The organism is Mesonia ostreae (assembly GCF_031845265.1).
GTDB lineage: Bacteria > Bacteroidota > Bacteroidia > Flavobacteriales > Flavobacteriaceae > Mesonia > Mesonia ostreae.
In genome coordinates this window covers 1-90,785 of sequence record NZ_JAVRBG010000014.1, presented here as the reverse complement: position 1 = coordinate 90,785, position 90,785 = coordinate 1, and the positions used below count along the sequence as shown (strand labels likewise).

At 35.3% G+C, this 90,785-nt stretch carries 92 protein-coding genes; 57 read left to right on the top strand and 35 right to left on the bottom strand.

Translation table 11 applies throughout. The features are described from left to right. Positions 1 to 89 precede the first annotated feature (89 nt). From RLT85_RS12985 to RLT85_RS12975, 3 genes are all read right to left on the bottom strand, one after another. The gene (locus RLT85_RS12985; protein WP_311402473.1) at positions 90 to 1,580 is read right to left on the bottom strand and encodes a carboxypeptidase-like regulatory domain-containing protein; all 1,491 of its coding nucleotides are present in this window, start codon (positions 1,578 to 1,580) and stop codon (positions 90 to 92) included. 112 nt (positions 1,581 to 1,692) lie between these two features. Continuing rightward, the gene (gene purE / locus RLT85_RS12980; protein ID WP_311402472.1) at positions 1,693 to 2,175 is read right to left on the bottom strand and encodes a 5-(carboxyamino)imidazole ribonucleotide mutase; all 483 of its coding nucleotides are present in this window, start codon (positions 2,173 to 2,175) and stop codon (positions 1,693 to 1,695) included. Between the two features lie 113 nt (positions 2,176 to 2,288). Continuing rightward, positions 2,289 to 3,446, bottom strand: a complete 1,158-nt coding sequence (locus RLT85_RS12975) for a 5-(carboxyamino)imidazole ribonucleotide synthase (RefSeq protein WP_311402471.1) — start codon at positions 3,444 to 3,446, stop codon at positions 2,289 to 2,291. A gap of 159 nt (positions 3,447 to 3,605) precedes the next feature. On the opposite strand from RLT85_RS12975, the gene RLT85_RS12970 reads away from it, so the two are divergent. The 3 genes from RLT85_RS12970 (at position 3,606) to RLT85_RS12960 (ending at position 6,829) form a co-directional block, all read left to right on the top strand. Further along, on the top strand, positions 3,606 to 4,709 hold the full coding sequence (locus RLT85_RS12970) for an adenylate kinase (RefSeq protein ID WP_311402470.1): 1,104 nt from the start codon (positions 3,606 to 3,608) through the stop codon (positions 4,707 to 4,709). A gap of 298 nt (positions 4,710 to 5,007) precedes the next feature. After that, positions 5,008 to 6,027 (top strand): GTPase ObgE, encoded by a 1,020-nt coding sequence (gene obgE, locus RLT85_RS12965; protein WP_311402469.1) that lies wholly within the window; start codon positions 5,008 to 5,010, stop codon positions 6,025 to 6,027. Between the two features lie 280 nt (positions 6,028 to 6,307). Further along, on the top strand, positions 6,308 to 6,829 hold the full coding sequence (locus RLT85_RS12960) for a DUF4136 domain-containing protein (protein ID WP_311402468.1): 522 nt from the start codon (positions 6,308 to 6,310) through the stop codon (positions 6,827 to 6,829). Between the two features lie 23 nt (positions 6,830 to 6,852). On the opposite strand, the gene RLT85_RS12955 is transcribed toward RLT85_RS12960, so the two are convergent. Continuing rightward, positions 6,853 to 13,320 (bottom strand): alpha-2-macroglobulin family protein, encoded by a 6,468-nt coding sequence (locus RLT85_RS12955; protein ID WP_311402467.1) that lies wholly within the window; start codon positions 13,318 to 13,320, stop codon positions 6,853 to 6,855. Between the two features lie 95 nt (positions 13,321 to 13,415). Here RLT85_RS12955 and RLT85_RS12950 point away from each other — a divergent pair, with 95 nt between their 5' ends. Beyond that, on the top strand, positions 13,416 to 14,132 hold the full coding sequence (locus RLT85_RS12950; protein ID WP_311402466.1) for a tetratricopeptide repeat protein: 717 nt from the start codon (positions 13,416 to 13,418) through the stop codon (positions 14,130 to 14,132). Positions 14,133 to 14,327: 195 nt separating this feature from the next. After that, positions 14,328 to 15,683, top strand: a complete 1,356-nt coding sequence (locus RLT85_RS12945) for a UDP-N-acetylmuramate--L-alanine ligase (protein WP_311402465.1) — start codon at positions 14,328 to 14,330, stop codon at positions 15,681 to 15,683. On the opposite strand, the gene RLT85_RS12940 is transcribed toward RLT85_RS12945, so the two are convergent. Further along, positions 15,680 to 16,129, bottom strand: a complete 450-nt coding sequence (locus RLT85_RS12940) for a DUF1569 domain-containing protein (RefSeq protein WP_311402464.1) — start codon at positions 16,127 to 16,129, stop codon at positions 15,680 to 15,682. The two genes, RLT85_RS12945 and RLT85_RS12940, sit on opposite strands and share 4 nt — an antisense overlap. A 54-nt stretch (positions 16,130 to 16,183) precedes the next feature. Here RLT85_RS12940 and radC point away from each other — a divergent pair, with 54 nt between their 5' ends. From radC to RLT85_RS12920, 4 genes are read left to right on the top strand one after another with little or no spacing between them, the layout of a single operon-like run. Continuing rightward, positions 16,184 to 16,882, top strand: coding sequence for a RadC family protein (gene radC / locus RLT85_RS12935; protein WP_311402475.1), 699 nt, complete (start codon positions 16,184 to 16,186; stop codon positions 16,880 to 16,882). A 3-nt stretch (positions 16,883 to 16,885) separates the two neighbouring features. Further along, a complete protein-coding gene (locus tag RLT85_RS12930) occupies positions 16,886 to 18,172 on the top strand; it encodes a DUF7033 domain-containing protein (RefSeq protein ID WP_311402463.1) in 1,287 nt (428 codons plus the stop codon). Then, positions 18,162 to 18,848, top strand: coding sequence for a YjjG family noncanonical pyrimidine nucleotidase (locus RLT85_RS12925; RefSeq protein WP_311402462.1), 687 nt, complete (start codon positions 18,162 to 18,164; stop codon positions 18,846 to 18,848). Before RLT85_RS12930 ends, RLT85_RS12925 begins: the two co-directional genes overlap by 11 nt. A gap of 5 nt (positions 18,849 to 18,853) precedes the next feature. Next, the gene (locus RLT85_RS12920) at positions 18,854 to 19,675 is read left to right on the top strand and encodes a hypothetical protein (protein ID WP_311402460.1); all 822 of its coding nucleotides are present in this window, start codon (positions 18,854 to 18,856) and stop codon (positions 19,673 to 19,675) included. Here RLT85_RS12920 and RLT85_RS12915 read toward each other — a convergent pair. Next, positions 19,672 to 20,949, bottom strand: coding sequence for a replication-associated recombination protein A (locus RLT85_RS12915; protein WP_311402459.1), 1,278 nt, complete (start codon positions 20,947 to 20,949; stop codon positions 19,672 to 19,674). The genes RLT85_RS12920 and RLT85_RS12915 overlap by 4 nt on opposite strands. Positions 20,950 to 21,041: 92 nt before the next feature. Between RLT85_RS12915 and RLT85_RS12910 the strand changes: the two genes are divergently transcribed. Beyond that, positions 21,042 to 21,833: a rhomboid family intramembrane serine protease gene (locus RLT85_RS12910; RefSeq protein ID WP_311402458.1), complete on the top strand. Its 792-nt coding sequence runs from the start codon at positions 21,042 to 21,044 to the stop codon at positions 21,831 to 21,833. A gap of 581 nt (positions 21,834 to 22,414) precedes the next feature. On the opposite strand, the gene rlmB is transcribed toward RLT85_RS12910, so the two are convergent. The 6 genes from rlmB to RLT85_RS12880 form a co-directional block, all read right to left on the bottom strand. After that, complete coding sequence (rlmB, locus tag RLT85_RS12905) at positions 22,415 to 23,149, bottom strand: 23S rRNA (guanosine(2251)-2'-O)-methyltransferase RlmB (protein ID WP_311402457.1); 735 nt, start codon at positions 23,147 to 23,149, stop codon at positions 22,415 to 22,417. 69 nt (positions 23,150 to 23,218) lie between these two features. After that, complete coding sequence (locus RLT85_RS12900) at positions 23,219 to 24,184, bottom strand: hypothetical protein (protein WP_311402456.1); 966 nt, start codon at positions 24,182 to 24,184, stop codon at positions 23,219 to 23,221. Between the two features lie 33 nt (positions 24,185 to 24,217). After that, positions 24,218 to 25,072: a hypothetical protein gene (locus tag RLT85_RS12895; protein WP_311402455.1), complete on the bottom strand. Its 855-nt coding sequence runs from the start codon at positions 25,070 to 25,072 to the stop codon at positions 24,218 to 24,220. Positions 25,073 to 25,098: 26 nt separating this feature from the next. Continuing rightward, positions 25,099 to 26,670 (bottom strand): SusD/RagB family nutrient-binding outer membrane lipoprotein, encoded by a 1,572-nt coding sequence (locus RLT85_RS12890; protein WP_311402454.1) that lies wholly within the window; start codon positions 26,668 to 26,670, stop codon positions 25,099 to 25,101. Positions 26,671 to 26,681: 11 nt separating this feature from the next. Then, positions 26,682 to 29,804, bottom strand: coding sequence for a SusC/RagA family TonB-linked outer membrane protein (locus RLT85_RS12885; protein ID WP_311402453.1), 3,123 nt, complete (start codon positions 29,802 to 29,804; stop codon positions 26,682 to 26,684). 118 nt (positions 29,805 to 29,922) lie between these two features. After that, the gene (locus tag RLT85_RS12880) at positions 29,923 to 31,617 is read right to left on the bottom strand and encodes a BamA/TamA family outer membrane protein (protein WP_311402452.1); all 1,695 of its coding nucleotides are present in this window, start codon (positions 31,615 to 31,617) and stop codon (positions 29,923 to 29,925) included. A 175-nt stretch (positions 31,618 to 31,792) separates the two neighbouring features. Here RLT85_RS12880 and rpsL point away from each other — a divergent pair, with 175 nt between their 5' ends. From rpsL to ctlX, 37 genes are all read left to right on the top strand, one after another. Beyond that, positions 31,793 to 32,167, top strand: coding sequence for a 30S ribosomal protein S12 (rpsL, locus tag RLT85_RS12875; protein WP_117157697.1), 375 nt, complete (start codon positions 31,793 to 31,795; stop codon positions 32,165 to 32,167). A gap of 23 nt (positions 32,168 to 32,190) precedes the next feature. Further along, positions 32,191 to 32,667, top strand: a complete 477-nt coding sequence (gene rpsG / locus RLT85_RS12870) for a 30S ribosomal protein S7 (protein ID WP_308862596.1) — start codon at positions 32,191 to 32,193, stop codon at positions 32,665 to 32,667. Positions 32,668 to 32,672: 5 nt separating this feature from the next. Then, a complete protein-coding gene (gene fusA, locus RLT85_RS12865; RefSeq protein ID WP_311402451.1) occupies positions 32,673 to 34,781 on the top strand; it encodes an elongation factor G in 2,109 nt (702 codons plus the stop codon). Positions 34,782 to 34,792: 11 nt separating this feature from the next. Then, complete coding sequence (gene rpsJ / locus RLT85_RS12860) at positions 34,793 to 35,098, top strand: 30S ribosomal protein S10 (protein WP_111541895.1); 306 nt, start codon at positions 34,793 to 34,795, stop codon at positions 35,096 to 35,098. A gap of 203 nt (positions 35,099 to 35,301) precedes the next feature. Then, the gene (gene rplC / locus RLT85_RS12855; protein WP_311402450.1) at positions 35,302 to 35,916 is read left to right on the top strand and encodes a 50S ribosomal protein L3; all 615 of its coding nucleotides are present in this window, start codon (positions 35,302 to 35,304) and stop codon (positions 35,914 to 35,916) included. Further along, entirely contained in the window at positions 35,916 to 36,545 is a 630-nt protein-coding gene (rplD, locus tag RLT85_RS12850; RefSeq protein WP_311402449.1) for a 50S ribosomal protein L4, read from the top strand. The genes rplC and rplD overlap by 1 nt, the downstream gene beginning before the upstream one ends. Before the next feature lie 5 nt (positions 36,546 to 36,550). Continuing rightward, positions 36,551 to 36,841, top strand: coding sequence for a 50S ribosomal protein L23 (gene rplW / locus RLT85_RS12845; RefSeq protein ID WP_311402448.1), 291 nt, complete (start codon positions 36,551 to 36,553; stop codon positions 36,839 to 36,841). Between the two features lie 10 nt (positions 36,842 to 36,851). Beyond that, a complete protein-coding gene (gene rplB, locus RLT85_RS12840) occupies positions 36,852 to 37,679 on the top strand; it encodes a 50S ribosomal protein L2 (RefSeq protein ID WP_311402447.1) in 828 nt (275 codons plus the stop codon). Between the two features lie 6 nt (positions 37,680 to 37,685). After that, positions 37,686 to 37,964, top strand: a complete 279-nt coding sequence (gene rpsS / locus RLT85_RS12835; RefSeq protein WP_311402446.1) for a 30S ribosomal protein S19 — start codon at positions 37,686 to 37,688, stop codon at positions 37,962 to 37,964. Positions 37,965 to 37,972: 8 nt separating this feature from the next. Beyond that, entirely contained in the window at positions 37,973 to 38,380 is a 408-nt protein-coding gene (gene rplV / locus RLT85_RS12830; RefSeq protein ID WP_308862604.1) for a 50S ribosomal protein L22, read from the top strand. Positions 38,381 to 38,388: 8 nt separating this feature from the next. After that, entirely contained in the window at positions 38,389 to 39,108 is a 720-nt protein-coding gene (gene rpsC / locus RLT85_RS12825; protein ID WP_311402445.1) for a 30S ribosomal protein S3, read from the top strand. A gap of 18 nt (positions 39,109 to 39,126) precedes the next feature. After that, a complete protein-coding gene (gene rplP, locus RLT85_RS12820; RefSeq protein ID WP_111541887.1) occupies positions 39,127 to 39,546 on the top strand; it encodes a 50S ribosomal protein L16 in 420 nt (139 codons plus the stop codon). A 10-nt stretch (positions 39,547 to 39,556) separates the two neighbouring features. Then, positions 39,557 to 39,748 (top strand): 50S ribosomal protein L29, encoded by a 192-nt coding sequence (gene rpmC / locus RLT85_RS12815; RefSeq protein WP_311402444.1) that lies wholly within the window; start codon positions 39,557 to 39,559, stop codon positions 39,746 to 39,748. A 15-nt stretch (positions 39,749 to 39,763) separates the two neighbouring features. After that, positions 39,764 to 40,021 carry a 30S ribosomal protein S17 gene (rpsQ, locus tag RLT85_RS12810; protein WP_311402443.1) on the top strand — a complete coding sequence of 86 codons (258 nt, stop codon included), beginning with the start codon at positions 39,764 to 39,766 and terminating at the stop codon, positions 40,019 to 40,021. 2 nt (positions 40,022 to 40,023) lie between these two features. Then, a complete protein-coding gene (gene rplN / locus RLT85_RS12805) occupies positions 40,024 to 40,392 on the top strand; it encodes a 50S ribosomal protein L14 (RefSeq protein ID WP_308862608.1) in 369 nt (122 codons plus the stop codon). 10 nt (positions 40,393 to 40,402) lie between these two features. Beyond that, entirely contained in the window at positions 40,403 to 40,714 is a 312-nt protein-coding gene (gene rplX / locus RLT85_RS12800) for a 50S ribosomal protein L24 (RefSeq protein WP_311402442.1), read from the top strand. Positions 40,715 to 40,716: 2 nt separating this feature from the next. After that, the gene (gene rplE, locus RLT85_RS12795) at positions 40,717 to 41,268 is read left to right on the top strand and encodes a 50S ribosomal protein L5 (RefSeq protein WP_311402441.1); all 552 of its coding nucleotides are present in this window, start codon (positions 40,717 to 40,719) and stop codon (positions 41,266 to 41,268) included. Positions 41,269 to 41,270: 2 nt separating this feature from the next. Next, entirely contained in the window at positions 41,271 to 41,540 is a 270-nt protein-coding gene (gene rpsN, locus RLT85_RS12790) for a 30S ribosomal protein S14 (RefSeq protein WP_311402440.1), read from the top strand. Between the two features lie 56 nt (positions 41,541 to 41,596). Further along, a complete protein-coding gene (gene rpsH / locus RLT85_RS12785; protein WP_311402439.1) occupies positions 41,597 to 41,995 on the top strand; it encodes a 30S ribosomal protein S8 in 399 nt (132 codons plus the stop codon). Positions 41,996 to 42,014: 19 nt separating this feature from the next. After that, positions 42,015 to 42,557, top strand: a complete 543-nt coding sequence (gene rplF, locus RLT85_RS12780) for a 50S ribosomal protein L6 (protein WP_311402438.1) — start codon at positions 42,015 to 42,017, stop codon at positions 42,555 to 42,557. Between the two features lie 10 nt (positions 42,558 to 42,567). Next, on the top strand, positions 42,568 to 42,921 hold the full coding sequence (gene rplR / locus RLT85_RS12775; RefSeq protein WP_311402437.1) for a 50S ribosomal protein L18: 354 nt from the start codon (positions 42,568 to 42,570) through the stop codon (positions 42,919 to 42,921). A gap of 5 nt (positions 42,922 to 42,926) precedes the next feature. Continuing rightward, the gene (gene rpsE, locus RLT85_RS12770; RefSeq protein ID WP_311402436.1) at positions 42,927 to 43,451 is read left to right on the top strand and encodes a 30S ribosomal protein S5; all 525 of its coding nucleotides are present in this window, start codon (positions 42,927 to 42,929) and stop codon (positions 43,449 to 43,451) included. Between the two features lie 12 nt (positions 43,452 to 43,463). Then, positions 43,464 to 43,646 (top strand): 50S ribosomal protein L30, encoded by a 183-nt coding sequence (rpmD, locus tag RLT85_RS12765; RefSeq protein WP_308862616.1) that lies wholly within the window; start codon positions 43,464 to 43,466, stop codon positions 43,644 to 43,646. 8 nt (positions 43,647 to 43,654) lie between these two features. Further along, the gene (gene rplO / locus RLT85_RS12760) at positions 43,655 to 44,107 is read left to right on the top strand and encodes a 50S ribosomal protein L15 (RefSeq protein WP_311402435.1); all 453 of its coding nucleotides are present in this window, start codon (positions 43,655 to 43,657) and stop codon (positions 44,105 to 44,107) included. Positions 44,108 to 44,117: 10 nt separating this feature from the next. Further along, positions 44,118 to 45,455, top strand: a complete 1,338-nt coding sequence (gene secY / locus RLT85_RS12755; protein ID WP_311402434.1) for a preprotein translocase subunit SecY — start codon at positions 44,118 to 44,120, stop codon at positions 45,453 to 45,455. A gap of 3 nt (positions 45,456 to 45,458) precedes the next feature. Then, a complete protein-coding gene (infA, locus tag RLT85_RS12750) occupies positions 45,459 to 45,674 on the top strand; it encodes a translation initiation factor IF-1 (protein WP_311402433.1) in 216 nt (71 codons plus the stop codon). 111 nt (positions 45,675 to 45,785) lie between these two features. Continuing rightward, a complete protein-coding gene (gene ykgO / locus RLT85_RS12745; RefSeq protein WP_010519235.1) occupies positions 45,786 to 45,902 on the top strand; it encodes a type B 50S ribosomal protein L36 in 117 nt (38 codons plus the stop codon). Positions 45,903 to 45,904: 2 nt separating this feature from the next. Beyond that, a complete protein-coding gene (gene rpsM, locus RLT85_RS12740; RefSeq protein ID WP_311402432.1) occupies positions 45,905 to 46,279 on the top strand; it encodes a 30S ribosomal protein S13 in 375 nt (124 codons plus the stop codon). A gap of 9 nt (positions 46,280 to 46,288) precedes the next feature. Further along, entirely contained in the window at positions 46,289 to 46,672 is a 384-nt protein-coding gene (gene rpsK / locus RLT85_RS12735; protein WP_308862620.1) for a 30S ribosomal protein S11, read from the top strand. A 92-nt stretch (positions 46,673 to 46,764) separates the two neighbouring features. After that, positions 46,765 to 47,370 carry a 30S ribosomal protein S4 gene (gene rpsD, locus RLT85_RS12730; protein ID WP_311402431.1) on the top strand — a complete coding sequence of 202 codons (606 nt, stop codon included), beginning with the start codon at positions 46,765 to 46,767 and terminating at the stop codon, positions 47,368 to 47,370. 22 nt (positions 47,371 to 47,392) lie between these two features. Further along, on the top strand, positions 47,393 to 48,385 hold the full coding sequence (locus RLT85_RS12725) for a DNA-directed RNA polymerase subunit alpha (RefSeq protein WP_311402430.1): 993 nt from the start codon (positions 47,393 to 47,395) through the stop codon (positions 48,383 to 48,385). 65 nt (positions 48,386 to 48,450) lie between these two features. Then, on the top strand, positions 48,451 to 48,945 hold the full coding sequence (rplQ, locus tag RLT85_RS12720) for a 50S ribosomal protein L17 (protein ID WP_311402429.1): 495 nt from the start codon (positions 48,451 to 48,453) through the stop codon (positions 48,943 to 48,945). Positions 48,946 to 49,036: 91 nt separating this feature from the next. Further along, a complete protein-coding gene (gene carA / locus RLT85_RS12715; protein ID WP_311402428.1) occupies positions 49,037 to 50,149 on the top strand; it encodes a glutamine-hydrolyzing carbamoyl-phosphate synthase small subunit in 1,113 nt (370 codons plus the stop codon). A gap of 47 nt (positions 50,150 to 50,196) precedes the next feature. Further along, a complete protein-coding gene (eno, locus tag RLT85_RS12710; RefSeq protein ID WP_311402427.1) occupies positions 50,197 to 51,483 on the top strand; it encodes a phosphopyruvate hydratase in 1,287 nt (428 codons plus the stop codon). A 194-nt stretch (positions 51,484 to 51,677) separates the two neighbouring features. Further along, entirely contained in the window at positions 51,678 to 52,967 is a 1,290-nt protein-coding gene (locus RLT85_RS12705; protein ID WP_311402426.1) for a citrate synthase, read from the top strand. 76 nt (positions 52,968 to 53,043) lie between these two features. Then, a complete protein-coding gene (locus RLT85_RS12700) occupies positions 53,044 to 53,958 on the top strand; it encodes a dimethylarginine dimethylaminohydrolase family protein (protein WP_311402425.1) in 915 nt (304 codons plus the stop codon). Between the two features lie 93 nt (positions 53,959 to 54,051). Beyond that, the gene (gene ctlX / locus RLT85_RS12695; protein WP_311402424.1) at positions 54,052 to 54,990 is read left to right on the top strand and encodes a citrulline utilization hydrolase CtlX; all 939 of its coding nucleotides are present in this window, start codon (positions 54,052 to 54,054) and stop codon (positions 54,988 to 54,990) included. Here the strand turns inward: ctlX and RLT85_RS12690 are convergent. Together RLT85_RS12690 and RLT85_RS12685 are read right to left on the bottom strand one after the other, a co-directional pair. Further along, the gene (locus RLT85_RS12690; RefSeq protein WP_311402423.1) at positions 54,987 to 56,474 is read right to left on the bottom strand and encodes a BCCT family transporter; all 1,488 of its coding nucleotides are present in this window, start codon (positions 56,472 to 56,474) and stop codon (positions 54,987 to 54,989) included. The genes ctlX and RLT85_RS12690 overlap by 4 nt on opposite strands. Positions 56,475 to 56,477: 3 nt before the next feature. Continuing rightward, positions 56,478 to 57,902 (bottom strand): SDR family oxidoreductase, encoded by a 1,425-nt coding sequence (locus tag RLT85_RS12685; RefSeq protein ID WP_311402422.1) that lies wholly within the window; start codon positions 57,900 to 57,902, stop codon positions 56,478 to 56,480. Between the two features lie 68 nt (positions 57,903 to 57,970). On the opposite strand from RLT85_RS12685, the gene RLT85_RS12680 reads away from it, so the two are divergent. After that, the gene (locus RLT85_RS12680) at positions 57,971 to 58,174 is read left to right on the top strand and encodes a hypothetical protein (RefSeq protein WP_311402421.1); all 204 of its coding nucleotides are present in this window, start codon (positions 57,971 to 57,973) and stop codon (positions 58,172 to 58,174) included. 1 nt (position 58,175) lies between these two features. Here the strand turns inward: RLT85_RS12680 and RLT85_RS12675 are convergent, their stop codons facing one another. The 3 genes from RLT85_RS12675 to RLT85_RS12665 form a co-directional block, all read right to left on the bottom strand. After that, positions 58,176 to 58,808 carry a MarC family NAAT transporter gene (locus RLT85_RS12675; protein ID WP_311402420.1) on the bottom strand — a complete coding sequence of 211 codons (633 nt, stop codon included), beginning with the start codon at positions 58,806 to 58,808 and terminating at the stop codon, positions 58,176 to 58,178. Between the two features lie 74 nt (positions 58,809 to 58,882). Continuing rightward, positions 58,883 to 59,311: a hypothetical protein gene (locus tag RLT85_RS12670; protein WP_311402419.1), complete on the bottom strand. Its 429-nt coding sequence runs from the start codon at positions 59,309 to 59,311 to the stop codon at positions 58,883 to 58,885. Between the two features lie 22 nt (positions 59,312 to 59,333). Further along, positions 59,334 to 59,786, bottom strand: coding sequence for a thioredoxin family protein (locus RLT85_RS12665; RefSeq protein WP_311402418.1), 453 nt, complete (start codon positions 59,784 to 59,786; stop codon positions 59,334 to 59,336). A 215-nt stretch (positions 59,787 to 60,001) separates the two neighbouring features. On the opposite strand from RLT85_RS12665, the gene argS reads away from it, so the two are divergent. Beyond that, on the top strand, positions 60,002 to 61,771 hold the full coding sequence (argS, locus tag RLT85_RS12660; protein WP_311402417.1) for an arginine--tRNA ligase: 1,770 nt from the start codon (positions 60,002 to 60,004) through the stop codon (positions 61,769 to 61,771). Between the two features lie 148 nt (positions 61,772 to 61,919). Here argS and RLT85_RS12655 read toward each other — a convergent pair whose 3' ends face one another. Genes RLT85_RS12655 through RLT85_RS12645 form a run of 3 tightly spaced genes read right to left on the bottom strand, consistent with a single transcriptional unit; the run spans position 61,920 to position 65,678 of the window. Next, entirely contained in the window at positions 61,920 to 64,211 is a 2,292-nt protein-coding gene (locus RLT85_RS12655; RefSeq protein WP_311402416.1) for a TonB-dependent receptor plug domain-containing protein, read from the bottom strand. Beyond that, positions 64,204 to 65,109: a FecR family protein gene (locus RLT85_RS12650; protein WP_311402415.1), complete on the bottom strand. Its 906-nt coding sequence runs from the start codon at positions 65,107 to 65,109 to the stop codon at positions 64,204 to 64,206. The genes RLT85_RS12655 and RLT85_RS12650 overlap by 8 nt, the downstream gene beginning before the upstream one ends. A 53-nt stretch (positions 65,110 to 65,162) precedes the next feature. Then, positions 65,163 to 65,678, bottom strand: coding sequence for an RNA polymerase sigma factor (locus RLT85_RS12645; RefSeq protein ID WP_311402414.1), 516 nt, complete (start codon positions 65,676 to 65,678; stop codon positions 65,163 to 65,165). A gap of 317 nt (positions 65,679 to 65,995) precedes the next feature. On the opposite strand from RLT85_RS12645, the gene ffh reads away from it, so the two are divergent. After that, complete coding sequence (gene ffh / locus RLT85_RS12640) at positions 65,996 to 67,324, top strand: signal recognition particle protein (RefSeq protein ID WP_311402413.1); 1,329 nt, start codon at positions 65,996 to 65,998, stop codon at positions 67,322 to 67,324. A gap of 113 nt (positions 67,325 to 67,437) precedes the next feature. Then, on the top strand, positions 67,438 to 68,328 hold the full coding sequence (locus tag RLT85_RS12635) for a bifunctional 5,10-methylenetetrahydrofolate dehydrogenase/5,10-methenyltetrahydrofolate cyclohydrolase (protein WP_311402412.1): 891 nt from the start codon (positions 67,438 to 67,440) through the stop codon (positions 68,326 to 68,328). 160 nt (positions 68,329 to 68,488) lie between these two features. Here the strand turns inward: RLT85_RS12635 and RLT85_RS12630 are convergent, their stop codons facing one another. The 9 genes from RLT85_RS12630 to RLT85_RS12590 all read right to left on the bottom strand — a co-directional run bounded on the left by RLT85_RS12630 (position 68,489) and on the right by RLT85_RS12590 (position 73,844). Continuing rightward, a complete protein-coding gene (locus tag RLT85_RS12630) occupies positions 68,489 to 68,896 on the bottom strand; it encodes a YkvA family protein (protein ID WP_311402411.1) in 408 nt (135 codons plus the stop codon). Positions 68,897 to 68,898: 2 nt separating this feature from the next. Then, complete coding sequence (locus RLT85_RS12625; protein WP_311402410.1) at positions 68,899 to 69,975, bottom strand: AI-2E family transporter; 1,077 nt, start codon at positions 69,973 to 69,975, stop codon at positions 68,899 to 68,901. A 3-nt stretch (positions 69,976 to 69,978) separates the two neighbouring features. Further along, positions 69,979 to 70,401: a VOC family protein gene (locus RLT85_RS12620; RefSeq protein WP_311402409.1), complete on the bottom strand. Its 423-nt coding sequence runs from the start codon at positions 70,399 to 70,401 to the stop codon at positions 69,979 to 69,981. Positions 70,402 to 70,405: 4 nt separating this feature from the next. Beyond that, the gene (locus RLT85_RS12615) at positions 70,406 to 70,645 is read right to left on the bottom strand and encodes a DUF7218 family protein (protein ID WP_311402408.1); all 240 of its coding nucleotides are present in this window, start codon (positions 70,643 to 70,645) and stop codon (positions 70,406 to 70,408) included. Positions 70,646 to 70,703: 58 nt separating this feature from the next. After that, positions 70,704 to 71,501, bottom strand: coding sequence for a 23S rRNA pseudouridine(2604) synthase RluF (rluF, locus tag RLT85_RS12610; RefSeq protein ID WP_311402407.1), 798 nt, complete (start codon positions 71,499 to 71,501; stop codon positions 70,704 to 70,706). 10 nt (positions 71,502 to 71,511) lie between these two features. Further along, a complete protein-coding gene (locus RLT85_RS12605) occupies positions 71,512 to 72,348 on the bottom strand; it encodes an alpha/beta hydrolase (protein WP_311402406.1) in 837 nt (278 codons plus the stop codon). 27 nt (positions 72,349 to 72,375) lie between these two features. Next, positions 72,376 to 72,561 carry a hypothetical protein gene (locus RLT85_RS12600; protein ID WP_311402405.1) on the bottom strand — a complete coding sequence of 62 codons (186 nt, stop codon included), beginning with the start codon at positions 72,559 to 72,561 and terminating at the stop codon, positions 72,376 to 72,378. Between the two features lie 82 nt (positions 72,562 to 72,643). Then, complete coding sequence (locus tag RLT85_RS12595; protein WP_311402404.1) at positions 72,644 to 73,258, bottom strand: inorganic diphosphatase; 615 nt, start codon at positions 73,256 to 73,258, stop codon at positions 72,644 to 72,646. Positions 73,259 to 73,277: 19 nt separating this feature from the next. Continuing rightward, entirely contained in the window at positions 73,278 to 73,844 is a 567-nt protein-coding gene (locus RLT85_RS12590; protein WP_311402403.1) for a hypothetical protein, read from the bottom strand. 143 nt (positions 73,845 to 73,987) lie between these two features. Between RLT85_RS12590 and RLT85_RS12585 the strand changes: the two genes are divergently transcribed. Further along, positions 73,988 to 74,620: a 7-carboxy-7-deazaguanine synthase QueE gene (locus tag RLT85_RS12585; RefSeq protein ID WP_311402402.1), complete on the top strand. Its 633-nt coding sequence runs from the start codon at positions 73,988 to 73,990 to the stop codon at positions 74,618 to 74,620. 55 nt (positions 74,621 to 74,675) lie between these two features. Here RLT85_RS12585 and RLT85_RS12580 read toward each other — a convergent pair whose 3' ends face one another. Beyond that, a complete protein-coding gene (locus RLT85_RS12580) occupies positions 74,676 to 75,215 on the bottom strand; it encodes a DUF2911 domain-containing protein (RefSeq protein WP_311402401.1) in 540 nt (179 codons plus the stop codon). 189 nt (positions 75,216 to 75,404) lie between these two features. Between RLT85_RS12580 and gyrB the strand changes: the two genes are divergently transcribed. From gyrB to secDF, 4 genes are all read left to right on the top strand, one after another. Beyond that, positions 75,405 to 77,342, top strand: coding sequence for a DNA topoisomerase (ATP-hydrolyzing) subunit B (gene gyrB, locus RLT85_RS12575; RefSeq protein ID WP_311402400.1), 1,938 nt, complete (start codon positions 75,405 to 75,407; stop codon positions 77,340 to 77,342). Between the two features lie 478 nt (positions 77,343 to 77,820). Then, positions 77,821 to 78,828: a DUF6588 family protein gene (locus RLT85_RS12570; RefSeq protein ID WP_311402399.1), complete on the top strand. Its 1,008-nt coding sequence runs from the start codon at positions 77,821 to 77,823 to the stop codon at positions 78,826 to 78,828. 144 nt (positions 78,829 to 78,972) lie between these two features. Further along, the gene (mdh, locus tag RLT85_RS12565) at positions 78,973 to 79,899 is read left to right on the top strand and encodes a malate dehydrogenase (RefSeq protein WP_311402398.1); all 927 of its coding nucleotides are present in this window, start codon (positions 78,973 to 78,975) and stop codon (positions 79,897 to 79,899) included. A gap of 158 nt (positions 79,900 to 80,057) precedes the next feature. Then, a complete protein-coding gene (gene secDF, locus RLT85_RS12560) occupies positions 80,058 to 83,081 on the top strand; it encodes a protein translocase subunit SecDF (RefSeq protein WP_311402397.1) in 3,024 nt (1,007 codons plus the stop codon). A 305-nt stretch (positions 83,082 to 83,386) separates the two neighbouring features. On the opposite strand, the gene RLT85_RS12555 is transcribed toward secDF, so the two are convergent. From RLT85_RS12555 to folE, 5 genes are all read right to left on the bottom strand, one after another. Beyond that, on the bottom strand, positions 83,387 to 83,881 hold the full coding sequence (locus tag RLT85_RS12555; protein WP_311402396.1) for a DUF192 domain-containing protein: 495 nt from the start codon (positions 83,879 to 83,881) through the stop codon (positions 83,387 to 83,389). Positions 83,882 to 83,886: 5 nt separating this feature from the next. Beyond that, complete coding sequence (gene lgt / locus RLT85_RS12550; protein WP_311402395.1) at positions 83,887 to 84,714, bottom strand: prolipoprotein diacylglyceryl transferase; 828 nt, start codon at positions 84,712 to 84,714, stop codon at positions 83,887 to 83,889. Between the two features lie 48 nt (positions 84,715 to 84,762). Beyond that, positions 84,763 to 85,029, bottom strand: coding sequence for a membrane protein insertion efficiency factor YidD (gene yidD / locus RLT85_RS12545; RefSeq protein WP_311402394.1), 267 nt, complete (start codon positions 85,027 to 85,029; stop codon positions 84,763 to 84,765). Between the two features lie 9 nt (positions 85,030 to 85,038). After that, on the bottom strand, positions 85,039 to 86,529 hold the full coding sequence (gene cysS, locus RLT85_RS12540) for a cysteine--tRNA ligase (RefSeq protein ID WP_311402393.1): 1,491 nt from the start codon (positions 86,527 to 86,529) through the stop codon (positions 85,039 to 85,041). A 269-nt stretch (positions 86,530 to 86,798) separates the two neighbouring features. Continuing rightward, positions 86,799 to 87,476 carry a GTP cyclohydrolase I FolE gene (folE, locus tag RLT85_RS12535; protein WP_311402474.1) on the bottom strand — a complete coding sequence of 226 codons (678 nt, stop codon included), beginning with the start codon at positions 87,474 to 87,476 and terminating at the stop codon, positions 86,799 to 86,801. Between the two features lie 283 nt (positions 87,477 to 87,759). Here folE and RLT85_RS12530 point away from each other — a divergent pair. Beyond that, the coding region (locus RLT85_RS12530) for an FIDD domain-containing protein (protein ID WP_311402392.1) at positions 87,760 to 90,785 on the top strand (3,026 nt) is incomplete at its 3' end.

Genomic DNA, 90,785 nt, shown 5'->3' with positions numbered 1-90,785 from the left:
GAAATAATCCCTTCTTTCCTTCTGAAAAATAATTATATTATTTCCGCTAAAAGTTGCGTTTATAGGTTGAATTCAAGAAGTAATCTTTTTTAATATTCAAATTCCTGTAAATCCTTTTCTGGAGAAATAATGTTGTAGTCTTTCCAGATGTAAGCATTATACTTCTTGATCTTATCGATGAGTACGCCTTCTTTTTCCTTAAAAGAATTAAAAGTTTCGGCGGTAATAGGTTCCGTTTTTACAATTAAAAGTTCTTGATTCGTGTAAGATTCGTTTTCTACTAACAAATCAAACTTAAATTTAATCCGATTGGATCGGTCATCTGTATTTTCTTTAAATTTGAAACTTCGGTTAAGATACACATAATCTTGCGTGCTGCTTTTTAGATAAATAGGATCGTAAGTGTTTTGTGCATTCTTTTTAAAGATGACAATGCCCGTATTTTTATTTCTTCGGTATTTAATGCCCAATAAAAATTTAAGATTCATTCCAGCTGCTTTTTCGCCTTCTTCTAATTCATATTCCGCTTTAATAACTGCAAAAGTTTCCGAAGAAATATAAAGTGTACCATGGTATTTTGCTCTTCCCTTACGCGGAATAAAGTTTAAAACGTACACCATTTCTCCTTGATAGCCCGTAATTTTCTCTTGCGTAAAATCATAAGCTTCAAAGTCCTCTACAAAATCTAATTTTCCAGGGTGTAGATTAGCACTATGCTTCATGCTTCTTGCGTGAGTTGATTTTACGTCTTTGGTAAGAAGAGAATCATTATTTTCTTTTACCCTAAAAGATTCTCCAACTTCTAAAGAATCATCAATAGGTAAAAGTCCCGATTTCACTTTAAAAGTATTTTTACTTTTTAGGTTTTTTGCAATCTTTTCAAAGACTTGAGAAGAAAAATCTTCGGCGTCCCCTGCTTTGGTTTCATCTTTTAGCTGAGTTACTTTTTGTAAATCCACTTTAAGACTGTCTAATGAGGATCCTATAAAGATTTGTGTGTAACTTTCAGAATATGAGGTATTCGTAGAATTTTTATTTACGTTAAGCAAACTGTCTATACTTTTATTAAAGTCTTTACGAACCGATTTGTCTAAAAAAGTAGCTTTATTAATTTCAAACTCCATATCGAGCACCTTGGTAGTCGATTGTTTTCTAGAGAAAATGTCAAATTTCTTTAAACTGTAGGTGTAATTTTTATCGAGATTCTCATTTACTTTGGTCATGATTTCCTCTATAGATAAGTTTCTATTCACTAAAAAAACATTCTCTAACTGGCTCACGTCCTCTTTTAAATAGATCGAACTTTTAGGCTGAAAATCTTTTAGCGCAATTTTTTGTTCTACAAAACCCATAGAGGAAAAATAAAGAGAATCATTTGCCGAAAAGCGATCTACATTAATTTGAAATTCACCCTCATTATTGGTGATTACACCATAATTTTCACCAATCTGTACTGCGGCGTAAGGAATACTCTCCTTGGTTTCTTTAGAGAATAATTTACCTGTGAGTTGTTGAGCAGAAACAGAAAAACCTGTGAGACATAACAGGCTAAAAAACAATAGAGCGTATTTATTTTGCATAATTAGGGTCTAGTTAATAACTATAAATATGCGACTTTTTTATTTACAATTAAATAAAAAAAGCTTTCACGATTTGTGAAAGCTTTTTTGAACCTATTATATTTGTATACACTTATTTTATTTTCTTAGCTCCGTCAATAACTTTTTGCTTTAAACCTTCTTTGTAAGCTAAAATTTTATCTAAAACACTTTTATTTGAAGCCCCAATAATTTGAGCGGCCAAAATACCTGCATTTTTTGCTCCATCTAAAGCTACAGTCGCTACGGGAACACCGCCTGGCATTTGTAAAATAGACAATACAGAATCCCAACCATCGATAGAATTTCTAGATTTCACAGGAACTCCAATCACAGGCAGGGGAGAAAGTGAAGCAATCATTCCTGGCAAATGTGCTGCGCCGCCCGCGCCCGCGATAATAACATTAATTCCGCGTTTGTGAGCATCTTTGCCGTAGTCAAAAAGTTTATCTGGCGTGCGGTGGGCCGAAACAATATCTACTTCCACCTCAATATCAAAATCTTTTAAAATGTCAATGGCTTCTTGCATAATAGGAAGATCACTAGTGCTTCCCATAATTATTCCTACTTTACTCATCTTATGAATTTATAAATTTATTTTTTCTGATTTTTTCATGTGTAATCTGTTCAATCCAATTAAAGCAAACTGAACAATCAGCACTGAAAACTACATTTTTCACTTTTAGTTTTTCATTTTTCACTCACTACTTTTATTTCTTTCTTCACGGCTTCGGCTATTTTTCTAGCTTCATTTAAGTCTTTATTTACAATAGTTACATGTCCCATTTTCCGAAAAGGACGCGTTTGTTTTTTACCATAAATATGCGGAGTAACGCCTGGCATTTGCATAATCTTGTCAATGTTTTGGTACTTCACCTGCCCTTCGTAGCCTTCTTCGCCTACCAAATTTACCATTACGCCCCCCACTTTACTTTCTGTTTCTCCCAAAGGTAAATCTAAAATAGCACGAATATGTTGCTCAAATTGGTTGGTGTAACTGGCTTCAATACTGTAATGGCCACTATTGTGAGGTCTTGGAGCAACTTCATTGACTAAGATTTCATCGTCTTGGGTTTGAAACATTTCTACCGCCAACAAACCCACGTGTTGAAATGCTTCCGATACTTTTACTGCTAACTCTCGCGCTTTTTTCGCTACTGCGGAATCTATTCTGGCAGGACAAATCACATATTCTACCTGATTGGCCTCGGGATGAAATTCCATCTCCACAACTGGATAAGTTTTTACTTCTCCTGAAGGATTTCTGGCCACAATAACCGCCAATTCATTCTTAAAAGGAATCATTTTTTCAGCAATACAAGGCGTATCAGCAACAGGAATTAAATCTTCTTCATCGCGAATAATACTCACGCCTTTTCCGTCATATCCGCCCGTGCAGCTTTTCCAAACAAAAGGGTATTCCCATTCTTTTCTCACCAAAGCTTCGGTAAGATCATCTTTTTCTTTGTACACTTTAAAAGGCGAAGTAGGAATGTTATGATCGCTATAAAAATGTTTCTGAATTCCTTTATCCTGTATTTTTCTCAATACCGCGGCTTGAGGATATACGTTTTTCCCCTCCTTTTCCAATTGCTCCAGCGCATCAACATTAACGCCTTCAATTTCAAAAGTAATTACATCTACATTTCTGCCAAACTGCAAGACCTTATCATAGTCCATCAAGTCTCCTTCCTCAAAATGGTCACAAGCAATTTTGCAAGGAGCTTCGGGATTAGGATCTATCACATAAGTTTGTATATCGTATTTTCTAGTATCATAGAGCATCATCTTACCAAGCTGACCTCCGCCAAGGATTCCTAATTTAAAAGAAGAAGAAAAATAATTCATAGGTGTGGTGTTTGAACAAAAATAAGGTTTCTTGGTTTGTTTGTCCAAGTTTTTTCTTCGGAATAGTGGGATATTAAATTTAAAACAGAATTGGTTTCTAAGAATGAATCTACTTTAAAGCTAAATCTTTATCTTTGCGCCTGAAGATAAGTATCCTGTATGATAAAAATCCACGATCTTTTTTTTAAACCCTTTATCAGCCAACAACAAATTGCAGAGGCAGTAAAAAAAATAGCACAGCAAATAGAAAAAGATTACCAAGACAAAACTCCGGTTTTTCTTGGTGTTCTCAACGGGGCTTTCGCTTTTGTAGCAGCCTTATCTAAAGAATATAGTGGAGATTGTGAAATAGAGTTTACCAAGCTTAGTTCTTATATAGGCACTCAAAGCACAAAAGAGGTACAAAGTCTTATAGGAGTCGAGAATTTGAAAGGTAGGGACGTGATTGTGCTCGAAGATATTGTAGATACAGGACACACTCTAACTAAAATTATAGAAATTTTAAAAGAAGAACAAGTAGCTAGTTTTAAAATTGCTACCTTGTTTTATAAACCCGAAGCTTATCACCAAGCACATACTTTAGATTATGTAGGAATGGAAATACCTAATAAATTTATTGTAGGTTTTGGATTAGATTATGACGGCTTAGGAAGAAATTTACCAGAAGTATATCAATTAAAAGATAAAGAAATGATTAAAATAGTATTGTTTGGTCCTCCGGGAGCCGGAAAAGGAACACAAGCAACCATTCTTAAAGAGAAATATGATTTAATGCATCTTTCTACAGGAGATATTTTTCGTTACCACATGAAAAATGATACGCCTTTAGGAATGGAAGCTAAGTCATACATTGAAAGCGGTCGCCTGGTACCAGATAAGGTTACGGTAGGAATGTTGAAGGATGAGGTGAATAAACAGAAGGAAGCAAACGGTTTTATTTTTGATGGTTTTCCTAGAACAGAAGTTCAGGCAGATGCTTTAAAGGACTTTTTAGCGGAAAAAGGAGAAGAAGTAAATGCGATGATTGCTTTAGAAGTTTCTGACGAAATTTTGGTTAAGCGATTATTAGAACGCGGAAAAACTTCGGGAAGAAAAGATGATGCTAACGAAAAAGTTATCCGAAAGAGAATTAAAATTTATCACGATGAAACCTCTATCTTAAAATCATACTACCAAAAAAAAGGTAAATATTACGGTGTAAACGGGGAAGGAAGTATTGAAGAAATTACAGCGCGTTTAAGTGAGGTAATCGATCAGTTATGATAATTGAATGGTGTTTTTGCACCGTGCTTATTCATGTTTGGTTAGCACTTTAAAGATCTCTAGTAGTCTTAGTAATGGAATTGAGAAAAAAAGTATGTGTAGAGTTTCACCTTTTATATTAGACTTATAATTCTGAAATTAAATAATATTTATAAATTAAGTTATTGCTGGATAAATGGTTGGAATTAAATCTAACTTCTATTATCTAAAAGCGTAGCGGCCAGCCCGAACGTACCTCTTCGGTACGGGCAGGTCTAACATCTTAGTCGGACACGACTATTTTATAAGAGAAGTTAACATGAGAGAAGGAAATTTTATAGACTATGTAAAGTTGCACGTTACTTCCGGAAAAGGAGGAAAAGGTTCTATGCACTTGCACCGTGAGAAGTACATCGATAAAGGAGGTCCAGATGGAGGAGATGGTGGTCGCGGCGGACACGTAATTTTACGCGGAAATAAAAACCTTTGGACGCTTCACGAATTTACATTTAAGAGACATATCAAAGCCACGCACGGTGAACATGGCTCTAAGCAACGAAGTACAGGAGCAGATGGAGAAGATGCTTATGTAGATGTACCTTTAGGAACTGTGGTTAGAGATACAGAGACCGAAGAAATCATCGCAGAGGTGGTTGATGATGAACAAGAAATTATTATTGCTGCAGGTGGCATGGGAGGTCGTGGAAACTGGCACTTTAAATCGTCTACCAACCAAACGCCTCGTTACGCTCAGCCAGGAGTAGATGGTGAAGAACGAGATATTACCTTAGAATTAAAAGTTTTAGCAGATGTAGGCTTGGTTGGTTTTCCTAATTCTGGAAAATCTACATTGCTTTCTGTGATTACTTCCGCAAAGCCAAAAATAGCGAATTATGAGTTTACGACCTTAAAACCGAATCTAGGGATTGTAGAATACAGAGACTATAAGTCGTTTATAGTGGCAGATATTCCCGGAATTATTGAAGGTGCAGCAGAAGGAAAAGGTCTAGGATATCGTTTCTTAAGACATATTGAAAGAAACTCTACCTTATTGTTTTTAGTGCCTTGTGATGTGGAAAGCATCGAAGAACAATATGAAATTTTACTGGATGAGTTAAGACGTTATAATCCAGAATTATTGGATAAAGATCGTGTTTTGGCTATTTCTAAAAGTGATATGCTCGATGAAGAATTGAGAGTAGAATTAGAAAAAGAAGTAGCAAAAGCATTTAAGAAAGTTCCTTATGTATTTATATCTTCTGTAGCCCAGCAAGGTTTACAAAAATTAAAAGATACGCTTTGGGAAGTCTTAAATAAAGAGCCTTTGCAAAAAGATTAACTGTTAAGAATACGTTACATCATAAGTAGCTGCTTTATTTTTAGTATTTTTAATTAGTGTTGTTCGGTTAAAACATTGAAAGTGATAGCAGTTTTAATAATGAAATTGAAAAATGAAGTATTTGTAGAATTGCACTTTACTTCCTAAATGATGCTAATAATTCTAAAATTTAAGCTATTTTCTACTATTTTGTTGAGATTAAATCTAACTTCTATTATCTAAAAGCGGAGCGGTCTAACATCTTAGTCGGATACGACTAATTTTAATTAAATATTAAACTATGAAGCAGCTATTCTTTTTTCTGGGTATGATAAGTTTGATCTCTTGTGGCGGACCCAAAGCTTTCTACGACTACGATGAAAAAATGGACTTTGAGCAATGCCAAAATTTTTCTTATTACACCAATATAGAATCTGGACTTAGCGAATTAGACGAAGAACGATTTATGCAAAGTTTGTCTAAATCCTTGAAGAATCAAGGCTACCAACAAAGTGAAAATTCTGATTTTAGAATCAATTTTTATGCCGAATTTTTTGAAGAACGCAATAACAATACAATAGGAATAGGTGTTGGTAGTGGAGGCGGAGCTGTTCGAGGCGGAATATCTGGCGGAATCCCACTTGGAGGAATCAAGCAGTTTATAAGTCTTACCATAGAATTTACCAATGCACTTAATGATGAACTTTTTTGGCAAGCCGTAGTAGAATCTAAATTTGATAGAGAGCTTTCGCCGAAAGAACGGGAAGAAGCTTTCTTAGAAATTGCTAAAAAAGCACTGGAAAATTTCCCTCCCGAAAAATAATTTACTTCCTTATTATAGTTACATTACTTCACTTCTAGTCGAGTTCCTTTAGTTTGTACCGAAAATTCTGGCGCATATAAACTTTGAAGTCTTATCGTTCCATTAGAGAAATCTCCTTTAGTATTCACTTTTAGGCTGTACTCAAGCACATAAGTTCCCTTTCTTAGATTGTCAAAGAAAAAGTGGGTAGCTACATTTTTGGTGCTTTGGTAAAATGCCAAGCCATCTTGGTATTTATATTTTGAAATCACATCAACAGGCTCTAAACCTGCCGCTCGCATATCTTTTAAGTGCATAAAACTAAACGATTCTTTTGCAGTAATCACCAATCGGACTACCAGCATATCGCCTAAGTTTAAATTTTGTCCATTTATGGGTTCTAAGGTGCTTCCCTCGTTGGTTTCTACTTTTTTATACAAGTTCTTCTGAATAGAGATTTGCTCTTGCTGATTTCCTTTAATTTGATCTGACTCTTCAAAATATTGCCAATATAGTCCGCCGTATTGTGCAGTTTCTGATGTATTATTAATTTCAACTTGCGCCATTTTTGGCGTAATTTCTTCCGTAGAAAAAGAAGTTTTAAAGTATCCTGTTTTCGCTTCGATAGATTTGGGAGTGATTTTTTTGTCTCCTATATTAATGGAGGGGAATTCTACTTCAGCAGTATTTGTGCCGTAAGTTAAGAGTGCATAAATAGCTTCGGTAGTGGCTTTGGTAGATTTCCAAGCTTCGGTTTTTTTGTTTCGCAATAACCAAGTTTTTAATTGCTGAATGTTTTCTTCGCTCTTTTCAATCTCATTAAAAGCTTCCATCGCTAATGCTTGCGTGGCAATAGCGTCATTAAACCAAGCATAGCTATTGGTGAGTTCTTTCCAATACATTCCGTAGTTAGAATTGATTACCGCGTTTTGTTTTAATGATTCTAGAATGCTTTTCGCTAATTTTTCATCTTCAAAACGATGTGCAACGATGGCAAGCGTCACCTTCGATTGTATGGATAAACTCAGCCAGTCCTCTTGGTAATGCTTCAGCAATTCATCACCATACTTTTTCATTTCTGGTTTAGACTGAGCTTTTTCAAAGCTGCGTGCATAAAGATAATGAAGTTCAAAACTAGAATAATCCTCCGCCTCGGTTTTTAAGAATTTCTTATCTAGGTAATTAATTAATTTACTTTTAATTTTTTGGTATTTAGAAACGTCAGAAAGCGCTGGATTGATGTTTTCCAACCTTTCCATACTTATTAAAATGTATAAGGAGATAGAAAGATTTTCTCGCCCTCCAGTAAACCAAGAAAAAGCACCAGAACGCAATTGCATTTGTTGTAGTTTAACTAAGGTCTTTTGTGCTCTGTCGCTTGCTTTTTTCGCATCGAGTAATTCAGCAAGTCTCTTTTGCTGCTCTTCTTGCGATTGCGCCGTTTTTAACCAAGGCGTTTCTTGAATAAGAATATTTTTGAGTTCTTCATTCTTGTTAAGCTCAGAGATTAAGCTCTCATTTTTCTCCCATTCTTTTAAAACCGATTGAATCTCGGGATTTTGTTTAAGAAGAAATTCGGCAAGATTATTAGCAAAAAAACGAGCAAAAGTTTGTTCAGAGCATTCATAAGGATATTCCACCATGTAAGGAAGAGCTTTAATGGCGGTCCAAACAGGATTGCTGGTATATTCAAAAATAAGTTGATGATTCTCTAGAGTAGGAGACTTATTGTTTTTGAGATTCTCTAAGCTAAACGATTTGGACTCTTTGGGATTGAGCCAAATGGGTAGACTCTCGGTGATAAATATGCGGTTGGTAAGCACCGGAATCACATTTTCTTCTCCATCAGAAAAATTTCCTGCTTTGGCAACAATGCGATAACGTACTGCAGATAATCCTTCGGGGATGGCTAACTTCCAGTTGACTTCGGTATTTCCTTTAGAAGGAATGCTGAAATTCTTTACGGAAGAAGCATCTACTATAAGCGGTATTTTTTCTTGAGTAAGTTCATCAGTAAATTCTAGTTGAATAATTCCGTTAAGGCTTTTATCGGCTAGATTATTCACCTTGGCGGAAATAATAATACTATCCTTACTTCTAAAAAAGCGTGGTAAATTAGGAATTATATTGAGGTCTTTTTGCGTCATACTGGTTAAATCTAACTTCGCCTGATGTAGATTTTTATCGTGAGCAAAGGCCTGAAACTTCCAACGCGTCAAAGCTTCCGGACTTTTAAAGGTAAAACTGATTTCTCCTTTCTTATTGGTTTTTAACTGCGGAAAGAAGAAAGCAGTCTCCTGCAAATTGGTACGGGTTTGTACTTGCTGTAACTCTTTAACCGCTTTTTTAGTGGTAATAGAAATTACTCCGTTGGCACCCTGACTTCCATAAAGAGCGGCTCCATTGTTACCTCTAATTGTATTAATATTGCTTATGAGATTGGGATCCATAGCTTTAAAATCCTCGTCAGTTGCAATAATGCCATCTATCACAATTAAGGCCTTTTTATTTCCACTTAATGACCGGTTTCCTCTTAAAACAATATAGGTGCCTCCATTAGAAGTTGATTGTATTTGTAATCCTGAAACTTTACCGGCTAAACCTTTTACCGCATTTGGGTTGTTAGCAGTCATTAAATCTTCCATAGTTACTATTTGGTTGGCAGCTAGCAGCTCGTCTTTTCTTCGTTTAGTGCCTAAAACAGTAATAGTTACATCTTCTAAAGCATTTCCCGCTTCCATCATCACTTCTAGTTTTTGTGGCTGGTCTACTTGTATAGCTTGTGTATTAAAACCTATATAAGAAAAAATTAAAGTTAGATTTGGTATAAAGTCCAAAATAAATTTTCCTTCAAAATCGGTTTGTGTTCCTTGTGAGGTTCCTTTATAAATAATGTTTACTCCAGGAAGCGGTAATCCTTGATCATCTCTAACCCAACCTACAATTTTATTTTCGTGGTTACTATTTTTTTGAATGAGAGAATTGGTATAGATTTTTTGATGATAGCCTGTATTTGTAAAATGATATCCAAAATGCTGTAGATTGGTATATCTTAGCTTAGAAAAGAAAAAATAATTAAGAAGTTTAAAGTTTTTCCTTCGGCTAGAAGCCTCATCTTCTACGTCAGCATATTGTTGTCTTAGGTTGGGAAAGTAATAATTAGTACGTTTATTTCTTTCTTGGTATAATTGAGGACTCCAATCGTGTGCTTTAAATTGATCTAGAGAAGCGTCGTACATGCTTGCCAAAACTTCTACCTCTGCAGCTTTGTTATTTTGATCTACTACTTTTAACTCCCAAGTTTCTTCGTTTCCAGGTTTCAATTTGTCTTTAAAGCTCATTACTTCAAACTGAAGTGTCTTTTCCTCCTTTTTCTTTTTAGGAATAGAAACAGATTCTGTTTGTTGTTGCGAAATTCCTTGAGTAGTTAAAGCGTATCTCAACCCAACATTTTCTATGTTTTTAGCAACTTCTATAGCAATTATATTATCTCCCTTTTGAAGCTGAATGTATTTTTTTAACTGAAGCTTTTCAGAATAATTCACTTCCAAAAGGATGTTTAAACCTTCTATGGGAGTATAAAAATGAGCTTTAATAAGATTCTTTTTTTTCCTTTTCTCCACTTCAGAAGAGAAGGTCACAAATTCTGTATTTTTTAAATTGTCTTCATCTTTCGTATTACGCAATTGTAGAGCTAGAGAAGTGGTAATGCTATCCTCTAATTCATCTTTTCCTTTAAACTGAAGTAAATATTCACCAGAACTAAGCTCGTTCTTCCAATTATTGTAATCAAATTCTATCTGATCTTCAAAGTTGAGATCGATAGTTTTTACAATCTCTTTTTGCCAATGTGCTTTTACATCTAGACTATCGTAAGCAAAATAAGGATAATGTTGCAAAAATTTTTCTTTAGGAATACGCTGAATATCTGGAGTTTTCCAAGGCCGATTGTGAATGATTCGTTGAGGTGTTTGATATTGATATACCAAGAGCTGTCCCGAAACTTTTATAGGTTTATCATTAAAATCTTTTGCCAAGAGTCTCAGTTTTTGGTCTTCTTGCAGCTGAATTTGTCGCGGAGATATAATTTGTACTTCGCCAGCGTGATAACCAAATTTAAGTTGCTTTCTTTGGAATTGTGTTTCCCCATTAATATCGGTGATAGAAGTGGAGATAGAATACGTAAATACAGGCTTAAATTTTTGAGCGACAAGACTATCTGGAGCCGCTTTAAAATCAAGCGCAAACTCTCCTTTGTCGTTCGTAGTAACCGTCCCTGAAGCTATTCTCGTACTTTCTACCGGAATAAACCTAGAGCTTTGTCTATACAGCTTATTGCGATTTAACGAGCGGTTAATTTCATACTTTACCTTTGCGTTGCTAAGATTACCGCCAAAGAAAGCAGCGGCTTTTCCCTTTAATGAAATAGAGTCGTTTAAAAAATAAGTAGAATCTAGTGAAAGAAGCTCCACTTCAAAAGTAGGACGCTTGTATTCTTCCACGCTTATCGTGGTGGATTGTTCGTAGAAATTGGAGCGATTGGTGAGAGAGTCATCATCAAAAGATTCGTCTACTAATAACCGGTAGCTTCCCGTAAGTTTATTATCAGGAATAATTAGTTCTCCCGATGCCGATCCGAATTCATTAGTGATTAAATTTATTTCTTGCACTTTGTTGTGGTTAGGGTCTTTTAACAATAGATATAGCTTTTGATTGGAAAGCACTTTTCTCTCCTTTTCATTCTGAAAGGAAAGAATTACCTTATAATACAGAGTTTGTCCAGGTCTATAAATGCTACGATCGGTCAAAATATGAATTCTTATATCTCCAGCATCTTGAGTGTCTTTTTCATATTTTTTTGAGAATCTTACGCTGCTTCTCAAACTGTCTTCACCTTTAATCAATAACATTTTTTTAGAATAGTTCTTATCCTTTCCGCTTAACACCACAAAGCCTTTCTCATCTGTTATATATTCTTCATTGCCAAGGATGTTTACATTAACTTTAGAAAGTGGTAAGCCTGTTTTTTTGCTGTGTACATACAAATGCTGTTGGTTATCATAATCATACAAGTTATAGGCTAAATCGGTAATATGTATGAGATGATATTCATACCTATCTTTTTTTATATCTAAATTTTCTGTAGTGCTAAACACACGTAAATATTGTCCAGATTTTAAGGGCGTAGATAAAAACTCGGTGCTGTAAACATAATACGGATCTGTATTTGGAATTTTAAAAGATTCTGTATGAATTGCTTCTTGCGTTTCTAGTGTTTTTTTTACAAGACTATCTCTTTTGTGATAACTATAATCCGCTGTGGAAATTTTGTATACAGATACATATAAGGAATCTATGTTTTTGGCTTTAATCTGCGTTAAAATGGGATGATTAGGTAAAGGGCTTTGCTGCGTTGAGGCAGAGAATGTACTAGAATTAATTTTCTTTTTTAGTTTTAGGGCTTCTCTTTCAGGAATAGTGTTTCCCTCTAAAGATAAAATGTATTCAATTTGCGCTAATGCTTTTAGTGGGTAATTGTGATGTTTTTTTCTATCTGCATTTTCAGTATAAAATTTAGCAAGATGATAGGCAATCCAGACTTTTTCTTCTTCTGAAGTGGTATTTGCTAAGTAATTTTTTAATGCTTTTAGGTATTCGGATTGGTTGTCTTCGTAATTTCCATGTTCTGCCAAGAATTTGAATCGGTCTAGCGTAACAATACAAACCGAAAGACTGTTGTTTTCTTGTAAATGAGCCTGCATTAAAGTTTGATATATTTTTAGACTTTTAAAGCGTTTGGAAGAGGTATTTTCTGTCTTTAATTGAAGCTGACTAAATTTAGTTGGAAGACCAAAAAAATCAAGGTTATCTAAAATAAAATTGCTTCCTGAAAAATCATAATTTTGAACCGGTTCTATAGCTTTAAGATATCGAAACGCTAAAAGATCTAAAAGACTACTTTTAAAACGATCATAATTATCACCATAAGAGAGAATTTCTTTGTAATCGCTTAACGGAATTTTTATAAGCTCATCTTTATGCATTAAAGATAGCTCATAATAAGCATCAATATTTTTTTGAAAAGTTTCTTGGTCCCAAGTGGTAAACTTGTTTTCTAGACTATCAATTTTTGTACGGTTTTGAATACGATAGCGATGTTGATTATAATATTGCGTTAAGCTTTCGGCTAAATAAGAAGATAAAATATTCTTTACAGGAAAAGATTGTTTCTCAATCTCTCTCGTAAAATCTTGATACACTTCCTCTATACTATTATCTTTTAAAAGTAGTTTAAATTTCTCTACATATAAAAATGCCTTTATAAACTGATGCGGGTTTTCTTTTCTATTAGCTTTCTTCAATATCTTTTGAGACTTTTCAAAAGCATCCATAGAAAAGCCTGCTCTTTCATCCTGTTCTACTTTGTCCCACCATCGATCAAATTTTTTTTGAGCGAAAACAGTGGAGCTAAAACATAAACAAAAAATTAAAAGAGAGAGTTTTTTGAGCATGGCACAGTATTTTCTCTAAAGTTATAAAAATTATAATTCTATCTTGCGACTTGATTAAAATGAAATTGTTGTATAGAATTTTGAAAAACTAAGGTATGCGCTCTATTTTTTTTCTTGTGGTATGGACTTCTTTTTCGATGAATGCTCAAAACTCTTTTAATGAGGGAGTGCAGCATGTTAAAGCAGATAACTTTACGGAAGCCTTACTAGACTTTAACAAAGTTACAGATGCCGAAGAGAACTATTGGGAAGCACAAGAACATATAGCAGATATCTATTCGCACCAAAAAAAATGGAACGAAGCAGTTGAGATTTATGAAGTACTTGTAGAAAATTTTCCGCAGAGCGCTTCTCATAATTTTAAATATGGTGGAGCTTTAGGAATGAAAGCGCTAAGCTTAAGTAAAATGCAAGCTGCGTTTTACATTTCAGATATTAAATTTCATTTAAAAAAAGCAGCAGAATTAGACCCCAATCATATCGAGGCTCGGTGGGCGCTTACCAAGCTTTATATGCAATTACCAGGTATTCTAGGCGGCAGCACTGCTACTTCTTATGAATATACAGACCAGCTGCTTAAAATTAGCCCCGTAGATGGTTGGTTATCCAAAGGCTATGTAGCCAGCGAAGATGAAAATTATAAAGCAGCCGAAAACTATTATAAAAAGGCACTTGAGGTTGGAGGCTCAGTGACCTGTTACACAAAACTAATTCAGTTATACGAGGAAAAACTCAGCAAGCGAGAAGAAGCACAGCAGTTAAGAAAAGAAGCCCAAAAACAGCATCCCACCCATAATTGGACTAAAAACTAATTCTATTTTCAAGAAAGGGTTCGAATTTTATATCTTTACCTTTTTATAGAGATGGGTAGTTATTTTGAGAGATAATCGATATCTAGTTTGTTAGATTGAGCGCCAGCCCAAAAGAATTATTCTGGCGGGGAGTTGGAATCTACTTTTTACAACTCAAAATTTACCTACTGTCTTTTAATTGCTTAAACAACAACTATGCGAGTACATTTTATAGCGATTGGAGGAAGTGCGATGCACAATTTGGCATTGGCGCTTCACCATAAAGGCGAAACCGTTTCTGGAAGTGACGATGCGATTTTTGAACCTTCAAAAAGCAGACTTCAAAAATATAACTTACTTCCAGGAGAAATGGGATGGTTTCCCATTAAAATCACTTCAGAATTGGATGCAGTAATTTTGGGAATGCACGCAAAATCAGATAATCCTGAGCTTTTGAAAGCACAGGAAATTGGTTTAAAAATATATTCTTACCCAGAATTTCTTTACGAACATAGCAAAGAAAAAACCCGCGTAGTGATTGGCGGTTCTCACGGTAAAACCACCATTACTTCGATGGTTTTGCACGTGTTGCATTACCACAATCTCGAAGTAGATTTTATGGTTGGCGCCCAATTAGATGGTTTTGAAACTATGGTGCACCTAACCAAAGAGAATGATTTTATGCTGTTAGAAGGAGATGAATATTTGTCTTCAGCAATAGATAGACGTCCTAAATTTCACTTATATAAAGCCAATATTGCTTTGCTTAGCGGAATTGCTTGGGATCACATTAATGTATTTCCCACGTTTGAAAACTATAAAGAACAATTTCAGGTTTTTGTAGATACCATGGTCAATGGAAGCATTTTAGTGTATAATGAGGAAGATCCAATAGTTGCTGAAGTTGCTGAAAATGCGACCAAACCCACCCGAAAACATGCCTACCAAACGCCAGAATATTTTATTGAAGAAGGAGAAACGTATTTAGTAACTCCAGAAGGCGATATGCCCATAGAAGTTTTTGGAAAACACAATTTAAATAATCTTTCCGGCGCCAAATGGGTGTGCCAACATATGGGAGTTGATGAGGAGGGTTTCTATGAGGCAATAAGTACGTTTAAAGGGGCTTCTAAGCGATTAGAAAAAATAGCCGAAACGAACTCTGCTACAGTTTATAAAGATTTTGCCCACAGTCCGTCAAAAGTAGTAGCCACTACACAGGCGGTAAAAGAACAATTTCCACAGAGAAAATTAGTTGCTTGTTTAGAGTTACACACGTATAGCAGTTTAAACGCCGAGTTTTTAAAGCATTATAAAAACACGCTGGATAAAGCAGAGGAAGCGGTTGTTTTCTACTCTCCCGAAGCGGTAGCGATTAAAAAACTGGAAGAGGTTGACGCAAAAGATATCGAAGAAGCATTTCAACATTCTAACTTGAAAATTTACACAAATCCGCAGTTATTTCGGGAATATCTAAAAAATAAAGATTTTAAAGACACTACTTTATTATTGATGAGTAGCGGAAATTATGGAGGTTTAGACTTTGACACGATACATGAGTTTTTAGGTTAAATACCAAATTGTCTAAAATGATGGTCTAGATGTTTGTATTGCATTTTACCCCATTGGTCTTTGGTAAAGCTTCCAAATATAGGGTGCGGTGTCCATTGTTCTTGGCTATTCTTTACATGAAATTCTTTTATTAAGCGGAATAAATTTTCTTTCTCTACATCAAAATTTTTAGGGGAGGTTATTTTTAGTTCTTTAGCCGTGGGTAGGTTTTGTTTCCAAGCTTTATCATTATACATAGAGCTTTTTATAAATTTTGCTAATACGCGCATGTAGAAAGGAGGTTTTTCTATTTGTTCTTTCTCCAACGCTATTGATAGAGGTTTTTGGCAATGGTGTAGCATTTGGGCTACTTGCATTTTACCCCATTTTCTATTAGAATTTTTAGAAATAGTTTCTAATCGTCTATTTATCTCTAGGTAAGTTTCACTGTTGAATAAGGATTTCATAAAAAATCTATTTTTATAAAAGTAAGATATTATTTTTTGTGCTTATCTTTAGAAATGGAAGAATACAAAAACTCCTTTTCGATTAAACAATGGGCAGAAGGCGATCGTCCGCGAGAAAAATTAGTATTAAAAGGAAAAACGGCTTTAAGTGATGCCGAATTAATTGCCATTTTAATAGGTTCAGGGAATCGAGGAGAAAGCGCCGTGCAACTATCTAAAAGAATCTTACAAGCTTCAGAAAATAATTTAAACCAACTCGGGAAGGCTTCCGTAAAGCAATTGATGAAGTTTAAAGGAATAGGAGAGGCCAAAGCGATTTCTATAGTCGCAGCCTTAGAATTGGGAAGAAGACGAAGGGGGGAAGAGGCTTTGCAACGAAAGAAAGTCACTTCTAGCGATTCGGTTTATGAGGTGATGCAACCTATAATTGGAGATCTAGATCACGAAGAATTTTGGATCTTGTACTTAAACAATTCCAACAAAATATTGCAGAAATTACAATTGAGTAAAGGCGGTATTACAGGCACCATTGTAGATGTGCGTTTGGCATTTAAAAATGCCTTAGAGATAGGTGCAACTGCTGTAATTTTAGCACATAATCATCCTTCGGGAACTCTTCAACCCAGTACTGCCGATAAACAACTCACCCAAAAGCTAAAAATAGCTGGTGAAAGTTTAGATATAAAAGTATTAGACCATCTTATAGTCACTCAAAAATCTTATTTTAGCTTTGCCAATGAAGGACTATTGTAGCTTATGTTATTAATTTACGTTAAAACACTTACGCCCAGAATTAACTATACTTTTAAACAGGTATGCGGAAATATTTTGGGGTATGAAGTAACATTTACGTCCAAAATTGAAAAATTTGTTGCTTATGAAGGCAAAAAGCTTTCGTATGGGAAACAAAAAATGGGGAATGAATTTTTTATACAAGCAGCAGGTCTTTTAAATGAGCAGGGTTTTAGTGATTTAGATTTAAAGTTTCACTCTTGGGAGGGTGTTACCTGTTTTTTTAAAGCTTCAGATCGTAGCGATGTACCTTTTGATATATTTTCGGCAAGCTTTTATCTATTAAGTAGATACGAAGAATACCTACCCCATGTAAAAGATTCTTTTGGAAGATATCCTTATAAAGAAAGTATTGGTTACAAACACGATTTTTTAGAACAACCCGTAGTAGATCTTTGGGCGTACAAGTTTAACAGTTTGTTGAATGAACGCTTTTCTAAAGATAAATCTGTTAATCGGAAATTTCAAAATAAAAATATTCTAGCAGTTTCTGAAGCTTATAGATTTAGAAAAAAGGGACTAGTAAGAAGTATAGGCGCTAGTTTACGAGATGTGTTTAAGCTGGATGTAAGTAATTTTATAGAACGATTTAAAGTATTGTTTTTTATCAGTAAAGATCCTTATGATATTTATGACGGCTTGGTAGAAGAGTCGCATCAAAATCATTATAAATGGCATTTTTTATTTCAATTAAGTAATTATTCTATTTATAGTAAAAACGTTAGCTATAATAAAATAAAATACCATTCTCTTATAAAATCTATGGGAGATTATGGAGAAATAGGAATGTTACCCGGTTATGAGTCTTTGCATAATTTTTCAATTTTAAAATTAGAAAAAAAAAGGTGGGAATCTATCGTAAACCGACCTTTAAAAATAGTAGGAAGCTATAATTTTGGATTAAATTTGCCCACGCTCTACAATAATTTTGATAAGCTAGAGATAGAACAAGATTTTTCTATGAGTTACTCAGAAGCAGTAGGGTTTAGAGCCGGCACCTGTACCTCTTATTTATATTATGATATCAATTTTGAAAGAATTTCTCCCTTGGTTTTAGAACCTGTAGTTTTTAATAGTAATTGCATTAAACACCACACTTTTTTCGAATTAAAAACGCAGTTGGAAAAGGTAAAGGAAGATGTTATGAAAGTAGAAGGTTCTTTAAATATACTAATGAATAATAAAGATTTTGAGGACTGGAATAAAGAGAAAAAGTACTTGAATTTGATAACCTATTTGAATGAAAAATAAAATTACAGACATTTTCTTTGATTTGGATCATACGTTATGGGATTTTGAAAAAAATTCTGCGCTCACGTTTCAAAAGATTTTTTTAAAAAATAAACTCGATGTAAATTTGGATCAGTTTTTGGAGTCTTATATTCCTATAAATCGTAAGTATTGGATTCTGTTTTCTCAAGATAAGGTATTAAAAGAAGATTTGAAGTATAAAAGGCTACAGGAGTCTTTTTCGAAAATAGAGTATAAAATAGAACAAAAGTTGATTCAGCAACTTTCTGAAGATTATGTAGTGCATTTATCAGATCATAATTTTTTATTTGATGATGCGCATGAAGTGCTAAAAAATCTAAGTTCTACTTACAAACTGCACATCATCACTAATGGATTTAAGGAAGTACAGCATTTGAAATTGAAAAATTCTAAAATTGATCATTATTTTAATATCATTATAACTTCCGACGATGTAGGTGTTAAAAAACCCCATCCCTTTATATTTGAAAGCGCCTTGGGAAAAGCCAATGTAAATGCTAGAGCAAGCTTGATGGTGGGAGATAACTTAGAAGCAGATATATACGGAGCGGAGCGTGCAGGAATAGAAAGTGTTTTGTTTGATCCAGAGAATAAAATAGACCATAAGGGTCTTAAAATTAAAACACTAAAAGAATTAGAAACTTTATTAAATTAAGCCTTATGAATAATAAAATTGTACTTCTATGTTTATTGTCTTTATTTGGTTGGAATGGTTTTTCGCAAACCATGCGCACTATTGATGATTTCAAATATGTGGTGATTCCTTTACAATACAAAATGTCTAAAGAAGATAATGAATTTCGCTTAAATTCAACCACTAAATATTTATTAAAACAAGAAGGTTTTACCACTTTTATGGAAACGGAAAGGTTTCCTAAAGATTTGGTATTCAATCAATGTTTGGCGTTATATGCAGAATTAGAAAGTGGTACTACACGGTACTTTTCTTTAAATACCAAAGTGACTTTAAAGCTAAAAGATTGCTTTGGGAACGTAGTTTTTGAAACTAGAGAAGCGGTAAGTAAAAAGAAAAATGTGAGTGAAGCCTATAAAGAAGCGTTAATTAAAACATTTAACTCTTTTAATGGCTTACAATATGAGTACAATGGTAATATGAATGAAGGTTTAAATAGAAATAGACAAAAGAATAAAATGTTTGTAGATGAAAATGTAGAAGAGGTGCAAGAGAAAGAGGAAGAAATTAGTACTTCTACTAATACTTTAGCTGAGCTGGTGGGAGAATCTTTTCTATATAAAAATGAAATCTTCACGTTAAAAGAGATAGAAGCGGGATATCTTTTAATGGATGCCAACGGAGATAGACAAGGTTTTATAAATACAACCTCCACTGGAAACATATTATATAATTCGGAGCGTTTAAACGGATCTTTAATTATCCTTGAAAAAGGTGATTTGCAAGTAGAATATTTTAATAAAGAAACAGGAAAGTTAGACCAAGCTATCTTTAAAAAACAAGCTTAATAATTGTACTTGCTCTTCCAACGGTTTTTTAGAAAATCTCTGTTGGTTTTTTCACGTTGATTGTTTCCAGGTTCATAAAATTTAGTTCCCTTAATTTCTTCGGGTAAAAATTCTGCTTCAGCAAAATTATTCTCATAATTGTGAGCATATTTGTAATCATCTCCGTAGCCTAATTCTTTCATAAGTTTAGTTGGCGCGTTTCGTAAAGCAAACGGAATGGGAAGATCCCCTGTTTGCTTCACCAATTGCTGAGCTTTATTAATAGCCATATAGCTGGCGTTGCTTTTTGCCGAAGTTGCCAAATAAATTACACATTGACTTAAAATAATACGCGCCTCAGGAAAACCTACCGTAGTTACGGCTTGGAAGGTATTATTGGCCATAATTAAAGCAGTGGGATTCGCAATGCCTATATCTTCACTAGCAGAAATCACCAAACGCCTAGCAATAAATTTTACATCTTCACCGCCTTCAATCATTCTCGCTAACCAATATACTGCAGCGTTGGGATCGCTTCCGCGGATAGATTTGATGAAAGCAGAAATAATATCATAATGTTGCTCTCCCGTTTTGTCATACCGAGCCATATTTTGCTGTATTTTATCCTCTACCATTTTGTTGGTTAGAATAATTTCGTCTTTCCCTTCAGAATTAACAAGTAGCTCAAAAATATTAAGAAGTTTACGCGCATCGCCACCACTGGCTCTAAGTAAAGCCTCGGTTTCTTTAAGTTCAATTTTCTTAGAACTTAGCATGGTGTCTTTTTTAATCGCTCTCTCCAAAAGCTCGATTAAATCGGCTTTCGTGAAGGAGTTAAGCACATAAACTTGGCAACGAGAGAGAAGGGCAGGAATAACCTCAAAACTAGGATTTTCTGTAGTTGCACCTATCAAAGTGACATAGCCTTTCTCTACAGCTCCTAAAAGAGAATCTTGCTGCGATTTACTGAATCTATGAATTTCGTCAATAAAAAGGATAGGATTTTTTGTAGTAAATAAACCATCTCGCTTTTTTGCCTTTTCAATTATTTCGCGTACATCTTTTACTCCGCTGCTAATGGCACTCAAGGTGTAGAAAGGTCTGTCTGTTGTCTCGGCCACTATATTTGCCAAAGTTGTTTTTCCTACGCCTGGAGGGCCCCATAATATAAGCGAAGGCATGATGCCTTTTTCTATCTGGGTTCGTAAAGAACCTTTATCTCCAACGAGATGTTTTTGACTAATATAGTCTTCTAAACTTTTGGGACGTAAACGTTCGGCTAAAGGTGAATTCATTTTACAAAAATACAAATAACAATAACGCTGACAATTTTACACATCGCACAAGTTTGGTTAAAGTTTTGTTTACATTGGTTTAAAAGTTATCCATGCGAAAAACTCAACCTTTAGAGTTCTCTTTATTTACCATAGCAGTTCCTCTGTTTAGCGTACTTCTTTTATGGATTATTTATTGGGTAGAGATTCGGTTTCATGTAAACTTGACTTACTTAGGCGTGCAACCTCAATCTTTAATTGGGCTAAGGGGAATTGTCTTTAGTCCGTTTATTCACGGCAGTATAGATCACTTGTATAGCAATAGTATTCCATTATTGGTATTGTTAATAGCCTTATTGTACTTTTATAAACCAATCGCATTAAAAGTCATTTTATGGGGTGCTTTTTTAACCGGTCTTTTAACTTGGTTAATCGCAGATAAGGGAAGTGTGCATATTGGTGCCAGCGGAATCGTTTATCTTCTTTCTAGCTTTTTATTTTTTAAAGGAATTTGGTCTAAACATTATAGACTCATTGCTCTCTCCTTAATTGTTGTTTTTCTTTACGGAAGTTTAATATGGGGGCTTCTACCAGGAGAAGAAGGCATTAGTTGGGAAGGGCATCTTTCTGGTTTCCTTAGCGGAATTGTTTTTGCTTTTATATATAAGAAAAGTGCTATTCCTACTATATCTTATGCATGGGAAAAACCATCTTACAATGAGCATGAAGATGAGTTTATGAAACATTTTGATGAGAACGGAAACTTTGTTCCTTCGTCCGAGCTTTATAAGGAAGAAGAGCAGGTTGAAGCAGAAGCCTCGGAAGAGTCTAAAAATTTATCTACAACTCATACTACAGATTTTAAATGGAGTTCTGACCAAACTTTTCAAGACAAGAATAAGTAACTATTTGATTATTCTTTACGTCTGAAGAAGTCTTATTAATTGAAAATTTTTTTCTGATTTACTTTGATACCTTACTAAGAGATTCTTCCTGGCGCGGCGCTTCCGTCTGAATGACAGTTATTTTATTAATTTCAGCATCAAATTTGACTGCGCATTCTTATTTTTTAACAGCTCAGCTACTGAATACTGGACACTCACGACTAGAGAAGATTCTTCCGAAGGAGGAGAAGTCTTATTAATTGAAATTTTTTTTTGATTGACTTTGATACGTTACTAAGAGATTCTTCCTTGCGCGGCGCTTCCGTCTGAATGAAAGTTGTTTTATTAATTTCAACATCAAATTTGACAGCGAATTCTTTTTTTTATCACCTTAGCTACTGAACACAGAATACTGGACACTGAATACTGATTACTCAATACTAAACACTGAACACTGAACACTGAACACTCACGGCTAAAAACTGTTCTTCCGAAGCAAAAAAAGTCTTATTAAATTACAAATCTTTATCTGATTTATTTCTAGAAAGCACAGTAGGATTCTTCTTTCCACTGTAATCTGGTCTAAATTACAGTTTAGTGCATTACAAACGTTGCCTTACAATTTCGTATAAAATTGCACCACAAGCTACAGATACATTAAGAGAGGAAGTAGAGCCAAGCATGGGTAATTTGGCTTTATAATCAACCATTTTAAGAATTCCAGAAGTAACCCCTTTTCCTTCACTTCCCATAATTAATGCAATAGGAATATTTAAATCGACATCATAAACCAACTGGTCTGTTTTCTCTGTCGCCGCTAGGCTTTTTACCTCATAGGATTGCAAGAAAAATAGAGCATCCTTTAAATGGTCTACTTTGCAAATAGGAATATTAAAAATAGCTCCCGTAGAAGTCTTTACGGTTTGCTCATTAATGGAGGCAGTTCCTTGTTTTGGAAGAATAATTCCTTGTGCGTTAATGGCCTCTGCAGTTCTAATGATGGCGCCCAAATTTCTTACATCACTTATTTGATCTAGCAAAATAAAGATGGGGGTGGAGGTAGATTTGAAAGCATTCTCAACTAGATTTTCTATCGTTATGATAGGGATAGGAGAACAACTGGCAACAACTCCTTGGTGATTTCCATTTTTAGAAAGTTTATTTAATTTTTCGACAGGAACATAAGAAATTTGAATGTTGGCCTTCTTTGCCGCATGTTCAATTTCTTTAATGGCAGGGCTAGAAATAGCTTTTTGCACAAACACCTTGTCAATATCTTGTTGGGTTTCTAATGCTTCTTTCACCGCATGAACCCCAAAAATTTTAGAATCATTCATAGCAACAAAAGTAATAAAAAAAGCAGCCTAAAAATAGGCTGCTTTTAAAATTGTTAAGAATTTTTATTCTTACTGAGCTCTACCTTGAAATATTACGTCTCCATTTGTTGGATTCGTAACCGTATAAGTAGTTCCAGAAATATTTAAGTTAGCTACAGTTTCGTAGTATTCAGGGTTATCGATAACGCCATCAGCGTTAGGGTCTAATCCAGCTTCAAAATCTGTCCATATTCCTGTTAAGTCAACAATTTCATTGAACATACCTCTTTTAGCTAAAGTAACAACCGCAGGAATACTTTCAAAGTCTACTGGCAATGCAGTTCCAGAACTTGTATAATAACTAGCTTTGATCTCATAGTCACCATCAGGTAAATCACCATCATTAATAGAGATACTTTCTGGACAAGCGCTATAACTAGTTGCAACTGGATCGCCTCCTGCTGCTGGATAGATTTCTAAATCTAAATCGAAATCACAAAACGAGTTTGTTTCACCATCTTCATCCATATAATTTGCATCCCAATCCAATATTGCAATAAATTCATCAGTAATCTCATCTTCAAAATTTACAGTTAAATTAATAGTTTCATTTTTAACTATTGCTGTTCTTGTACCTGTTATTGTAAAAGATAATTCTACATTTTCCGCACCTTCACTTACTGAAAGATCTTGATTACCATAAACAGGAACTTCAAAAGATGTAACATTAGCAGGAACGGTAACTAAAAAACTATTAGCTGAATTACCATTATCAGCTGGTAAAGCTCCATCTCCAATTGTAAAGTCTATAAAAGGATCAGCACTACCTTCTTCTGTTACAACACTAAACATAATAGGTTTATTAATTGCATACTCTACATTAAAAGAAAAATATGCAGTATCGCCTTCTGCTAGGTTAACTGTATTTTCTGAAGAGAGACTAACTAAAGGCTTTTCAGAAGAATCAGGAAAATCATATTCATCATCATTACAAGAAGTAAAAATTAATCCTGTAAAAAGAGAAAATCCAATTATTAAATATTTATTTATCTTCATTTTTTTATATTTTATATTGTTAACTATTTTAACTTACAACCTTTCGTAATTCATCGTTACATTAATATTTGAGTCTGGTCCTGTAACAACATTGTACTTTAATTGAAAGTTTCCTGTTTCTGGATCTACACTCGTATCTTCTAATTGAGATACTAGATTAGGAAACATACCCTGAAAAAGACCTTGATCTGGAATATTAATATCTCCACATAAAACACTAAAAGTTACACCACTCATATCTACAGGTTCACCATTTCCACCAGGTGCAAAGGGTCCGGTAGATTCAGTTCTAAAACTATTTATTTCCTCATTTTCATAAATAACTTGTTGACCAAGATCAGATGATGATCCAGAATCTTCATTCGTGTAGGTTACGTTATATGTATAATCTGCTACATCAGAAATACACCCTACAAAAGAAATAGAAAGAGTATTATGTAAAGATGAAATCACAACACCATCAGTGCTTGATGATGTTAGATTTAAAATTAATTCTGTACGTTGACTCGGATCAAAATTACCTGTATTAATATTCAAAGGGAATAAAGCAGTATTTGAACCTGCAGGTATATAAAACACACCAGAGGTATCTACAAAATCGAATTCTTGGCCTTCTGTAGCAGAAGAATTAGCAACATCAATTTCGTAACTTACAGAAATATTTTCCTCTGATACTGTCCCATCACCACCATTGCTAAGAAGTGCTACAGGGAATTCTTTTAATACAACTCCTTCATCTTCAAAATAGCTTACTTGTGCTAAATCAGATTCAAAACCTACTATAGCAGGACCTTGATTAAATTCTGTAGCTCCGTCGTCATCTACTAAGCAAGATGTTGCAAATGTAGAGACTATAATTGCCATTAAAATTATTTTTATATTTTTCATATTAAATGATATTTTTAAATTATTTATTAATTAACACCCCAAAATATAGGAGTATCAAATGCAGCATTTTGAGACTGATTAGGTACGTTTGCGGCATTAGAAGAATATTCAGAAGATGGATATAATAACCTAACAGGTTTACTGTTTTGTTGAGCTATCGTAGCTAAAGGAACTTGAGGATACCCGGTTCTTGTATATTCAATCCAAGATTCTATTCCATTAAAACCATTGAGGGCTATCCATTTTTGGGTCATAATAGCTTCTAATTTATTTGCGCTACCATCCCATCCAATCAAATTTGAGTTATTACTATTCTGTATGTAAGAATCAGCATCTTCTGGAATACCTAGTATATCAAATGATGATCTAATTCCTTGTTCAAATAGTGACTTAGCATCTCCACTTACATATCCTTTTAAAACTGCTTCTGATTGTAAAAAATAACTTTCAGCAGCTGTAATTAAATAAAGATTTTGTGACGAATCTTTAAGAAGACCTTCCCCTAAATTTGATAGAAAATCTGGTGCTTGAGAACTATTGTATCCTTGAACTACTCCAATCACTTCTCCAGGTGTAGGAATCGCTGGATTATTTTCGGCTAGAGGTTTGTATATTCTTTCAACTCTAGAATCAAAAATGCCTGTTGCTATTGTTTCAGATAAATTGGGGTTATTAGGCTGATTTCCTTTTAAAAATTCTACAGCGTAATCAGCACCAACTATACTGTTTAAGTTTTGAGCTGGTGTACCATTTGCATCAAATGCAAAAATTTCATAAAACGGATTTTGCTTCCCTTGAGAATTAGTATATCCAGGGTTTATAAAAGAATCTGATAAAAGAAAATTATTCTCAAGATTTTGAAACTGTGATGATAAATAACTTGCAGTTTCTCCATCTGCCATTTCAGACTGTCTTAATAAGATTCTTAGTTTTAACGTATTAGCGAATTGTATCCATCTAGAGAGATCGCCATTAAAAACTACATCTTCTGCTCCTACTGAAACATCTTCAGAGTTTGCATCATTAATCTCAGTTATAGCAAGATCTAATTGATCAATTAAATCTCTATATATAGTTTGTGCATCATCGTAGGTAGGATAATAGTTGTCTCCTCTTTGAAGCGCTTCAAAATATGGAATATCGCCATATAAATCTACTAAATATTGGAAATAAAAAGTTTTATTGATTCTCGCTATTGCTTTGTGATTATCATAATTATCACTATCATAATCAATAATGGCTTGAGTAGTAGCCAAACCTTCATAGGTGTTATCCCATATACTAGCATGAAATGAATTAGTTAGAGTAAGACGAAACTCATCAGAGTACCCTCCCGCAAAACTATTAACATTTGAAGCCCAATTGCTCATAAAAATAGCACCTAGTTCATTTGCATTTGCGCTTAGAGGCGAAAATCTTCCATTAATATCAGCATTATCATTAGGCGTAGTTAAAGCTCCAGCTAAAGTTAAGTCTGGAGTCACCGTTTCTGATGAAGGATTTGTAGGGGACGTGTTAATATCTAAATAGTCTTCAGAACAAGACGTCAATGTCAGGGAAGCTATTAAAATAATATTTAATATACTTATTTTTTTCATTTTTCTTTTTTTTAAAATGTTAGGTTAATACCAAATCCAAACGATCTCGTTGTAGGATATTGGTCTAAAGAAGCAATACCAATAGCGTTAGATCCATTACTGAAATTAGTTTCAGGATCATTGTATCCTCTATTTTCCTCAGGGAAAAGTATAAATAAATTTCTTGCAACAGCACTAATAGATACTCCTGTTAATAAAGTATTCTCTAAAAGATCTTTATTAATATCGTATCTAAGAGACAATTCTCTAAGTTTAAAAGCGGTCGCATCAAAAACTGAATTTTCAGCAACCCCACTAACAGCACTACTACCGTAATAATCTGAAAATTCTATTCCAGATCCCGCTGTAGGAACAGAGGTGTTTGCAATATAACCATCTCCGTCAGGGTTAGGGATTGCAGAGTTAGGGAATATAAAGGCTGTTCTGCCTCCCTGTGCACTTTCAACCGTCTGTCCACTAAATAAATATCCACTATAACTTTGAGAGTAAAATACATGACCTGTTCTATAGTCCATAGTAGCAGAAAGAGTAAGTCCTTTGTAAGTTAGAGATGTATTTAGGTTTAAAATATAATCAGGAGTCGTATTACCTTGAACTTGTAAATCTGAGGCCGTCTCAGGGTTTCCAGTAAGTGGATCAACAATAACTCTTCCTTGGTCATCTCTAGCATATCCTGTAGTCTTTAGTGTTGGGAACTGCTCACCCGCAATTGCAAAAATACCAGATGCATTATTACCTCCAATTCTAACTTCATTAGTCTCATCTGTAACAGATACTACTTCAGTATAGTTTTTTGTAAAACCAAAATTAACATTCCACTGAAAATCATCAGTTCTAATAGGTACTATTCCTAAATCCAATTCTGTTCCCCATCCTTCAGTTTCAGCTAAGTTAACAGTAGCACTACTTAAACCAGAGGAAGCAGGTGTGCTAATTGTCGTGATCTGATTATCAGTAGTAAACTGATAATAAGTACCATCAAAAGTCACTCGGTCGTTAAAAAATCCTAAGTTAAGTCCAACCTCTTGTGAGCTAGTGAATTCAGGTTCAAGTGCAGGGTCAGTTTGTGATAATGGTAAAACAAAAGAATTATTTCCGCCATATGGGAAACCATATCCTTGCGTATACAAAGAGTTAATTCTGTAAGGTTGTATTTGGCCATCAGAACCTACCTTTACTACACTAGCCGTTATTTTAGCATAATTTAAAACATCTCCTTTTAGACTCGGGAATGCTTTTGTTGGAATAAACGATAATCCCGCACTTGGGTAAAAGAAACTATTGTTTTCTTTTGCAAGAACAGAAGACCAGTCATTACGTCCAGTAACGTTTAAGAATAGAAAATCTTTATATCCTATATCTAAATTACCATAAACACCATATCTACGAGATGAACTTCTGCTATCTCCAGTATAATTTTTATCGAATTCGCCAGACAAGTTTGTTGTAGAATATAAATTAGGAACAGTTAAACCACTTCCTCCTACATTAACTTGAGTTACTTTTTCATACTGATTATTCAAACCAATATTAGCATCGAAGGTAAAGTCATCTACTAAATCTGGATAACTAAAACTTACAATAGCATCTGTATAATATTTTTGGTATTGAGAATTATAAGTTGAATAGTAAGAAGATTGATTTCTATTCTCCCCATTATTAGTTATAGCTTGAACAGAAAGAGGTTCTTTGTATTCATTTCCGTAAGACTGGTTATTGTTGTAATTGAATAACCCGTTTGTTCTTATTAATGCTTGGATGTTATCATTAAAAGAGTATTCAATTTCTCCTAATAAATTAAACCTATTAGAATCTATGTTCCTTCTTTTATTATCTCTAACCCAGTATGGATTTAAGTAATATCCATTCCAATGTCCTTCATTTCCTGAATTTGCAAAAGCTTCAATAGGTACATTTGTAGGTGTTTGAACCAATTGTCTAAATATACTATTGTTAAAGTCACGTGCATAAGATTCTTCAGTAGCAGTATAAGAATACGTAGCATTACCACCAATGCGCCATTTACCCAATGTTTTTCCTCCTTTATAATTAAAAGTAGATTTGTTTAATTTGTCATTCTTTATAACAAACTCTGTTCTTTGATTTTGAGCAGAAAAGAAAGAATACCCTTCTTCATCACCTGAAGAGATAGTTACTCCATTCTGGTAAGTAGTTCCTGTTTGGAAAAAATCTTTAATGTGATCTCCACCTCTAGAGCTGTATGGAGCTGTAATGTAAGTTCCATCAGCTTGAGGAAGACCGATATTAGCCATTTGTCCATCAAATTCTGGTCCCCACGCGCCATTTTCATAAGTAATAAGCTCAGGACCATTTCCATAATCCCATCCTTGTCCATACCTAGTTTGTTGCTCAGGAACGAATGCAACCGTTTCAAAATCTATAGTAGATTTTACATTAACAATCATTTTTCCTGTATCGGTGCCTTTTCTAGTTGTGACAACGATAACACCATTTGAACCTTGTTGTCCATAAAGGGCAGATCCGTTGGCACCTTTAATAACATTCACGGACTCTATTGTATTTGGATCAATAGATTGTAAAAAATTAGCGTTTGAAATTGCGCCGTCTACTACAATTAACGCTTGATTATCCCCAGAGATAGATCTATTACCACGTAAAATAATTCTATTACTTGAATTAACTCCACTATTCGTTTTTGTAATTTGAAGCCCAGTAACTTTACCAGCTAAACCTTGAAAAACATCTGGGTTGTTAGCTTTATTGAGCGACTCACTATCTACAACTTCATAAGCTGTGGTAATTTGATCCTTTTTTCTTTTAATACCTAAAGCAGTTACCACCACTTCATCAAGGGTGTTCCCTGCTTCCATAGTAATGTTGTAAGAGCTTGCTGCACCTATAGTAATCTCTTGCGTTTCGAAACCAATATAACTAAACACTAAGGTTGAGCCATTTGATGTTTCTAAATTGTAATTACCATCAAAATCAGTCTGGGTACCAGATGATGTTCCTTTGATGATAATGTTAACTCCTGGTAACGGGAGACCTTGATCATCGGTCACCGTCCCAGATACTGTTTTCTCTTGTGCAAACGTAATTTGCACCACAAACGCTAGTAATAGCGTTAGAATTCCACTAAACTTTGTTCTCATTTTATAATTTATTTGAATTAGCCAAGGCCAAAAATCTTAATAATATCTTAATTACACAACTATTTTGGTCTAAACTTTAGATTTAATTTTGATTGTGCCCCTTATTTGGTGGTAAATGTTAAAATCTAGCGATCAATTGAATGTGTACTTTTGTGTTGCTAAAATCAAACTTTTGGTCATCTGTTTTGCCATTCGCAAACATAAGCTTTAGGTTGCCCACTTTGGTTTTTAGGCCCATTCCGAAGCCAAAACTTACCAAATTCTTATGATTTTTGATTTCTGGACTTTCAATAACTGCATAATCTGTGATGGTATGTGCGTAAATGCTGCTAGAAAGCAAATACTGATATTCTAACTGAAAGGCACTAAATAGGTTAGCATTAATACTGTTTTCTTCAAAACCTCTAATGCTGTTGATGCCTCCAATGCGAAGAAGTTCATTAGTTAGGTAGCTGTCAGAGTTTATAAATCCAGAGGTGTTACGTAAATTTATAGCGTTTCTAGGGTGGAATATGAATTGGTATGCACCACGAATGCAATAAATTTGTTGTTGTTCTTTTTTCGTATCTGTTTTTCGCGAGCCAATACCAATTTCAGTAGTGAAAAAAGAATTTCTTCGGAAAAAAGAATTTGGATTACGTTGCACATAAAATTCGGCTCCAAGTAAGAATCTGTTGCTAATAAAGTCTTCATTGGATGAAATGATGTTATCATTTTGCAGTTTATTAGAATCCTCTTGAAGGTAACCAATGCTAAATTCTATTTTAGGATTTAATTGGTAATTGGTTTTAATGCTTTTTTGTGTATTGGTGTACGTGGAGTCTCTTTTAAATAAATTTAGATTTAGTTCTATGCCTAAGGGAGTGTTGAATATATATGGTAGTTCTAGATTTGCATCAAATTCTAATTGTTGCTCGCCGTCATTTCGATACAAAATGCTGAATTTCTCTCCGAAGTTGAAATTATTCTCTAGTTGTAAATTCAAATAGCCGTTCAATTCTAATTTCTGACTTTCTTCGGTGGTAGCAAATCCTAAATACCCGTCGAAGCTATTGGAGTTTTTCTTTTTTAAATACAAAAAGACCGTGGTTGAGTCTTTTTGAAAAAGTACTTCAGGGTTTCTGGTAGATTCGCTAAAACTTAAGTCTTTGAGTCGGTCTACTTTTTCGTCGATTTTCAGTTTATTGAATAATTGTCCCTTTCTTAGGTTAAGGTAATGTGTGGTGTAATTTTTTGGAAATTTGTCATAACCTTTAATTTCAATTTTTGTAATGCTTCGAATATTGGAAGAGGTGTTTTGCAATTTTCCGAAGAGGGAATCATTTTCTTTACTGATTTCTGTCAATTCAGAATACGTGAAAGGCTTTCCTTGATTGGCTAGAAAATTATTGATCTCGTTAATTTTTTCTTCAAGGTGTATGATGGGGATTCTGGTTACATTAGTTGTATTTGCTTCTTCAAAAAGTTTGCTTTTTGATTTTTCGGTAAAGCCCTCAGGAAGTTGTATGTTTATATAGGAGTATTTTTTTTCAAGAGAAATTTTATACCGAAAGCTTTTAGTAGGTTTTGAAGTTTTGTTTTCTGCTTTTATAATTTCCGCATCAATATAGCCTTGTTTAAAAAGTTGTTGTTTAAAATCCGTCAAGGTAATTTGTATGGAATTGATATCGGTGTGATTTTTCTTGTAATTTATTTCATCAATAACTTCTTGCTCTTTTTCGCTTTCGCTGAAAAGAAACAGGTGAAGCTCTTGGCTAAAACTGTAGTTAAAGCTTAGAAATAAAAGGGGGTAAAAGAAGATTTTTAATTTCACTAATGTCTTTTTAGGAATAACGTTGATAGAACGAAAATAGCGTACAATTTGCTAAGAATCAAAATCTCACTGAAATTAAATTAATAATTATTTGAATATTTCATATTTATTTCTAAATTTGCAAACCCTAAAAATAGGGGAAATATTTTTTAACATAATTAGTGTAAAAGAAATTATGCCAACAATTTCACAATTAGTACGTAAAGGAAGAACCAAAATAACTAAGAAGAGTAAATCGGCTGCTTTGGATTCGTGCCCACAACGTCGTGGAGTTTGTACGCGTGTTTATACAACTACACCTAAGAAGCCTAACTCGGCGATGCGTAAAGTAGCGAGGGTAAGGTTAACAAACGGTAAGGAAGTTAACGCATACATTCCAGGAGAGGGACACAATCTACAAGAGCACTCGATAGTATTAGTTAGAGGTGGAAGGGTAAAGGATTTACCAGGAGTTAGATACCATATTGTTCGTGGAGCCTTAGATACCGCAGGTGTTGAGGGAAGAACGCAAAGAAGATCTAAATACGGTGCCAAACGCCCTAAGAAGTAATTAACAACTTTTAAAGAGAAGACATGAGAAAAAAACAGGCAAAAAAGAGACCTCTTTTACCAGATCCAAAGTTTAACGATCAGTTAGTGACTCGTTTCGTTAACATGATGATGTGGGATGGTAAGAAATCGGTAGCTTTTAAGATTTTCTACGATGCTATGGCGATTGTAGAGGAGAAAAATCAAGACGAAGAAAAAACTGCTTTAGAGTTGTGGAAAGATGCTTTATCTAACGTTATGCCTCACGTAGAAGTGAGAAGTAGGCGTGTTGGGGGAGCAACATTTCAAATTCCAAATCAAATTAGACCAGACCGAAAAGTATCAACCGCTATGAAGTGGTTAATCTCATTTTCGCGTAAACGTAACGAAAAAGGAATGGCTGCAAAATTAGCTGCTGAAGTTTTAGCTGCGGCTAAAGAAGAAGGTGCTGCGGTTAAGAAAAGAGTAGATACGCATAGAATGGCAGAAGCAAATAAAGCATTCTCACACTTTAGATTCTAGAAACAATGGCACAAAGAGATTTAAAATATACAAGAAATATTGGTATTGCAGCGCATATTGATGCTGGAAAAACAACAACTACGGAACGTATTTTGTTCTACACAGGAGTAAACCATAAGATAGGTGAAACGCATCAAGGTGCGGCTACTATGGACTGGATGGAGCAGGAGCAAGAAAGAGGTATTACAATTACTTCTGCTGCAACACACTGTAAATGGATGTATAAAGATACAGAATTTACAGTAAATATTATCGATACTCCAGGTCACGTTGACTTTACAGTAGAGGTAGAGCGTTCTTTGCGTGTATTGGATGGTGTTGTAGCTTTGTTTAGTGCGGTAGATGGTGTTGAGCCACAGTCTGAAACCGTTTGGAGGCAAGCAGATAAATATAAAGTACCTAGATTAGGATTTGTAAATAAAATGGACCGTCAGGGTGCAGATTTCTTTAACGTGTGTAAGCAAGTTAGAGAAATGCTTGGAGGTAATCCAGTACCATTGCAAGTGCCAATTGGTGATGAATTAGATTTTAAAGGTGTAGTTGATTTGATTTCCAAAAAAGCAATTGTTTGGGATGATGATAACTTCGGGATGACTTATAATGAAATTGAGATTCCTGAAGAACTTTTAGAAGATGTAAATAAATACAGAGCTGAGCTAGTTGAAGCTGTAGCAGAATATGATGAAACCTTAATGGAGAAATTCTTTGAGGATGAAAATTCTATTACAGAAGATGAAATTATTGCAGCTTTAAGAGCGGCAACTATAGATATGTCTATCATACCTATGATGTGTGGTTCTGCTTTTAAAAACAAAGGAGTTCAGGCAATGCTGGATGCAGTAATGCGTTACTTGCCATCTCCATTAGATATCGATGCGATTGTTGGGACTAATCCCGACACTGGTGAAGATGAGTCTCGTAAACCTCACGTAGATTCTCCATTTTCTGCATTGGCATTTAAAATTGCTACCGATCCTTTCGTGGGACGTTTGGCCTTCTTTAGAACCTATTCAGGTTCTTTAGATGCTGGTTCTTATGTTTTGAATAATAGATCTGGTAAGAAAGAAAGAATTTCTAGAATGTACCAAATGCATGCGAATAAGCAAGAGCCTATCGATAGAATTGAGGCTGGGGATATTGGAGCGGCAGTTGGATTTAAAGATATTAAAACGGGAGATACGTTGACCGATTTGGATCATCCTGTGGTTTTAGAATCTATGACTTTTCCAGCGCCAGTAATTGGTATCGCGGTAGAGCCAAAAACTAAAGCAGATGTAGATAAGATGGGGATGGCTTTAGCTAAATTAGCAGAAGAGGATCCAACTTTTGTTGTGAAAACAGATGAGATCTCAGGTCAAACTATTATTTCTGGTATGGGTGAATTGCATATCGAAATTTTAGTGGATCGTTTAAAAAGAGAATTTAAAGTAGAGGTTAACGAAGGTGAGCCTCAAGTAGAGTATAAAGAAGCGGTAACTAAAACTGCACAACATAGAGAAGTTTATAAGAAACAATCTGGGGGTCGTGGTAAATTTGCTGATATTGTATTTGAAATGGGTCCTGTAGATGAAGACTTCGAAGGAACTGGTTTGCAGTTTGTAGATGAAATTAAAGGTGGACGTGTTCCTAAAGAATTTATTCCGTCTGTAGAGAAAGGATTTGCACAAGCAATGAAAAATGGGCCTTTAGCTGGTTTCCAAATGGATTCTTTAAAGGTTGTTTTAAAGGATGGTTCTTTTCACCCTGTAGATTCAGATCAATTATCTTTTGAATTGGCCGCAAAAATGGGTTACAAAGCGGCAGCAAAAGGAGCTGGTGCGATAATTCTTGAGCCAATGATGAAGAATGAGGTAGTTACTCCAGAAGAGAATATGGGGGATATCGTAGGTGACCTTAACAAAAGAAGAGGTCAGGTTAATGATATGTCAGATAGATCTGGTGCAAAAGTAATCAAAGCATTAGTGCCTTTGGCAGAAATGTTTGGTTATGTAACTACGCTAAGAACTTTATCTTCGGGTAGAGCAACTTCTACAATGGAATTTTCTCATTTTGCTGAAACTCCTTCTAGTATTTCAGAAGAAGTAATCAAAGCAGCAAAAGGAACTAACGACTAATATCAAGTAACATGAGTCAGAAAATCAGAATAAAATTAAAATCTTACGATTACAACTTGGTAGATAAATCTGCTGAGAAGATTGTAAAAACAGTAAAAACTACTGGTGCTGTAGTAACGGGTCCAATCCCATTGCCAACACACAAAAAGATATTTACCGTATTGCGTTCTCCGCACGTTAACAAAAAGGCGAGAGAGCAATTTCAACTTAGTTCTTATAAAAGACTATTAGATATCTACTCTTCTTCTTCAAAAACCATTGATGCGTTAATGAAATTGGAGTTGCCAAGTGGTGTGGAAGTAGAGATTAAAGTTTAATCAATTTCTTTGGAAATGTAACCTTATAATCTGAAAAAATTTTTAAGGTTTCTATTTTGGAAAATGGATAAAAAAGTTTTCTGCTAACGTAGAAAGCTACATGTCTGGAGCTTCGAGCGAAGGAAAAACGGAAAGATACATTCAGGATTGGAAGGTATTTTCAATCCTGAATACTTTTAAATAAATAATTTAAATTAATAATTATGTCTGGGTTAATAGGAAAAAAAATCGGTATGACCAGCATTTTTGACGAGAACGGGAAGAACATTCCTTGTACCGTTATTCAAGCTGGACCATGCGTAGTTACCCAAGTCAGAACCAATGAGGTTGACGGGTACGAAGCACTTCAACTTGGTTTCGATGACAAATCAGACAAAGCTTCTACTAAAGCTGCTCAAGGGCACTTTAAGAAAGCTGGTACTGTTGCTAAGCGCAAAGTTGTCGAGTTCCAAGGTTATGCAAGTGAACTTAAATTAGGTGATGAAATCACCGTAGAACATTTTACTGAAGGAGAATTTGTGGATGTAGCAGGTACTTCTAAAGGAAAAGGTTTTCAGGGAGTTGTGAAAAGACACGGCTTTAGAGGATCTACAAGAACTCACGGTCAACAAAGTATGTTGAGAGCACCAGGATCTGTTGGTGCTGCATCGTATCCTGCGAGAATTTTCAAGGGAATGCGTATGGCCGGAAGAATGGGTGGAGAAAAAGTGAAAGTACAAAATCTTAAAGTGTTAAAAGTTGTGGCAGACAAGAATTTACTTGTTGTTAAGGGATGTGTACCTGGTCATAAGAACGCTTACGTAACTATTCAGAAGTAATGAAAGTAGCAGTTGTAGATATTAAAGGAAAAGAAACAGGTAGAGAGGCAAACCTTTCTGATGCTGTTTTCGGAATAGAACCTAATGATCATGCTGTTTATTTAGATGTAAAGCAATTCTTGGCAAATCAAAGACAAGGAACGCATAAAGCTAAAGAACGCGCAGAGATTATTGGAAGTACTAGAAAGATTAAAAAGCAAAAGGGTACTGGTACCGCTAGAGCTGGTAGTATTAAGTCTGGTATTTTTAGAGGTGGAGGTCGTATTTTTGGACCAAGACCAAGAAACTACGGTTTTAAATTAAATAAGAACTTAAAGCGTCTTGCACGTAAATCAGTTCTTAGTCAAAAAGCTAAAAACAACGAAATAGTTGTGGTAGAAGATTTTCAATTTGATGTTCCAAAAACTAAAAATTTAATAGAAGTTTTAAAAGGTATTGGTGCAGAAAGTAAAAAATCTCTAATAATCTTGGGTGGTTCAAATAAAAATGTATATTTGTCATCACGTAATTTAAAAACTTCTGAAGTTATAACTTCCTCTGAGCTAAGTACTTATAAAATACTTAATGCGAAAAAAGTGATAGTTTTGGAAGGTGCGTTAGAAGGAATTGAGTCGAATTTTAGCAAATAAACGTTATGAGTATCTTAATAAAACCTATTATTACAGAAAAAGCAACTAGCGATAGTGAGTTAAACAATCGTTTTGCATTTGTAGTAAATAATAAGTCGAACAAGATTGAAATCAAAGATGCAGTTGAGTCTGCTTATGGCGTTTCAGTTGAAAAAGTTCGCACAATGAATGTCCGTCCTGATCGCAAATCTCGGTATACAAAAACGGGAGTTGTAACTGGTAAAACAAGTGCTTATAAGAAAGCAATTGTACAGGTGGCGGAAGGAGAAACTATAGATTTATATACTAATCTTTAAGAATTAGAGAATGTCGGTTAGAAAGTTAAAACCAATCACTCCTGGTCAGCGTTTTAGAGTAGTTAATGGGTATGACGCCATTAGTACTGATAAGCCGGAGAAGAGCTTGCTCGCTCCGAACAAAAGATCTGGAGGTAGAAACAGTCAAGGAAAAATGACCATGCGCTACATAGGTGGAGGTCATAAAAAGCGCTATCGTATCATCGATTTTAAGAGAGACAAATCAGGGATTCCTGCAACAGTCGCTTCTATAGAATATGATCCGAATAGAACCGCTTTTATTGCGTTATTAAATTATCAAGATGGCGAAAAGCGTTACGTAATCGCACAAAACGGTTTGCAGGTAGGTCAAAACCTAGTGTCAGGAGATGCAGATGTGGCTACTGAAATAGGAAATGCGATGCCTTTAAGCCAAATACCATTAGGTACTATTATTTCTTGTATGGAACTTCGTCCTGGGCAAGGAGCTGTGATGGCGAGGAGTGCAGGTTCTTTTGCTCAATTAATGGCAAGAGAAGGGAAATACGCTACAGTTAAACTTCCTTCTGGTGAAGTTAGAATGATATTAGCAGGTTGTATGGCAACTATTGGAGCTGTTTCTAACAGTGATCATCAGTTGTTAGTGTCTGGTAAGGCTGGTAGAAGTAGATGGTTGGGAAGAAGGCCTAGAACAAGACCGGTTGTGATGAATCCTGTCGATCACCCAATGGGAGGTGGAGAAGGAAAATCTGCTGGAGGTCATCCAAGATCTAGAAAAGGTCTTCCTGCTAAAGGTTTCAGAACTCGTTCTAAAACCAAGTCGAGTAATAAGTATATTGTAGAACGTAGAAAGAAATAATAAGATATGGCACGTTCATTAAAAAAAGGACCTTACGTTCACTATAAATTAGAGAGAAAGGTAACTCAAAATGTTGAGTCTGGTAAGAAATCTGTGATCAAAACTTGGTCTAGGGCTTCTATGATTACTCCAGATTTTGTAGGGCAAACTATAGGAGTTCATAATGGGAAACAATTTGTTCCTGTATATGTAACAGAGAATATGGTAGGTCATAAATTAGGAGAATTTTCACCAACTCGCTCGTATAGAGGACACCAAGGTGCGAAAAATAAAGGTAAAAAATAATTGAAGCTATGGGAGTTCGTAAAAGAGAAAGAGCAGAGCAAATAAAGGAAGCTAAAAAGCAGATAGCTTTTGCAAAACTAAATAACTGCCCTACTTCCCCAAGAAAAATGCGCTTAGTAGCGGATTTAGTAAGGGGTGAAGGTGTAGAAAAAGCGCTTCAAATCTTAAAATTCAATTCTAAAGAAGCTTCTCGTCGATTAGAGAAACTTTTGTTGTCAGCTATAGCTAACTGGCAAGCAAAAAATGAAGATGCGAGTGTTGAAGAGGCAGAGTTGTTTGTAAAAGAAATTCGTGTGGATGGTGGAAGTATGTTGAAAAGACTGCGTCCTGCACCGCAAGGAAGAGCACATAGAATAAGAAAAAGATCGAACCACGTTACATTAGTGTTGGGATCTAAAAATAATACACAAAGCTAAGAAGTAGTATGGGACAAAAAACAAATCCAATCGGAAATAGACTTGGTATCATTCGTGGATGGGAATCTAACTGGTACGGAGGAAATGACTACGGCGATAAATTAGCTGAAGACGATAAGATTAGAAAGTATATCCATGCTCGTCTTTCTAAAGCTAGTGTATCTAGAGTAATTATTGAGCGCACGCTTAAACTTGTAACCGTTACTATCACTACAGCTAGACCTGGTATCATTATTGGGAAAGGTGGACAAGAGGTAGACAAGTTAAAAGAAGAGCTTAAAAAAATTACGGGTAAAGAGGTTCAGGTTAATATTTTTGAAATTAAAAGACCTGAAGTTGATGCCCATCTAGTGGGAGCAAGTATTGCTAGACAAATTGAGAATAGAATCTCATATCGTCGTGCGATAAAGATGGCTATTGCTGCTGCAATGCGTATGAATTCTGAAGGAATCAAAATCCAAATTTCTGGTCGTTTAAACGGGGCAGAGATGGCACGTTCAGAATCATACAAAGATGGACGAATCCCTCTTTCCACATTTAGAGCCGATATTGACTATGCTTTAGTAGAAGCTCACACTACTTACGGTAGGTTGGGTGTTAAAGTATGGATCATGAAAGGTGAGGTTTACGGAAAAAGAGAACTTTCTCCACTTGTTGGATTATCTAAGAAGCAAGGAGGGAAATCTGGATCTGGTCGAGGTGGTAACAAATCACGTCGTAGAAAGTAATTTTTTAAAGCATAAGAAATGTTACAGCCTAAAAGAACAAAATATCGTAAGCAACAAAAAGGACGTATGAAAGGAAATGCCGGTAGAGGGCATAGGCTTTCGAACGGTACCTTCGGAATCAAATCATTAGACTCTAATTTTGTTACTGCGCGCCAAATTGAAGCTGCACGTATTGCAGCCACTCGTTATATGAAGAGGGAAGGATCTTTATGGATCAAAATTTTCCCAGATAAGCCAATTACTAAAAAGCCTCTAGAGGTTCGTATGGGTAAGGGTAAAGGTAACGTAGAGTATTGGGCAGCAGTTGTTAAACCGGGAAGAATTTTATTCGAAATTGGAGGGGTGCCTCAAGCCATTGCAAAAGAAGCATTGCGTTTAGCAGCTCAAAAATTACCGGTGAGAACCAAATTTATTATAGCTAGAGATTATCAAGAATAATTTTTTAATTATGAAACAATCAGAAGTAAAAGAATTATCTGTAGCGGACTTGCACGAGCAAGTAGCTAGCTCTAAACAATCTTATAGAGATTTAAAGATGGCACATGCAATCACGCCTTTAGATAACCCGGCACAGTTGAGAACTGTAAGAAGGACTATCGCGCGTTTGACTACAGAAATCACAAAAAGAGAATTACAATAATTCTGCTGAAGTAAGATGGAAAAAAGAAACTTAAGAAAAGAACGGGTAGGTGTTGTTACTAGTAGCAAAATGGAGAAATCTATTGTTGTTGCTGAAGTAAAAAAGATGAAACATCCCATGTACGGGAAGTACGTCTTGAAGACTAAAAAGTATGTAGCACACGACGAGACAAACGACTGCAACGAAGGAGATACAGTAAGGATCATGGAAACAAGACCTTTGAGTAAATCTAAATGTTGGAGATTAGTAGAAATAATTGAAAGAGCGAAGTAATTATGGTACAACAAGAGTCTAGATTAAAAGTAGCAGACAATACCGGCGCTAAAGAAGTTTTAGCCATTAGAGTATTGGGAGGTACAAAGAAGCGTTACGCTTCTGTTGGAGACAAAATCGTTGTTAGTGTAAAGGAAGCTACTCCTAATGGAAGCATTAAGAAGGGAGCAGTTTCAACAGCAGTTGTTGTTCGTACCAAAAAAGAAGTGCGTAGGGCAGACGGATCATATATTCGTTTTGACGATAATGCTTGTGTCTTATTAAACCCAACGGGAGAGATGAGAGGAACACGTGTTTTTGGACCTGTTGCAAGAGAACTTCGTGATAAACAATTTATGAAGATTGTATCACTGGCACCAGAAGTGCTTTAATACAGAAAAAATGACAAAGCTTAAAATCAAATCAGGAGATACAGTACGTGTAATTGCTGGTGACCATAAAGGTCAAGAAGGAAAAATACACAAGGTATTGATTGAGAAAAATAAAGCAATTGTTGAAGGTGTGAATATGATCTCAAAACATGAGAAACCAAGCGCATCTAATCCGCAAGGAGGCATTGTGAAAAAAGAAGCACCTATACATATATCTAATCTTTCTTTATTAGATAAGGATGGAAACACTACACGTGTTGGATATAAGGTAGAAGGAGAGAAAAAAGTAAGATTTTCAAAAAAATCTAATGAAGTAATTTAGTTATGAGTTACGTACCAAGACTTAAACAAGAGTATAAAGACAAGGTCATTAAAGCTCTTACAGAAGAATTCAGTTACGAAAATGTAATGCAGGTTCCCAAACTTTCTAAGATTGTTCTTAGTAGGGGAGTTGGGGCTGCTGTAGCTGACAAGAAACTTATTGATCACGCTGTAGATGAACTTACTGCGATTTCTGGTCAAAAAGCCGTATCTACTATGTCTAAAAAAGATGTTGCTTCATTTAAATTACGTAAAGGTATGCCAATTGGCGCCAAAGTTACGTTAAGAGGAGAACGCATGTATGAATTTTTAGATCGTTTAATCACAGCTTCACTTCCACGTGTACGTGATTTTAGCGGAATAAAAGCTACTGGATTTGACGGGAGAGGAAATTATAGTTTAGGAGTTACTGAGCAAATAATTTTCCCAGAAATTAATATCGATAAAGTGAACAAAGTTTCAGGAATGGATATTACTTTTGTAACGACCGCAACTACAGATAAAGAAGCGAAATCATTGTTAACTGAACTAGGATTACCTTTTAAAAAGAATTAATTATGGCTAAAGAATCAATGAAAGCCCGTGAGGTGAAGAGAGAAAAAATGGTAAAAAAGTATGCCGAAAAAAGAGCCGCTTTAAAGGAAGCTGGGGATTATGAAGGTTTACAAAAACTACCTGCAAACTCTTCTCCTGTACGTTTACACAACCGTTGTAAATTAACAGGTAGACCAAAAGGCTATATGAGACAGTTTGGTCTTTCTCGTGTTATGTTTAGAGAAATGGCTAATCAAGGATTAATTCCAGGTGTTAAAAAGGCAAGCTGGTAAAATTATAAACAGGTTGCAGGTTCTATTGAGAAAACCACAACCACAAATTTAAGTAAATGAATACAGATCCTATTGCAGATTATTTAACGAGAATTCGAAATGCGGTGGCAGCAAGCCATAGAGTAGTAGAAATTCCGGCTTCTAACTTAAAGAAGCAAATGACAAAGATTTTGTTCGACCAAGGATACATTCTTAGTTACAAGTTTGAGGAGGAAACCGCTCAGGGGACTATCAAAATTGCTCTTAAGTACGATAAAGACACTAAAGAGTCAGTGATTAAGAAATTGAACAGAATAAGTAAACCTGGTTTACGTAAATATGCTGGTGCAGACGAACTTCCTAGAATCTTGAATGGTTTAGGTATTGCTATTGTTTCTACTTCTCACGGAGTAATGACAGGAACGCAAGCTAAGAAAGAGAAAGTTGGAGGCGAAGTACTTTGCTACGTTTACTAAATTTTAAAAGACAAAAATTATGTCAAGAATAGGTAAAAGTCCAGTTGCAATTCCAGAAGGTGTTACGGTAAGCGTAAATGATGGTATGGTAACTGTAAAGGGAAAATTGGGAGAATTAACTCAAGAATTTTCTGATATAGATATTAAAGTGGAAGACGATCAAGTTTTGCTAGAAAGGTTTTCTGAGAAGAAAGACTTTAAATCTAAACACGGTTTGTATAGATCTTTAATCCATAATATGGTAGAAGGTGTATCTAAAGGATTCACTAAAGAATTAGAAATGATAGGAGTAGGATATAGAGCTTCTAATCAAGGACAAAAATTAGATTTGGCTGTTGGTTTTTCACATAATATAGTGATGGATATAGCTCCTGAGGTAACCGTAGAGGCTATTGCTGAAAAAGGTAAGAACCCTATTATTAAATTAACTTCTTTTGACAAGCAGTTAGTTGGTCAGGTAGCGGCGAAAATTCGTTCATTCCGTACTCCAGAACCTTACAAAGGAAAAGGAATTAGGTTTGTAGGTGAACAAGTGAGAAGAAAAGCAGGTAAATCAGCTTAATAAAGGAGTTATGGCATTTTCAAAAGAAAAGAGAAGAGATAAAATCAGAAAAAGAATCCGTAAGAACCTTATGGGTACTGCAAGTAAACCAAGATTATCGGTATACCGAAGCAATAAAGAAATTTATGCGCAGGTGGTAGATGATGTAAGTGGAAAGACTCTTGCAGCGGCTTCTTCTAGAGATAAAGGAATTACAACTGAAGGTACTAAAAATGAAGTATCGGCGGCTGTTGGGAAGTTAATAGCAGATAAAGCAGCAAAAGCTGGGGTAGAAGCTATCACTTTCGATAGAGGTGGATATTTATACCACGGTAGAGTTAAATCATTAGCAGAAGGTGCTCGAGAAGGAGGACTTAAATTCTAAAAGATATGTATCAAGATTATAAAAACGTAGAACTTGTTAAACCAAGTGGCTTAGATTTAAAAGATCGTTTAGTTGGAATACAACGTGTTACTAAGGTAACGAAAGGTGGTAGAGCCTTCGGATTCTCTGCAATTGTTGTTGTAGGAGATGAGAGCGGTGTTGTTGGTCAAGGTTTAGGAAAGTCTAAAGAAGTAGCAGAAGCAATCTCGAAAGCGGTTGAGGACGCTAAAAAGAATTTAGTTCGTATTCCTTTAGATAAAGGAACACTTCCACACGAGCAAAAAGGTAAATATGGCGGTGCTAGAGTTTTATTACTTCCAGCAGCAGCAGGTACTGGAGTTATTGCAGGTGGAGCTATACGTGCGGTATTGGAATCTGTAGGAGTACAAGATGTACTTTCTAAAAACCAAGGTTCTTCTAACCCTCATAACGTGGTAAAAGCAACATTTGACGCATTATTACAATTAAGAAGTGCGGCAACTGTAGCGAAGCAACGTGGGATATCATTAGATAAGGTTTTTAACGGATAATTCAAGGATAAAATGGGAAAGATAAAAGTAACTAAAGTAAAAAGTGCTATTAATCGTACCAAGAGTCAAAAGCTAACATTAGAAGCTTTAGGTTTAAAGAAAATTGGACAAACAGTAGAACATAACGACACGTCTAATATCCTTGGAATGATAAATAAAGTTAATCATTTAGTTTCTGTAGAAGAAGCAAAATAAACGAACACATGGAATTATACAACTTAAAACCTGCAACAGGTTCAGTTAGAAATAACAGTAAACGAATAGGTCGTGGAGAAGGTTCTGGAAAAGGAGGAACATCTACACGTGGTCACAAAGGGGCTAAATCTCGTTCTGGATATTCTAAGAAAATAGGTTTTGAAGGAGGGCAAATGCCACTTCAAAGGAGAGTTCCAAAATTTGGTTTTACCAATATTAATAGAAAAGAGTATCAAGGAATTAACTTAGATACACTTCAGAAATTAGTAGACGATGGACAAATAACAGATTCTGTCGATTTTGAAACTCTTGTTGAAAACCGTTTGGCAAGAAAAAACGAGTTAGTTAAAATATTAGGTAGAGGCGAGCTTAAGGCGAAATTAAAAATTTCTGCACATAAGTTCACTGCAACTGCTCAAAAGGCTGTTGAAGCTGCAGGAGGAGAAGCTATAACCTTATAACAAGTTTAGAATGAAATTTTTTGAAACAATAAAAAACATTTGGAAGATAGAAGAGCTCAAAAATCGTATCATGATTACTTTTGGGCTTTTGCTTGTCTATCGTTTTGGTACGCAGGTAGTTCTTCCAGGAGTCGACGCGACTCAATTAGCAGATTTAGCCAACCAAACAGATGGTGGTTTACTAGGTTTACTTAATGCCTTTACAGGAGGAGCATTTTCTAATGCTTCTATTTTTGCCTTGGGTATTATGCCTTATATCTCTGCTTCTATTGTGGTGCAGTTAATGGGAATAGCAGTTCCTTATTTGCAAAAGTTGCAAAAAGAAGGAGAAAGTGGTAGAAAGAAGATTAATCAAATTACAAGATGGCTTACCATAGCGATCACTTTGGTTCAAGGTCCTGGTTATATTTATAACCTATATGCTACTTTACCAGATTCTGCTTTCTTGTTAGGAGACTCACTAAGTTTTGTTGTTTCGTCAGTTATCATCTTAACCACAGGGTGTATTTTTGCAATGTGGCTTGGAGAACGTATTACAGATAAAGGTATTGGGAACGGTATTTCTTTATTAATTATGGTGGGTATTATTGCTACCCTTCCTCAAGCATTCTTACAAGAAATACAATCTCGTGTAACCGAATCTAATGGTGGTCTAATTATGATCTTAATTGAATTGGCTATTTGGTTTGCTATTATTCTCGCATCTGTGATGCTGGTAATGGCAGTAAGACAAATACCTGTACAATATGCGCGTAGAAATTCCACTGGAGGTTATGAGAAGAATATATTTGGTGGTGCAAGACAATTTATCCCATTAAAGTTAAACGCATCAGGTGTAATGCCAATCATTTTTGCACAGGCAATTATGTTTATTCCTGCGGCTGTGGCTGGATTATCAGATTCAGAAATGGCACAAGGAGTAACTGCAGCATTTAATAATATGTTTGGGTTCTGGTATAACTTAGTCTTTGCGTTGTTGATTATTATTTTCACATATTTCTACACGGCAATTACGGTTCCTACCAATAAAATGGCTGATGACTTAAAACGTAGTGGAGGGTTTATCCCGGGAATAAGACCAGGAACCGAAACCGGAGAGTATTTGGATCGTATTATGTCTCAAATAACTTTACCAGGTTCTATATTTTTGGCCTTAATTGCTATTTTTCCTGCAATAGTTGTCTCTTTGGGCGTACAGCAAGGATGGGCATTATTCTTTGGAGGGACATCTCTTTTAATTATGGTAGGGGTTGCGATTGATACAATTCAACAAGTAAATTCCTATTTGTTAAATAGACACTATGACGGTTTAATGAAATCTGGAAAAAATAGAAAATCAGTAGCTTAAATTATGGCAAAACAACCATCAATTGAACAAGACGGAAGTATAGTAGAAGCATTATCTAATGCTATGTTTCGTGTAGAATTAGAAAATGGTCATATTGTGACTGCGCATATCTCAGGTAAAATGCGAATGCATTATATTAAATTACTACCAGGGGATAAGGTGAAATTGGAAATGAGTCCTTATGATTTAACTAAGGCTCGAATAACCTATAGATACTAAATGACCGATATAGTGGTTATTAATATTTTTTTTATTACTTTTGCGTGCTGAAAAAAATATAAGTAATCCTTTTCAAGTAAATAGATTACTAATCGGATAAAATTAAAATAGATGAAAGTAAGAGCATCCATAAAAAAAAGAAGTGCCGACTGCAAGATTGTTCGCAGGAAGGGTAGACTTTACGTTATTAACAAAAAGAATCCTAGATTTAAACAAAGACAAGGCTAATTATGGCAAGAATAGCAGGTGTTGATATACCGAAACAAAAGCGAGGAGTTATAGCATTAACCTATATCTTCGGAGTTGGCAAAAGTAGAGCTCAAGAAGTCCTTAAGAATGCCAAAGTAGACGAAAGTACAAAAGTTTCAGATTGGACTGATGAAGAGATCGGAAGGATTCGTGAAGCTATTGGTACTTATACAATTGAAGGTGAATTACGTTCTGAAGTTCAGTTAAACATAAAGCGTTTAATGGATATCGGTTGTTATAGAGGAATTAGACATAGAGTAGGTTTACCGCTTAGAGGTCAGCGTACAAAAAATAACTCTAGAACACGTAAAGGAAAAAGAAAAACAGTTGCGAACAAGAAAAAAGCAACTAAATAATAAGTAACCATGGCAAAGTCAACAAATAAAAAACGTAAAGTAATCGTTGAGTCTTTTGGAGAAGCACATATTTCGGCTTCATTCAATAACATCATCGTTTCTTTAACTAATAAGGGTGGTGATGTAATTGCTTGGTCTTCAGCAGGAAAAATGGGCTTTAGAGGAAGTAAGAAAAATACTCCTTACGCTGCTCAATTAGCTGCAGAAGATGCAACAAAAGTAGCACACGAAGCTGGACTTAGAAAAGTAAAAGTATATGTGAAAGGACCTGGTAATGGTAGAGAATCTGCTATAAGATCATTGCATAATGCAGGGATTGAAGTAACAGAGATTATCGATATTACACCAATTCCTCACAACGGGTGTCGTCCTCCTAAGAGACGTAGAGTATAATAATAAAAGTATAAACAAGAGGGAGACTACGATTATCGAAGGATTAAAAGTAAGACCTTAATTCATAATCACCTTCTAAAAAGAATAAATATATGGCAAGATATACTGGTCCAAAAACTAAAATAGCTCGAAAGTTTGGTGAAGCTATTTTTGGAGATGATAAATCTTTTGAAAAAAGAAATTATCCTCCAGGTCAACACGGTAATAATAGACGTCGTGGAAAAAAATCTGAATATGCTATCCAGTTAATGGAAAAGCAAAAAGCAAAATATACCTACGGTATATTGGAGCGTCAATTTAGAGGTATGTTTAAAAAAGCAAATGCAGCTCAAGGGATTACTGGAGAGGTGTTGTTGCAATTGTGTGAATCTCGTTTAGACAACGTAGTATTTAGAATGGGAATTTCTCCTTCTAGAAACGGAGCTAGACAATTGGTTTCTCATAGACATATTACTGTAAATAATGAACGTGTAAATATTCCTTCTTATCAGTTAAAAGCTGGAGATGTAGTAGGAGTGAGAGAGAAATCTAAATCGCTAACAGCTATTCAGTCTTCATTAGAAAACTCTAGTGCAGTATATGAGTGGATTACTTGGAATGGTGAAAAGAAAGAAGGTACATTTGTTTCTGTTCCTTCACGTATTCAGATTCCAGTAACTATAAATGAACAACTCATCGTCGAATTGTATTCGAAATAATTTAATTGACAGAACTCAAAATATGGCCATACTAAATTTTCAGAAGCCCGATAAAGTTATCATGATCGATTCAACCGAGTTTGAAGGGAAATTTGAATTTCGTCCTTTAGAACCGGGTTACGGATTAACAGTTGGTAACGCTTTAAGGAGAGTACTGTTATCCTCTCTTGAAGGATTCGCAATTACTTCTCTACGTATAGAAGGTGTAGATCACGAATTTTCTACCATTTCTGGAGTTGTAGAAGACGTTACAGAAATTATTTTGAATTTGAAACAAGTGCGTTTCAAAAGGCAAATAGAAGATATTGATAACGAAAGTGTTACGATCTCTTTATCTGGTAAAGATCAAATTACAGCTGGAGATTTTCAGAAGTTTATTTCTGGATTTCAAGTATTAAACCCAGATTTGGTACTTTGTAACTTGGAGAAAAGTGTGAACCTTAATATAGAACTTACTATCGATAAAGGTAGAGGTTATGTTCCTGCAGAAGAGAATAAAAAAGGTAATGCGCCTTTAGGAACAATTTATACAGACTCTATTTATACGCCTATAAAGAACGTTAAATATAGTATTGAAAACTTTCGTGTAGAGCAGAAAACAGATTACGAAAAATTAGTTTTCGAAATCAGTACAGATGGTTCTATACATCCTAAAGATGCCTTAACGGAAGCTGCGAAGATTTTAATTCACCACTTTATGTTATTCTCGGATGAGAGAATTACGCTAGAAGCAGATGAAATCGCTCAGACGGAAACCTATGACGAAGAATCTTTACATATGCGTCAATTGCTTAAGACAAAACTGGTAGATTTAGATCTATCTGTAAGAGCGCTTAACTGTTTGAAGGCTGCAGAAGTAGACACCTTAGGAGACTTAGTATCTTATAATAAAAATGACTTGATGAAGTTCCGTAACTTCGGAAAGAAATCTTTAACAGAGCTAGAAGAACTGGTGAACGTTAAAGGTCTTAATTTCGGAATGGATCTTTCAAAATACAAATTAGATAAAGATTAATACGTCATATTTTGCTCCTCATCTTAATGAGTTTGGTAGCAAGATGATGATTAAATAAAAATGTCATGAGACACGGAAAAAAAATAAATCATTTAGGTAGAAAAACTGCGCATCGTAAAGCAATGCTTGCAAATATGGCAGCTTCTTTAATTGAGCATAAACGCATTAATACTACGGTAGCAAAAGCGAAAGCTTTAAAGCAATTTGTAGAGCCTTTAGTGACAAAATCAAAAGAAGATACTACGCATAACAGAAGACTTGTCTTTTCAAAATTGCGTGATAAGTATGCTGTTTCAGAATTGTTTAGAGAAGTAGCACCTAAAGTAGGAGATAGACCAGGAGGATATACACGTATTATTAAATTAGGTAATCGTCTTGGAGATAATGCAGATATGGCACTTATCGAATTGGTAGACTTTAATGAAATTTACAATGTTTCAGGAACTACTAAGAAGAAATCTTCTACACGTCGTAGTAGACGTGGAAAATCTTCAGCAAAAGCTACTGAAGCTAATGCAGAGACTACAAAAAAAGAAGATTCATCTAAAGAAGAAGAGTAAGATGATTCTTAAATAAATATTTTAAAAAGGATAAGCTCTAGTAGTTTATCCTTTTTTTTTAACCTTTTTATTCATATCAATACTATACACAATGAAGTATCAAATTCGTAAAAAAGCGTTGTTATTATTAGAAGACGGCACTATTTTTTGGGGTAAAGTAATAGGAAATCAAGAAGGAAGTGCTTTTGGAGAGGTTTGTTTTAATACTGGGATGACCGGCTATCAAGAGATTTTCACAGACCCATCTTATTACGGTCAACTCATGGTGGCCACCAATGCACATATTGGTAATTATGGTACCCAAACCGAAGAAGTAGAGTCTGATGGAATAAAAATTTCTGGCTTAATTTGTAAAAACTTTAGCTACAATTATTCAAGGTCAAAGGCAGATTTAAGTCTAAGAGAGTTTTTAGAAATCAACAAGTTACTCGCAATTTCAGATGTAGATACGAGAGCTTTAGTAGCGTACATTAGAGATCACGGAGCTATGAATGCTGTGATAAGCACAAAGATAGATGCTATTGATGCGCTTAAGGAAGAACTTGCCAGTAAACCTCATATGGATGGTTTAGAGTTGGCTTCTAAAGTTTCTACGACTCAACCTTACTTTATAGGAGAAGAGCGTGCCAAATATAAAATTGCGGCCTTGGATGTTGGTATTAAAAAGAACATTTTAAGAAACTTGGCTAGTAGAGATTGCTACATCAAAGTATTTCCCTACAATGCTACCTACGAGCAAATGAATAAATTTAATCCAGATGGATTTTTTCTTTCTAATGGTCCAGGGGATCCAGAGCCTCTTTCAGAAGCGATTGAACTAGCTAAAAATATCATAAAAGAGGATAAACCTTTATTTGGTATTTGTCTAGGACATCAAATTATTGCGATAGCAAATGGAGTTTCTACTTATAAAATGCATAACGGACATAGAGGAATAAATCATCCTGTAAAGAACCTAGTTACCGGAAAAGGTGAAATTACTTCTCAAAATCATGGTTTTACTGTGAATAAAGAAGAACTGGAAACAAATGAAAATCTAGAAATCACACACATTCATCTTAATGATGAGACAGTGGCGGGATTAAAAATGAAGAATAAAAACTGTTTCTCGGTTCAATACCATCCAGAAGCTAGTCCAGGGCCACATGATGCTTCGTATTTATTCGATCAATTTATAGAAAATATCAATCAGTCTAAAGCTTAGATTATTCTAAGAAAATATTATTTTGTAGACGAAAAATAATAAATTATATGAGCTTAATTATACAAATCCATGCCAGGCAAATCTTTGACTCTCGTGGTAACCCAACTGTAGAAGTAGATGTAATCACAGAAAACGGAATTTTGGGAAGAGCAGCAGTTCCCTCTGGAGCTTCAACAGGAGAACACGAAGCTGTAGAGCTTAGAGATGGCGGCAAAAATTATCAAGGAAAAGGAGTTTTAAAAGCCGTTGAGCATGTAAATGTAGATATTGCCAATCATTTGATGGGACACTCGGTATTTGAACAAGCAGCCATAGATCAAATGATGATCGATTTAGATGGAACTCCCAATAAATCAAAATTAGGAGCCAATGCGATTTTAGGCGTTTCTCTTGCAGTAGCAAAAGCTGCGGCGAATGAGCTTGGATTGCCGTTATATCGTTATGTAGGCGGTGTAAGCGCAAAAACGCTTCCCGTTCCTATGATGAATATTATTAATGGAGGTTCTCATAGTGACGCACCTATCGCTTTTCAGGAATTTATGATTATGCCTGTTTTAGCCGAAACCTTTACGGAAGCTTTACAAATGGGAACAGAGATTTTTCATCAGCTAAAAAAGGTTTTACACGATAGAAATTTAAGTACTGCAGTAGGAGATGAAGGTGGGTTTGCACCAACACTTAAGGGAACAGAAGATGCTTTAGATAGTATTAAATTGGCGGTAGAAAACGCAGGTTATTCTTTTGGTACAGAAATTATGTTGGCTTTAGATTGCGCTGCCGCGGAATTCTACGAAGACGGAAACTATAATTACAAGAAATTTGAAGGAGACTCAGGAAAGGTGAGAAGTAGTGAAGAGCAAGCGGAGTATTTGACTGAATTAAGTCAAAATTATCCTATTCTTTCTATTGAAGATGGAATGGATGAAAACGACTGGGAAGGCTGGAAAATACTAACCGAAAAGATTGGAGATAAAGTACAATTAGTAGGTGATGATTTATTCGTCACCAATGTAGAACGATTAGGAAAGGGAATTAAAGAAAATATCGCCAATTCCATACTTATTAAAGTGAATCAAATAGGTACTTTAACCGAAACCATTGCTGCCGTTAATATGGCGCATAATGCAGGCTTTACTTCGGTAATGTCTCACCGTTCTGGAGAAACTGAAGACAATACCATTGCAGATTTAGCTGTAGCTTTAAACACGGGTCAAATTAAAACTGGCTCTGCTTCACGAAGTGATCGTATGGCCAAATACAACCAATTATTACGTATTGAAGAAGAATTAGGGGCTGTTGCGTATTACCCCAAAAGGGCGGCTTTTAAAATCTAATTCAGCGTGCAAAATCAGTTAAAAAAAAAGCTTCACTTTATCGTAAAGCTTTTTTATTTGCAAAATAAATTGACTTAAGAATAAATTAACAGCAATACAGGCTCTTTGAGCAAATTTACAAGAGCATTTATTTAACAATTAAATGTATTTTTTGTAAATTAGCAGAACTTAAAATAAAAAAATAGATCAGATATATGTCAAATAAAGCTACTATAGAACTAGACGGGAAAAAATATGAGTTTCCAGTAGTTGTAGGAACCGAGAACGAGGTTGCTATCGAGATTAAATCTTTAAGAGCAGATACGGGAGGATTAATTACACTAGATCCAGGATATAAAAATACTGGATCTTGCAAAAGTGCGATTACATTCTTAAATGGAGAAAAGGGGATTTTACGTTACCGTGGTTATTCTATTGAAGAATTAGCAGATAAAGCGAGTTTTTTAGAAGTAGCTTATTTGTTAATTTTTGGAGAATTGCCAACACAAGAGCAATTAGACAAGCTGTATAAAGACATTAAAAAAGAATCTCATGTAGATGAAGAGATGAAGAAGATCTTAGATGGTTTTCCAAAATCGGCTCATCCAATGGGAGTTTTATCTTCTTTAACGAGTGCTTTAATCGCTTTTAATCCAAGTGCGGTAAACGTAGACTCAGATGAAGAGATGTACAATGCAATTATTAAGTTGCTCGCCAAATTTCCAGTTTTAGTTGCTTGGACACTTAGAAAGAAAAACGGACAGCCTTTAGATTATGGAGATAGTTCTTTAGGTTATGTAGACAACATTTTAAAAATGATGTTTAAATCACCACACGAAGAACATTATGACTTAGATCCTGTGGTTTCGTCAGCTTTAAATAAATTATTAATCTTACATGCAGATCACGAGCAAAACTGTTCGACCTCTACAGTAAGAATCGTTGGTTCTTCTCACGCAGGGTTGTTTGCTTCTATTTCTGCAGGAATTTCTGCTCTTTGGGGACCACTTCATGGTGGGGCCAATCAAGCGGTGATTGAGATGTTAGAAAATATTAAGCAAGACGGCGGCGATTCCAAAAAATATATGGGAAAAGCCAAAGACAAAGAAGATCCATTCCGTTTAATGGGATTTGGACACCGTGTATATAAGAATTTTGACCCACGTGCTAAAATTATTAAAAAATCTGCAGATCAAGTTCTAGAACAACTAGGGGTAGAAGATCCTGTGTTGGATATCGCAAAAGGTTTAGAAAAAGAAGCTTTAGAAGATAGCTATTTTGTAGATAGAAAATTATATCCAAATGTAGATTTTTATTCTGGAATTATTTATAGAGCTTTAGGAATCCCTACCGAAATGTTTACGGTAATGTTTGCTTTGGGTAGATTGCCAGGATGGATTGCTCAATGGAGAGAGATGCGTTTAGAAAAAGAACCAATTGGGCGACCAAGACAGGTTTACACAGGAGAAAACTTAAGAGAGTTTAAAGACATCTCAAAAAGATAGTACTCCTCAAATAAGTAAAGTTAAAAGCTTCATAGAGATATGAAGCTTTTTTTATATTTGTAAAAAATTAAAATCGATGTTGAAACTTCATATTACTAATGAAACTTCTCGGCTTAGGGCCGTAGTTTTAGGACTAGCAAATAGCAATGGACCAACACCCACTTTAGAAGAGGCTTACGATCCAAAATCGGCTGAATACATTAAAGCTGGAACCTATCCCATAGAGGAAGATATGGAAAAAGAAATGACTGCGGTTCAAAAAGTATTGGAGAAATATGAGGTGAAAATTTTTAGACCCGAATTAATTGAAGATTACAATCAGATTTTCACTAGAGACATAGGCTTTGTGATAGAAGACATTTTCTTCAAAGCTAATATTTTGCCAGACAGAGAAAGAGAAATTGATGCCATTCATGAAGTAATCGACCAAATAAATCCTAAAAAAGTACACCGCTTTCCAGAAGATCACCATATTGAAGGAGGCGATGTGATGCCTATAGGAGATTATATTTTTGTAGGAACGTATACAGAAAGCGATTATAGCAATTACATTACAGCGAGAACCAATATGAAGGCGGTACACGCTTTGCAAGAAATGTTTCCGCAGAAAAAAGTGAAGTCTTTTAACCTTAGAAAATCTGCCACAGACCCTAGAATGAATGCTTTACATTTAGATTGCTGTTTTCAACCTGTAGGAAAAGACAAAGCCATTCTTCATAAAAATGGTTTTTTAAATATAGAAGAATATGAATGGTTGGTTAATTTCTACGGAAAAGAAAACGTATATGAAATTGATAGTGATGAGATGTATGCGATGAACAGCAACATCTTTTCTATTGCTGAAGATGTAGTAATTTCAGAGAAAAACTTTACCAGATTAAACACGTGGTTAAGAGCGCAGGGAATTACTGTAGAAGAAGTGCCTTATGCAGAAATTTCTAAACAGGAAGGTTTATTGCGTTGCTCTACCTTGCCTTTAATACGAGATTAATGCGGTAGGGATTGAAATGGCATCCTTTTTCTTTTTTTTTAAGAAAATGATATAATGGAAAGCCCGCTCGAACGCCCAAAAAAACAGATGAGAATGAAACAAATAACGAATAGTATATTAATGATTCGTCCGGTAAATTTTAGGATGAATGAAGAGACGGCTGTAAACAACTATTTTCAGAAGTCGATAGATGAAGAGCAAGAAGCCATTACCCTAAAAGCACAAAAAGAATTTGATGCGCTGGTGAATAAGCTTAGAAAAGTAGGCGTAGACTTAATTGTAGTGGATGATAAGCTAGAAAATGACACGCCGGACTCTATTTTTCCTAATAACTGGGTTTCGTTTCACGAAAACGGGAATATAGGTTTATATCCTATGTTCGCCGAAAATAGAAGACGAGAACGAAGAGAAGATATCTTTGTGACCTTAGAAGAAAAAGGTTTTGGCATCAATAATATAGTGGATTACACCGCTGGGGAGGCCGAGAGTGTTTTCTTGGAAGGAACCGGAGTTTTATTGCTGGATCGCACCAACGAAAAAGCCTATTGTGCTTTATCTGAACGTGCTGATGAAGCTTTATTTATAGAGTTTTGTGAAGACTTTGAATATATGCCTATCGTTTTTAACGCAAAACAAACGGTTAACGGAGAACGCAAAGCCATTTACCACACCAATGTGATGATGTGTTTGGCAGAAGAATTTGTAGTAATTTGTTTAGATACCATTGATGATGCCAAAGAGCGTAAAAAAGTGATCGCAAGCTTTAAGCAGGATAAAAAAGAAATCATTGCTATCACTGAAGCTCAAATGCATCAATTTGCTGGAAATATGTTACAGGTGCAAGGTGCTTTTGATAAAAAGTACTTGGTAATGAGTGCAACTGCTCATAAAAGTCTTACCGCTCAACAAATAGAAGCGATTGAGAAACATTGTGAAATTTTAAGCAGCGATCTAGAAACCATAGAAACCCTGGGTGGCGGAAGTGCTCGTTGTATGATGGCAGAGATTTTCTTGCCTAAAAACATTAATTAATCTTTTGTTTCACTAATAATGCTTTTTACCAAATTGATGGCGATAATTACAGTGATCAAAGCAAAAGGCAAAGAAGAGATAATTAAGAATTTTTGCATTGCGGTGATCACATTTTCTGCAGCCGAATAACTGGCCAGAATAAGAATCGCTTCGGTGAATAAGAATAAAGCAATAGCCCAAAGGAGTCGGTGAGATTTCTTTGGGTTTTCTTTTCCCTTATCGGTAAACATACTCAGTACAAAAATGGCGCTGTCCACAGAGGTGACTAGAAAGCCAACCAACAATAAAATGGTGACGATAGAGGTTAATCCGCTTAGCGGAAATGCTTTTAGGTAAACAAATAAAGAGGTGAAAACATTAGAGAATTCATCGTTATAGACGCCCCAATTTTCAATCAATTGAAACGCCGAAGTTCCAAAACTAGAGAACCATATAAAACTTCCGAAGCATGGTAAAAATAAACTTCCAAAGATAAGTTGTCTTACTGTTCTTCCTTTAGAAATACGCGCGATAAAAATTCCGGTAAACGGAGCCCAAGACAACCAGAACGCCCAATAATAAAACGTCCAATCTGTTAAAAATGCTTTCCCTGGATTGTAATCTCCCAAGGCTAAACTCAACGGAATGAAATCGAATATATACTGATAAGTTGCAATAAAAAAGTTGCTAAAAATTTCTACTAGATCTCCGTGAAACCAAACAAACATCAATAAAAGGCACGTAATACTAATGTTTAGGTTAGAAATTTGTTTGATTCCTTTCTGAATTCCGCGATAGACGGAAATAAAAGCGAGTAAAAAGATAATAAAAGTAAATAGGTAAGCGTAAATGGAAACTTTGTTCCCAAGTAAAAACTGTAATCCGCCTTCTATTTGAGCGGTTCCCAATGCAATCGCTGCGACAATTCCTACTACTGTGGTCATGACGGTTAGGTAATCGACACTTCTAATGATGTTGCTGGTTTTGGCGGTAGAAAAACTATTACTCAGTAAAATACTTTCCTTTCGTGCATATACATAATACCCAATGACCAATGCAAAAAATGCATAAAATGCCCAGGCGGTAAATCCCCATTGATAAAAGGTATATTCTAAGGCAATCACATCTGGCGAGCTTCCCGTTTCTATGGGTGGATTTTGCTGCATAAATACGGGTTCTTGTACCGCACGCAATAAAATTCCTGCGCCCATCCCAGCGCTATAAAGCATCGCTGTCCAAGATAAAAAACCATATTCTGGCCTAGTACCTCCTAGTCTTCTTCTTCCGAAGGGAGAAATAGCTACTCCCAATAAAAAAACAACACAGGCTAGTCCTAACCATAAATAAAATATTCCAAAAGTATTGCGAATGCTAATGGAATACTGCTCAATGAGCGCATAAAAATGCTCTGGTGCAAGTGAAATGTATAAGGATAGAGCAAGAATGCTCAAAAATGAAAAGCACAATAAAGTGTTTTCTTTAAGGTAGGCAATAATTTTGTTCATGGATTACTCTTTGGCGATACGCTCTAACATTCCCGCAAATATAAAATAATGAAACGGAAGCATGCTGTACCAATACAGTCTGCCCCAAATTCCTTTAGGTCTAAAAGTGGCTGTTTGATGAACAACATTTTCTTCATCTATACAAAACTCTAACCAAGCTTCTCCCGGCACTTTCATTTCGGCAAAAAGCAAGAGACGTTTTTTCTCTGGATCGGCTAAAAGAACTCGCCAAAAGTCTAAAGAATCTCCTGCATAAATTTTATTGGGATGCGTTCTTCCTCTTCGTAAACCCACTCCGCCGGCTAATTTATCCATAAAGCCTCGTATTTTCCATAAGCGATTGGCGTAATACCAACCATTTCTCCCACCTATGCTCCAAATTTTTTCTAAAGATTTTTTGGCATCATCACTTTTTAATTCCTGATTGTCTACCAAACAACCATGGGTAGGGACTTGTATATATTTATTAAGGTCGCTGGTGAATCTACCGCTTACACGAGAATCTTTCCAACTGGAGACCACTTGATTTTGTTCTATTTTATCAAAAGCTGCTTTTATGGCTTCGGTATAAGTAAGCGGTTTTACTTTTAATATTTTTTCTAGTCGGTTATCTTTAGAGATGACTTCAACCTCCATACTATCCACCAAATTAGTGGCTAACTTATAAGAAGTAGAGGTCATAAAATACAACCAATACGAGGATAATTTGGGAGACAAAAAAGGCACACCTACAATGTGCAAGTTAAGGTCTCTAATCTCGCAATACCTAAGCATCATGCTTTTGTAAGTCATGACATCTGGACCGGCAATATCAAAAGATTCGTCAAAACATTCTTCTTTTCCCAAAGAGCGACTAAGGTATTCTAAGACATTTCTTATGGCGATGGGTTGGGTTTTGGTATTTACCCAAAGCGGTGTAATCATAGCCGGGAGTTTTTCGCACAAGTCCCTAATGATTTCAAAAGAAGAACTTCCCGATCCTACAATAATCCCTGCTTGTAGGCGTGTAAGATGAAAATTTCCTCGAGAGAGTACTTGACCTACTTTCTTACGAGATTCTAAATGTTTAGACATTTTGCCTTCATTTACCATTCCTGTAAGGTAAATCACTTGCTTTACGGAAAGATTTTCTAGATAGGCATTAAAGTTTTTAGCTGATTTTTCTTCGAGATCGTCAAAATCTTTCGTAGATCCTGTCATGGAATGAATCAAATAATAGGCAGCATCAATATCTTTGGGAAGTACGTTTTGGTCTACTTCTTCTAAAAAATCAATTTCTACAATCTCTATTTTCTCTTTTATTTCTTTATCTACCGAAAGTCTATCTGCGCTGCGTACTGCGCATACCACTTCATGATTCATTTCTAAGAGTAGAGGAAGTAAGCGCATACCAATATAACCATTGGCGCCGGTTAAGAGAATTTTCATATTTTTTTACAGATAATTTAAGCAATAAATACTTAACTTTCCGCTAAAAGTTGATATAAGCTCACACTATGCAGAATACTTTAAGAATTGTTTTATTGATTTTGGGAATTGCTCTTATTGGCTACGGACTTTATACCGTGCTTTTTCCTCATATTTCTTTAGAAGATGGGGTTAGTCATATTTCGGCGAAAGCCGATCAAACCCAGAGTTTTGCCATGGTTTGTTTAGGGATTCTTACTTTGGTTTGCGGGATAGCTTTTAAAAAAAGATAGTTTAAAGAAGAGCGTTTCTTAAAACGCTCATCACCGAAGAGCTAATATATTCTATCCCTATAGCAATAACAATAAAACCAATAATTCTAGAAATGGCATTAATGCCTGAAGCTCCAAGAAATTTTACGATAAAGTGAGCACTTTTTAAGACGAGAAATGTGGCAAAACATACCACAGCAATTGCTGCAATAATGTATGTTTTTTCTATAAGCAAACCAAACTCTTCTTGCATCCCAATGAGCAAAGATATAGAGCCAGGGCCAGCAAGCATAGGAATAGCAAGTGGCGTTAAAGAAACACTCTCACGTTGATAAGCATCGGTTTTTACTTTCTCTCGGTCCATACCTTTGTGCTTATTAAAGCTTCCTGTAAGTAGAGCAAAACCAGAAGAAACGATGATGAGACCTCCAGCAATTCTCAAAGATTCTATACTGATACCAAAGAAATTTAAAACGTACTTTCCTGTAAAGAAAGCAATTAATAAAATAACAAATGTATTGATAGCAGTAAGAAAAGAAGTTTTTGATTGTTCTCTTTTAGTGTCGTCTTTGGTAAGTCCTACAAAAATAGGAACTGTTCCTAGTGGATTCATTACCGAGAATAATGCGGCAAAAACATACATAAATAAAGTCATCTTTTTTTTGGTAAAGATGCTGTATAAAACCAGACTGTAGTTCACTAAATAATTAAATGAAGGTTATTAAAATGCTAATAATATCCTCGTTGAGAAGAGCTAGAATGATTCGCCTTAAAGGCTAAGATTTTCTTGATGAATTGGTGTATTTTTTTGGTGTCAGCTTTAATTTTTATAAAATGATGATCTCCATAAATAGAATATTCTTCTGCCTTACCTTTATATAGGTTTAGTTTGTAAAAGGGAATTACTAGCGCGTAAGACTCTAGTAGCGATCTAAAACCGACGATAATTCCGTCGGGGCGCATTTCAATATTACAAACATTTAGGTAGGAGTCTAAAATTAACAAGTTATGAATCTCGATGCTGCATGAAGTAATGTATAATTTGCCGCAACCAATTCCATTCATTATAAAGCGCTCTTTTAAGCTAAAAGGTAAGCCTACTGCTGTATCAATAGCCTTGGTAATTCTAGGATTTCGGTAAGAAACATTATACAGCATCTTTAATAAATAGTATTATGGGTTATTTTTGAGTGTAAATTTTTCCGAGGTTCATAAATTCCGTTACCGATTTATACCCAGAAACCCGAGTTAAGATTCGGCCATTGCCACCATCTAAATACAACAAAGTAGGATAACTTCTTAAACCAATACGTTGGGCAATTTCGGCACCTTCGCCTTTTTCCGCGTTAAGCGCTAAATTGATAAACTCCTTATTGTAAAATTCACCCACACTTTTATCTCTAAATGTGTTTTTCTTCAAGGCTTTACACACGCCGCACCAGTTGGCATACAAATAGACAAAAACCAATTTTTTTTCTTTTTTAGCTTTTTCTAAAGCTTCGTGATAGTCTCCGTTATAAAAATCGATTCCTTTTCTAATTTCTGTTTTATCCTTCTCATTAGGCGTTGTAAAGCCATAGAAAATAGAAGTGAAAAGAACCGCCATAAGGATAGATGTAAAAGGAAGTTTCATAAGAATCGAAGTATTAGTCTCCTCTGAGGTTATTCAGAAAAGCTTCTTAAATTTAAAGTTACATTTTCTTGAGAAGAACTACAAGTAACTAACAACATGAGTTTTTTAAGTCTAAACCTAAGAAATAACTCGTTTTAAAAAGGAAAGCTACGGCGGAAATTAGACAACTCTAATTTTTAAATTATCTTTGCACCTCCAAATTTAAGTGAATTTTCATGCAAGCATTATTAGAACAGCACATCAAAGAAGCGCTCAACTCGCTACACCAAGTTAATCTAGAACATGTCGAATTTCAGGCGACTCGCAAGGAATTTGAAGGCGATGTTACTGTAGTGATTTTTCCTATGTTAAGACAGGTGAAGACAAATCCTGTTGCTTTGGGAGAAGCCATTGGAAGTTATTTGGTGGAGAATGTAGCTATAGTGGAGAGATTTAATGTGGTGAAAGGTTTTTTAAACTTGGTGATTAGTGATGATTATTTTTTACATCAATTTAAAGAAATTAAGGATAATGAGCATTTTGGTTTTGTAAAATCTACAGAAGACTCTCCTAGCATTATGGTAGAGTATTCTTCTCCTAACACCAACAAACCTCTGCATTTAGGGCACGTAAGAAATAATTTATTAGGTTACGCTGTCGCGGAAATTTTAAAAGCTGCGGGAAATACGGTGTATAAAACTCAAATTATCAATGACCGCGGAATTCATATTTGCAAGAGTATGCTGGCTTGGCAAAAGTTTGGAAACGGGGAAACTCCGCAATCTACCGGATTAAAAGGAGATAAACTGGTCGGAAATTATTATGTAAAGTTTGATCAAGAATACAAAGCACAAGTAGCCGAACTGAAAAAACACGGTAAATCTGAAGATGACGCAAAAATAGAAGCTCCGTTATTGCTTGAAGCCAAAAAGATGCTTCTTCAATGGGAAGCCGGAGATGAAGAAGTAGTGGCGCTTTGGAAAAAAATGAATCAGTGGGTGTATGATGGTTTTGAAACTACCTATAAAAACATGGGTGTAGATTTCGATAAAAATTACTATGAGAGTGATACCTATTTATTAGGAAAAGAAGTAGTTCAGGAAGGATTAGAAAAAAACGTATTTTTTAAAAAAGAAGACGGCAGTGTTTGGATAGATTTAACCGATGAAGGTCTAGATGAGAAAATTGTTTTACGATCTGATGGAACTGCGGTTTATATGACGCAAGATATAGGAACCGCCATCCAACGTGTAGAAGATTATGCTATTAATGGCTTGGTGTATACCGTAGGAAATGAGCAAGATTACCACTTTAAAGTATTGTTTTTGATACTTAAAAAACTGGGTTACGAATGGGCAAACCATTTGTATCATCTAAGTTACGGGATGGTAGATTTACCTAGCGGAAAGATGAAAAGTAGAGAAGGAACCGTGGTAGATGCCGATGAACTAATGCAGGAAATGACAAAAACTGCGCAAACTATTTCTGAGGATTTAGGAAAACTAGAAGGTTATACACAAGAAGAAAAAAATGAACTTTACGAGACTATAGGTCTGGGAGCTTTAAAGTATTACATTCTAAAAGTAGATCCGCGAAAGCGTATTTTATTTAATCCAGAAGAATCTGTAGATTTTCAGGGAAATACAGGACCTTTTATTCAATATACTTACGCTAGAATACAGTCTATTTTACGTAGAGCAAACTTTGACTACGGGCAAGATGTAGTTGATTATACGTTAGATGCTAAAGAAAAAGAGGTGATGAAGCAATTGCAATTGTTTCCAGAAGTAATTCAGCAGGCAGCGTCGCAACACAGTCCGGCTTTAATTGCCAATTTCACCTACGATTTAGTGAAAGAGTTTAATTCGTTCTATCAAAATGTGAGTATTCTAGGTACCGATGTAGAAATAGAAAAAGTATTTAGAGTGCAACTGGCAAAAACCGTAGCGCAAACCTTAAAAAATGCTTTTGGACTTTTAGGAATAAAAGTGCCTGAAAGAATGTAATCTATTTTCAATACTTCTAGTAAGCAGTACTCCCTAGAAGTATTAAGGATTTAAATTTTAGTTAATAAACCCAGAATCAAGAACCAGGATTTATTGGTAAGTAAAATTTTTTTGGCTTTAAAGAGTTTTTAGGTAGAACTATTTTTTTTTAAAACATAAGTCTAAAGATGAGATTGGGGGTGATTCCTAAACCTTCTTCTTTCACCATAAAAATATCACCTTCTATTCTTTCGTAATAGGCATTTACAATATTTTTGGTATTTAGAACATTCCAAATTGAAATTCCCGCGTAGGCATTAATTTTTGAATGTATGGGAAATTGCTTACTTGCTGAAAAATCTACGCGTACATAAGAGTTCAAATTTGCGCTATTGGTAGCAAGATAATCAAATTGATTATTAGCTAAGCCTTCTTCACTAATAGGTGTATAGTGTTTTCCAGACCGCCACTTAATTCCGCCAGATAATTTTAAATCATCGTATTCGTAGCTAGTAGTGAACGATAAGGAATTTGCAATTTCGATATTACTGTCAAAAGCTTCTTCAGAGATAGAGGTAAACGTATAATCGTTGTTGGTTAATGAGTAGCTGGCCCACGCATTGAGTCTTCCAAATTTTCTTTTTAATAAAAAATCAATTCCTCGAATATAATATTCTCCAATTAAAGAGGCGTATTCATATTGATTTTGAAACCCTTGGCTTCTAGAGGTAATTCCTTTCACCTTTTTGGTGTAGGCTTCGGTACTTGCGAGCCAATTATTTTTGTTATAATGAATACCCAATGATAACTGATAACTTTTAAGAATAGGTACCTCTTCTTGGTCTGATAACTGCCACCGTCTATTTTCTATTCCTAAGAAATCATTTTGAAAATCGATGATTTGTGTACTAGACTGGCTTTTGATTTCTCCCAACAATTCAAAGGAAAGAGATTCTACTATTTTCTGATTAAAACTGAATCTAGGCTCAAATAAAAAGGTATCAAATTCTTTAAAATAATTAAGTCGGGATCCTAATTGAACCGAGGTTCTTAAATCATTAGACTTAAAAGATAGGGTAGAAAATAAGGCATAATTGCTCGCATAAAGCTGACTAAAATTTCCCGATAAGGGATTAGACATTTTTTGAACATTATCGATTCTAGTTTGTAAATATTCAAAACCGTTTTTCCATTTTAAAAGTGGATCTAACTTCCAAGAAGTGGTAAACTTAAAGCTATTTTCTATGACATCATTTTCTTGCTTTAAATCTTGAGAAGTAATCGCATTGGCATTTTTTGAATCTAAGCGATAGTTAGAAAAATAATATTGAATATTTGTTTGAAACACATCGCTCCATGTTCTTTTATGAAAAAGTCCCACTCCAAGGCTGGTTTGAGACAAATTGCTGGTTTTTGTACTTACTTCATTTTCTACAATAGCCTTTTCCAAAAAACTTAAATCATTATTTAAATAAATCACATTTAAACGTAAGAAATCTTTTTTAGAAGCTTGGTACAACCATCTTAAACTCACATCGTAAAAAGAAAATGCATCGTTGCTTTTTACACTCTGTTCATTATCTGTAATTTCTGTATTTTGAAAAGCTCTGTCGTAATATTGATCGTAAGTAGGCGTTTTAAAAACTCCGTTGATAGAACTTCTAGCTGCTACTTTTACCGAGGAATTTTCAAAAACGGGAACATCTACCAAACCATAAATGCTTAAGTAATTAACGCCGGCTTCAGCATGAAAATCGTTTCCAATTTTATCGCTGGTTTCTAAGGATATAATTCCAGAAACACTATTTCCGTAGGCGGAACTGGTTCCGTTTTTAATTAAAGAAACGCGTTGGGTCATATACGGATTAATGGCAGATATAAGTCCAAAAAAGTGCCCCGATTGATACATTCTAATTCCATCCCACAAGACTAGATTTTGATCTTGGGTACCGCCTCTAATGTTGAGGTCAGATATTTTTTCATTAATACTTTCTACGCCTGGTAAGGCTCTTATTGTTTGGAGTGCATCGGGTTCAATGAGACCAGGAAGTACGCCAAAATTGTCAAAATTAACTTCAAATGTTCCTTGATCTTTTTTACTAATTCCTCGTGCTAAATAATTGGAGATGATAATAGTTTCCAATTCTTCCATTTTCTCTTGAGTGAGAATGTCATTCTTTTTTGTTATCGCAATAAATTTTTCTGAGACGATTTCAAAAACAAGAGATGTATTTGCTTCAAGAAATCCAAGAATATCTATAAAAGGCATTTCTTTAGAATAAACAGGCACGTAAACCTCTTTTATATCGTGGTCTGCATAAGAAAAGTTGTAGTTGTAATTGGCTTCTAATTCTATAATCACTTGAGGTAAGGCAATAGAATCTTTAATTGTTTGTGCTTGCATCGCACTACAACAAAATCCAGTAATTATAAGTAAGTAGAGGTTTAATTTTTTACTCACGGGCACTTACGATGATCTTATTTTTTTGAATACTATAGTCTAATCCAAACGGCAAAGTGATAGATTTTATTGCTGTTTCTATATCTTTGTGGGTAAAACTACCAGTAAACAACTTATCTTGATCTAAAGTAAGATTTTTAGTTTGAATTTGAACTGGATATTGTCTTTCCAATTCTTTAAAAACTTCTCCTAACGGAATACTTTTAAAGGTACTTTTTCCCCGTAACCAATTAGAGCTATTGTCAAAATTCTCGTATTGATTGAGTTGTTGGTCACGAAAAGAAAGACTTTTTCCTGCGGAAAGTTTTATAGTTTTATTGTTAATTTTCACTTCTACCAAACCTTCATAACAATCTACTTGTATAGATTTTTCACGTTGTCGTACATTAAATTTTGTTCCTAATACGCTTATTTCTCCAAGATTGGTAATTACCGTAAACTTTTTTCCTTTGGCAACTTTAAAAAAGGCTTCTCCTTCAAGATGAATTTCTCTGTTTCCTGTCCAATTATCTTTAGCGTAAGAAATGGAAGAATTCGTATTTAAAACCACTTCCGAAGCATCTGGTAAACTCACTTGTTTTGTAACCATGGTTGCGGTATCAATATCTGTATAATTAGAATGGAAAAATAAAAAGTAAGATCCTATAGCAATTACTAAAATCGCTGCGATTCTAGGAAGTCTACCCAACCAAATATTCTTAGTTTTTTTCTCTTGTTTCTTCTTCTTGAGGTTTTCTAAGCCTTCTTCAATATTAAATTCTGGAGCTTTAAAATGCGCAGCTTTTTCTGCGATTTTTTTATACTCGTGAAAGTCTTCCATTTCTTCTAAAAACTGAAGTTCTTCCGCAGATAAAGTTTCCTTATCTAACCATTTTTTTATGATCTCTTCTTCTTTCATGACTTGTTTTCTGCCTATAGAACAACTACTTCGGTATTTTTCCTACTCTGTTTTTATATTCCTTTTATTTCTTTACGGATTTTTTTAAGCGCCCCATAAATTCTTTTCTCTACAGCCTTTTGAGAAATGTCTAATATTTCCGCAATTTCTCTGTGTTTTTTGCCTTCTGTTCGGTTTAATAAAAAAGCAACTCGTTGGGCTTCAGTAAGGGTAGAAAGGGCTTTTTGGTATTTTTCAAGATATTCCTGTTCTTCTAATAAAAATTGTGGGTCTTGGTGATCTTGATGCTTTGTTTTTCTTTTTTCATAGTTCAACACTACTTTTTGGTGTTTAATCTCATTCAGCATAAGATTATTGGCGACGGTAAAAAGAAAACTTTTTGCTTTACTGAGTGGAACTTTCTTGCAGTTTTGCCATAATTTTACAAAAGCCTCCTGCATTTTATCTTCTGGCAGAAACTTTTCTCCAAACTTATAGTAAAGAAAATCATGAATGTTTTTCGCATGTTTTTGATACAAACTAGCAAAAACACTTTCTTGGCAAACATGCTCGTGTAATTCTTTAGCCATTAAGTTGAGGTTTTTGTAAAACTAATAAAAAATATGAAGTGTCTATTAGGAGTTTTAGGAAATGTATTGTTTAATAAACAAGTACCCTTGTGAAATACGGTGAAAATCTCAATTTCTTCGACTTTTATAAGACTAGACCTTTTATGAAAGTCTATACATTGCAGTGGGTATATAGTTTTTTGTTGTTTTGTTTAAGGACCGCTAGAATTTATAGCGGTCTTTTTTTATGAATATGCAATGCTATTTTCCTGCATTAAGACTTTATAGTTAAACATCTAATCCTTAACTTTGCAATTCTTAAAAATAGAAGAAAGCCTATGTTTGATAATTTAAGTGATAAGCTTGATAAAGCTTTACACGTCTTAAAAGGACACGGACAAATTACGGAGGTTAACGTAGCAGAAACGTTAAAAGAAGTACGTCGTGCTTTGGTAGACGCCGATGTGAATTACAAAATTGCCAAAGACTTTACCAGTATTGTAAAAGAAAAGGCTCTAGGTCAAGACGTATTAAAAGCGTTAAAACCGGGAGAACTCATGGTAAAATTGGTAAAAGATGAACTTACCAAACTCATGGGAGGAGATGTCGCAGGAATTAATCTTTCAGGCGATCCAAGCATAATTTTAATGTCTGGTCTTCAAGGTAGTGGTAAAACTACTTTTTCTGGTAAACTAGCCAACTTCTTAAAAACGAAAAAGACAAAGAAACCTCTTTTAGTAGCTTGTGATGTGTATCGTCCAGCGGCGATAGATCAATTGCATGTGGTGGGAGAGCAAATAGGAGTAGAGGTATATTCAGATAGAGATACCAAAGATCCTGTAAAAATTTCTCAAGATGGAATTGCTTACGCCAAAGAGAATGGATTTAATGTCGTGATTATTGATACCGCGGGACGTTTGGCTGTAGATGAGGTGATGATGACCGAAATTTCTACGATACATAAAGCAATTCAGCCTCAAGAAACCCTTTTCGTAGTAGATTCTATGACAGGTCAAGATGCCGTGAATACGGCAAAATCATTTAACGATGTATTAAATTTTGACGGGGTTATCCTAACCAAATTAGATGGTGATACCCGTGGGGGTGCTGCTATTTCTATTAAATCTGTAGTGAATAAGCCTATTAAGTTTATTGGTACTGGTGAAAAAATGGAAGCTATTGATGTGTTCTACCCAGAACGTATGGCCGATCGTATTTTGGGAATGGGAGATGTGGTTTCTTTGGTAGAGAGAGCGCAAGAGCAATACGATGAGGAAGAAGCGAGAAAGCTTCAAAAGAAAATTGCCAAAAATCAATTCGGTTTTGATGATTTTTTAAATCAAATTCAGCAAGTAAAAAAGATGGGGAATATGAAAGACCTTGTAGGAATGATACCTGGTGCTGGAAAAATGATGAAAGATATAGATATTGATGATGATGCTTTTAAACATATTGAAGCGATTATTCATTCGATGACGTTAGAAGAAAGAACACAGCCCTCTGTGATTAATGCAAGTAGAAAAAAGAGAATAGGAAAAGGTTCTGGAACTTCAGTAACGCAAGTAAATCAGTTGTTAAAGCAATTTGACCAGATGAGTAAAATGATGAAAATGATGCAAGGCGGCGGCGGTAAAAAAATGATGCAGATGATGAAGGGAATGAAGTAAACTATCTATTTTTTTAGGTAGAGAATCTTATGAATTTCAGGATTAATAATCTAGGGAGATTTGTAGTTGACACTATTAAGAAGTTAACTGCTCCTGCCAACTAAAAAAGGAATATGAAAATTTTAGACGGTAAAAAAGTAAGCAACGACATTAAAGATGAAATTGCTGCGGAAGTTTCTAAGATGAAACAAAAAGGGGAAAAAGTCCCTCATCTCGCTGCCATTATTGTAGGTAATGATGGTGCGAGTAGAACCTATGTAAACAGTAAAGTGAGAGCTTGTGAACGCGTAGGCTTTGAATCTACCATGGTACGAATGTCTAGCACGACAAGTGAAATAGAATTGCTAGAGAAAATTAAGGAATTGAACGAGGATGATTCCGTTGATGGTTTTATTGTTCAGTTGCCATTACCTCCACAAATCAATACACAACAAGTGTTAATGGCTGTGGATCCAGATAAAGATGTGGATGGTTTTCATCCTACCAACTTTGGGAAAATGTCATTGGATATGACCTCATTTATTCCCGCAACTCCTTTTGGAATTCTAGAACTATTAGAGCGCTATGATATTCCTACCAAAGGAAAACATACTGTGGTCATAGGAAGAAGTCATATTGTGGGAAGACCTATGAGTATTCTTATGGGAAGAATGGGCTTTCCTGGAAATTCTACAGTTACCTTAACGCATAAATACACCAAAAACATTACCCAAATAACCTCTCAAGCAGACATTATTATCGTTGCGGTAGGAATCCCTCATTTCTTAAAAGCTGAAATGATTAAAGATGATGCGGTGGTAATTGATGTAGGAATTACAAGAGTACCAGATGAAACTGCAGAGAAAGGATATGTGATTACAGGAGATGCAGATTTTGAGAATGTAAAAAAGAAAACATCGTATATAACCCCAGTACCGGGAGGAGTAGGGCCTATGACCATTGCGATGTTATTAAAAAATACATTGTTGGCGAGAGATCGTCATCGTTTGAGACAAAATTTATAAAAAAAAGGCTGGCTGAAAAGTTTTAAAACTGTCATTCTGAACCTGCCCGTACCATTCAGGCAGGTTTATTCCAAAATCTCATCATATCGATTAACGGATAAATATGAAAATCTGAATCTGGTTCGGGTTGACAGAAATTGACCTTTTAGACAGCCTTATTTTATGCGCGGTCTACTTCTTCCGTTTTCCAATCTAGATAACTATGTAAATCTGTCTCAACAAATCTAAGCGCAAAACTGAGTACACTCAAATCATCGATATATCCTAAAACTGGAATAAAATCTGGCACTATGTCTAATGGATTAAGAACATATAAAAGTGAAAATATAATAGATCCTATGGTAAACCAAGGAACCTCTGTATATATACCATTTTTATAATCTTTCAACATTTTTAGCATCAGTTTGGCTAAGGAAGCGTATTTCTCTAAAATACCAGAGTTGGCAATTTTACCTTCTATAGCTTTTTGATTGGAGATGGTTACATCCATATCTTCCCGAGAGGTTTGCATCGCTTGTTTCTCTACATAATCCTCATTTATTTTTTTTTCTCTACTGAATATTCCCATAATTATAGTTTTTTAGTTTCTGCTTTTTTATCAAGTTTATCTTTGTTTTCTTCGGAGGTGGACGGTTTAGGGTTGCTTTTTCCGTATTCTTTTTTATAAATTTTTACTATAAGTAAAAATAATGAAATTAAGAGAGGACCAAAAATAAGTCCAATAAATCCAAATAAAGGTACACCTACAACAACTCCTAATAACGTTATGAGAGGGTGTACGTCAGATAATTTTCTTAAAACATACAGTCGTATGATATTATCTGTACTTCCTACAATAACAATTCCATAAATTAATATAGCGATCGCTTGCCAATTACTTCCTTGAGCAAATAATAATATAGCAACAGGAAAAATACCTATAGCTGTTCCTATAAACGGAATCATAGATCCTATGGTGGTGATCACGAACCAGAAAAAAGGATCGGGTACACCAAAAATAAGAAAACCTATTAAAGAAATCACTCCTTGGCAAATTGCTACTAACGGAATTCCAATCGCATTGGCTTTTACCATCTCGGTGCTTTCTTTCCCAATAAGACTTAAGTTTTCAGAATTTATAGGAACGTAATCATTCATAGTTTCTCTAATTTGCTTTCTATTGGTAAGCAAATAATATAGAAGAAAATACATAATTCCTATGGCGATAAAAGCATCAAACGTTCCCCCAGCAACACTTTGTAAGTTATTGGATACCCAGCTTCCAATCTCGCTGGTATTAATTTCTTTAGTAAAGTTATAATTTACTGCGTGTTCCCAATCACTCATTTGCTGTTTGATGGCGTTCACTACTTTTTCTGAATTGTTAACAGCCTTACCTATTTTTGAAGTAAGCATCAATACAATCCCCGCTGTTGGAATTAAAATTCCTATGAACGAGAAAAACATTAAAGTGCCAGCTGCCAAATCTTGATTCCACCCTCTTTTTACGAGTTTGGCCATCCATTTTCTCAAAAGAACATAGAAAGTAATCGCTCCTAAAACACCAGAAAGATAAGGTGCCATTTCTATAGAAATAAGATATCCCAAAACTACAATGAGTAGTAATATGAATAATTGCCTAACAAATTCTGGTTCTAATCTTTTCATGTATTAAGAGGCAAATAACTGATCTGGCTCCTTAAAGGCTTTAAACTCTAGAGCATTGCCGCAGGGATCGTAAAAAAACATCGTCATTTGTTCTCCTGGTTTCCCCTTAAATCTTATATAAGGCTCAATCGCAAACATTATACCTTTTTGTTTTAACTGATCTGCAAAAGATTGAAAGATGTCCCAGGGAAGAACTACTCCAAAATGAGGAACAGGTACATTTTTTCCATCAATAGAACTTTGGGAAGGAGCACTAACTGAATTTTCGTCTAAATGAATTACCAACTGATGTCCAAAAAAATCATAATCTACCCAATGATCGCTACTTCTTCCTTCTGTAAAATGAAGCGTATCTGTATAAAATGTTCTAGCTTTTTGTAGATCGTCTACAGGAATAGCTAAATGAAATGGGGGTGCTTTTTTCATAGACTTAGTTGTTTCTTAAGGCTTCAATTAGCTCTTTCTTGTTCATTTTAGAACGATTTTCAATACCTACATTTTTAGCTTGCTCATAAAGATTTTCTTTGGTCCAATCTTCATATTTTTTAGCTTCGCCTCCTTTTTTACCAGCATCTGGTGTATTGGCTATTCTAGCAGATTTTTCTTTGCTATAGCCTTTATCTCTTAAAGCTTCATATTGATCTTCATTTTTTATTCGCGGCTTTTCCATTTCTTTTGATTTTAGATTAAAGTTACCACGATCAAATTATAAAACCCTTAAAAATATGTTAGTTTTTTCTTCTTTTTTTTGCAGTGTTGCTATACTTTTTAGAAGAACCTTGCTCTGTTGTATTTTTGGTATCTTCAGTTTTACTTGACGTAGAGACGATTTCATTCAATTCTTTAAGCTCTTTTTCCGTTAGGTCTCTATATTCTCCCACGGCGACATCCAAAGGAATATTTAAAACCCTAACTCGTTTTAGCTGTACTACTTCATAATCTAAGTATTCGCACATACGTCTAATTTGTCTATTAAGACCCTGTGTAAGTACCAGCCTAAATTCGTGAGAGCCTATTTTTTCCACTTCACATTTTTTAGTTACCGTGTCTAAAATGGGAATTCCATTAGACATTCTCTCCACGAAAGCTTCCGTAACTGGGCGATTTACTTTTACCACGTATTCTTTTCCATGGTTATTTCTAGAGCGTAAAATTTTGTTGACAATATCTCCGTCATTTGTCAGTAGGATAAGACCTTCGCTAGGTTTATCTAGCCTTCCAATAGGGAAAATGCGACTAGGATAATTTATATAATCTATAATATTGTCCTTTTCTACACGTGTGTCTGTAGTACAAACGATGCCTACCGGTTTATGAAACGCAATATATACGGGCTTTTCTTTGGGGGAAATTAATTCGCCAAAAACTCTAACTTCATCCCCTTCAGCAATTTTTGTTCCCATTTCTGGCACACTTCCATTAATAGTCACTTTGCCTTCTTCTATGAGTTGGTCTGCCTTTCTTCTAGAGCAATACCCAGCTCCACTAAGATATTTATTAATTCTAATGAGGTTTTCTTGAGACAAAATATAATTTTTAATGGTTTATAAAAGAAAGCATATGTTGGTAAACTTGTTCGTTGCTTAGCGAATGACCGCCGCCTTGGGTAACAATTAATTTAGAATTTTTCCATTCTTTATGAATGGCTTCGGAAGCAGTAATAGGAGCAATTTTATCATATTGGTCATGAATAATAAGTCCTGGTTTTCTAACCTCTTTAGCAAATCTGGCAATAGAAAACTCATCAAATTTATAACCCAATTGTTTCTGAAAATAGTCCTCTAAAGTTTTCATAACTCGAGGTTTTAACTGAAGCAATTTTTGATAGTCGCTCATAATAGAAGAAATCTCTGATGGTGGCCCTAGCAATATCAACTTTTCAACATCGTTCGTAAATTGATGTTGATTATAAATGGTAGACATCGCGCCAATGCTATGACCAACTATCATAGAAGGCGAAATATGGGTAACCACCTCTTGAATTGCGTTTGCATATAAAGGCACATTAATCATTTTCCCTTCAGAATAACCGTGCGCGGGAGCATCAAAAGCAAAAATATCGTATTCTTCTTTTTGTAGCTCTTTGACAAAATCTTTCCAACGATATGTATTGCTTTCCCAGCCGTGAACCAACAAAATTTTCTTATTGTTTCCTGGCCATCTATAGGTTTGTATTTTTTTATTCTGAAAAGAAATCACTTCCGCTTTAGCTTCGTTTAAAAAATCTTCTTGCTCAGGTTTCACTCTTCCTTTTCTAGGAGAGCAAAAGAGTTCAAAAGCTTTGGAAGCTACTTTTTGAGGCTGAATGAGATGCTGAGAATTAAATTGCATTCCAATAATTCTAGGCAAATATTTCTGAAACTTTTTCTTCATTCGTTAGTATAGAAAGCCAAAATGTGTTTAAACTTCGTCTGTATCTTTTTTTCTTTTCACAATTCCAATTCCGGCAAGAAAAAATATAAGTCCAACTATGGCGAAAGCCCAAGGACTCATGCCAACATTCAATTCTCCAAAAATTCCAAAAATACCAACAACCAGGCTAATCATTCCGGCAACGGTAAGTATAATTCCTAAGACTTTAATCATTTTAATAGGGTTTGGTTAGAAAGCTAAAGTTATGTATTACTCATTTCACCTATGCTTTAATTAACATTTTCTAAAGAAAAAATTAATGCTTGGTCCATTTATTAATAATTTCCATTGCGGTATCTTCTCCGTTAAAAGCTATAATATGAAGGTCATCTTTTTTGTCATAGTTTTGAAACCATAAAGAAATAATTTTCCTAATTTCAGGATACTGTATAGAAATGTTTTCAAAATTGTTAACAGGAATAATTTGCAATTCTTTTTGAGCGGGTACTGCGATAATTTTATCATCAAAAGCTCCATTGTCTTGGAGCCTTAAAACCGCAATAGGAATCACCTTCATTAGAGTGCCCATGGGCTGACTTTCTGCCAACACGAGAATATCTAAGGCGTCACCATCTCCACCTTCTTCTGGATTAGAATAGGTAGAAGGTATAAAACCGTAATTTCCTATATAAGGTAAAAAATGAATGCTTCTTGGAACGCCCTTTATGGAGTCCACTAGAAAATCATTTTGCTCTCTGTTGTATTCAATTTTTTTATTAGTGCCTGCGGGTATTTCTATGACCGCTTGTAAAGTGTCATTTACAAAAGTGGGTAAATGATAGTAATCTATAGTTTCTTTAGCAGGCATCTTAGAAGATTCTTTGCAGCTTATAAAAGCTACCATGCTAAAAAGTAGAGAGAGGTATTTCAAGAAAACGAAAGTTTAAAGATTATTTCCAGCCAATCCAAAAATGTTTGATTTTAGCGTCATCGGGAATTTGACTGGGTTCAATGGGAATATCAGTATTATAGCGAGCATCCCCCGTAATGTATTCTTTATCGATAGTGATATAGGAATCAATCTCATCTAAAAAGATAACCGCAGTACGTAATGTATTTTCAATTCTAGAAATTTTATAATGCGTCGTGATGTCTTTAAACGTACTTTCTACGTTTAAGCCTTCACTGGTCTTGTATCTTTTGTCCTTAATCTGAATATTTCCAATAGTGCTGGTGCTATCAAATTCTTTTGCTGGGTCTAAAATGAGAAGAATATTTCCTTTTTTGTCATAAATTAAAACCTCATTTCTTCTAGAAAAACCATTATCTACAACATTTTTTACGATAGAATCTTTCTTAAAAACCGAATCTAGATCTTTTAATTGAGTGTTGGTATGTAACAAACCAATTTTGCCATCTGTGATTAAAAATGGATTCTCTTCTTTTTCTTTTTCTTTTGCGCAAGAAGTAATCAGTAAAATAAGCAAACACTTAGCTAATATAGATTTTTGAACCATGGTCAATCGGTTTTAAAAATAACGAGAGGTAAAAGTAACAATACTATTTTTCTCGTAGAAACTTATTGATTATAATCTTACATGTTTTAAGCTATTAATTTTGACCTTAAAATTTTAATAAGGATTAACTATCTTTGCAGGCTATGAGAAAAAACGAGATTGAGAAGCTGGTAGAGCAGGGAGAAATGCTTCCGTTAATGGAAGAATTTTATACCATTCAAGGTGAAGGCTTTCATAAAGGTACGGCAGCTTATTTTATAAGAATAGGCGGCTGTGATGTAGGCTGCCATTGGTGTGATGTAAAAGAAAGTTGGGATGCAGAAAAACACCCGCCCACCAGCACAAAAACCATTGTAGATAACGCATTATCGTATAGTGATACCATAGTAATTACAGGAGGAGAGCCGCTTACTTGGGATATGACAAAAATCACTCATGCATTAAAAGAAAGAGGAGCAAAAATTCATATAGAAACCTCTGGGGCGTATCCGTTAACTGGAGTTTGGGATTGGATTTGTCTTTCACCTAAAAAATTAAAATTACCTACCGCCGAAATTTCTAAGAAAGCTCACGAATTAAAAGTAATTGTGTTTAATAAAAGTGATTTCGCTTTCGCGGAAAAACAAGCAGAAAAGGTGAATGAAGATTGTATACTTTATTTGCAACCAGAGTGGAGTGTGAGAGATAAAATGGTTCCGTTAATTGTGGACTATGTGATGAAAAATCCGAAGTGGAAAGTATCGCTACAAACCCATAAATATTTAAATATACCTTAAAAAAAAAGCCGTTTTAAATCATTTAAAACGGCTTTTTAAACTGTAAAAGTATTGTCTACTCTGCGTTTTTAAAAGGAATTTCTATATAGGTATTTTCCCATCCCATAAGCAAATTAGCTCCGTTTTGGATAGGTTGAAACGCCATAGAAAACTCTTCAATAGGAGCTGCAGCTGTTCTCGCAGGAGCTTTGATTCTCACTAAATCTTTATCTGGATCGTAATTATTGGCAGTTCCCCAAACGTGAACCTTTTTATTTAAAATTACAGTCCATTCCGTTTTATTAGGAATAGTGTACAAAGTGTAGGCGCCTGCCGGAATATTTTCACCTATTATCGTCATATCCTTGTAAATAGTAACTTCTGTAGCTTCATTAGCTCCAGTTCTCCAGATTTCACCATAAGGAACGAGATTACCAAAAATAACACGGTCATTCATACTGGGTCTACTGTAAATAACTCTAGCCATTGGCGAGTGATTTTCATTGCGAATAATGGTTACATCCATCGGACTTTTATCAATATCGGAAAAATCCTGCGCGCTTAGTGTTGAGGTCGCAAAAAATATCGCAAACAAGAAATAAATTGAATTTTTCATAGAATTAATTTTAGTAAATGTAGCTTTTTATTTTTTTTCTGCGGAAAAAATGAGAGGTTAAGTTTTAAATTAGGAAATAAACAACTATTAAGATGAATTGTTAATAACTTAAACCATTGTAGAAAGTAATGGTTTCCGTAAGAAGAAGGCTTTCTCTATATTTGTTTTTAGTAGTAATTTTTGATATATATGAGCGAAGAAACTAAGAAAGATTATTCAGCCGATAGTATTCAGGCGTTAGAAGGAATGGAGCACGTAAGAATGCGACCATCAATGTATATTGGAGATGTAGGAAATAGAGGTTTGCATCACTTGGTTTATGAGGTGGTCGATAACTCTATTGATGAAGCTATGGCGGGATATTGTGATGCCATAGATGTTGTGATCAATGAGGATGGCTCTATTACTACCAAAGATAATGGGCGTGGTATTCCTATAGATCTACATAAAAAAGAAGGAGTTTCTGCTTTAGAAGTGGTAATGACCAAAATTGGAGCAGGAGGAAAGTTTGATAAGGATTCTTATAAAGTTTCTGGAGGACTTCACGGTGTGGGAGTAAGTGTAGTAAATGCACTTTCTGAACACTTGCACGCTATGGTGCATAAAAATGGTCAGCTTTGGGAGCAAGAATACTCAAAAGGGAAACCTTTGTATCCTGTTAGAAATGTAGGAGAAACAGATTTTACAGGTACCGTTGTTACTTTTCAACCAGATTCTAGTGTTTTTAAGGAAAGTACAAGATATAGTTATGATACACTTGCAAGTAGGTTAAGAGAATTAGCTTACCTAAATAAAGGAATTAAAATTTCTTTAATCGATAAGCGAGAGAAGGAAGCAAACGGAGAGTATAAGCAAGATCATTTTCATTCAGAAGAAGGTCTTAAAGAATTTATTCGTTTCTTAGATGCAACTAGAGAGCCAATTATTGGCGATGTAATTTCTATGGAAGGGGAGAAGAATGAGATCCCTGTAGAAGTGGCTATGGTGTATAATAACTCGTATAATGAAAACTTACACTCTTATGTAAATAATATTAACACTCACGAAGGAGGAACACATCTTTCTGGATTTAGAAGAGGACTTACGTCTACTCTAAAGAAGTATGCAGATGCATCGGGAATGTTAGATAAAGTAAAATTTGAAGTCTCTGGAGATGACTTTAGAGAAGGATTAACCGCAATAGTTTCTGTAAAAGTAGCAGAGCCTCAATTTGAGGGACAAACGAAGACTAAGTTGGGGAACCGCGAAGTTTCTTCGGCTGTTTCACAAGCGGTTTCAGAAATGTTGGAGATTTATTTAGAAGAAAATCCTAATGATGCTAAAATCATAGTTCAAAAAGTGATTTTAGCAGCTCAAGCCCGTCACGCAGCGAAAAAAGCACGGGAAATGGTGCAACGTAAAACCGTAATGAGCGGTGGTGGTTTGCCAGGAAAACTTTCAGATTGTTCAGAACAAGATCCAGAGCAGTGTGAAGTATTCTTAGTCGAGGGAGATTCGGCAGGGGGGACGGCAAAGCAAGGGCGTGACCGAAATTTCCAAGCTATCTTACCGCTTAGGGGTAAGATTTTGAATGTAGAAAAGGCCATGAAACATAGGGTTTTTGAAAATGAAGAAATTAGAAATATCTACACTGCATTAGGAGTAACTATTGGTACAGAAGAGGATAGCAAAGCTTTAAATCTCTCAAAATTACGCTACCATAAAATTGTGATTATGTGTGATGCTGATGTGGATGGTAGTCACATTGCAACGCTTATTTTAACGTTCTTCTTTCGTTATATGAAAGAATTAATTGAGGCGGGACACATTTATATTGCGACTCCTCCTTTATATTTAATCAAAAAAGGAAGTAGAAAACGTTACGCTTGGAGTGAGCAAGAACGCGATGACATTACCAAAGAATACGCAGGAAGTGTAGGCGTACAGCGATATAAAGGTCTTGGAGAAATGAATGCAGAGCAGTTATGGGATACTACTATGAATCCAGAATTTAGAACTTTGCGTCAAGTGACGATAGATAATGGTACCGAAGCAGATCGTATCTTTTCTATGTTGATGGGAGATGAGGTTCCGCCAAGAAGAGAATTTATTGAGAAAAATGCAGTATATGCAAATATTGATGCATAAATAGTGTTGGTTATATATATTGAAAAAGTCCGTATTTTGAAAAAATACGGACTTTTTCTTTTTCTATATCCGCTTTCATATATAAAATTAGTTTTTTTACTTAAATGGTATTAAAAAGATGAAATAAAAGTGTCCAGAATTTTCTCCATTAAACTTGTCTTAGCATTGAAACGCAAGCTATATTAGATGGGTTTTAATTTTCTATCTAAGATGTTTAGAAAAGCTCTGCATCTCCCAAGTTAACAGAGTTTTTAGTAAGAATTACTCATTTTTTCTCTGAATCACGTCTAAAATGAAGTTCCTTTTAAGAAAAATGAAGTAATTTTTAGGATTTTGCGAATAAAAATGAGAACTTAGATGCCCCCCCATCCTAAACATGAGCTTTGTAATGAAAGCTTTCATTTGTTCTTTAGTGCTTAGAGTTGTTGAGTGCACTCTGCACATAGATTTTGAATAGGAATCATTTAAAATAAATAGTATGAAAAAGTTAATTTTAATCATCTGTATCCTTGGGGGAGCACAACTTTCTGCTCAAAACAGTATTCAAGAATTATTAAACGCAGGAGTTGATGATGCCCAAACCTTTATGTCTTCTTATTTTGAGCCCGGAGCTGCAGGTGCGCTGTATGCTGTAAATGCGGGTTGGTACAATTCCGCGAAGGCGAAAAATTTTTTAGGTTTTGAAATTTCGGTAATAGGGAATGCATCCTTGGTAGATGACGATAAGAAGAGTTTTTTGTTAGATGTAAATGACTATAGCAATATTAGATTGGCTTCTGGTCAATATCAAGTAGAAGTTGCGACTATTTATGGGGTAAACCAGCCAGATGTGATCGTACTTGTAGACTATATGATGCCGAATGGGAGCACGCAAACGCTGGAAATAGAGCTTCCACAAGGAGCAATTAACCAAACTCTTGATGCCGTGCCAGCGGCGTTTTTACAAGGGTCGATAGGTTTATTTAAAGGCTTTGAATTTAAAGCTAGGTTTGTGCCAAAAATTGAATATGATGAGGTGTCTACAAATTTATATGGAGCAGGGATTCAGTATGAATTTACCAGTCTACTGCCTGCTGATAAATTATTTCCTGTTGCTGTTTCTGGCTTGATAGGATATACACATTTTGCCGCTGATTATGACTTAGATCAAACGCCGATTCAGGCCGAAAGTCCTAATATAAGTACCAAATTATCTAGTTTTAACTTCTCTGTAATTGCATCCACCAACTTGCCTATTATCAATTTTTATGGTGGAGTGAATTATATGACGGGAAATGCAAAAACTAATCTTAACGGAAAATATACCTTTACGGAAGGAGTTCTGCAAGGCGAAACGATACAAGATCCGTTGCGTGTAAAGAATGATGTAGATGGAGTGTCTGCCACTTTAGGATTTAACTTAAAACTGGCGTTTGTAGGTTTGAATGCTTCCTATAGCTTTCAACAGTATAACGCGGTTAGCGTAGGACTTAATTTTGGGCTGTAATCTTAAGAGCCTGAATGAATTTTGTGAATAAAATTTTCTATTTAGTTGAATTTTAGCAGGCATTTAACCTTAGAATAGCATTAAAAAGTAAAAGCTTTTCGTATTTTAGCAACTTTAAAATTAATCACATAAAATCATAATATAATGAAAGTTACCGTTGTAGGTGCAGGAGCCGTTGGGGCAAGTTGCGCAGAGTATATCGCTATTAAAAATTTTGCTTCAGAAGTAGTATTGTTAGATATTAAAGAAGATTTTGCTGAAGGTAAAGCTATGGATTTGATGCAAACCGCATCTTTAAATGGTTTTGATACAAAAATTACTGGAAGCACCAGTGATTATTCTAAAACTGCTGGTAGTGATATCGCTGTTATTACAAGCGGAATTCCGCGTAAGCCAGGTATGACCCGTGAAGAATTGATAGGTATTAATGCAGGAATTGTAAAAGATGTTTCTTCTAACATTATTAAGCATTCTCCAGATGTAACTATTATTGTGGTGAGTAATCCTATGGATACGATGACGTATCTGGTGCACAAAACTACAGGTTTACCAAAAAATAGAATTATAGGTATGGGCGGAGCTTTAGATAGCGCTCGTTTTAAATACCGTCTAGCGGAAGCTTTAGAAGCGCCAATCTCTGATGTGGACGGAATGGTAATTGGAGGTCATAGTGACAAAGGAATGGTGCCGTTAACACGTTTAGCTACTAGAAACTCTGTGTTGGTGTCTGAATTTATTTCAGAAGATAGATTAAACCAAGTTTCAGAAGATACGAAAGTAGGAGGAGCAACCTTAACTAAAATGTTAGGAACAAGTGCTTGGTATGCGCCAGGGGCTGCAGTATCTGGATTGGTACAGGCAATTGCTTGTGATCAAAAGAAAATCTTCCCTTGTTCTACGTTACTTTCAGGAGAATATGGATTAGATGATTTATGTATAGGAGTTCCTGTAGTCTTAGGAAAAAACGGAATTGAAAAAATTGTAGAGATTAAATTAGACGAATCCGAAGCAAATAAATTAAAAGAAAGCGCGGAAGGAGTTAAGAAAACCAACGGCCTTTTAGAGCTATAAGCATTTATTTAAGAGTTTAAAAAGTACAGCCTATGGAGACGAAAGTTTCTATAGGCTTTTTTTGTGAAATTTATCTTAAAAAAACTATTGCCATTTCTTTTTTGAAACCCTATATTTGTCCGTTTTTAAAATGAGATTAATAAATAATTTAAGTAATAATGCAGAATAAGGGAATCATAAAGCTGTTCGCAATTTTATTCGGGTTGGTAAGTATTTACCAATTATCGTTTACTTTTATCGCTAATAGTGTAGAAGACGATGCGGAAGCTTTTGCGGCTCAAAGAATAAGCAGTGACGTGGAAGACTATCATGCTCTTAGAGAGATAGAACAAACCAGGTACTTAGATTCTATTGGCAATAATGAGATTTTTGCTGGAATCACGTATAACACTGCCAAGGACAAAGAGCTGAACAAAGGTTTGGATTTAAAAGGAGGAATCAATGTGATCTTGCAAATATCTGTAAAAGATATTTTACGAGAACTAGCCAACAACTCCAAAGATCCTGCTTTTAGTAAAGCTTTAGCTAGAGCCGATGAATTGCAAAAGACGAGTCAGGATGATTATGTGGACTTGTTTTTTGAAGCTTTTGAAGAAATTCCTGATGCGCGTTTAGCATCTCCCGATATTTTTGCAAATAAGAATTTAAGCGACGATATTACGTATGATATGACCAATGCGCAGGTAAAGCCTATCGTTCGTAAGAGAATTGACGAAAGTATTACCTCTGCTTTTGAAGTATTAAGAAAACGTATTGATAAATTTGGAGTAACACAACCTAACATTCAACGTCTAGGGAACTCAGGGAGAATATTAGTTGAGTTGCCAGGAGCTAAAGATATTGAGCGTGTAAAAGGTTTATTACAAAGTACGGCACAATTAGAATTTTGGCATGTATTTAAAGGACAGGAATTAGCGCCTTTTATTAGTCAGGCTGATAGTAGATTAAGAGAAATTTTAAAACCTACAGAAGAAATTGAAAAAGTAACCGATTCTACAGCTACAGATTCTACGAAAGTTTCTGAAGAAGAAGATATCGAAGATTTATTAGCCAATGCCGAAGATGAAGAGCAAGGCGATGATATTACCAAAACCAATCCTCTTATTGGATTGATTAAAGCTGGTGGGGGGCAAGGTCCTGTAATTGCCACTTTTTCTGTAAAAGATACTGCTCAAGTAGGTAAGTATTTAAGAATGTCACAAGTAAGATCATTATTGCCAGCAGAACAGCGTTACGCAAAATTTGTATGGGGTAAATCTTCAGGTGAAGATGAGCTAATCGACTTATATGCTTTAAAAGCAAACAAAACAAATCAACCCGACCTTAGTGGCGGAGTGATTACCAATGCAACCCAAACCTATGATCAATATGGAGGAGTTGCAGTATCTATGGAAATGAATGGAAAAGGAGCTAAGAGCTGGGAGCAAATGACAACCGTAGCTTTTAACAATCGTTCTCAAATTGCTATTGTTTTAGATGATATCGTGTATTCTGCTCCAGGACTTTCTACAGGTGCAATTTCTGGTGGTAGAAGTGAGATTACAGGAGATTTTAGTGTATCTGAAGGGCAAGATTTAGCAAACGTATTAAGAGCAGGTAAGTTACCAGCATCTGCAGATATTGTTCAAAGTGAAGTAGTTGGACCGTCTTTAGGACAAGAAGCTATTGATAGTGGAATTTTATCTTTTGCAATCGCATTAGGTTTTGTATTAATTTGGATGTTCTTCTACTATGGTAAAGCAGGTCTTTTTGCAGACATTGCATTAGCGGTTAACATCTTATTTATTTTCGGAATTTTGGCAGGATTAGGAGCGGTGCTTACGCTTCCTGGGATTGCAGGTATTGTATTAACCATCGGTATGTCTGTAGATGCTAATGTACTTATTTTTGAACGAATAAGGGAAGAGTTGGCTAAAGGAAAAGCTCAAATTGATGCCATTAAAGATGGATTTAGCAATGCGCTATCTTCTATTTTAGATGCCAATATTACCACTGGTTTAACGGGTATCATCTTATTAATTTTTGGAACAGGACCTATTAAAGGATTTGCAACTACCTTATTAATTGGTATTTGTACCTCTTTATTTACAGCAATTTTTATTACTCGTTTGTTTATAGACAAGTATGGGAAAAACGGAAAATCTTTAGAATTTTCTACAGCGGCAACAAAAAACTTGTTTCAAAATGTGGCAATCAAATTTATCGCAAAAAGAAAAATTGCATACATCATTTCAGCGGTTGCGATTGTCATTAGTTTAGGTTCTCTGTTTGTAAACGGTCTAAACCAAGGAGTTGATTTTGTTGGAGGAAGAACGTATACGGTAAGATTTGATAAATCTGTAAACGCTACAGATATTGAAAAGAAACTAGTTGAAACGTTTGGAAGTGCGGAAGCTAAAACTTTTGGGGCAGACAATCAGTTAAAAATTACCACTAAATATAAAGTAGAGGAAGAAGGAACGGAAGTAGATAATGAGATTTCTAGAAAATTATTTGAAACCCTTAAGCAAGATTTGCCTAAGACCTTAACTTATGAAGATTTTAATGTAGGTAGTGGCGGTGATAGTGAAGTAGGGGTGATGTCTTCTATGAAAGTAGGACCAACCATTGCAGATGATATTAAAAAAGCCTCTATTTGGGCAGTATTAGGTTCGTTAATTGTAGTTTTCTTATATATCTTATTTAGATTTAGAAGATGGCAATTTAGTTTGGGTGCTGTAATTGCAGTTTTCCACGATGTATTAATCATTTTGGGTATATTCTCTATCTTTAGAAACTATATGCCTTTTAGTATGGAAATTGACCAGGCTTTTATCGCTGCGATTCTTACGGTAGTAGGTTACTCTTTAAATGATACTGTGGTTGTATTTGATAGAATTAGAGAGTACTTTAACGAACATAAAACGTGGGCATTTAGTAAAACTATTGATGCGGCATTAAATAGCACGGTAAGTAGAACAGTAAATACCTCTTTAACTACCTTAATCGTGTTGTTAGCCATCTTTATTTTTGGTGGTGAAAGCATTAGAGGATTTATGTTTGCCTTAATCATTGGGGTTATTGTGGGTACTTATTCTTCATTGTTTATTGCAACACCAATAATGTATGATACAGCTAAAAATAAGAGTGAAGATTTATTAGCGAAGAAAGAAGAAGAAACAGAAGAGGAAGAAGTGATCTAATTCTGATTTATTTATAGAGAACAAAAAGGCCATCAATTTTGATGGCTTTTTTTGTGAGTATAATATATCGAAACTGTAAGCTCTACCTAGTGGAATGGAATACTTCAGATAAAAGTTAAAAAACTAAGGGCTTTCGCAGCTTTCTGGTTGATACTTTCGTAATGATATTGTAGTCTATTCTGACAAGTAAATGGGTAGAGTGGCCTCACTAATTGGAAACTCAAGCTAGTGAAAAAGACTTTAAAATAAAATTTTGTTTAAGCTTCGCATCTGTTACGTCTCAGCTTATATTTAGAATATAAGTTCTAATCCAAATGAAAAATAACAGAATCTCCTTCACTAAGATTCCAATGTTTAGCTAGACCTCCATTAATTTCTAAAACGTATTGTGAAGCGGCTTGTGAAGGAATAGGTGTTTCATTAAAAGGCTTTGCATCGCGCTGAATGTCTACCACCTTATTATTTTTATTGATATATACCAAATCTAAAGCGATGTAGGTATTTTTCATATAAAAATTGGGGCGGGGGCTTTCTTCTTTATAGATAAAAAGCATGCCTCGGTTTTCTTTCATTTGTTTGCGATACATCAAACCCGTTTGCTGCTCGTAAGAACTAATGGCAGTTTCAATTTCTAGATGCTTTAAAGTATCTTTTTCTGAGTTAAGAAAATGCAGCTCGCCGTTCTTTTTGAAAGTAATCTCGGCAGTGGTGACCGGTTTATTTTTAGCTTCTTCTTTGCATGCCGTAAACAGCAAAACAATTCCGCCTACGAGCGTAAAATTTCTGAGTATTTTTCTCATGAATATTATGTTGTAACTGGCGTGTTGGTGTTCTTTCTAAAAATGAGGTACAAGCCAATAAGAATAAAAGGAATGCTTAGCCATTGGCCAGTATTTAAAGCCCAAGCCGCTCTGTCTTCTACCTGAGCCTCTTTTATAAATTCGATAAAGAATCTAACGGACCAGAGTAGTACTAGAAAAACACCAAATATATAGCCTAGTTTCTCTCTTTTGTTGGTTTTCCAATAGAGGTACCAAACAATAATGAAAACAATTACGTAGCAAGCCGCTTCGTAAAGTTGTGCGGGATGACGCGGAAAACTCTCTCCTAATTGCTTAAAGATAACCCCGTAATCCGTTCCTGTTGGTTTTCCTATTATTTCTGAATTGATAAAGTTTCCAATTCTAATAAAAACGCCACCACTGGCTACAGGAATCACAATTCGGTCTAAAATCCATAGCATAGGTTTCTTGACCACATTTTTGGAGTAAAAATACATGGCGATAATTACACCGATAGCCGCCCCATGACTCGCTAAACCTTGAAATCCTGTGAATTCAAATGTCGGGACAAACCTGGCGGGAAGAATGATGGATAAAGGATCTTCAAGAAAAAGTTCGGGTTGGTAAAAAATAACGTGCCCCAATCTAGCTCCTAGCAATACCGCAATTACGGTGTACATAAAGATAGCATCTAGCTCTTTTTCTCCCATGCGTTCGCGTTCAAGAATGTTCTTCATTAAGTACCAGCCTAAGGTAAAAGCGACCAAATAACTAAGGCTGTAGTACCGAATCATAAAAAAGCCTAAATCGATTCCTGTTGAAGGATCCCAAACAATAGCGTTCGCTAACATGAGCTGTGGTTTAAATTTGAAGTGGTAAAGATAAAAATATGAATTTGTTTATACGGATTTTCCTTTAGTTTTATCTTTAGGATCTTTAGGCGGTACAGGATCATAACCCGATTCTCCCCAAGGGTGACATCTTGCGATTCTTTTTACGGAAAGAAAAATGCCTTTAAAAAGTCCGTGTGTTTTGAAAGCTTCTTTTGCATACGAAGAGCACGTAGGCTGAAACCTGCACGAAGCGGGCGTTAGCGGCGAAATATAATTTTGATAGACTTTAATAATACCTAAAAAAGGAGCGATTAAAATCTTTTGAACCTTCATAGGATTGTTTTATAAAGTATACGAAGTTCCTTCCCGGGTGTCTTTAAGCTCAATATTTAAATTGGCCAATTCATCTCTAATTTGATCACTCAGCGCGAAATCTCTATTGAGACGTGCTTTTTTTCGCAATTCGATAAGCAATTCTACCAAGTTTCCAATGCGGCTGGTGTCGTTGTTGTTGGTGTTTTCATCGCTTGTTACAGGGACTAAGCCTAAAATATCAAACGCAAATTCGTGCATACTCTTTTGCAAGGTATTTAGATCTTCTTGGGTAATACTCGCTTTTTCTGCGGCAATAGAATTGATTTGTTTTACCGCATCAAATAGTTTGGCGATGAGAATAGGACTGTTAAAATCGTCATTCATCGCGTCGTAGCATTCTTGTTTCCATGTTTTAACATCAAAACTAGAGTTTTCGTGAGTTTTTAACTGCGGAATAAGTGCAATAGCATCCATTAAGCGCTGGAAGCCTTTTTCTGCGGCGGTTAAAGCTTCATCAGAAAAGTCTAAAATGCTTCGGTAATTGGCTTGAAGCATAAAGAAACGAGCTACCGACGGACTGTAAGCTTTGGAGAGCACGTCGTTATTTCCGCTAAATAAATCTTCAGGAAGAATATTATTTCCGGTACTCTTCGCCATTTTTTTACCGTTAAGGGTAAGCATATTGGCGTGCATCCAATAATTTACAGGATCTTTTCCGCTGGCAGCTTTTCCTTGTGCGATTTCACATTCGTGGTGGGGAAATTTTAAATCCATTCCGCCGCCGTGAATATCAAATTCTTCGCCCAAATATTTAGTACTCATTACGGTACACTCTAAATGCCAACCGGGGAAACCAACACTCCATGGCGAAGGCCAGCGCATAATGTGCTGGGGTTCGGCTTTTTTCCAAAGTGCAAAATCCTGCGGATTCTTTTTATCAGTTTGTGCTGCTAGCTCTCGGGTATTGGCAATCATATCTTCTAGCTTTCTTCCGCTAAGGATACCGTATTGATTAGATTCGTTATATTTCATCACATCAAAATAAACAGAGCCGTTAGCTTCGTAAGCCAGACCTTTATCTATAATGTCTTTGATGATTTCAATTTGCTCCACAATATGGCCTGTCGCTGTTGGCTCGATACTAGGAGGGATGTTATTAAATTTTTGCAAGGTGTTATGAAAGTCGACCGTATATTTTTGAACCACTTCCATAGGTTCAATTTTCTCTAATCGTGCTTTCTTGGCGATACGATCTTCTCCGGTTTCGGCATCATCTTCTAGGTGGCCTGCATCGGTAATATTTCTTACATAACGCACTTTATAGCCCAAATGCTTTAAATACCTAAACACAAGATCAAAAGAAATAAAAGTTCTACAGTTTCCTAAGTGTACTTTACTATATACGGTAGGCCCGCATACGTACATGCCTACGTAACCTTCTGTAATAGATTGAAACACTTCTTTCTCTCCTTTAAGGGAATTGTAAATCTTTAATTTTTGTTCTTGGTATAAAGCCATAAACTTAGTAATTAATATTAATTGTTGTTTGAAAAAGAACCAAGACCGCTTCGCTGTTAGAATTTAGACCCAAGACTTGATTGTAACTAATTGATAAAATAGCAGTTATTTTGGTTAAATTCATTTTCAAAAAAGTAAGTTAGCCTTTTTAAAATCGTTTAAGATTTTAAAAACTCAAAAGGGCTCGTCAAAAATTTTAAGCGGACATTAATAATTGATTTTTAATTTCTGCTGAAGAGTTTGATTTCCGCAGTTCTTTATAATCAGATTTAAAAATCGGTATCCATATTAATATAATCTAAAAACTCTCTTTTGGTAGCGGGGTCTTTAAACTGACCTCCAAATTCGCTTGTAACCGTGCTACTTTCAATATCACGAATTCCTCTACTATTTACGCAAAGGTGTTTGGCATCAATCACACAAGCTACATCTTTGGTTCCCAATACCGCTTGTAATTCTTGTACAATTTGCATGGTAAGACGTTCTTGTACTTGCGGACGCTTTGCAAAATAATCTACAATTCGGTTCATTTTAGATAGACCAACAACAGTTCCGTTAGAAATATAAGCTACTTGGGCTCTTCCTACGATAGGTAGCAAGTGATGCTCACAAGTAGAATAAACGGTAATGTTTTTCTCTACCAGCATTTCACCGTACTTATAGTTGTTGTCAAATACCGAAGCTTTTGGTTTGCGTTGTGGGTGTAGACCAGAGAAAATCTCTTGTACAAACATTTTAGCCACTCGCTTAGGAGTTCCCTTAAGACTATCGTCGGTAAGATCCATTCCTAGAGTTTCTAAAATATGGTTGACATCTTTTTCAATGAGATCAATCTTTTCTTCGTCAGAAATCTCAAAAGCATCTTCTCTAACCGGGTTTTCTGTACTCGATGCAATATGGTTGTCACCAAATTCTTCTATAGTATCCAATATCTTATCTATTTTCATAATGAAATCTACTTCATCAGTTTTAGGGAGCAAAGATAAAGAATTTACTTTTTTAAATAAACCGATTTGACGGCTAACTTAATAAATGATAGAATTTAACTTTATTTTAATAAAAATTTATTATTTTTCACGCTTCAATTCAAAATTGGATCACTTCCAAATAGCTAAAATTATTTTTTTAGGATTTAGTTACAGGGGGATATTTCTAGTAAGGATTGTTGTATGTATATTAAACCCCATGGTGCTCTCATTTTTTTGAGTCTCCGAGTATGAAACCTACCTTATGAAAGCAAAACTACTACTGTTGTGTGTCCTTTTTAGTTACTCTTCCTTCCAAGCATTTGCTCAAAATGTGATTAGTGGAACAGACACGAATGTTTCTCAGTGTACAGGAAATTTTTATGACAATGGAGGTCCTAATTCAGGGTATCAAGATAACGGTACCGAAGTCGTAACTATATGCTCAGATGTTGCAGGTCAGGTGACTCAGGTGGAGTTTACTGCTTTTCAATTGGGAGCAGGTGATGTTTTAAATATTTACGATGGAGATTCAACGAATGCTCCTTTAATGAGTTCCCATGAATTAGCAAATAATCCAGATACGGTTTTTGCTTCTGGAGATAATCCTTCAGGATGTTTGACTTTTGAATTTATAACCGATGGGACTACTTCGCCTTTACCAGGTTGGCAGGCTGTCATTTCTTGTCGTGAGCCTTGTGAGCCTATAGATGTGCAAATAGACAACGTGTCGCCAGGAGAATTAGTAGGGGGTGTATATAACGTAGGACAGGGCCAAGTGATTACTTTTGAAGGAAGTGTCGATTTTGGAAATGCAGATCCTACAGGAGCCACTTATGAATGGAATTTTGATAATGGCCAAACGGGAACTGGAGCAACAGCTACTACCACCTATAACAATACAGGGATTTATGATGTTGTTTTAACCCTTACCACAGCAGATGGTTGTATCACTTCGATTACACAACAAGTAGAGGTTTTTTCGAATTTTATTGATGTAGATGATTCCTATACAGATAATGAACTGGTAGATTTACTTATTAGTGGGACCTGTGCCAATTATTCTAACATCACTTCGGTAACCAATACTAGTAATAAACAATACGGTTATTTTACAGCTCAATATTCAGATTTTCCTTTTCAAGAGGGGATTGTGATTAGTACAGGTTTTGCTGCTAATGCGGAAGGTCCAGATAGTGGAGTTAATAGTGACTTTACGAATACGGGAAGTGATCCAGATTTAGATGCCGAATTAAATACAGGCAATTCTTTAAATGATAGAGCCTATATTCAATTTGATTTTGTGCCGTATGTAAGTGAGATTAACTTTAATTTCATTTTCGCCTCAGAAGAGTATATTGGTAATTTTTCGTGTACATTTTCAGATTCTTTTGCTTTTTTGTTGACAGATTCTGCTGGGAATACAACCAATTTAGCAGTGCTTCCTAATACAACTACACCAATAACAGTAACCAATGTGCATCCTGCAAATGCAAATTGTGGTGCGGTTAACGAACAGTACTTTGGTCAATTTAATGGGCAAGCAAATTCTGCTATAGAATTTGAAGGACAAACTGTTGCTTTAACGGCTACAGGAACTGTAAACCCAGGAGAAACTTATTCTATTAAATTAGTCGTAGCGGATGAGAGAGATCAATCTTATGATAGTGCTGTATTTTTGGAAGCAGGAAGTTTTGAACTAGGAGCTAATCTAGGAACCGATGTTGTTTTAGATAATAACGAATTGGAGTTTCCAGTGCCTTGTGAAGGGGATATAATTATTTTGGATCCTTTTGAGAACGTAGATCTTATACCAGGCGCAACTTTTACTTGGTTTTTAAATGGCGAGGTAATCCCAGGTGAAACAGGAGAAACTTTAGAGGTGACAGAGGAAGGTACGTATGGAGTAGAGGTTTTCTTTACACAAGATTGTACTGGAGAAGATGAGATATTTGTAGATTATTTACCAACACCAGATTCTTCTGAATTTAACCCGGTTGATCTTATAGAATGTAACCCAGGACAAGCATCGCTTGATGTTGATTTAACTCAAAATGATTCAGAAGTCCTAGGGAATCAAGACCCAACAGATTTTATAATTACATATTACAATACACAACAAGAAGCGGAAGATGGAGCAAACCCTATCATAAATCCAGCACAATACAATGTGGCAGCAGGAACTCCTGAAGTCATTTTTGTGAGAATCGAAGGCTCAGAAAGTAACGATGATTCTATTTGTGCACAAGTAGGTTCTTTTGAAGTTTCTTTAGAAGGAATAAGCATTGGCGAGAACATGCTTGATTTGGAAGAGTGTGATGATGATAATGATGGAGACGCTATTTTTGACTTAACGGAAAATGAAGTCTTGGCTTTAGATGGTTTAGATCCAGCTAACTATACCGTGACTTATTATGAAACACAAGCAGAAGCCGATGCAGCTACACCGACAATTCCTAACCCAACAACATACGAGAACGTAAATGCAAACCCACAAGAAATTTTTGTGAGAGTTCAGGATAATAACGATGAGGATTGTAACGATACAGGATCCTTTTTTATTGAAAGCTTCGCTGTAGGCGAAGTAAACCCAGTAGAAAACTTAGACATTTGCGACACTACAGGTGCGGGTGCAGATTTTGATTTAACCACCAATACAGCATTAGTATTAGGTGTTCAAGACCCGGCAGATTTTGCTGTAACCTATTATACCACCCAAGCTGAAGCCGATGCTGGAACCCCAGAAATTGCAGACCCAGCCAACTATGAAGTAGTCAATGAAGGATCACAAACCATTTTCATACGTATTGAAAATGTAAACAATACCGAATGTTTTAATACCATTAGTTTTGAAGTAAGTCTAACGGTAGTAGAAGTAGGCGCATTAGACGATTTAGAAGAATGTGACGCCGATAGTAATGGCAGCGCACTATTTGATTTAACAGAAAATGAGTCCAATGCATTAGATGGAGCAGATCCAGCTAATTATACGGTAAGCTATTACCTAACCCAAGCCGAAGCCGAGGTACCAGAAAACGAAGTACCTTTCCCTACTACGTATCAGAATGTAAACAATAATCCACAAGAGATTTTTGTACGCGTAGAGAACAATACTAATGCAGACTGCTACGATACCAGTAGCTTTATGGTAGAGAGCTTTCCAAACGGAGTAGCCAATGCCGCCGAAGATTTACAGCTTTGTGATAATGGAACCGGCGGACCTTATGAGTTTGATTTAACCACCAATACGCCCTTAGTGTTAGGAACTCAAGACCCTGCATTATTTGATAT

Bases quoted from the DNA above. Each gene is read 5' to 3' on its own strand.
- RLT85_RS12985 (WP_311402473.1), bottom strand. From the start codon at position 1,580: ATGCAAAATAAATACGCTCTATTGTTTTTTAGCCTGTTATGTCTCACA.
- purE (WP_311402472.1), bottom strand. From the start codon at position 2,175: ATGAGTAAAGTAGGAATAATTATGGGAAGCACTAGTGATCTTCCTATT.
- RLT85_RS12975 (WP_311402471.1), bottom strand. From the start codon at position 3,446: ATGAATTATTTTTCTTCTTCTTTTAAATTAGGAATCCTTGGCGGAGGT.
- RLT85_RS12970 (WP_311402470.1), top strand. From the start codon at position 3,606: ATGATAAAAATCCACGATCTTTTTTTTAAACCCTTTATCAGCCAACAA.
- obgE (WP_311402469.1), top strand. From the start codon at position 5,008: ATGAGAGAAGGAAATTTTATAGACTATGTAAAGTTGCACGTTACTTCC.
- RLT85_RS12960 (WP_311402468.1), top strand. From the start codon at position 6,308: ATGAAGCAGCTATTCTTTTTTCTGGGTATGATAAGTTTGATCTCTTGT.
- RLT85_RS12955 (WP_311402467.1), bottom strand. From the start codon at position 13,320: ATGCTCAAAAAACTCTCTCTTTTAATTTTTTGTTTATGTTTTAGCTCC.
- RLT85_RS12950 (WP_311402466.1), top strand. From the start codon at position 13,416: ATGCGCTCTATTTTTTTTCTTGTGGTATGGACTTCTTTTTCGATGAAT.
- RLT85_RS12945 (WP_311402465.1), top strand. From the start codon at position 14,328: ATGCGAGTACATTTTATAGCGATTGGAGGAAGTGCGATGCACAATTTG.
- RLT85_RS12940 (WP_311402464.1), bottom strand. From the start codon at position 16,129: ATGAAATCCTTATTCAACAGTGAAACTTACCTAGAGATAAATAGACGA.
- radC (WP_311402475.1), top strand. From the start codon at position 16,184: ATGGAAGAATACAAAAACTCCTTTTCGATTAAACAATGGGCAGAAGGC.
- RLT85_RS12930 (WP_311402463.1), top strand. From the start codon at position 16,886: ATGTTATTAATTTACGTTAAAACACTTACGCCCAGAATTAACTATACT.
- RLT85_RS12925 (WP_311402462.1), top strand. From the start codon at position 18,162: ATGAAAAATAAAATTACAGACATTTTCTTTGATTTGGATCATACGTTA.
- RLT85_RS12920 (WP_311402460.1), top strand. From the start codon at position 18,854: ATGAATAATAAAATTGTACTTCTATGTTTATTGTCTTTATTTGGTTGG.
- RLT85_RS12915 (WP_311402459.1), bottom strand. From the start codon at position 20,949: ATGAATTCACCTTTAGCCGAACGTTTACGTCCCAAAAGTTTAGAAGAC.
- RLT85_RS12910 (WP_311402458.1), top strand. From the start codon at position 21,042: ATGCGAAAAACTCAACCTTTAGAGTTCTCTTTATTTACCATAGCAGTT.
- rlmB (WP_311402457.1), bottom strand. From the start codon at position 23,149: ATGAATGATTCTAAAATTTTTGGGGTTCATGCGGTGAAAGAAGCATTA.
- RLT85_RS12900 (WP_311402456.1), bottom strand. From the start codon at position 24,184: ATGAAGATAAATAAATATTTAATAATTGGATTTTCTCTTTTTACAGGA.
- RLT85_RS12895 (WP_311402455.1), bottom strand. From the start codon at position 25,072: ATGAAAAATATAAAAATAATTTTAATGGCAATTATAGTCTCTACATTT.
- RLT85_RS12890 (WP_311402454.1), bottom strand. From the start codon at position 26,670: ATGAAAAAAATAAGTATATTAAATATTATTTTAATAGCTTCCCTGACA.
- RLT85_RS12885 (WP_311402453.1), bottom strand. From the start codon at position 29,804: ATGAGAACAAAGTTTAGTGGAATTCTAACGCTATTACTAGCGTTTGTG.
- rpsL (WP_117157697.1), top strand. From the start codon at position 31,793: ATGCCAACAATTTCACAATTAGTACGTAAAGGAAGAACCAAAATAACT.
- rpsG (WP_308862596.1), top strand. From the start codon at position 32,191: ATGAGAAAAAAACAGGCAAAAAAGAGACCTCTTTTACCAGATCCAAAG.
- fusA (WP_311402451.1), top strand. From the start codon at position 32,673: ATGGCACAAAGAGATTTAAAATATACAAGAAATATTGGTATTGCAGCG.
- rpsJ (WP_111541895.1), top strand. From the start codon at position 34,793: ATGAGTCAGAAAATCAGAATAAAATTAAAATCTTACGATTACAACTTG.
- rplC (WP_311402450.1), top strand. From the start codon at position 35,302: ATGTCTGGGTTAATAGGAAAAAAAATCGGTATGACCAGCATTTTTGAC.
- rplD (WP_311402449.1), top strand. From the start codon at position 35,916: ATGAAAGTAGCAGTTGTAGATATTAAAGGAAAAGAAACAGGTAGAGAG.
- rplW (WP_311402448.1), top strand. From the start codon at position 36,551: ATGAGTATCTTAATAAAACCTATTATTACAGAAAAAGCAACTAGCGAT.
- rplB (WP_311402447.1), top strand. From the start codon at position 36,852: ATGTCGGTTAGAAAGTTAAAACCAATCACTCCTGGTCAGCGTTTTAGA.
- rpsS (WP_311402446.1), top strand. From the start codon at position 37,686: ATGGCACGTTCATTAAAAAAAGGACCTTACGTTCACTATAAATTAGAG.
- rplV (WP_308862604.1), top strand. From the start codon at position 37,973: ATGGGAGTTCGTAAAAGAGAAAGAGCAGAGCAAATAAAGGAAGCTAAA.
- rpsC (WP_311402445.1), top strand. From the start codon at position 38,389: ATGGGACAAAAAACAAATCCAATCGGAAATAGACTTGGTATCATTCGT.
- rplP (WP_111541887.1), top strand. From the start codon at position 39,127: ATGTTACAGCCTAAAAGAACAAAATATCGTAAGCAACAAAAAGGACGT.
- rpmC (WP_311402444.1), top strand. From the start codon at position 39,557: ATGAAACAATCAGAAGTAAAAGAATTATCTGTAGCGGACTTGCACGAG.
- rpsQ (WP_311402443.1), top strand. From the start codon at position 39,764: ATGGAAAAAAGAAACTTAAGAAAAGAACGGGTAGGTGTTGTTACTAGT.
- rplN (WP_308862608.1), top strand. From the start codon at position 40,024: ATGGTACAACAAGAGTCTAGATTAAAAGTAGCAGACAATACCGGCGCT.
- rplX (WP_311402442.1), top strand. From the start codon at position 40,403: ATGACAAAGCTTAAAATCAAATCAGGAGATACAGTACGTGTAATTGCT.
- rplE (WP_311402441.1), top strand. From the start codon at position 40,717: ATGAGTTACGTACCAAGACTTAAACAAGAGTATAAAGACAAGGTCATT.
- rpsN (WP_311402440.1), top strand. From the start codon at position 41,271: ATGGCTAAAGAATCAATGAAAGCCCGTGAGGTGAAGAGAGAAAAAATG.
- rpsH (WP_311402439.1), top strand. From the start codon at position 41,597: ATGAATACAGATCCTATTGCAGATTATTTAACGAGAATTCGAAATGCG.
- rplF (WP_311402438.1), top strand. From the start codon at position 42,015: ATGTCAAGAATAGGTAAAAGTCCAGTTGCAATTCCAGAAGGTGTTACG.
- rplR (WP_311402437.1), top strand. From the start codon at position 42,568: ATGGCATTTTCAAAAGAAAAGAGAAGAGATAAAATCAGAAAAAGAATC.
- rpsE (WP_311402436.1), top strand. From the start codon at position 42,927: ATGTATCAAGATTATAAAAACGTAGAACTTGTTAAACCAAGTGGCTTA.
- rpmD (WP_308862616.1), top strand. From the start codon at position 43,464: ATGGGAAAGATAAAAGTAACTAAAGTAAAAAGTGCTATTAATCGTACC.
- rplO (WP_311402435.1), top strand. From the start codon at position 43,655: ATGGAATTATACAACTTAAAACCTGCAACAGGTTCAGTTAGAAATAAC.
- secY (WP_311402434.1), top strand. From the start codon at position 44,118: ATGAAATTTTTTGAAACAATAAAAAACATTTGGAAGATAGAAGAGCTC.
- infA (WP_311402433.1), top strand. From the start codon at position 45,459: ATGGCAAAACAACCATCAATTGAACAAGACGGAAGTATAGTAGAAGCA.
- ykgO (WP_010519235.1), top strand. From the start codon at position 45,786: ATGAAAGTAAGAGCATCCATAAAAAAAAGAAGTGCCGACTGCAAGATT.
- rpsM (WP_311402432.1), top strand. From the start codon at position 45,905: ATGGCAAGAATAGCAGGTGTTGATATACCGAAACAAAAGCGAGGAGTT.
- rpsK (WP_308862620.1), top strand. From the start codon at position 46,289: ATGGCAAAGTCAACAAATAAAAAACGTAAAGTAATCGTTGAGTCTTTT.
- rpsD (WP_311402431.1), top strand. From the start codon at position 46,765: ATGGCAAGATATACTGGTCCAAAAACTAAAATAGCTCGAAAGTTTGGT.
- RLT85_RS12725 (WP_311402430.1), top strand. From the start codon at position 47,393: ATGGCCATACTAAATTTTCAGAAGCCCGATAAAGTTATCATGATCGAT.
- rplQ (WP_311402429.1), top strand. From the start codon at position 48,451: ATGAGACACGGAAAAAAAATAAATCATTTAGGTAGAAAAACTGCGCAT.
- carA (WP_311402428.1), top strand. From the start codon at position 49,037: ATGAAGTATCAAATTCGTAAAAAAGCGTTGTTATTATTAGAAGACGGC.
- eno (WP_311402427.1), top strand. From the start codon at position 50,197: ATGAGCTTAATTATACAAATCCATGCCAGGCAAATCTTTGACTCTCGT.
- RLT85_RS12705 (WP_311402426.1), top strand. From the start codon at position 51,678: ATGTCAAATAAAGCTACTATAGAACTAGACGGGAAAAAATATGAGTTT.
- RLT85_RS12700 (WP_311402425.1), top strand. From the start codon at position 53,044: ATGTTGAAACTTCATATTACTAATGAAACTTCTCGGCTTAGGGCCGTA.
- ctlX (WP_311402424.1), top strand. From the start codon at position 54,052: ATGAAACAAATAACGAATAGTATATTAATGATTCGTCCGGTAAATTTT.
- RLT85_RS12690 (WP_311402423.1), bottom strand. From the start codon at position 56,474: ATGAACAAAATTATTGCCTACCTTAAAGAAAACACTTTATTGTGCTTT.
- RLT85_RS12685 (WP_311402422.1), bottom strand. From the start codon at position 57,902: ATGAAAATTCTCTTAACCGGCGCCAATGGTTATATTGGTATGCGCTTA.
- RLT85_RS12680 (WP_311402421.1), top strand. From the start codon at position 57,971: ATGCAGAATACTTTAAGAATTGTTTTATTGATTTTGGGAATTGCTCTT.
- RLT85_RS12675 (WP_311402420.1), bottom strand. From the start codon at position 58,808: ATGACTTTATTTATGTATGTTTTTGCCGCATTATTCTCGGTAATGAAT.
- RLT85_RS12670 (WP_311402419.1), bottom strand. From the start codon at position 59,311: ATGCTGTATAATGTTTCTTACCGAAATCCTAGAATTACCAAGGCTATT.
- RLT85_RS12665 (WP_311402418.1), bottom strand. From the start codon at position 59,786: ATGAAACTTCCTTTTACATCTATCCTTATGGCGGTTCTTTTCACTTCT.
- argS (WP_311402417.1), top strand. From the start codon at position 60,002: ATGCAAGCATTATTAGAACAGCACATCAAAGAAGCGCTCAACTCGCTA.
- RLT85_RS12650 (WP_311402415.1), bottom strand. From the start codon at position 65,109: ATGAAAGAAGAAGAGATCATAAAAAAATGGTTAGATAAGGAAACTTTA.
- RLT85_RS12645 (WP_311402414.1), bottom strand. From the start codon at position 65,678: ATGGCTAAAGAATTACACGAGCATGTTTGCCAAGAAAGTGTTTTTGCT.
- ffh (WP_311402413.1), top strand. From the start codon at position 65,996: ATGTTTGATAATTTAAGTGATAAGCTTGATAAAGCTTTACACGTCTTA.
- RLT85_RS12635 (WP_311402412.1), top strand. From the start codon at position 67,438: ATGAAAATTTTAGACGGTAAAAAAGTAAGCAACGACATTAAAGATGAA.
- RLT85_RS12630 (WP_311402411.1), bottom strand. From the start codon at position 68,896: ATGGGAATATTCAGTAGAGAAAAAAAAATAAATGAGGATTATGTAGAG.
- RLT85_RS12625 (WP_311402410.1), bottom strand. From the start codon at position 69,975: ATGAAAAGATTAGAACCAGAATTTGTTAGGCAATTATTCATATTACTA.
- RLT85_RS12620 (WP_311402409.1), bottom strand. From the start codon at position 70,401: ATGAAAAAAGCACCCCCATTTCATTTAGCTATTCCTGTAGACGATCTA.
- RLT85_RS12615 (WP_311402408.1), bottom strand. From the start codon at position 70,645: ATGGAAAAGCCGCGAATAAAAAATGAAGATCAATATGAAGCTTTAAGA.
- RLT85_RS12605 (WP_311402406.1), bottom strand. From the start codon at position 72,348: ATGAAGAAAAAGTTTCAGAAATATTTGCCTAGAATTATTGGAATGCAA.
- RLT85_RS12600 (WP_311402405.1), bottom strand. From the start codon at position 72,561: ATGATTAAAGTCTTAGGAATTATACTTACCGTTGCCGGAATGATTAGC.
- RLT85_RS12590 (WP_311402403.1), bottom strand. From the start codon at position 73,844: ATGGTTCAAAAATCTATATTAGCTAAGTGTTTGCTTATTTTACTGATT.
- RLT85_RS12585 (WP_311402402.1), top strand. From the start codon at position 73,988: ATGAGAAAAAACGAGATTGAGAAGCTGGTAGAGCAGGGAGAAATGCTT.
- RLT85_RS12580 (WP_311402401.1), bottom strand. From the start codon at position 75,215: ATGAAAAATTCAATTTATTTCTTGTTTGCGATATTTTTTGCGACCTCA.
- gyrB (WP_311402400.1), top strand. From the start codon at position 75,405: ATGAGCGAAGAAACTAAGAAAGATTATTCAGCCGATAGTATTCAGGCG.
- RLT85_RS12570 (WP_311402399.1), top strand. From the start codon at position 77,821: ATGAAAAAGTTAATTTTAATCATCTGTATCCTTGGGGGAGCACAACTT.
- mdh (WP_311402398.1), top strand. From the start codon at position 78,973: ATGAAAGTTACCGTTGTAGGTGCAGGAGCCGTTGGGGCAAGTTGCGCA.
- secDF (WP_311402397.1), top strand. From the start codon at position 80,058: ATGCAGAATAAGGGAATCATAAAGCTGTTCGCAATTTTATTCGGGTTG.
- RLT85_RS12555 (WP_311402396.1), bottom strand. From the start codon at position 83,881: ATGAGAAAAATACTCAGAAATTTTACGCTCGTAGGCGGAATTGTTTTG.
- lgt (WP_311402395.1), bottom strand. From the start codon at position 84,714: ATGTTAGCGAACGCTATTGTTTGGGATCCTTCAACAGGAATCGATTTA.
- yidD (WP_311402394.1), bottom strand. From the start codon at position 85,029: ATGAAGGTTCAAAAGATTTTAATCGCTCCTTTTTTAGGTATTATTAAA.
- cysS (WP_311402393.1), bottom strand. From the start codon at position 86,529: ATGGCTTTATACCAAGAACAAAAATTAAAGATTTACAATTCCCTTAAA.
- folE (WP_311402474.1), bottom strand. From the start codon at position 87,476: ATGAAAATAGATAAGATATTGGATACTATAGAAGAATTTGGTGACAAC.